Genomic DNA, 112,191 nt, shown 5'->3' on the forward strand with positions numbered 1-112,191 from the left:
AGCTGCTGGACCCCAATCCGCTTCCACTGCAGCCGGTGTTCGATCAGCAGTTTCAGGGTATGTCATTGCAGGCAGTCACGGTGGATGAACTGGATGAGGCCCGTGCAAAGATGATTCAGAAGATCAGGCGGCAGCTTACTGAAAAGCACAAGGCGTTTCTGTTGTCCTTCAAGTCGGGCGATCCAGACTGGAGTCTCCTCAAGCATACCGCTGCAAGCGAGCTGCCAGCAGTACAGTGGAAGCTTCGGAATATCAGGAAGATGACCCCTGCGCGGCGCGCACAGGCGCTGGAGAAGCTCGAAGGGACCCTGTCGTTGTGAATAGATTTGCCCACGTCACTAGCCGGCGCAGCTGGTAGTGACGTGGGCGCAGCGCTCCGTCCCCGTACCGTAACGCCGCATCACTCACAGCCGCTCATTCGCCAAATTTTCGTCTGGCGCGGCCTGGCTTGTCGCATTCCCCCGCAATCCGTCTCTCCCCAAAGTGGTTACACTGTAACCACAAACCCCGTCGCACTTTGACGGGGTTTTTTACCCCGCCATCCGTTGACAGGGCGTTCTGTGACAGCCATATTACCCGTTGTGGTAGAGTCCCTTCAGCACTAGAAATTACCCGTGGCCACTACGGAAAAGTGGCAAGGGGGACCCCACCTTGCATTCGCAAACGGGGCAGTCAGATTCCAGTATTGGGATCTGCTGAACGCGTCGCCCAGGGCCTTCCCCGACGCAACGGTCAGTAATGACGGGGCCCATCTTCGAACCACCACGGTGCCGGGTAACTAGGTCACCGACCCTTCCAATCCATCCCATTTCCAGGGAATTTTTCAACCGCCGCAGTTGCTGTCGGGGGCTCCTGCCCTCGGTCAGGCACTGTTTCTTCAACCACGCAAACGCGCTGACGGTCAGCGCGTTCTGCCCATTCCACTCAGGAGGTAATTCCACCCAGCCCCAGGCAGGATAACCGTTGGTTTGCACGGGCCAGTTTTCTGCGAAAACACACCGTGCTGTCTATGGCCAGACACATTCAGGTCAACCGGGATTGGTGTCCCGTGATCGTTCCGCCCAGCGGGCCTGCGCAGCTTCTGTTGCCAGGTGATCAGAAACACTCACCGAAGGATCAACACTATGCGCGACCTGAACTACCAACTGAAAATATTATGCAGGCACAGCCACGAGGGCAGCTTTGAAACCCGCGTGGGCCGGGAACGGCAGCTGACCGCCATCGCCAACCAGTTGCACGAGCTGGGCTTCCGGCAGCTGCAGGCCACGTCCCTAAAGCAGAAGCACATCAAGGCTCTGGTGGATTACTGGCAGAGGCAAAACCTCTCCCCCGGCACCATCAAGAACCGGATGAGCTGTTTACGGTGGTGGGCGGAGAAGGTTAATAGACGGGCCGTCGTGGCGACCGCCAATGATTTTTATGGCATACCCGACCGGCAGTTCGTGTCCGACAGCAGCAAGGCCAAGGGCCTGGCACGGGAGCAGCTCGACCGGGTCAAGGATGAACATGTGCGGATGAGCCTGCGGTTGCAGAAGGCCTTCGGGCTCCGACGGGAGGAAGCCCTAAAAATTCGGCCCCGCTGGGCGGATCGGGGCGACCACCTGCACCTGAAAGCCAGCTGGACCAAGGGTGGGCGGGAGCGCACCGTCCCCATCCGGACCAGGGAGCAGCGCGCTCTGCTGGAGCAGGCCAAGCGGTTAGCCGGACTGGGGGCCCTGATTCCCGGCGGCCGCAGCTATATCGAGCAGCTCAGGATCTACGAGCGCCACACGGCTAATGCCGGCCTATCAAAAATGCACGGCCTGCGCCACGCCTATGCCCAGCAGCGCTACCTGGAACTCACTGGCTGGCCCTCCCCCCATGGCGGCGGGCCAAGCAAAAAGGATCTGACCCCGGTCCAGCAGCAGGCAGATCAGCGGGCACGCCTGGCCATCAGTAAGGAGCTGGGTCATGTCAGAGAGCAGATCACTGCTGTCTATTTGGGGCGCTGAGATGATCTCGATTCTGCCTCGATTTATACGTCTGCGCGATGCCCCGGCTTATCTGGGGATGGATAAAAACCGATTCCGCCGGGAAGTCCGAAGTTGCCTGGCGGAAATTCCCATCGGTAGGCAGGGCATTGCGTTTGACCGGCTTGAAATGGACGCCTGGGCGGAGCAGTATAAGAACCGCTGTGGGTGTTCGCCAAAGCATAGAGGAGAACTCTTATGTCAAAGCGAATCCCGGGCCTCTACAAGAGAGGCACCCAGGGCATCTGGCACATTGATAAATGCGTCAGGGGATATGGCCGACTTCGCGAGAGCACTGGCGCAAGCGAGCTCAAGGAGGCGGAAAGGTTCCTGATTCGACGGTTGGAAGAGCTGCGCAAGGCGACTGTCTACGGCATTCGTATCGAGCGTACTTTTCGGCAGGCGGCCACCCGGTTTCTGCTGGATTACCAGCATAAACGCAGTATTGGCCGCTATGCCCAGTCCCTGAAAATTCTGGACCCGCACATAGGCGATCTGCCTTTGCGGCGGGTGCACCAGGGCACGCTGGAGCCGTTTATACGGCATCGTCGGAAACAGGGTATGCGAGCCAACACCATCAACCGCGACCTGGCGGTGGTGCGGCGAATTCTGACTCTGGCCGCCCGCTTGTGGCGGGATGAGTCCGGTTTGACCTGGCTTGAAACCGCTCCCCTGCTGCAAATGCTTGAGTGTGACGATGCCCGCAAGCCATATCCCCTGTCGTGGGACGAGCAATCGAGGTTGTTTGCGCGGTTGCCGGGTCACCTGAGGGAAATGGCGTTGTTCAAGGTCAACACCGGAACGCGGGAGCAGGAAGTGGTGGGTTTGCGGTGGGAGTGGGAGATACCAATTCCCGAGCTGAAAACCAGCGTGTTTGTGGTCCCGGGTGGGGGCGTGAAGAATGGGAAGGATCGACTGGTGGTGATGAATGCCGAAGCACGTGCGGTGATCAATCGTCAGCGCGGTAGGAACCCGGAGCATGTGTTTACCTATGCCAAGAGTCGACCGGTGGATCGCATCAACACCAAAGCCTGGCGCCGGGCGCGGGAGGAGGCTGGCTTGCCGCAGGTGCGGGTCCATGATTTGAAGCATACCCTCGGTCGCCGGTTGCGGGCCAAGGGCGTGAGTCATGAAACCCGGCAGGTGCTCCTGGGCCACAAGAACGGCCAGATCACGACGCATTATTCGGCCGCTGAGATCGGGGAACTGATCGAGGCGGTGGAAAAAGTGAGCTGGTCCGGTACCTCGGCACCGACCCTGACCTTGATCAACAATGAAAACTCCCGCAAATCTCCCGCAATCGGGAGGAGGGAGAATCTCAGAGCGATTTGAGATTTTGTAAGCTTTTGATTTAAAAAGGAATAAGTGGTAGCTACGGGTGGACTTGAACCACCGACCCCAGCATTATGAATGCTGTGCTCTAACCAGCTGAGCTACGTAGCCACGTCATCAATGGGACAGGCTGTCCCGAAGAGGCGCGCATTTTCCGGAATTTGGGCAGGCAAGTCAAGCCTGTGGGCCCGCCGAAAAAGTAAATTATCCCCCACCAGCAACCGATGAGAGCCGACCTGTTTGATGTCGCTGCGAGGCCGGTGATGCAGCCGTGTAAACAGGCGCCTGAGCTGCCGCTGTCATCAACTATACTGTTGCAACCCGTAACTTGAATGGGAAATGCGTGTGAGCATCAGGAACCTCGTCCTGCTGGGCGTTGTCGCGATAGCGGCTTACTGGTACTACCAGAATCAATACCAGCTTTCCCGTGGCACCCCGCTGGAGCAGCAGTGGCAGCAAAACGCCGCGGCACTGGACAAATGCGTAAAGCAGGAAACCACCATGGCCGCAGCAGCCGGCATGGCCGGAGTATCCATGAGCCTGGAGGATGCCAGAGCCTACTGCGCCGGCGAATTGGGTCTTTACCCCGAAGACGGCCACTGGAAGAAGTACTGACCGCCAGCCGGTCAGTGTTCCAGTTGCCCCCAGTCACCCTGCCGGCTTTCCAGCCAGTCCCGCAACTGGGACGGCCGGTCCTCGCCGGATTCAAAACGCTTGAACACGGAACGGTGCATTGTGGCGCTGTCGGGGATCGTCCGGCGCTCCCTGCCCAGCACCTTCCAGTAACTCTTGTAGGAGCGGTGTTTGGCCGCGGAAACAGCCAGGGCTGACTTGCGCACCAGATGCGGCTCCAGCTGCAGGCCGGCATCCGTTGCCTGCCCCGCCAACCAGGCCAGCGGGATATCGCTGAGCAGCTTGCCCCGCTTGTCCGGCCCATAGCCGCCGCCGACGTCGGCGTGGACACCACTAAACCAGACCTGGCGTATATCCACCGCTTCCTTCTCGCCCCAGAGGGTGGGCGTGAAATCGGCGCGACGCTCGTCGATAGACACTGCGTGGCGTGCTACTTTCACGTTGCTGCCAATATCGCGGTCAAAAAACAGGTCGCGCTCATCCATGAAAGCAAGTACCCGGGTGGGAACCCCCAGGGCACCCACCGTGTCCCAGACGCCGATAAAATCCACCGTGCCGCGGCCGGGCCCATGGCTGTACTTGCGGCGCCAGTTGCTGGCTTCGCGGCTGCCGGGCTTCGCCTTGCTGTTTTTGTAAAATTCGAAGGCCTCCGGTATCCGCTCTGCGTTGCGGCGGGTCAGCACACCGCAATTGTTGAGCATGCCGCTGAGGCAGCGCACGGTGTAGGCACCACGGCTGAAGCCGAACAGAAAGATCTCGTCTCCCGGGTGGTAGTTCTGGACAATAAAACGATACCCGTCCTGGATGTTTTTCATGATGCCAAGCCCGCTCGCACCACCGCGAACGGGGGCATAGTAGCTCCCCACCCCCCAATCGTAGAACACCACCTGCTTGCGACCGTCGCTGGTCACGGGGCGGACTGCCCGGGCGACCCGCAGCACGTTGGTGGGGTGCTCATCCTCCGGATCGTTCCAGGTGCCGTCCGCACAGACGACGATACGCTTGTTTTGGGCCTTCATAATCAACCTCCCTGTTGCAACAATATGCGCGAGTACAGCGATGCATCCACATTGCCGCCGCTGAGCACTACCCCCACCCTAGATCCGCGATTACGCTCCCGCTGCTGATACAACGCGGCCAGCGCCGCGGCACCGGCGCCTTCCGCCACGTTGTGGGTATCGCTGAACAGCCAGGTCATGGCCTGGCTGATTTGTGCGTCGCTGACGGCGACGATCTCATCGACATTGCCCTGCATCAGCGCCAGTGCCTGGGGGTCGGGCACACGCACCGCCAGGCCGTCCGCAAAGGTGTCCGCCGTGTCGGTACTGATGCATTTGCCCGCGGCCAGCGAGCGCTGGTAACAGGGTGCCCCGGTGGCCACAACGCCCACTATCTGTACATCCAGGCCCAGGGCGTTGCGGGCACTGATCATCCCGCAGATGCCCGAACCCAGGCCAATCGGAACATAAACCCGCTGCAGCCCCGGCTGGGCGCGGAAAAACTCCAGTGCATAACTCGCCACCCCCGCCACCAGGTCGCTGTGAAAGGACGGCATGCGATGCAGGCCGCGCGTCGCTGCCAGCGCTGCCGCATGCTCCACCGACGCATTGAAATCCCGGCCATGAACGATCAGTTCACCGCCCAGGGCTGCCATGGCGCGATTCTTGTCGCTGCTGTTCCCCTCCGGCACCACGATAATGGCCGGTAAGTCATTGAGTCCTGCGGCCAGGGCAACGCTCTGCCCGTGATTCCCCCGGGTGGCGGTCACCACCCCCGGGCAATCCGGTTCGCGCTGCAGCAGCCGCTGCATATAGACCAGGCCGCCGCGCACCTTGAAGGCACCGGTCAGATTGTGATTCTCGTGTTTTACCCAGACCTCACAGCCACAGCGCTCACTGAGCAGCGGCCAGTTGATCTGCGGTGTTGGCAGCACCTGCCGGTAGACGATCTCGGCCGCGCACTGCAAATCCTCCAGCGACAGCGACAGCATGTCAGTCGCCAGCTGACGCCTGCTCCGCGAGCCGCTGGTAGTTTTTGCACGCTGGCGTCTGCAGTTTCTGTTCGTCCTCGAAGTCCTGGCAGCTGAGCCCGGCCATGCTGCGCATGCAATCGACCGAGGGTTGGTACAACTCGTGACCTTGAGGGACTTCACGCACCCCGGCGCGCATGGTTTCGCACATGTTTTTCAGCATGGGCTCCATCATCTGCCGCACTTCGGGCGTCAGGTCCGCCTCGGCGATATGGGCCATGGAACAGGCCTTCACTTTCTCACAGAGCTCGGTTGCCGCGTCCTCGATTTCACTGGCGGCTGCCGCCGGCACCAAAGCTCCCAGGCAGAACGGTAGAACTGGCAAAAACTTCAACATGGTCATCTCCCGGTTGGTCGCCACGTTCGGCGATAAACTATGCAGTTACAGGCAGTCAGAACAGGCCCTCGATTTGCCCCTGTTCATTCACGTAGATGTTATTGGCAGCAGGCACTCGGGGTAAACCCGGCATTCTCATGATATCGCCACAAATCACCACAAGAAACTCCGCTCCCGCCGCCAGCTTCAGTTCCCGCACTTTCACCGAATGGTTAACTGGCGCCCCCATCAGCTGCGGATCGGTCGAGAAACTGTAGGGGGTCTTGGCCATGCACACGGGGAAGTGGCCATAACCCTCCGCCTCGAACTGGCGGAACTGGTCACGGATCTTCTTGTCCGCCTGCAGGTCATCGGCGCCATAGATTTCACGCGCCACAGTTCGAGCCTTGTTCCACAGGCTCATTTCATCGTCATACAGGGGATGGAACTGGGCCCTGCCGGTGTCAGCAATGGCCGCCACCGTATCCGCCAGTGCGCTTGCCCCGGCGCCGCCATCGGCCCAGCTGGTGCAGACATGGGCCTCCAGCCCCCGGGCTGCAACGTAGTCTTTGACCAGCTGGATTTCCGCGTCCGTATCGCTGACGAAATGGTTGATGGCAACAGTTACCGGCACACCAAAGCGACCCACGTTGCGAATATGTCGCCCCAGGTTTTCCAGGCCTTTGCTCACAGCCTCACCGTTCTCCCGGGTCAACTCCTCCTTCGCCACACCGCCATGCATTTTCAGGGCTCGCACCGTTACCACGATCACTGCAGCATCCGGGCGCAGGCCCGACTTGCGACACTTGATGTTGAAAAACTTTTCTGCCCCCAGGTCTGCGCCAAAGCCGGCCTCGGTCACCACGTAATCGGACAGCTTGAGCGCGGCGCGGGTGGCTATCAGGGAATTACAACCGTGGGCGATATTGGCAAAGGGGCCGCCGTGAATAAACGCCGGGGTATTTTCCAGGCTCTGCACCAGGTTTGGCGCCAGGGCATCCCGGAGCAGCGCGGTCATGGCCCCGGATGCACCGACCTGCTCCGCCGTCACCGGCTTTAACTCTCCGCGGGTCTGGCCGATGACAATGCGAGCCAGGCGCTGCTGCAGATCCTCCAGGTTTCTGGCCAGGCAGAATATGGCCATCACTTCTGATGCCACGGTAATGTCAAAACTGCTCTGCATCGGGAAGCCGTTGGCGGGACCGCCACAGCCCGTGACAATTTCCCGCAGCTGGCGATCATTCATGTCGACCACCCGTGGCCAGCTGATGCGACGCAGGTCGATGCGCAGTTCATTGCTCCAGTGAATGTAATTATCGATCATTGCCGAGAGCAGGTTGTGGGCCGCGCCTATCGCGTGCATATCACCGGTAAAATGCAGGTTGATATCTTCCATTGGCACCACCTGGGCGTAGCCTCCACCGGCGGCACCCCCTTTCATGCCGAAGCAGGGTCCCAGGCTGGGTTCACGCAAACACAGTGATGCATTCCTGCCACTGCGCCTGAGCGCATCGGCCAGGCCGATACTGGTGGTGGTCTTGCCCTCCCCTGCGGGTGTCGGGCTGGTAGCGGTGACCAGAATCAGTTTCCCGTCGGCCCTGTCCTGGAGACCCTGCAGGTAGTCCAGGCTGACCTTCGCCTTGGTGTGACCGTAGGGCACCAGATGCTCCACCGGAATGCCCAGTTCCCCGGCGATTTCGGCAATTGGCTGCATACGCGCCTCACGGGCGATTTCGATATCGGATTTCATGAGATTCCCCGGTTGTTATTGTCGACTTGAGTGATTGTGAATTTTTTCACAGTTCACGCCTGGTCCATTGACCGCGATCAAGTACAGGCGCAGTATAGACCGGTGCCTGTGCGCACGAGCTGAATTTTATTTTTTGGGCGAAGACAATCGCCGTTAATGCAAGAGCAAAACTGATGACCACCTTTCAACAGACATCGATCAGCAAGCGAGACGGTATGTATACCGTGGCGCCTGTCTGTCTGTGGACAGCAGGGGTGGTTTGAGGAAGCATTTTAAGTAATCAATAGTTAAAAAAAGGCCTCCGAGAACCCAGATTCCGGAGGCCTTTTTTTATTTTCCATCGAAAAATCGTTTCCGGTCCGGGTTCTCACGGCGTAGGGGTGAGTACCGTGAAAAGGTCACTGGAAAATAACATCAAGGCAATTTACCTGCTGGGATTCTTCACCGGCTTCATGGTGGTGGTGCCCGTTTTCGTGCCGCTGCTGCAGGGCTACGGCCTGTCCATGAGCGAGGTGATGCAGACCCAGGCGCTATTCGCGCTGACCATCGCCCTGTGCGAGGTGCCCTCCGGCTATATCGCCGACCTGTGGGGCAGGCGCAACGCCATACTGGTGGGTTCCGGCCTGAACGCGCTGGGCTTCTTCTCACTGCTCTGGGCTGACAGCTTTGTCGATTTCCTGATTTACGAGTTTATTCTCGGGATCGGCTTCAGCCTGATTTCCGGCGCCGACCTGGCACTGCTGTACGACACCGAAGTCTACCTGCAGGAGCGGGGTCTGCGCGGGGGTGCCGGCGCCAGCAAGTCCCTCAGCCGGCTGATCGCCGTAGAAGCGGCGGCCTCGGGCGCCGCCGGTATCGCCGCCAGCCTGTTGCTCTTATGGTCGATGGACAGCGTGGTGATGCTACAGGCCTTCACCGGCTTTGCACCGCTGTTACTGGCCGTACTGCTGGTTGAAGCGCCTCGCCCACCGGGTGCCGGCGATGCAGCTGACGGCCACGGGGAAAACGCCCGCAGGATCGTCGATTTGCTGCTGTTCGGCAAACCGGTGGTGTTCTGGACCGCATTCGCCATCGCGGTATTCGGTCTGCTGGCTGTGTACGTGTTCTGGATCTACCAGAAGTACTGGGAGATGCAGGGTATCCCCCTGGCCTCCTTCGGCTACATCTGGGCGGCGTTTGCCCTCACTGTCAGCCTGTCGGCCCGCTACAGCGAGTCGCTGGAACGCCTGCTGGGCTATCGCCAGGTACTGGTGCTGATCGCGGTGCTGCCCATTGCCGGACTGCTGGGCATGGCCTTCGCTGCCGGCTGGCTGGGGGTGATCTTCGGCTTTGCCATACAGGTCTCTCGCGGGCTTTCCATGAGCCTGTTTTACGAGGCCCTCAATCGGCGTGTGCCCGGTGAATTCCGCGCCACCGTCAATTCGCTGGTAAGCCTGGGTGTGCGTTCCACGTTTATTGTCACCGGCCCATTGCTGGGAATGGCGCTGGACAGCCATGGCGTGCAGCCGACCCTGCTGGGACTGGCTGCGATCTTCGCTCCGTTGATGGGCCTGGTACTGGTGCCACTGGTGCTGAAGATCCGTCGGGAGCAGGCCGAGACTTCGCCGCAAGCGTCGGCCCCGTCTGCCGCCGTCCTGTAAGGGGCGGCGGCGTCTTCAAGCTTCCGGGTCAACATCATGACAACGTTGTCATCGCTTCCATAACGCGCTAGGATAGTGGCAACAATGGCACACCCCGGCACCGCGGACAAGGACTGAACAAGCTGATGAATGCGACTATCAAGGATGTGGCGAAGCTGGCCGGCGTATCCTTCAAAACCGTATCTCGGGTGATTAACCGCGAACCCTCGGTGGGTGAGGACTTGCAGGCCAGGGTGTGGGCCGCAATCGAGGAACTGAACTACCAACCCAACCTGTCAGCCCGCCAGCTGCGCGGCGCCGCAAGTTTTATCGCGTTTATCTACGACAACCCCAACAGTCATTACGTGATCGAAATGCAGCACGGCATACTCGAGGAGTGCAAGCGCCAGGGTTTTGAGCTGCTCATCCACCCCACCGACTCCACCGATCCCCACTACGTTGACGAGCTGCGGCAACTGGTCAGTAACGGCCATGTCGCGGGGCTGGTCCTCACCCCGCCTTTCTCTGAGTCCGAGGTGCTGATCGAAGCACTCCAGTCCCGGGGCATGGGACACGTCCGGATTCTTTCCGGCGGCGGCGACAACGAAAGCCACGGGCCCTGTGTATTGATCGACGACTATCATGCCGCCTACGACATCACTCGCTATCTGGTAGAACTTGGCCACCGGGACATTGCCTTCCTCGGGGGCCACGAGGAACATGACTCCTCCAGCGAAAAGCGCCTTGAAGGTTACCTCGCCGCGCTGGACGACGCCGGCCTGCCGCGTCGGGATGAATTGGTCCTGCCCGGCTCCTACAACTTCGACTCCGGTTCCGAGCGGACGTCCCGCCTGCTGGCTCTGGAGCCGGCCCCGACTGCAATCTTTGCCTGTAACGACGAGATCGCCGCCGGTGCCCTGTTCGCCGCGCGCATCAAGCAGGTCGCGGTGCCGCAACAACTCTCTATCGTGGGGTTTGAGGACAGCCCTTTCTCCAGGCAAACCTGGCCCAAGCTGACCACTGCCCATCAGCCCAACAGCGACATTGCCGCGGCCGCGGCGCGTATCCTGATCGAGGGCATTCGCTCCGCCCGGCAAGGCAATGATGAGCCGACAACCGCCAGCCTCGAGTTCAAACCAGAGTTGGTGATAAGGGACTCCACATGTCCGGCACCGCTTTGATCTCCGCCGTTTACAGCCACCGCTTATTTGACGGTGACCAATGGCTCCGCGATCACGCCCTGCTTATCGACGGGGAACAGATCGTCGCCATTCTGCCGCAGGCGGAGGTTCCCGTCGACATCCATTCGCTTGACCTTGGAGGCCTCACCCTCGCCCCCGGGCTAATCGACATTCAGGTCAATGGCGGCGGGGGCATCATGTTTAACAACGCGCCCAGCGCCAGCGGTGTCGCCACCATCGCCAGCGCACATCGTGACTACGGCACGACCGGCATCATACCCACGCTCATCAGCGACACGCCCGACGTCCAGCGCAAGGCCGCGGCAGCCATCGCCGAAATCCGGGCAGCGGGCGTGGCCGGGGTACTCGGGCTGCACCTGGAAGGACCTCATTTTGAGCCGGCGCGCCGGGGAACCCACAAGGCGGCGATGATTCGGCCGCCGGCAGACAGTGACCTTGCCTGGCTGGCCAGCCTGCGGGACTTCCCGACTATCGTCACCCTGGCGCCTGAGCACGTCGACCCGGGCATCGTGCGCCAGTTGAACGAGGCGGGCCTGCTGGTATGCGCCGGTCACACCAACGCCAGCTACCAGCAGATCTGTGCCGCCCTCGATGAAGGCCTGCGGGGCTTTACCCACCTGTTCAACGCCATGAGTCCCCTGCAGGGTCGCGAGCCAGGAACCGTCGGCGCCGCGCTGGACAGCGCAGACAGTTGGGCAGGCATCATCGCCGACGGCCACCATGTTCATCCCGCCGCCATTCGCCTGGCCCACCGCGCCAAGGAACCCGGCAAACTGATACTGGTCAGCGATGCCATGTCCACGGTGGGCGGCCCTGACAGCGTCGAAATCTATGGTGAGCGAATCAGAGTCGAAGATGGCCGTCTTATCAATGCAGAGGGCAAGCTCGCCGGCAGCGCCATTGCCTTAATCGATGCCGTACGTATTGCCCACCAGCAGGCCGGCCTCCCGCTGGAGGAATGTCTGCGAATGGCGTCCCGCTACCCCGCTGAATTTCTTGGCCTGGAAGCGCAACTGGGACGTCTGGCAGTGGGCTATCGCGCCGACCTCTTTGCCTTCGACGACAACTACCGGGTTGGCCACACCTGGGTTGCAGGCGAGCACCAGAGCCATGCCGGCGCGTAGGTGTTTCCCCACCCGATCCAGTTTGGCTCTCACTAAGGAACCAGCATGAAAGTAGTCATCCTCGACGATGCGGCCAACGTCGCGAAATACGGCGCCGGGATTTTCCTTGATCAACTGGCAAAGAAACCCGACTCCGTATTTGGCCTGGCCACCGGCTCCACACCCCTGAGCCTTTACCGGGAGCTGATCGACAGCAATCACCGGGGCGAGGTCAGTTTTGCCGGGGTTAAAACCTTTAACCTCGATGAGTACATGGACCTTGCTCCGGAACACCCCCAGAGCTACCGTCATTTCATGAACCGGGAATTCTTCGACCACATCGACATCAATCCGGATAACACCAGAGTGCCGCCGGGAGATGCCGCCAACCCGCTGGTCGCCTGCCGGGAGTACGAGGCCGCCATCCGGGACGCTGGCGGCATCGACATTCAGTTACTCGGCATCGGTCGCAATGGCCACATTGGTTTTAACGAACCCACCTCCTGCCTGAGTTCACGGACCCGGGTAAAGACTCTCACCCGGGAGACCATCGAGGACAATGCGCGTTTTTTCCGTGAGGGCGAGTTCCAGCCCCAGCTCTCCATCACCATGGGCATAGGTACTATCATGGAAGCACGGCTGGTGGTATTACTGGCGACCGGGCGCAGCAAGGCAAAGGCCATCCGGGCCATGGTCGAGGGGCCGGTATCCGCCTGGTGCCCCGCTTCCGCCCTGCAAATGCACCCGGCCACCGTGGTGATTGTCGATGAAGACGCCGCCAGCGAACTCACCGATCCGGCATTCTTCAAGCACATCGAGGCCCAGAACCAGGCCCTGCTGGCCCGACTGCAGGGTCAGGCCTGATCTACCCCCGCCCCGGCGGACATGGCCAGTTGCACCGCCCCCACATCGGCCCCGGCCCTGGGCTCCACCATACGGTCGCGAACATCCGCCGCCATCCAGGGCAATATGCGCGGGGCAAGGCCACCAAGCATGGACAGCGCCGGGACCCCTGCGGCCAGTAATTTTCGCGCCAGTCGGGTGAGATAGTCCGCACCGTCCTTTACGATGGCAACGGCGACTGCATCCCCGGCGTCGGCACACTCCAGTACCAGGGGCGCCAGCGCGCCGTATTCCCTGGACCTGGCCCCGGCCATGCTGTCCACCAGGCCCAGGCCTGTGGTTCCCAGCTGGGCTTCAACTGCATCGAGTAGCCGGGTTTCGGGGCCCAGCCGATCGACCGCCAGCAAGGCGCTTTGCAGGGCGCGCAAGCCGAGCCAGGCACCGCTGCCATTGTCACCGACGGGAAAACCATGGCCGCCGAAGCTGCGTCCCCTGCCGCCAGCGTAGCTGTAGCCCACAGAGCCTGTCCCGGCAACGATAATGCCGCCGTCGGCGCCGCCGTGCGCACCGAGACAGGCGATGTGAATATCTGTTTCCAGGTGCAGAGCGGCAAAGGGGTGTTGCCACTGGCGCATCTCCCCGGCGACCCGCGGAATATTGACGCCTGCCAGCCCTGCCCCCACCCGTAATTGCCCCAACAGCCCCGGCGACAAGCCGGCGGTGGCCAGGGCCTGCCGCGCCGATGCCACCATGGATTCCCGAGCCCCCGCCTGGTTCTGGAAGGCGTTTGCCGGTCCGGCGACGGCCTCGGCGAGCAACTCACCCCGGGCATCCACCAGCCGTGCCTTGCACTTGCTGCCGCCACCATCGATACCCAGGAAAAGGGAGCCGTCGACAGCGGCTGATTGCAGCCTGCCGCCCTCTTGTTCAGTAGATGCACTCTCTCGCATTGCAATTTCCCGGTATCTATGACAACGTTGTCAAACGAACAATACGAGAGCATGTCAACGTTGTCAATTCAGAAACCCGAGGTCCTCAGGCTGCGCCTGTCCTATGCCGAAGACAAGCAGCAAAGCCGGCTGGAGCTGCACCTGGAAAACACCCTGGACATTGAATTGCGCCAGTGGTGCCTGCATCTCGACCTGCAGCGGGATGTGTGTGCCGGGACCGCGACGGCCATGACCCGCACGGGAAGCCACCTGCGCCTGTCTCCCGTCACCCCCTGTCCATTGCTCCCGGGGGACGACTGCCGGTTGCAGCTCACAGGCGCTCCCCGCTTGCTGCAGAGACTTAGCGATCTGCCAGGCGGCTGCTATCTGAGCACCGCAGAGGATGTCTACGAGGTGCAGCTGCAAGCGCACCACCTGCCGCTGTCCCGGCCAGAAAATCCACCAAACCCGGATGGCAGCCGCGAGCAGCCGGCCCGATCCGGTCTCCTGCCGGCGGCCCGCTACGTGACAGCCACCGACGGCTGGCGCCCCTGGCCTGTTGCGCCGGGTATTTCCGCCGCTGCCGCGGCCCTGCCCGCCCTCGACTGGCTGCAATCCATGCTCGGCTGTCACTGGCAGTCCCCGGACAACGGCGAACAGGCGGAGCTGGTGTGTGCGGTAGATGCCACACTGGCCGAAGAGGCCTACCGGCTGGATATCAACGGCGACCGGATTCTGCTCGAGGCGGCCACCGCGGCCGGCTTCTGTCGCGGCGCTGCCAGCCTGCTGCAGCTGAGGGAAGGGCAAAGCGGCGAGTACCTGCTGCCCTGCCTGCGAGTGGAGGACCAGCCGCACTACCGTTATCGCGCGCTGATGCTGGACTGCGCTCGCCACTTCCACGACCTGGACACCCTGTTCGACCTGCTGGACTGGATGGCGCTATACAAACTCAACCATTTTCACTGGCACCTGACCGACGACGAGGCCTGGCGCCTCGATATCAAGGCTTATCCGCAACTGCGGGAAATCGGTGCCTGGCGCGGTCACCGCGAAGTCCTGCCGCCGCAACTGGGCAGTGGCCCGGAGCGCTATGGTGGCTATTACAGCCACGCAGACGTCGCCCGGGTTGTGGACTATGCCGCCGCCCGGGGTATTACCGTGGTACCTGAGATCGACATACCGGGTCACTGCCGGGCCTGTATCGAGGCCCTGCCCGGGTTGTTGCGAGACCCCGATGACAGGTCTGCCTACTGCTCGGTGCAGTTTTTCGATGACAACGTGTTAAACCCGGGGCTATCCGGCACCTATGAATTTCTTGACGCCGTACTGGCGGAGGTCTGTGAACTCTTTCCCGGTCCGTATGTGCACCTGGGAGCCGATGAAGTCCCCGCCGGGGTGTGGCTGGGTTCCGACGCCTGTCGCCGGCTGATGCTTCGCGAAGGCTACCGGGATCCGCGGGACCTGCAGGGGCACCTGCTGGGTTACGCGCAACGTTTTCTGGCAGCACGGGGGCGCACCCTGGTGGGCTGGGAGGAAGCCGCGCAGGGTGACAAACTGGACAGGGGCACGCCGATATGCGCCTGGACCGGCGACGAGGCCGTGCGCCAACTGGTCGCGGCGGGCTACCCGGTGATCAGTTGTCCGGCGCCCCGTGCCTACCTGGATGTCGCCTGGAGTGACGATCCGGGCGAACCCGGCCTGCACTGGGCGGGGACCGCAGACCTCGAAGCCTGCTACCGGCAGTCGCCCTTCCCCGCCGACGTACCCAATGCAATGGGTGTGCAGGCGAACCTCTGGAGCGAACTGCTGCCCAGCCGGGAGCAACTTGAATACATGTTGTTTCCCAGGGTCCTGGCAACGGCCGAATGGGGCTGGAGCGGCCAGGGGGGCGATAACTGGCCTGAGTTTCGCGCTCGGGCAGAGCGCGCACTGGACTATCTGCGCAGCCGCGGGGTGAGGCCACGGCCACTGGACCCGGTCTGATCCGGGGAGTAGCGCCGCACCGCTTCAGAGGACGCGATCTATGCGTCCCATCCCCCGGACCACAATCACCAGGCCCAGCAAGCTGAGGGCAATCAGGCCCAGGCCAGTCGCTGTTTCCAGGCGCAGGGCGTAGCCCACACCGAACATGCCGGCGTAAATTGAGGTTCCCGCCAACACAAAGTAAAGCAGTGACTCGACGAAGTTGCGTTCAGGCCTGAAATCACCCTGGGCGTATTTGCCCCAGATTCCCATCGGGCGGGTTTTGCGGACAAACTCGCGCAACAGGCTGTCATCCACCGGCGCCGTCAGCATCGTCGCCAGCATCGACGCTACGGCCGCGATGAGGGATATCCAGCAAATCACGTGAATGGCATGACTGGCCATAAATGGGGGGAACAGCGATATCTGCCCCGCGGGCAACAGGTCCAGTTGTCCCGCGATATAGTTGATCAGGGCCAGGCTGAAACCGCTGACCATCCCGGCAATTTCCGTCCAGGCGTTAGCGCGCCACCACAGCCAGCGCATCAGATGGGGCAATCCCAGTCCCGCCATCATGCCGCCATATAACTCCCACATCGCGCCGATATTGTCGATCGTGCTGGCAACCACCACCGCCAGGACGGCTATTGCCACGGTAGCGACACGACTGACCCGGGTCAGCTGTTTTGCCGACGCTCTCCGGTTGACAAATCTGGCGTAGAAATCGTTGGCCAGATAGGAGGCCCCCCAGTTGGTGTGGGTGGACACCGTGGACATGAACGCAGCCATCAACGAAGCCAGCATCAGGCCCATCAACCCGGCGGGCAACAATTCCCGTATCATCGCCGGATAGCCCCGCTCCCGGTCTTCCCTGAAAACCGGAACCTGCTGGTAAGCGGGGGCGCCAGCAACGACGGACATCGCCGCCAGTCCATCCTGCTCGAGCGTCCCCTGGTCCCGATAGAGCAGGGCATACTCCGGAATGTCACAGGTATACCGGTTGTCCAGGCACTGGCGCATTTCGGCAGTACAGACCTGCTCATCGTTCAAACACTCGGTGAACTGCCTGGCGGCGAGATCCACGTCCGCCCGCGGGAAAATAACCAGCGCAGCGACACCGGCAATGGCCCAGGGCCAGGAGCGGAGCATGAAATTGGCCACGCTATACCACAACGCCCCCTTCTCTGCTTCGCCGCCGTTCTCGGCGGTGTACAGGCGCTGGGAAATATATCCGGAACCGTCGATGATACCGTTGCTCCACCACATGACGCCCAGGGTGAGGACGAAGGCGGAAAACGGAATACCCAGGGAACCGACAACGCCTTCGCCGAAGTCTGGTGCGAATGCCGCCACCCGGTCATGAGTCAAGTAGGGATTGCCGGCCATATCAGTGGCGGAGCCGTCGCTCGGGTACAGCGTAGCCAGGGTGTCCCACATGGACGCCAGCCCACCGAGTTGAGAAACCGCTATCACCGTCAGGGTTATCGACATCGCCATGGCCAGCGTGAACTGGACCAGATCGGTAATGAGTACGGCGCGCATTCCGCCCAGGGCGGAATAACCCAACGTGACCGCGAGCAGCACGGCGATGGTGAGCGTATTGTCAAAGCTGCCAAACAGCAGGGCGTCGGGGTAAACCGCAGCGAGCGCAGTGTAGAGCTCACTACCCAGCAGCCAGCGCCAGTCCATGAATGACTCGGATATCTTGGACATACCGGCAAACACCCAGCCGAGGATAATGCAGTTCACCAGCGTCGCATTGATGAAGGCCTTGACTGAACGCAGAAGTGCGGCGGCGGGCCCGCCGTAACGCAGTTCCGTCAGTTCGACGTCGGTGACCACACCTGAGGTGCGCCACTTGCGGGCAAAGAACACCGTCATGGCGACCGAGCCCAGCACCCCACCCCACCAGAACCAGTTACCCGCTATACCGTACTGGGCGATCCAGCCTGTTATCGCCAGCGGTGTATCCGAGGCAAATGTGGTGGCGACAATGGAGGTCCCCAGCAGCCACCATTTCATTTTCCTGCCAGCGGTAAAAAATCCTTCCACCCCGCCTTCACTGGCCTGGTCCTTGACCAGGAAACCCACCAGCAGCGAGAAGCCGAGCAAAGCGACTATGATCAGCCAGTCCAGCGGGGCCAGTACCGTACCATCCATTCTCAAACTCCCTCTCGCCGGGCCACAGGTAACAAAAAAAGGCCGATACGCAAGCATTCCCTTACATATCGACCTTCAAAGGGTTTCAGAGAAGACTCCTCACCCACTTGCACAGGGCGTCACCGCAACGCCCGACACACATTCAGAAGCGGTAGTTAACGCCCACCACGTAGCGAGCGCCGTTGTCGTAGCGGCGCGCACTGCGCCCGGTGTCGATGTGATATTGCTCGAGCTCCTCACCGGTGATGTTGATGCCCTCCAGGACGATGTCCCAGCTGTCGTAAACCGTGAAGGTGACGTTGGCATCCAGCTGGCCGTAGTCATCGATGTACATTTCGCTGCCGAATTCAGACAGGCCATCGTACCACTCGGTGCGGTAGTTGTAGGAGACACGGGCGCTCAGCCAGTCGTTCTCGTAGAAACCGCTGAGGTTGGCCATGTGCTCGGAGGTACCGCGCACCAGGCCTGAGCCGGGGTTGCTCACCGGGTCGCGATCATCCTTGCTGTCGGCATCGGTGTAGGTGTAATTGGCGATCACGCCAAAGTTACCGAAGTTCTGCTGGTAGCTGACCTCCAGACCCTGGACTTCAGCGCCCTTGCCGTTAACCGGCTGGACAAACAGCACATCCACATACTGGCCCTGCTTCTCGTCGAAGCGGCGCTCGGTAGAGGTACTGGAAATCACCGAGTCACTGATATCCTTGTTGAAGTAGGTGAATGCCAGCAGGGCCTGGTCCTGGAAGTACCACTCGTAGGCCAGGTCAAACTGGTTTGCTGTCTCCGGATCGAGCTCGGGGTTGCCGCGGGTACCGGTACGGGTATCGGTGTTGGCGGATTCCTGGTTGGCGATCTTGATAAAGTCGGGACGGGCCATCACCTTCGCTGCGGAGAAGCGCAGGATCATGTCATCGTTGAGATCAAAGGCCAGGTTAAGGTTGGGCAGGACCTCGGTGTAGTCGTGGTCCACCGTCTCCTGACGCACGTTGAACTCACCGCGGGGATCCAGGGCATCAACCAGCAACTGGTAACCGCCCAGCATGTCGATGCTTGCCGCCAGCCAGTCACCGTCCCAGTTGTAGCCGGTGGACGCCAGGTCCGTCTGTACCACGCGCACACCGAAGTTACCGCGAAAGCCATCGCTTTCGAAATCCATCTGCCCGTAGGCCGCCAGGATTTCCTCGTTGACGCCCCAGGTCTCGGGCAGGAACAGGATGGTTGCCGCATTGGCATAAGCCTCGGCGGGGAAGATAACCGATGCGGCCTTACTCAGGTTCATCAGCGGGTAGGGAGCGCCGGATTCGTTGACTGCGTAATCGGCCAGTGTGCCCGCTTTGAGGTTGCCGTACAGCCAGCGATTCCAGCCGGAAGTGTCGGAGCCGCCGCCGTAGCTGGTGGCATCATCGGAATGCATGGCATCAGTCAGCCAGTGAAAACGCGTACCCTCCTGGTGCTGACCCTTGTCGTGGTCGCGATAGCTGACGCCGGCCTTGATGCCGTTAAACACGCCCAGTTCGAGCGGGAACTCGAAATCCGCAGAGGCGTAGGTTTCCTCGTCATCCATGATGCGCTGGTTTTCCATCATCCAGCCCAGACCGCGGGTGACCAGCTGCTCCCTGCTCTCTACCTGCCCTTCGTAGAAAGGTGTGTGCTGCAGGCCATTGAAGCTGGAGCCCTCGAGGAAGCGGTCGAAGCCGTACTGACGGTCACTCTCGGTACCGCCTTCGGCCTCGGTCCTGCCCACGCGCAGGTCCATGGACCAGCTTTCAAAATTGTGGCTGTACTGCAGATCCAGGGACTCGGTCTCGCTGTAGGAAACACGGTCGATCACGTAGTACTCGGCGTAGTTGTTAGCCACTTCACCGGCCACCACACCGCTGCCAACGCGACGGGCAGTAGCGGGGTCGATGGTGCCGCCGCCGGCCTGGCCGTTGAACCACTCGTAGCGGTTGTAGTTGGTGTTGTCAGCATCGAGCTCGGAATTCAGGTAGGTGAGGGTAAATTCACCCGCGTCGGTGGGGCGCCACTGGCCGGTAACCAAAGCGGTCTCGCGCTCGCGCTCCTGCTGGAAGTAGGCGTCGCCAATAGCTCGGGGCGTCCACATGGCACCGGCGCCGAAGTCCTGGTGCTCAAAACCGAGTACCTCGGTGCCTTCGCGCAGCAGGGTGCGGTCCTGCTTGGTCAGGGAGATGTTGAATCCCAGGTTTTCGGCGTCATTTTTCCAGGAATACAGTGCGGACACATTAGGATCCCACTCTTCGGAAGTTTCAGAGTACATGCCCTGGACCTGGATCACGCCGCTATTGGCCTCCATGTCCAGCGGACGGCGGGTGCGCAGCATGACCGTGCCACCCAGTGAACCCTCCTGGATGTTCGCCTGGGGCGACTTGTACACCTCCAGCGCGGAGACGATGGTGGAAGGCAGCAGAGTGTAGTTGAAGGCGCGGGAGGGATTGTCGAGCACAAACCAGTCCGCGGAAGCCACCGCAGCTCCGTTGAGCAGGGTGCGATTCTGGTCGGGCGAGGTGCCGCGGACAGCGATTTTCTCGCCCTCACCGAAACCCCGGGTGACCGAGACGCCGGTGATGCGAGAGAGCGAATCGGCGACATTCTTGTCGGGAAACTTGCCGATATCCTGCGCGTTGATGGCATCGACCACCGAATCGGCAAAGCGCTTGGTTTCCAGTGACTCCTGCAGGCTGGCGCGAATACCGGTCACCACGACTTCCTCCAGGACCGGCCCTTCCTGCGCTGTAACCTGCAGTGAGCCTACGGCGCCGGTCAGCGCCAGAACGGCAAGAGAACTGTGCAGGAGCGCAGTCCGGTTACCGGTTAGCTTACGAATACTTGAATTGATGGTCGTCACGATAATCCCTCTTCGACGGTTGCGCTTTTATCTTTGTGTTGTTCATGCTTTGACAACGTTGTCGCAATCTACCCTAAAACCCCGCGACAACGTTGTCAACGTTTTTTTCACTCGCTCGTGTCGCCGCCTCACAGACGGCCCGCTCCCGGACCAGATCAACTGCCAACAGGAGCCGTTAGCGGATATTCCGGCCCTCGCCAGCATTCCGTTACCCCCGGTGCGGCTTAGCGTACCGAACGCCAATTGACCTGATGGGCATTTCGGGTAATCCTCCCGGTCTCGCTATTGAGGGATGACACGATGGAACAACTTTCCGGCCAGGATGCGATGTTTCTGCACGCGGAGATCGATGGCCTGCCGCAACACATTGGCGGGGTCAGCATCTACGACCAGTCCACCGCCCCCGACGGCAAGGTACGCTTCAAGCAGATTCTTTCGATGCTGGAGCGAAGGCTGCATTTATCTCCGATCTTCCGCCGCAAGCTGGCCTTTGTCCCGGGCAATCTCGGCCGCCCCTATTGGGTGGAGGACCCGGATTTCGACCTGGAATACCACGTTCGCCATATCGCCCTGCCCAAGCCGGGCGACTGGCGCCAGCTGTGCATATTGGCGGCACGCATCCATGCCGTCCCCCTGCGCCGCGACAAACCCATGTGGGAAATGTACGTTATCGAGGGGCTGAACAACGTCGAGGGCTACCCTCCCGGCTGCTTCGCGCTGCTGCTGAAGGTGCATCACTGCGCCATGGACGGGGCGACTGGCACCCAGTTCATGAACATTGTTCACGACCTCACCCCGGAAACGACCGACCCGGGGAATCCGCCGCCGTGGATTGTCGAACGCCCGTCGAAAGCGCGCATGCTCGGCCGGGCCTACCTGGACGCCTGGCGCAAGCCCGGCCAGGCGCTGGATTTTATCAGACACTCGGTACCGGCTATCAAGCGAGTGAGGGCAGGCAGGAAAGCGGGCAATATTCGTTTCCTTGAGGACAAGCAGGCCACCCGTTTCCAGGGCAAGATTTCACGCCATCGGGTGGTAGGCGCCCGCAAGTTCGACTTCGAGGCCGTTCGCGCCATCAAGAATTCATGCCCGGGGGCCACGATTAACGACGCCATGCTGACGATCGTGTCGGGGGCAATGCGCAAGTACCTGATGGACAAGGATGAATTGCCGGAGGAGTCACTGGTCACCGGCTGCCCCATTGATGTGCGCTCGGCAGAAGAGCGGGCCGCGGGGGGCAATATGGTCGGGTTCATGAATGTCGGTTTGCGCTCGGATATTGAGGATCCTGCCGAACGACTGGCCGCCATACATGAGGAGTCACTGTCGGCAAAAGCCTATGCCGAGGCCCTCGGTCCCAGGTTTGCCGTGGACCTTACCGACGTGCTCCCGGGGAATGTGCTGTCCCTGGCGGTGCGCACCGCAGCGGCGACCGGGCTATCGGAAGCCAGCGTGATGTTTAATACGATCGTCACCAATGTACCCGGTGCACCCTACCAGCTGTACATGTGCGGCGCCGCCCTGGTGGACTCCATCAGCCTGGGCCCCTTACTGCCAAACGTGGGGCTATTCCAGATCGTCTACAGTTCGGTGCAGGACAAGAAAGGCACTATCACCCTCTCCTTCACCGCCTGTCGCGACATGATGCCCGATCCGGAGTTTTACACCCGGTGCCTGCAGCAATCCTTTGACGAACTGTATGCGGCAACCGTGGGCTGAGGCTCACAGAAACGGGGTAATCAACCGGTGTACGTTGACCCGGGCTTGCAGCCGGCTGGCCAGCAGGAACATACCGCCCAGCTTGCGATGGAAGTACACCGCGTCAGTGGGCGGCGTCTGCCAGAAGTCGCGGAAACCGGTCACTTCCTCGGCCCGCGCTGAGATTCGCCGGGTCATGTCGGAACGGGCGAAATCGTAGGGCTCATCGAGCTGCAGCGGCTCCAGGGCCATCAGGAACAACTCCAGCACCAGCTCCCTGTATTCGCTGTCTTCATCTCCCATGGCGTACCCGACCCGCTCCGCGGCGGCGATCAGGCGCTTGCGGTTACCGGCAATGGCGGCCTTGGCCAGGCTCCGGTAGTTATTGACGAAAGCGGCCTTGAACCTGCGGGTAGCGCCAAAGTCCAGCAACACAATCTTGCCACTGGCTCGATCGTACTGGTAATTGGCGAAGTTGGGATCGGTCTGCACCAGTCGCAGCTCAAACAGTTCCCGAAACATCAGCTCGATCAGGGCGCTCATCACCTCGTCCCGCGTCTCCTGTGGCAGCTCGGCAATGGTCTCAATGGGACGCCCGCCGACATAGGTCATGGCCAATACCGTCTTGCGGGTGAGATCGGGCAGCACCTCGGGTACCAGGAAACGGTCATCATCGGCCAGCAATTCACCAAAGGCCGCCAGGAACTCCGCTTCCTTGTTGTAATCCGCTTCATCTTGCAGCTGCGCCTTGGCATCGTCCAGCAGCGGCTGGATATCCAGGTCTGGCGGCAACAGTCCCGACACCTTCAACAGGGAGGCGATATTATCCACGTCGGCATCGATGCTTCCGGCCACGCCGGGATACTGCACCTTGAGCACGATTTCCCTGCCATCGGGTGAATGGGCCCGGTGTACCTGGCCGATCGATGCCGCCGCCAGCGGTTTGTGCTCGAAACCGTAGAACTGGCTTTCCCAGTCGTCCCCATAGGCTTCGGACATCACCTGGTCGAGTTGACCCGGGGGCATGTAGCGGGCGTTAGCGCGCAGCCTGGCGAGGATGTCCGCCAGTTCCCGGGGCAGGAAGTCGCCCGTGTCCATGGACAGGATCTGCCCCACTTTCATCGCCGCACCGCGCATGGTGGCCAGCTGGTCCGCCACCCGCCGGGCATTGGCCGGTGTCAGCAACATGTCCCGTGCTTTGGGCCGCTTGCCGGCGCGAATCTGCCGGGTCCCCTCCGCCAGCATACCGCCGGCAACACCGCCGGCCATGCGGGCCACGCGGGCGAAGCGCCCCACCCTGGAGGTGGGTATTGCCTTGTGCTCGTCGTCCGGTTTATCTCGCTTTGCCACGGTGCTCCCGCTCCTGCCAGGCCGCCACATGGGCCTCGATCATGTCGCAGGCATTGAACTGGGCATCCAGCGCCGCGATAAAGTTAAATACGCCGGTAAGCTTGCGGGCGATCAGTGCAAAATCGCGCGAAGGAGGAGTGAAATGGCGACTGGCTGCCGACGCAGCCGCCTGTTTGCCGGCGCGTCGCATGAGCCGGGAGCGGCCCCAGCAATACTCGCCTTTGTCGTTGAGATACTCGGGGGGCAGTTGATCGGCTGGGCGCAGCGGTTCCAGCAGGTGCAGGCAGAAATCCGCGAACATCTGCCGGCCCTCCTCGCTCACATCAGGCTGCAGGCAACCGAGACCGACCAGGCCCGCGATAATGCGCGGAACGTCGCGCTGCTGACTGGCAGCGATGGTCTCGCGAAGGTGGTAAAGAAACTCTTCGGAGCAATCCAGTACGGAGCCGAAATCCAGCAGCGCCAGCTCATCGTGCGCGCTCCTCTTGCGCCGGTCATCAAGGCGCAACAGATAATTGCCAAAGTTGGGATCGGTCTGCAGCAGACCCCAATCGTAGAGCTCGTAGAAAAACAGCTCCAGCATGGCCTTGCCAAGCGCGTTCCGTCGCTCCTGCGACAGGGCTGCCACGTCCGGGTCCACCACCGGGTAGCCCTCGATAAATTCCATCGCCAGGATGTCGCCCGTGCAGTATCGCCGGTGGAGCTCAGGCACATGATAATTCACCCCCGCCGGCTCCAGGCCGGCGACCAGGCCGGCCATCTGCTCCGTCAACGCGGCCTCGCGCTGGTAATCGATCTCATTGTGCAGGTGACTGCGCAGGGACTGCATCCAGTTGTCCAGGTCACGACCCGACTTCACCCAGCGCGCAAGCACCAGCATTTTGACCACGGCATCAAAGTCGCTGTCGATCATGGCCCCGAGGCCCGGGTACTGGATCTTGAGACAAATCCACTCACCACTGGCGCTGATTTTTGCCAGGTGGACCTGCGCCAGTGATGCGGCGGCAATCGCCTCCGGGTCTATTTCCAACTCATCGAAACGCTCCCCCAGGGAATCCCGTACGAACGATTCCAGCGCATCCCAGTGCAGGGGCTCGGTCTGGTCCGACAGGTTGCGCAGTGCCTCCACCAGCACCGGCGGCAGGAAGTGCTCACCAAACAACGCCAGCATCTGTCCTATCTTGACGTAGGTGCCCTTGAGCCGGCCCAGTTCTGCCGCGAAACGCTGGGCCTCCCGACGGGCAAAGTCCGACTGGGGGTCATCGTCGCTACGCCCCATCACCCGTGATACGGCGGAATCTACCGCCAGCGCACCACCCGCACGCAGCCCTGCCATTGACACCGACAGGCTGCGGCCGAGGGCTTTGGTCGGAAATGTTTTTTTGGACTTTTTTGCCACGGTCTACCTCTAATAACGGCGGCCAGTGTAACCCGGCGCCTATCCGCGTTCGGGCATTTGCAGGGGCTCACCCATGGCATCGGCCCGGGCAAATGCCGGACGCGCAGTCATGCGCTCCAGGTAAGACAGGGTCTGCGGCTTGATATGCTCATCCAGCTTCAGGACGCGGGCAAAGTTGAGGGCGTAACACACAGCGATATCGGCGACGGTGAAGCGGTCGTCGACGAGGTACTCGTGCTCCAGCAGGTGCGCATCAAGGCGACGCAGGCGGGCAATAAACCATTTGGCGTAATCGTCGGCCACCGCCTGTTTCTCGGGCGTGGGCTCGAGGTAGTAGTAGCGCATGGAAATCGTCTGCGGAAAGGTCAGCGTGGCATCGGCATGGTGCAGCCAGTTGAGGTAAGCCCCGTACTCTGGATGATCCGGCCTGAGGCCAAAATCAAATTGCTGGTAGCGATCCACCAGGTACTGGCAGATGGCGGACGACTCTGTCATGTGGGTATCGCCATCCACGAAGTACGGCACAGTGCCCAGGGAATTTACATCGAGATAGTCTTTCTTGAACACCCGCGGAGGGAAGGGCAGAATTTCCAGCTCGTACTCCAGGCCCATTTCTTCCAGTGCCCACAACGGGCGCAGGGAACGCGAGCCGGCACAGTGCCACAGCTTCATCGGCATACTCCACTTACAGAAAACGAATTATTATGGGCTGCGGATACTACCGGACTGCTTCACCGTCCGTACAGGGCGACAGGAGAAAAATTTCGTGGTAAGCACGCTGGAGATTTTTTACTCTACCCGGCCTGCCCTGGGGTTGTTATTCCAAAACGGCCACAAACTCCGCCGGGCATAAATCTCCTCGGGCTTTTACAAGTCCTGCTGCAGTTCGAAGAAGCTGTGCCAGTGGGCGTAGTCCAGAGCACCCATCATCGCACCCTGAATCGCTCGGCGGTGACGGGCCTTTCTGCTGCGCAAAGCGCCTTTTATTCCTCGTCTTCCGGGGGTTTCTCCCAGCCCAATTCTTCCAGGTGGTAACCCAGCCGGTTGTGCCCCACGTGCTCGTGACACTCCACGCAATTGTAATCATCCGGATCGCTGAAATAGCGTTTGTGGGAGCGAAAGGCCCTGCGGTTGCCTTCACTGGCGGTTTCGAGATATTTATGACACTCAAGGCAGGCTGAGTCATAGACAAATTCTTCGCGCCGCTCGCGAATGGCGTGCCAATCCACCTCGTGAGGCTCCTTGATCAGTTCCATCAGCGGGTCCTTGATGCCGTGCTTTGCCTTGACCAGGAAATAATGCAGTGAGTTGTCATGGGGCAGGTGGCAGTCGTTACAGGCGGCGCGCAACCCCCGCGGATTATTGCCACCGTGAATATCTTCCCGATAGGCCCGGGCGATAGGTTCATAGGCATGGCAACTGGTGCAGAATTCGTAGTCGCCAGTGGCATGGAAAGCCGTGTCTATCACTGCCCAGCTGGCGATTACACCCACACCCAGACCAGCGAGAATCAGTCCAATACGTAACAGTTTCACGTTCAGTTGTTGTCCCCGGAATAACTTAGCAGGCGAACCCGGCTGCCAAACACATACTGCTTATGCGGAAATAGTAGCAGAGCGCTACAATCCCGCAATCCCAAGCGGCATGTTTTCAACGGATTACTGTCAGTGGGGTGAATGGGTTAACCTAAGCAGGCCCAAGCATTCAGAACCCAGGAAAGCGGCGATAACATGATCGATGTAAAAATGTGGGGCCGGGCCCTGAACCAGATGCCGAAACTGTCGCAACACGAGTGGCAGGCACTGGATCCGGTCGCTCGCTGGTTGATTGCCTGTCGCGCGTCTGTGTTGTTCATGACCTTTACCGCCGCCGCCCTTGGCGGGCTGATGGCGTGGCGAGCAGGTTTTTTCCAGTGGGACCTGTGGCTGGCAACGGTTCTCGGCCTGATGTTCGCCCACGCCACCAACAATCTCCTTAACGACTACACCGACTCGCGTCGGGGCATAGACAAGGACAACTACTACCGCAACCAGTACGGTGTGCATGTCCTGGAAGACGGCCTGATGGACGAGGGTGAGTTCTGGCGCTACCTGGGGATCACCGCCGGCATTGCATTGCTGCTGGGCGGCTGGCTGATTTACCAGCGCAGCGGGCTGACCCTGGACCTGATGCTGGCCGGGGCCTTTTTCGTGCTGTTCTATACCTGGCCGTTGAAGTACTACGGGATGGGCGAGCCCGCCGTACTGCTGGTATGGGGGCCGCTGATGGTGGGCGGCAGCTACTACGTGCTGGCCGGGCAATGGAGCTGGGACGTCACCTGGCTGAGTCTGGTATTCGCACTGGGCCCAACCACGGTGTTGTTCGGCAAACATACCGACAAGCTGGAAGCCGACAAGGGCAAGGGCGTGAACACCCTGCCGGTGATACTCGGTGAAACCCGGTCGCGCGACAGCGTACTGATCATGATTGCCGCCCAGTACCTGTTGTGCCTGGCGCTGGTGGCCGGTGGCAGCTTCGGCTGGCCTCTGTTACTGGTACTGGCCAACCTGCCCAACCTGCCCGGCCTGCTCCGGATTTACGGGCAGCCCAAGCCGGCGGCGGCGCCGGAAAATTTTCCCGATGGGATCTGGCCCCTGTGGTTTTCCGCCTTCGCTTTCCGCCACACCCGCCAGTTCACCACGCTCTTCCTGCTGGGGCTGGTCGCCGACACCCTGATCGGTTGATTCACTGGCTTTTATTTCCGGCCTGCTCCAGAATGACCACACAAGAACAAGGGAATGGGATCAACCATGGAGAACAGGAAGACTCTCCTGCTGCTCGCTGCAGGTATCGCGATCGGCATTGCCGGACTGCTGGCCTTCGAGGGCACCCTGCACGCAACCAGCACCGACAAGTTCTGCACCAGCTGCCACGAAATGGACATTCCGCTGGCGCAATTGCAGAAAACCAGCCATTTCAATAACGCCAGCGGCGTCAGTGCCGGCTGCTCCGACTGTCACATTCCCCGGGAGTTCATCCCCAAAATGGTGCGCAAGGTAGAAGCCGCCAGGGAGGTCTGGGGCTCCCTCACCGGCATTATCGATACGCCGGAGAAATACCAGGCACACGCGCCGACCATGAAAGCGCGGGAGATCGCCCGACTCAAAGCCAATGATTCCCAGGAGTGCCGCAACTGTCACGATGCCCAGAGAATGCTCTCGGTCATCCAGAGTTCCAAGGCCCAGCGCTTCCACCGGGCCCTGGCTTCGAATCGCAAGACCTGCATCGACTGCCACGCAGGCATCGCCCATCCCGATAACTCGAGCTGATTATGTCGACCCACCCGACAACACGACCCACCAGGAGGGACTCGATCATGCGCATGACGATTATCGCTGGACTGGCCGCTATTGTTCTCACCCTGGGGACCAGTGGAGCAACAGCGCAGGCGTCCAGTTCAGAGGCTTGCCTGGAGTGTCACGACTACGGTGAGGATTCGCCCGTACACCTGGTATTAGCCGGCGCCCACGGCACGGCGCTGGAGGCCGGCGATGACCGCCAGGGCTGTATCGAGTGCCACGGTGGTAGCGCTGACCACATGCGGGCTCCGAGGAGGAATTCCCCGGATGTCAGTTTTGGTCCCCGCTGGAGTTCCACCGCCGGCGCCCAGGATCAGCCCTGCCTCGGCTGCCACGAGCAGGGCACCGCCAGCAACTGGCGCCACGCCCTGCACATGCACAATAACCTCACCTGCATCACCTGCCACGACATCCACACTGCCGAGGACAAGGTCCAGGTTGCGACATCCCAGGCCGGTGTCTGCGAAACCTGTCACAAGGTACAGAAACAGGGTGTCCACGGGATGGAGCGGCGCAAGAAACGCAATCCGCCCTGCACTGAGTGTCACAATCCCCACAATCACGAGGATGCCCAGGCCCAGATGCTCCGCAACGGCTCGGCCGGCTGCCTGTACTGCCACGACCTCGAGCGGATGGCCGCCAGTGAGCGCGTCAGCGCCAAGGCCAAGAGCTACCACAAGGTGATGACCAACCCGGAGCGAACCTGCCTGGACTGTCACGAGGGCATTGCCCACGCGGCCGCAGATTCCGCGCCTCCCATGCACCCCCAGCCGGTAAGCGCTGCTGAGGTGACACTGTTCTACCCGGGAATGACCGACAGCGACTGGCTGTTGCACCTGCACCCGGGCTCGCAACCCCTGCGCCAGGGAGCCAATTGCCAACAGTGCCATCGGGGCGACGAGGCCGGCATGGGGGAGATTCTTGCGGACGGATCGATCACACCGGCTGCCCGCAACATTGCACTGGCGTTCGCGGTGATCGATAACGCCCTGCGGGTAACCGTCAGCTGGGAGTCCGGTAGCGACGACAGACAACTCGCTATCATGTGGGGTGACCGCAGTAATGACGCCTTCGCCCGCGGTGGCTGCTTTGCCGCCTGTCACAACGACATGGCGGGCATGAGTCGCGACAGCGGCCGGGTGGGCCAGAAGTACCTCGGAATATCCAGGGAGCAGCGGCAGCAGATCGGCCAGCCGGCTATTGTCCGCAGCGAAGACGAACTCGCCAGGCTCAGGGCCGAGGGTCACTTCGCAGAAATCTGGCGCCTGGACCTTGACTCCGGGACAGTGGACACCGCGATCCTGCTGGCCGAAACCCCCTGGGAATCGTCAAAGTTGATCGAGATCAACACTTCTTCAGACGGCAATCGCCGCAGCGTGGCATTCACCCGGATGCTGGGCAATACTGATAACGGGTTGAATTTTAATAAAAGCGAGAAGTACACCCTGGGTGTTGCCCTGAGCGGCAAAGATAACCCGGGGGCGAAACACTGGGTGTCGCTGCCGCTGACCCTGAGTTTTGGCGGCAACGATACAGACTTCACAGCCGAGTAATGGTGCCAATGAACACGCGATGGATTCAGGCGGTTGTCGTTTTATGCAGTGCGCTGCTGGCTGCAGTGGCGCACACTGAAGATGGCCCCGGTTGCCTGGACTGCCACACCGCCGATGCCGATATCCCGGTGCACGTGGTCTTCAGCAGCGTTCACGGTAATCTGCTGGGCGGCGGTGCCGCCGCCTGCACCGGCTGCCACGGGCCCTCCGAGGCCCATGATCGCAGGGGCCGTCGCAACCCACCCGATGTCAGCTTCGGCCCGAAATGGACATCCGACCTCGAGGCGCGCAATGGCGCCTGCCAGGGCTGCCACGCGGGTGACAAGCAGTTGTTGTGGCTCGGCAGTGAACACGAACAGGAAAACCTGGCCTGCGCCGATTGCCATACAGCCCACAGCCAACAGGACCCGGCCATGAGTGTCGAACTGGCAGGCGACCAGTGTGTGAGCTGCCACAGTCGCCAGCGGGCGCAAATGAAATTACCGTCCCGGCACCCCATCGCGGAGGGTAAGACGGCCTGCACCGACTGCCACAACCCTCACGGAAGCGCCACTGATGCCGACCTGCATCAGGTCACTCTCAACGAAAATTGCTACAGCTGCCACCAGGAGATGCGGGGGCCGCTACTGTGGGAGCACGAACCGGTCACTGAAGACTGCTCCACCTGCCACAACCCGCACGGATCGGTAAATGATCGACTGCTGACAGCGCGGGGACCCGCTCTCTGCCAGCAGTGCCACTCCGCCGCATTCCACCCCAGCCTTCCCTACGGTGCTGAGGGCTTACCCGCTGGCAGTAGTGGCAGCAGCAACCGCAACCTGGTCGGCAAGAACTGCACCAACTGCCACTCCCAGGTCCACGGATCAAACCACCCGTCGGGAGCGAGGCTGACACGATGAAGCAGCGCAGGCACCTGCCGTTCCGGCTCACCGCGGTCAGCACCCTGGTCCTGGTGGCACAAGGCGTTGTAGGCCAGGCCCAAGAAGACGCGGCCCAGGCCGAGACAGCATACGCACCGCTGCTGGTAACAGCCCTCAACCAGGGTCACACCTGGACATCAGGCTATGCCGGACATGTGCAGCTGGGGCTGGGCTATACCTCGGACGATAATTTCATGTTCGGTCAGTACAACGGCCTGCAGGACGATGGCGCCAACATTATCGGCAACCTGCACTGGCAGGACTTCAGTAACCGTGAAAGCCAGTGGCGGTTATCCGTGTCTGACCTGGGCCTGGATACCCGGGAAGGCCGGCTGAGCTGGAGCAACAACGGCAAGTTGCAGGTCAACCTGGGCTTCGACTCACAAATACAGGTCCGCAACAACAGCGGTGAGACACCATTCCGCGGCTCCAGCAGTCCCCTGCGCCTGCCCGACAACTGGGTCACCGGCTCCACCACCGCGGACTTCAGCCAGCTCGGAGCCAGCCTGCATGGATTTGACCGGGAACTGGAACGCGACAAATTGTTCGCCGGCCTGCAACTGAGGCTCAACGACAGCTGGCAGCTGGACGGCAACCTGTCCTATGAGGAGAAACAGGGCACCGGCGACACGGCCGGCGCCATGTACCTGGACGCATCCTCCGGTGATGCGGTGCTGTTGCCGCGGCCGGTGGACTACCGAACTACCGAATTTGACCTTGGACTTGCCTACAACGCTGGCAAACTCAACCTGCAGGCACGTATCGACTACTCGGATTTCGACAACAAGGACGACATCCTGGTGTGGGAAAACCCCTACCGCTCCCGCTCCCCGGAAAGTGCCGGCGGACTGGGGCAGGCGCCTGATAATGAGCAATTACGGGGGCGCATCACCGGCCAGTACGTGTTCACACCCGACGCACGCTTTCAGTTTGATGGCAGCTACGCCGTGTCGGAGCAGGACCAGGATTACCTTGAGTACAGCGTCAACCCGGCGGCCAGTGTGAGCCAGCCACTGCCGAGGACCTCGTTTGACGGCGAGGCCCAGACCGGCACCCTCAACGCCAAGCTCTGGCTGCGGCCGCTGCGCAAGCTGGACATCGATCTTTTCTTCCGGGGCAGGGAGCGGGATTACGACAATCCACGCGACGGTTATCGCTATATCCGCGGCGATGGCAGCCGACAGCCTGAGCAGGCGCTGGCGGTTTACAATACCTCCCACCATTTCATCTCTAACACCTCAGGGGTCGAGGCCCGTTACCGCCTGCCCAAACGCAGCCGCCTGCAGCTGGAATACGCCTACGAGCAGATTGAGCGGGAGAACGCGGCGGTAGAAGAGACCGAGGAAGATCGTTTCACCCTGGGTTACCGTATCCAACCCTGGGACAATTTCACCGCCAAAGCGGAATTGCGGTACGGCGACCGTCGCGCCGACACCTATCACTGGGACCAGCGCTTCTACGCCCTGCTCGACGTGGAATTGATCAATGCCACACCCGACAACCAACGCTTTATCAATCATCCCGAACTGAGCCAGTTCTACCTGGCCAACCGCGAGCAGGATCAGGGCAAGCTGGACCTCAGCTGGCTGCCCGCTGACCACTGGAACCTGAATTTCAACCTGCTGCTGCGCAACGACGACTACGACAAAACCTACACCGGCCTGCGGTATTCCTACTGGGAACGCTATCACCTCAGTGCCAGCTACAATCCGTCGCAGCAGGTATCTGCGACGCTCTACGGCGGCTATGACCGTTTTGAGTCGGAACAAATGGGCCGTGCCTTCCGCGGTGGCGCAGAAAAGAACGCGTTTGCCATTTACCCGCCCCTGCCCCAGGCCAGCGACCCTGACCGCGACTGGCGCACCGACACCACCGACAGCAGCGTGACCGTCGGCGCCAACCTGCACTGGCAACTGGCGGAGCATCTGGCGCTGGAAGCAGACTACAGTTTTGTCGATACCGAGAGCGACCAGGAATTCAGGACTTACGGTGCTTCCGACCTTGAGCCGGAAGACCTGCCGACCGTGGCGACCACCCTGCATCACTTCGTCGCCAGCGGCACCTGGCACATGCGCGAGGACCTGTCGTTCAAACTGGACTACCAGTACTACCGGTACAGTTCGGATGACCGGGCGCTGCAGGGCGTCCGGGCAGACAGCATCGACAAGGTACTGACCTTCGGGGCGAGAAACCCCAATGAAACGATTCACTACGTGGGCGTGTCGGCCATTTACAGCTGGCAATAGCACCAACCAGGCCCTGAGAGGCGGGAGAAGAGCCATGGGAACATTTACACGCAACTGGATGATGGCGGCCACACTTGGCCTGCTGGTCGCCTGTGGTGGCGGGGGCGGTGGTGACCGCGCCGCGGGCGTAGAGCCCGGACCACCGCCCGGGAATGGCCCGGTAACCCCTCCACCGCCGGTTATTCCCGACCCCGAGGTTGCCCCCTACGCGGAGCAGGAGGTTCTGCTGGCAACCATTACCAGTGTCAGCCTCAATGACAGCAACCAGGCGGTCGTCGATTTCCAGCTTACCAACGGTGACGGCATTGCCATTACCGACCTGGAGCCTGGCAATGTCCGCTTTACCATAGCCAAGCTACAGGCCAGTGAGCTGGGCAGCATGACCGGTACCTGGCAATCTTACGTAAACGACATCGAGCCCCCGGACAACTGGGGCGTGACCGATGTCGGCACCGAAGACAAACTGCAGGCAACCTACGAGCGCAACGAAGACGGGCTGGTCAACAACGGGGACGGGACCTACCAGTACACCTTCGCGACCGATCTCACTAATCTGCCGGCGGACATCCTCGCACAGGCAGAGGTGGAGGGGCTGGACCTCAGCTACCAGGCTGACCGCACCCACCGGGTGGCCATCCAGTTTGACGGCGCACCCGGCAAGACCAACCCGGTTTACGACTGGATACCGGCCACCGGGGCAACCAGCGGCGTTTTCAACATGGACATCGCCGCCACCGCCAACTGCAATAACTGCCACGATCCACTGGCGATGCACGGTAGTGGCCGGGTTGAAGTCCAATACTGCGTGACCTGCCACAATGCCGGCACTACCGACGCCCACAGCACCAACACGCTGAACATGAAAGTCCTGATTCACAAGTTGCACTCAGGGGCCAACCTGCCGAGCGTTGGCGCCGGCGAAGATTATTACATTATTGGTTTCCGCGGCAGCAAGCACGACTACTCCAATCTCCACTTCCCCCAGGACATCCGCAATTGCGTCAACTGCCATGCGGGTAGTGCCACTGGCGAAGGCAGGGACGACCTGGTGCTGACCGCCCAGGGCGACAACTGGGCTGAATACGCCTCCAGCGCCGCCTGTGGCAGCTGTCACGACGGTGAGGGCGCCCAGGGCCACATAGCCAGCCAGGAAGACACCGATTGCGCCAGCTGTCACTCCACCGCAGGCTTTGCCGGCAGCATTGCCGATAGCCACCGGATGCTGGTGGCTGAAGCCAGTGAACAGTTCATGGCCGAGGTCCTGGCCGTCGACAACACCATGCCCGGGGAGCAGCCCGTGGTCACCTTCAGGATCAGTAACCCCGGCACTGGCGAGGACTGGGACATCAAGAACGATCCCGCCTTCAATGGTCCCGGTGCGCGCCTGGCCGTGGGCGTTGCCTGGGATACCGACGACTACAACAACATCGGCAACCAGGGTGACAACGCCAGCTCGGTACAGACCACGGATATCGCCAGCTTCGTTGACAATGGCGATGGCAGCTACTCCGTCACCATGCCAGTGGCGATTCCCGATGGCAGTGAAGCACCGGGCATTGCAGCCACCGGCTCAGGCACTGCCACCATTGAGGGCCACCCGGTCCTCGACGTCGACGATGAAGAGGAAGGCGCTGAGTCCATTCCGCTGACCAATGCCCACGCATACTTCTCCATTGACGAGCCGGACGGCACCGCCGTGTCGCGCCGCAGCGCCGTCGAGCTCGACAACTGCCTGTCATGCCACGCCAAGCTGTCGCTGCACGGAGGTAACCGCAACGATAATATCGAGGTCTGCGTGACCTGCCACAACCCCCGCAATACCGACAAGCGCAGGCGTGAAATTGCCATGGATCCGCCCACCGACGGCAAGGATGAGGAGTCCATCGACTTCAAGACCATGATTCATGGCATCCATGCCGCAGCGATACGCGACAATCCGCTGGAGATCGTCGGTTTCGGCGGCTTCACCACCCACCGTTTCACCGAGGAAGAGGTGCATTTCCCCGGTGACCTGAGCAACTGTACCACCTGCCACACCGACTCCGGCTATACCCTGCCGCTGGCAGACAGTGTGCTCGGCACCACGGTGGATACCGGTGCCGACCGCGCTGACCCGGCCGATGACGTGGTGGTGACTCCTACTGCAGCCGTGTGCTCCGCCTGCCACGACAATCAGGTGGCGAGATCCCATATGGCGTCCAATGGCGGCAACTTCGCGACCAGCCAGGCCGCGATCGATAGCGGTGAGGTCGTGGAGCAATGCAGTGTGTGCCACGGCAGCGGCCGCAACGCCGACGTCTCGGTGGTACACAACCCCCGTTAGCCCCCCGTTCTCCGTGGGCCCGCTTGCTGCGGGTTCACGGAATCTTTCCAAAACACGATCCAATGCTTGGCCATAGGCGTAGACCTCCGTATATTGGCCTCCCATGAAATACACCGGCACTGACAATTTCGACCACCAGCAGCCCCCCAGGGTTGGGGTGCTCATTACCAATCTGGGCACCCCGGAAGCTCCCACGGGCAAGGCCCTGCGCCCCTACCTCAAACAGTTTCTCTCCGACCCGCGGGTCGTCGAGGTTCCCAGGTTGCTGTGGTGGTTCATCCTCAACGGGATTATTCTCAATGTGCGCCCGCGGCGCTCTGCCAGAGCCTATCAAACGGTGTGGACTGAACAGGGATCTCCGCTGCTGGTGCACACCCGCGATCAGGCCAGGGAACTGGGGAACACGCTGGAAGCCAGCTACGGCGATGACATTATCGTTGACTTCGCCATGCGCTATGGCGAACCGTCGATCGACAGCGTACTGCAGTCCATGCTCGACCGCGGCGTACGCAAACTGCTGGTCATGCCGCTCTACCCCCAGTACTCGGGCCCCACGACCGGCTCAACGTTCGATGCCCTGGCGGCGGACTTCAGCCGCCGCCGCTGGCTGCCCCAGTTGCGCTTTGTCAGCCACTACTGCGACCACCCGGGGTATATCGCAGCGCTGGCGGCCAGTATCCAGGCTTACCGTGCCGAACAAGGTACTGCCGACAGGCTGGTATTTTCCTATCACGGCGAGCCGAAACGCTATCTCGAGGAAGGTGACCCCTACCACTGCCAGTGCCTGAAGACCACACGCCTGGTAGCCGAATTGCTGGGACTGGAGGAAGGACAATACACCACCTGTTTCCAATCCAGGTTCGGTCGGGAAGAGTGGCTGCAGCCCTATACCGACGAGACCCTGAAGGCCATGCCCGGCCAGGGCATCAAGTCGGTGCAGGTGATCTGCCCCGGGTTCAGTGCCGACTGCCTGGAAACCATCGAGGAAATCGGGGTGGAAAACCGGGGCTACTTCATGGACGCCGGGGGTGAAAGCTTCGGCTATATTCCCTGCCTCAACAGCAGCAGCGAACACATCGAGGCCCTGGCCCAGCTGGCTGCGGAAAACCTCAGGGGCTGGCTGGAAAAGCCCGCGGGATTATTCGGTCAGTAAGGTGGCGATTATGGCCTTCAGCTGCTCCTCGCTGAACTCGCCGTTATCTGCATGGCGCTTGATGGAGGTATCGGATGCCGTTTCGAAGATTTCCTCCGCACTCATGCCCTCCCAGTCCTCCGCCGGCACATGGCAATCCAGGCAAATATCCTCGTCTGCCTGGGCTGGCAGGGTACACATGATGGCGATGGTAACAGCTAACAGCGCACGTAACATTTCGTCTTCCTTCTCGATTGTGGCAGATTGAACACTATGTATAGCACAGCGGCGCGGACTGCTCTAGCCGGCGTCGAGCGTCCTGGCAAAAATAACTGGAGGTTCATCGCTATGGCTCGATTCCCAGGACTACTTCTGGCACTGGCTCTGCTGGTCGGCAGCGCGGTAAGCGGCGCGCAATCCGGCGGGGACTCTCTCATCATTGACACCCGTTCCCCCGCGGAATACGAAGCAGGCCATGTGGACGACGCGGTACTGATTCCCTACGACGCCATCGAGGCGGGAATCGTCAAGCTGACCGAGGACAAGAACACGACCATTTATCTTTACTGCGGCAGTGGCCGGCGAGCGGAAATCGCTCGCGAACGCCTGCTGCATCGCGGCTATACCAACGTCACCAACCTCGGTGGCCTGGACGATGCCGAAGCGTTTTTCAGTGACCCGAAATAGCCGCTAGATCCAGCGACGAACCCGCTGGCAATAGGCGGGAAATTCTTCAGGGAAAAGCGCCCGCAACAACTGCTCTTCCGGCAGGATAAAGCGGATCTGGATGATGATGACGAAAATCACCGGTACCGCAAACGCTGTTGCCACCCCCAGCACGATCGCACAGCCCAGTAACACCAGTGCCATGCCAAGGTACATGGGGTTGCGGGTATAGCGATACACCCCGCTGGTGACCAGCGCACGGACCTCCCGGAAGGGGATGAGGTCGGTGTCGGCCTGTTTGAACAGTCCACCGGCCAACACCAGCAATGCCAGCCCCAGCAGCAGGACAAGGCTACCCACTGCCTGCCCGCCTGTGCTGGTAAAGCGGCTGCCGGGAAAATATTCGTTACAGATAAACTGGGCGATAATCCCCAACGCCAGCCACATCGGCGGGTAAATGATACGTTTGACTGCAGCCATAGGTCCTCAAACTCCTCAGCCGTGATGAATAGCGGCCGGCTCAACCGCGCCTATGCCGTAGGCGATAACGATACCGAGCAGGAATGCCAGGGTCAATTTGCCGCGGTCGTGACTGTGAAAGTGAACCTCCGGCAACAGGTCAGATAGGGCGATACAAATGAAGGCACCGGCCGAAAACGCCAGTGCCGCGGCGACAACCATATCGCGGGCCGAGGGGACAAGGTCCACGCCGAAGAAAAACAACAGCGCCCCCAACGGGCACATGAGGGCGAAAATCACGTTGGTCAGCATTCTGGCACCCCGGTTCCAGCCGCCTGCTTCCATGATGGTGGTGATAGACATGGCATCCAGCGGTTTGTGCAGCAGAATGGCCAGAAATACCCCGAAGCCGGCCATCACCGCACCCGAATCCGCCGTACTTTCTCCCAGCATCACCGCCCCAAGGGCCACCCCGTCGATCAGGGTGTGCAGCGCCAGGCCCAGGGCAATACCGACCCAGCTGAGCTTGTGGGCCGCATGCTCATGCCCATGCCCGTGTTGATGTTCATGGTGCTGATGCTCTTCGCTGCTGAAATCGTGCTGGTGAAAGTGAAACATGCGCAACAGCAGCAGCATGGTAATCAGCCCCACCATCAGCCACCAGACGGCACTATCCACCGCCGCCGCGCCGCCTGACATGGCAATGCTATGGGGCAGCAGGTGGTAAAACGCCACGCCAAGCATCAACCCCGATACCAGGCTCATCACCAGCTGGGTTCGGGTATGGGTCATCTTCACCCAGTTGGGCAGCAGTCCCCCTACCAGCGAAAAACCGGCAATGGCAAGGCAATAGACGATCAGGGTGAGCGCGGGTGACGCGTGCATGTATAGCCAGGACTCCGGCAAGGAAACGGCCAATTATTCCACATCCAGGCGACCGGCGCCCAGCAAAGCCTGTGAACAATGACTCATTTCGTCATTCGCCGATGACGGGAAGCGTCATTGACCGGGAAGCTAATGACCATTAGTTTGAGTATCAACGCATTCATTGATGGAGCAAACCATGTCGCTATATGAACCTATCGAGTCGAGCGATTCCCGCCGCCACCTGCAACTGCGCAGCCCGGTGACCCTGGAACCCATCGGGGAACTGGTCTGCGCCAACGCCGAAGATGTCGCGGCCGCGATCCACAAGGCGCGCAAGGCCCAGCCTGCCTGGGCCGCCACCAGCATGGAAGCGCGCGCCGCCATCGTCGACCGGGCACTGAAGATCCTGCTCGAGCGCCAGGACGAGGTCATTGACACCGTGGTGCGGGAAACCGGCAAGGCCCGCACCGACGCCATGAGCATGGAAGTCTTCTCGGTGGCGGACCAGCTCTGCTACTACGCCAAGAACGCCGGCAAGTTCCTGGCCCCGCGCAAACGCAAGGTACACGGCCTGATGGGGTTGATGAAGCAGTTGCGCATCGTCTACAAGCCACTGGGCGTGGTAGGCCTGATCACGCCCTGGAATGGCCCCTTCGTACTGGTCATGAACCAGGCCTGCCAGGCAATACTGGCAGGCAACACCGTGGTGGCCAAAGGCTCGGAAGTCACCCCCTTCTCCGCCAGGCTGGCGGAGGACATTTTCCGGCAGGCGGGTTTACCCGAGGGTGTACTGCAGGTGCTGCTGGGTGACGGTGAGACCGGTGCGGCTATCGTTCGCGGTGGTGTCGACAAGGTGTCCTTCACCGGCAGCGTCGCCACCGGCAGGAAAGTGGCAGTGGCCTGCGCGGAGCAGCTGATTCCCTGCACGCTTGAGCTGGGCGGCAACGACGCGATGATTGTCTGCGCGGACGCCGATCTGGACCGGGCGGCGGACGGCGCCTGGGTAGGTTCCTGCATGAACACCGGCCACTACTGCTGCGGTACCGAGCGCATTTACGTGGTGGAAGAGGTATACGAAGACTTTCTGCAACGGGTGCTCGACAAGGGCAAGTCCCTGCGCCAGGGACCGGAACACGGCTGGGAGGAGGATATCGGCGCGGTGTTCTGGGACCGCCAGCTGGCGATCATCGAAGCCCACGTTGAGGATGCCCGGGCCAAAGGAGCCGATATCCTCATGGGCGGGCGACGCAACCCCGATCTGGCTGGCCTGTATTACGAACCCACAGTCATCACCGGGGTGAACAACAGCATGGACATCATGTTGCTGGAGACTTTCGGTCCCATCCTTTGCATCCAGAAGGTCGGTTCTGAGGAAGAAGCGCTGCGCCTGGCCAACGACTCCGAGTTTGGTCTCAACGGTAATGTCTGGACCAGGGACAAGGACAAGGGCTATGCCCTGGCTGCCGCTATCGATACCGGTTCCTGCTCAGTCAACGACATGGCCCTCAGCTACGGTATTCCGGCCGCCCCCTTTGGCGGCAGGAAAAACTCCGGTATCGGCCAGGTGAATGGAAAAAAGGGCCTGCGCGGTTACTGCCATGAAATGCCCATCGTCATTGATCGCTTCGGCGGCAAAATGCAGAACGGTTACCCCTATAGCGCCAAAAGTGCGCAGGGGATGAAGAAGCTGATGGATTTTTTGTGGGTGAAGACGCCCATCGGGCGCTGGCTGAGCTGAGGGCTGGGTGACAGGAGACGCGCTGGAGGAGAACCTGCTCACCCGGGTCGTTCCGGCGAATGCCGTGGTCCGGCACCCCGGAATCTGTAAAGGGTGGAATACGTGCCGCAGGCTTTCTGGACCCCGGCGTTTGCCGGGGTGACGGAGAACGGGTTGCGGGCAGACTAAACCAGCACCAGATTGTCCCGATGTACCAGTTCCTCATCGCCGGCATAACCGAGAATGCTTTCAATGTCCGCCGAGGCCGATCCCATGATGCGCCGGGTTTCCACGGCACTGTAGTTCACCAGCCCACGGGCGATCTCCCGTCCTTCGTCATCGCGACAGGACACCATGTCCCCGCGAGCAAAGTCCCCATGCACACCGCGCACACCGACCGGCAACAGGCTGCGGCCGGATTCCCGCAATACTTTCACCGCCCCCGCGTCCAGCTCCAGGCTACCCTGTATCTGGACCATGCTCGCCAGCCATTGCTTGCGGGCATTCTGGGGTTTTTTACCGGTCCGCAGCCAGGTACCGATATCGGCGCCGGCCGTGACCCTGGCCACCACGTCAGCCACCCGGCCACTGGCAATCACCGTCTCGGTCCCGGAACGGGCTGCCAGCCGCGCTGCGCGCAATTTGGTTACCATACCACCGCGGCCCAGGGCGCCACCCTCGCCCGCCATGGCATCCAGTTCAGGCGCATTGACCTCGGCGGTGCGCACCAGCCTGGCGTCGGGATTCTGGCGCGGATCCTGCTCGTAGAGACCCTGCTGGTCGGTGAGCAGTAACAGCGCATCAGCGTCAATCAGGTTTGCCACCAGGGCACCCAGGGTGTCGTTATCGCCGAAGCGGATTTCGTCGGTGACCACCGTATCGTTTTCATTCACCACCGGCACCACACCGAGCGCCAGCAGGGTATTGAGGGTTCCCCGGGCGTTGAGGTAACGGTCGCGGGCGATGACGTCATCGTGGCCCAACAACACCTGGGCTGAAACAATGCCGTGGTCCTTGAAGGCGTTCTCATAACTTTGCACCAGCACCGACTGACCCACGGCGGCGGCAGCCTGCAGCTCGTGCAGCAAGTGTGGTCTAGCGGGCATACCCAGGCGGACAATGCCTGCAGCTACCGCTCCGCTGGATACCAGCACCACCTCGCAACCGCGTGCGCGCAACCCGGCGAGTTGCGCCACCAGGCCGCGGATCACGCCATCGTCGAGACCCCGGCCATCATTGGTCAGCAGGGCGCTGCCGACTTTAACCACCCAGCGGCTGCTGGCAGCGATTTCTGATCTGTCACTCATTTCAGGGAACGTACTCTACATCGACATCGTATTCATCATCGTCCCAGTCGTCGTCATCATCGTCGACCTCGGGACCGCGCCTGTGGCTTGCGCGCAATTCGGCAATGCGCTGCCGGGCCTCCTCCTGCATCTGCTGCTGCAGCTGGACATCGGCCTGGGCCAACTCCGGGTCGGCCAGCTCCCGCTCGCGCAGTTCCTCCAGGTAATTCATCAGGTCACCGCAAAGTGCCTCCGTCCCTTCCCCCTTGATGGCGGAAATTTCATAGACCGGGCCCTGCCAGTCCAGGGCTTCCAGCACGGCCGCTTTACGCCGGGCCAGGGTTTCCTCATCCACCAGGTCCGTCTTGTTCAGCACCAGCCAGCGCTCGCGATTCGCCAGTGTCGGACTGAAACGGCCCAGTTCACCGGCGATAGCCACCGCGGCATCTGCGGGCTCGACCCCGTCATAGGGCGCCATATCGATGATATGCAGGAGAATCCGGTTCCGGGTCAGGTGCTTGAGGAACCGGATCCCCAGTCCCGCGCCTTCCGACGCGCCCTCTATCAGCCCGGGAATATCGGCGATCACAAAACTGCGATGGGCCTCTACCTTGACCACCCCCAGGTTGGGTACCAGGGTGGTAAAGGGGTAGTCTGCCACCTTCGGTTTGGCTGATGACACCGCCCGGATCAGGGTCGATTTGCCCGCATTGGGCAGCCCCAGGAGACCGACATCGGCGAGCACCTTGAGCTCGAGCTTGAGCGATCGAACCTCACCTTCGGTTCCCGGTGTGGTTTGCCGGGGCGCACGGTTGGTACTGGATTTGAAGCGGGTATTACCCAGGCCGTGATAGCCGCCCTGGGCGACCTTGAGCTGCTGGCCCGAGGTCTGGATGTCACCGAGAATCTCCCCGGTATCCTCATCCAGGACCGTCGTGCCCACCGGCACCTTGAGGATCAGGTCTTCCCCCTTCTTACCGGTGCAGTTTTTGCCTCTGCCACCTTCGCCACTCTCGGCGCGGTAACTGCGCACAAAGCGATAATCGACCATGGTGTTGAGATTGTCGTCCCCCTCCAGGATCACGCTGCCGCCATCGCCGCCGTCGCCGCCGTCGGGTCCGCCCTTGGCGATGTACTTTTCCCGGCGAAAGCTCAGGCAGCCGTTGCCGCCCTTGCCGGCGTATACGGTGATACTTGCTTCATCTACGAATTTCATAACTTCCGCCTTTTTCTCAGTGTTCCGTGGTGCGGCTCCCCGAATATACCGTGCAAGACACGCTACAAGCACGTCCATGTGCGCTCGGCCTCCCGGAGCGCCGGCCGGGCCTTCCATGGCCTCGGACGGTCTTGCACAGTATATTCGGGCATCCACCCCTCGAGCTCTCGCACGCAGCCATAGTCGCCAATAAGCTTCTGCCGGCCATTCGATGTTCGCTGGGAGTGTGGAGGATTAATCACTCCAGGAACGTCTGAGGCCATGGATGGCCGAAGCCTAGCTGCCATGGACGGCGCTGTTGCGTTTCCTGGAGGGATTAATCCTCCGCGCTCCGGTGCCAGAGCAGGCCCGCAAAATTCAGTATATAAAAAAAAGCCCCGTCAATTGACGAGGCTTTCTGGTCTTGGTCGCGAGAAGTGCGATCAGGCGCTCACCACCTGAACGTACTTGCGGCTCTTGGGACCCCGGGTCACAAATTCAACCTTGCCGTTGGACAGGGCGAACAGTGTGTGGTCCTTGCCCATGCCGACATTCTCACCGGCATGGAACTTGGTGCCACGCTGACGCACGAGGATGTTCCCTGCCAGGACTTCCTGGCCGCCGAAGCGCTTCACACCAAGGCGTTTACTCTCGGAATCGCGTCCGTTACGAGTACTACCACCAGCTTTCTTATGAGCCATTGTTCAAACCCTCCTTTACGCCGAGATACCGGTAATTTTCACTTCGGTGAACCACTGGCGGTGGCCAGTTTCTTTCCGATGGTGCTTACGGCGGTTAAATTTAACAATCTTTACCTTCTTGTGGCGGCCGTGGGCGACCACTTCAGCGGTGACCTTGGAACCGTCAACAACCGGCTTGCCGATCTTGACGTCTTCACCGGTGCCGACCAGCAGAACCTTGTCGAACTCGACGGTTTCGCCGGTGGCTGCATCAATTTTTTCCAGCTTGAGGGTCTCGCCCTCAATCACACGGTGCTGCTTGCCACCGGCTTCGATTACTGCGTACATGTTTCACTCCGTTCAGTTAGCCTGCTCGCTTTTAGGAAAAACCCTTATAAATCAAGGGGGCAGAGCCAGGCACAAACAGTTAAATAAATATTCACCGCCACCTGCGACAGGCGCAGCAGGGGTCAGAGGGCGGCGATTTTACTTAAATCCGCCCCCTCCGGCAAGGTTTATTTCCATCTAAAAACAATAGCTTGCAGCATTCTTCAGGGGCCCCGAACCTTGACAGCGCAGCGAGACAGACCCTAGCATGCGCGTGCACTTTACGACTGTTCCCCCCTATGCAAGAAATACGTTCCGCCGTCGCCGCCGAGTTCGAGCAGGTTAACCGGCTTATTGTCGAACAACTCCACTCGAACGTGGACATGGTGGAAAACATCGGCCATTACATTGTCGATGCCGGTGGCAAGCGCCTGCGCCCGCTGCTGGTGTTGCTGACTGCGGCCGCCCTCGGACGCTGCGATGATCCCCAGATCAAGTTTGCGGCAGTCATCGAGTTCATCCATACCGCCACCCTGCTGCACGACGATGTGGTGGATATCTCCAGCCTGCGCCGGGGACGCCCGACGGCCAACGCCGAATTCGGCAACGCTCCCTCCGTGCTGGTGGGGGACTTTCTCTACACCCGCGCGTTCCAGCTGATGGTGCAGCTCGCCGACCCGGATATCCTGCGTCACATGGCTGACACCACCAATACCATCGCCGAGGGCGAGGTGATGCAACTGGTGCGGGCGGGCAACGCCGAAACCACGGAACAACAGTATCTGGACGTCATTACCCGCAAGACGGCAATTCTGTTTGCCGCGGGCTGCTATGGCGCGGCCACCCTCTGTGGAGAAAATGAAGCTACCCGTCAGTCGATGCGTCGTTTCGGGCTGAATCTCGGTATCGCCTTCCAGATGATCGACGACGTCCTGGACTACGAGGGAGACCCCGCCGCCATGGGCAAGAATGTCGGCGACGACCTCACCGAGGGTAAGCCCACCCTGCCTCTGATCTACGCCCTGCAGCACGGCAACGGCGAAGAGCAGGCGGTGGTAAGACGGGCCATCACCGAGAAAACCTCGGCGGACATTATCCAGGTGCTGGCGGCGGTACAGCGTTGCGGTGCCCTGGATTACACCCGGCAACAGGCGCGTCACTACCACGACCTGGCACTGGCGGAGCTACAAACCCTTGCTGACAGCGACGCCCGCAGTGCACTGCAGGCGGTCACCGCTCTTTCCATCAACCGGGATCACTGACCGGCAGGCTTTGGCGTTTGCACCTGCCAGCGACTGTTTCTATACTGCTGGAGCCGCCAGGCAATCCACCGCGAGCGCGCATACTATTACAAGCACAGCGCGCGGCAGACGTTTACTCACCGCAGTTACCATAAGGATACCGGCAATGCCTGCCACTCCTCTGTTTTCGCAACTGCCCTCTTACCGGGAAACCCAACAACTCGCCAGCGCTCTGCAACCTGGATCCGTCAGCGCCATGCTGGCAAGCGACCCGCAGCGCGCGAGCGACTTCACCCTCGCTGCCGCCGGCCTGCAACTGGACTACAGCAAGCAACTGGTGGACCGCAAGGCGCTGCAGGCGCTGCTGACGCTGGCCGCTGAAACAGGAATGAGCTCCGCTATTGCCGGCCTGCTCAACGGCGAGCGGGTCAACAATACCGAGGACCGCCCCGCCCTGCACACCCTGCTTCGTGCCAGCTCGGCGGACGGCCTCGCCGACAAGTTTGCGGAAGTCACCGCCGCCCGCGAGACCATGCGCCAGTGGAGCGAACGTCTCCACGACGGACGGCACAGTGGCTTTTCCGGCCTGCCCATCACTGACGTGGTCAACATCGGCATTGGCGGCTCGGACCTGGGCCCCCGCCTGGTCAACGAGGCCCTGCGACCCTATCACGGCAATGTAAGCTGTCACTACGTGGCCAATGTCGACCCGGCCGACCTGCAGGACACCCTGCTGGACCTGGACCCGGCCTCCACCCTGTTTATTGTCTGCTCGAAATCATTCCGCACCGAGGAAACCCTGACCAACAGCCTCGCCGCCCGGCAGTGGATGAAAAACGCCGGCGCCCGGGACGAGGATCTGGACAAGCACTTCCTGGCAGTGACCAGCAATCTGGAAGCGGCGGCGGATTTCGGTATTTCCCCGGGCAACTGCCTGCCCATGTGGGACTGGGTCGGTGGCCGTTACTCGGTGTGGTCTGCGGTCGGCCTGTCCTGTGCCATCGCGATCGGCTGGGATAACTTCCAGGCCTTCCTCGACGGCGCCGCTGCCATGGATGAGCATTTCGGAACGGCTCCCCTGGCAAGCAACATGCCAGTGATCATGGGGCTGCTGGAGGTCTGGTACGTCAACTTCTTCGGCGCCGGCAACCACGTGGTGCTGCCCTACGACAACAGCCTGCAAAAACTGCCCGATTTTTTGCAACAGCTGACCATGGAAAGCAATGGCAAGCGGGTCAGCAGGGACGGACAGGCACTGGACTACCGGACCGGCCCTGTACTGTGGGGGTCAGCCGGCACCATGGGCCAGCACTCCTTCCACCAGCTGCTGCACCAGGGTACCGAATTATGTCCGGCGGACTTCGTGCTGCCCCTGACCACCCATACCGGCATGACGGAACAGCACCGACGGCTGGTGGCCAATTGCCTGGCCCAGAGCCGCACCATGATGGTGGGGCGCAGCCTCGACCAGGCACGTGAGTCGCTGGTCTCACGGGGCATGGAATCCCGGCAGGCGGAAGCACTGGCGCCGCACCTGGCCATGCCCGGCAATCGACCCAACAGCGTGATTACCATGGCGGCGCTGACTCCGGCAACGCTGGGGGCACTGATCGCGCTCTACGAACACCGGACCTTTGTCAGCGGGGTGCTCTGGGGGATTAATTCCTTTGACCAGTGGGGGGTTGAGCTCGGCAAGGAGATCGGGGTGCAGATTCTGGGATTGCTCTCGGGTGAGGAATCGGATGCTGCTATGGATTCTGCGACGCGGCGCCTGATTGATGAGTGGCTGGCTGCCCAGTAGAGCGGAATCACTATCCGGACCGGCGCGCAAATGGTGCCCCCGCGGGACCGCCAAACAACCGCATCCATGCCAGGGACGGCGGAGGCCAAGGTGCCATGGACGGCGCGCTACCGGTTTCCGTGAGGGAATACGCCATGACCGCACCGTGCGGGCAAACAGATTAGGGCTGAGTGGAAGATATTAAGCCTCAATAAGCGCCAGTAACTCGTCGGTCTTCGCCCGCATCAGCGCCGCATCCCCGCGGCTCTCCACATTCAAACGTACCACCGGCTCGGTGTTCGACATCCTGAGGTTGAAGCGCCAGTCACCACAATCGACACTGACACCGTCGGTGTGGTCCAGACTGCCCTGGTCGGCGTAGGTCGCCTCCGCCTTTGCCAGCACCGCGGCGGCATCTTCCACACTGCGGTTGATTTCCCCCGAGCAGGGGTAGGCCGCCATACGTTCGGACACCATGGCTGACAGGGGTTTACCGGTGGTGGCAATGAGGCCGGTGACCAATAACCAGGGAATCATGCCACTGTCGCAGTAGGCAAAGTCACGGAAATAGTGGTGGGCACTCATCTCACCGCCGTAGACGGCGTTCTCGCTGCGCATGCGCTCCTTGATAAAGGCGTGACCGCACTTGGTCAGCACCGATACGCCGCCAGCGTTCCTGACCATATCCTCGGTGTTCCAGGTGAGTCGCGGGTCGTGGACGATACGCGCACCGGGCTCGCGCCCCAGGAAGGCTTCCGCCAGCAGTCCGACCACGTAGTATCCTTCGATGAACTCCCCGGTCTCGTCAAAAAAGAAACAGCGATCGAAATCACCGTCCCAGGCAATCCCCAGGTCAGCACCGTGACGGCGCACAGCGTCGATGGAGGCGGCCCGGTTGTCCGGCAACAGGGGATTTGGTACGCCATTGGGGAAATTGCCATCGGGCTCATGGTGCAGCTTGATAAACTCAAAGGGAAGGTGAGGTTCCAGCAGGTCGATCACCCGGCCGGCACCGCCGTTGCCGGCGTCCACCACGATTTTCAACGGTTTCAGGGCCGGCACATCCACGTAGGACAACAGGTGTTCGACATAGCCCTGATCGGTGTCCAGGCGATGCAGCGTCCCGGGGACCGCCGCTGGGGTGAAATCATCCTGTTCCGCCAGCGCACGAATATCCTTGAGCCCGGTATCAGCGGAGATCGGCCTTGACGCCTCGCGCACGAACTTCATGCCGTTGTAGTCTTTCGGGTTGTGACTGGCAGTCACGGCGATGCCACCGCCCATGTCCGCATGAGAGGTGGCGAAGTAAATCTCCTCGGTGCCACACAGGCCAATGTCATAGACATCCACCCCCTGCTCCATCAGGCCCGCACTGAGCGCCCCCTTGATCGCTTCGCTGGACAGGCGGATATCGTGACCGACCACCACCTTGCCCGGCTTGATGACCTCGGCGTAGGCGCGACCAATACGCCGGGCAACATCTTCATTGAGCTGGTCGGGAACCCGGCCGCGAACATCGTAGGCCTTGAAGCAGCCAATTTCCTTTACCGCCATCTCGCTCAATCTTTGGCGTAGTAGTTTTCATACACGTGATTGGTGGCCTCCACGAAGCCCGGCACGCTGCCGCAATCGAAACGCCGCCCCTTGAACTTGTAGGCCATGACACAGCCACGTTTGGCCTGGGTCTGCAGCGCGTCGGTCAGCTGTATCTCACCGTTGGCGCCAGGCTCTGTCTCTTCAAGAATGTCGAAGATATCCGGGGTAAGAATGTAGCGCCCGATAATCGCGAGGTTGGATGGGGCGTCTTTCTGATCGGGTTTTTCCACCATGTCGTCGACCCGATAGATACCGTCCTTGAGGCTTTCGCCGGCAATCACGCCGTACTTGTGCACCTCTTCCATCGGGACTTCCTGAATAGCGACAATGGAGCAGCGGAACTGGTTGTACAGCTCGGCCATTTGCGCCAGTACGCCCATACCCCCGGCGTTGAGACACAGGTCGTCCGACAGCAGCACACCGAAGGGCTCGTTACCGACCAGTGAACGGCCGGTGAGAATCGCGTGTCCCAGGCCTTTCATCTCCCGCTGGCGGACCATGGTGAACACGCCCCTGTCGAGTACACCGCGAATACTTTCCAGGTAGGCTTCCTTGCCAGTACCGGAAATCTGGTGCTCCAGTTCATAACTGATGTCGAAGTGATCGGCAATGGAACGCTTGCCCCGGCCGGTGACAAAGGCGCAGGTGGTCATTCCGGCCTCAATGGCCTCCTCCACGCCGTACTGCACCAGCGGTTTGTTGACGATGGGCAGCATCTCCTTGGGCATACTCTTGGTGGCCGGGAGAAAGCGGGTTCCGTATCCTGCTACCGGAAACAGGCACTTCTTGATCATGGGAGTCTCCTTGTCGTGCGCCTAGTCCTGGCGCCCATATTGATCATCAAATCTTACGATATCGTCCTCGCCGAGGTAGCTACCGGACTGTACTTCGATCAGTTCCAGGGGAATGCGACCGGGGTTGGCCAGTCGGTGGCGCGTACCCAGCGGAATATAAGTGGATTCATCTTCACCCAGCATGAAGGTCTTGTCATCACAGGTCACTTCCGCGGTACCGCTGACCACGACCCAGTGCTCAGCCCTGTGGTGATGCATTTGCAGCGACAGGCGCTGGCCCGGGTCGACAATAATCCGTTTCACCTGGAACCGGTCACCCGTTACCAGGGATTCGTAGGATCCCCAGGGGCGGTAAACCTGGCGGTGCAGGGAGACCTCCGGTCGGTTCTGTTCCTTGAGCCGGTTAACGATACGCTTCACATCCTGGACCCTGTCGCGGTCCGCCACGAGCACGGCATCCGCGGTTTCAACCACCACCAGGCCCTCGACACCGGTAGCCGCCAGCAGGCGAGAATCGCTGTAAAAATAACTGTCGCTGCAGTTGTCGAGGATGACATCGCCACGGCTGGCATTGCCGCTGTTATCCCGTTCAGACACGTCCCACAGGGCGGACCAGGCGCCGACATCGCTCCAGCCACAGTCCAGAGACACCACACCACCGCGGTCAGTGTTTTCCATCACCGCATAGTCAATACTGTTCGCAGGACAGCTGTCGAAAAGCGCCGGCTCCGGGCGGATAAAATCCATATCCCGGTGAGCAGCCTCCATGGCCCGGCGACAGCAGTCGAGAATTTCCGGGGCATGTTTGCCCAGTTCTGCGAGGTAGACGGCTGCGCTGAACAGGAACATTCCGCTATTCCACAGGTATGCGCCGCTCTCCAGATAGGTGGAAGCGGTGTCGGCATCAGGTTTTTCAACAAAGCGCTCCAGTTCGAACAGGTCTTCTGCGAGGGACTCGCCACACTTGATATAGCCATAGCCGGTTTCCGGGCTGGTGGGCACCACGCCAAAGGTCATCAAGCGCCCCTGCTGCGCCATCGGCACAGCCTTGCCGACAGCGGCAACGAATGCCGGGACATCCTGGATGACGTGGTCGGCCGGCAATACCAGCAATAGCGATTCCGAATCTTCCGCGGCCGCGTACAGCGCCGCCAGGGCCACTGCGGGCGCCGTATTGCGACCCACCGGCTCCAGAATAAGAGCGCTGGCCGCAATATCCACCTGGCGCAGCTGCTCTGCCACCATGAATCGGTGTTCCTCGTTACACACCACCACCGGCGCTGACTCGTCCAGGCCGCTGGTTCGCTGCAACGTTTCCTGGAGCATGGACAACTCGCCGGCCAACGGCTGAAACTGCTTGGGATGGGCCTCGCGGGAAACGGGCCAGAGCCGGCTACCCACACCGCCGGAGAGAAGAACTGGGGTTAACATGTACATCCTTGAATAGAGCTGCGGTCATACCGCCGGGGCGGGGCTGTATAGGTCCTGCAAAGCCACGCCTTTCATGCCAAACATCTTATCCGACACGCCCGCTATTGGCCAGCAAACCGGCCCCGCGCGCCCTTTGATAGCGCTGGACTTGTGGCCCCCAGTCATTAGAATGGGCACGCTCATCGCAATCTCCCCGGCAGCGGCCGACAACACGGAAAAATCATGACAGGACAAAGCGCGTACACCAAGGAAGAGTTGGTTGCATGTGGTCACGGCGAACTGTTTGGCGAAGGTAACGCCCGTCTCCCCATAGACAACATGCTGATGCTCGACCGCATTACCCACATCAGCTCCGAAGGTGGCGCTTACGGCAAGGGCGAAATCGTCGCCGAGCTGGATATCCACCCCGATCTCTGGTTTTTTGAGTGCCACTTCCCTTCCGACCCGGTCATGCCCGGCTGCCTGGGCCTGGATGCCATGTGGCAGCTGGTGGGTTTTTTCCTCGGCTGGCGCGGCAACCCCGGTCGCGGCCGGGCCCTGGGCTCCGGCGAGGTCAAGTTCACCGGACAAATACTGCCCACGGCGAAAAAAGTAGTCTATAACATCAATATGAAGCGGGTGATCGAGCGCAAGCTGGTGATGGGTATCGCCGATGGCAGCGTCTCGGTTGACGGCCGCGAAATATACACAGCGTCCGACCTGCGCGTTGGCCTGTTTACCTCAACGGAGTCCTTCTAAGGTCATGAGCAGAAGAGTAGTTGTTACCGGCCTGGGCATTGTTTCCTGCCTGGGAAACAGCGCCGAGGAAGTGACCCGCTCCCTCTACGAGGGCAAGTCGGGCATCAGCATCCGGCAGGAACAAATCGACATGGGCATGCGCTCCCACATTGCCGGCAGCCCGGACATCGACACTGCCGCGCTGATCGATCGCAAGCAGCTGCGGTTCATGGGCGATGCCGCCGCTTTTGCCTACATCTCCATGGCTCAGGCCATTGAAGATGCAGGCCTGGAAGACAGCGATGTTTCCAATGTACGCACCGGCATCATCGCCGGCTCCGGTGGCGCATCATCAGCGAGCCAGACCGAGGCCGCCGATATTCTGCGCGAGCGCGGGCTGCGGCGTGTCGGCCCCTACCGGGTCACCCAGACCATGGGCAGCACCGTGTCCGCCTGTCTGGCCACACCCTTCAAGATCAAGGGCGTGAACTACTCGATCTCTTCCGCCTGCTCTACCAGTGCCCACTGCATCGGCAACGCCATGGAGCAGATACAGCTGAACAAGCAGGACATCGTGTTCGCGGGTGGTGGCGAGGAACTGCACTGGACCCTGTCCAGCCTGTTTGATGCCATGGGCGCCCTCTCCACCAAGTACAACGACACCCCGGAGCGAGCATCTCGCGCCTATGATGCGGATCGCGATGGTTTCGTGATCGCCGGAGGCGGCGGCATGCTGGTGCTGGAAGAGCTGGAACACGCCAGAGCCCGGGGCGCAAAAATCTACGCGGAACTGGTCGGCTACGGCGCCACCTCCGACGGCTATGACATGGTCGCTCCCTCCGGCGAGGGCGCGGTGCGCTGCATGCAACAGGCCCTGGCCACGGTTGAAGGTGGCGAAGTCGATTACATTAATGCCCACGGCACCTCGACCCCGGCCGGCGACATTCAGGAGCTGAAAGCCGTGAAGGAAGCCTATTCCGGGCGGGCGCAGATCCCGGTAGTCGGTTCCACCAAGTCACTGTCCGGTCACTCCCTGGGCGCCGCGGGTGTGCAGGAAGCCATTTACTCCCTGCTGATGCAGCAGAACAACTTTATCGCCGAGTCCGCCAATATCGAAAACCTGGACCCGGAAGCGGAGGGCCTGCCCATCGCTCGCCAGCGCCTGGACAACGTGGACCTTCAGCGCGTCATGTCCAACAGCTTTGGCTTTGGCGGCACCAACGCGTCGCTGGTGTTCCAGAAGCTGGCGAACTGAATGCGGCCGGGAGCTTTCCCGCTCCCGCGCACCCGGTGCCGCTAGGCCAGCAGGTCCAGCAATAACACCTGCACCTCGTCCCCCTCTTCAATCACCGCCCCGGCGGGAATCACTGCCAGCGCATCACTGTGGCTTACCGAGCTGAGCACACCTGAACTCTGGTTGCCGTAGCGCCTGGCAATCAGGCGGCCATTGCTGCGTTGAAGGCTGACCCGCAGGTGGTCGCGACGAGCACCCGCTCGCGGCACCGAAAATGCCGCCTGCGCGCTGAGCGCGGGTAGCTCCAGTTCCCTGGCGCCCTGCAGCTTGAGTAGAAAGGGTCTGGCCACCAGGCAAAAGGTGGCGAACACCGACGTGGGATTGCCGGGAAGGCCGATGAAAGGGGTGCCGGCAACCGCACCAAACGCCAGCGGCTTACCCGGCTTGATCGCCAGCTTCCACAGGTCCAGGCGACCGAGGCTTTCCACCTGGGCCTTGACGTGATCCTCCTCCCCCACGGAGACGCCGCCGGAAGTGATCACACAGTCCGCCTCCCGGGCGGCGCTGGCCAGGGCTTCCCTGGTGGCCTCGGGGTCGTCAGGGACGATGCCGCAGTCGATGAATTCCACTCCCAGCCTGGCCAGCAGCCCGGCCAGGGTAAAGCGGTTGGAGTTGTACAACTGTCCTGGCTCGAGCTGCCCAGCGCCGGGCTCCACCAGTTCATCGCCGGTAGACAATACTGCAACCTTCAGGGGGCGATACACCTGGACCTTGGCACAGCCTACAGACGCCAGCAGACCCAGGTCCTGGGGGCGCAACCGGCGCCCGGCCTGCAACACAACCTCGCCGGCGCGGATATCCTGACCCCTGCGCCGGATATTCTGTCCCGGGTGGACCTCTCCCTGTATCACGATAGCTCCCGCTCGCTCGGTACAGTTTTCCTGCATAACCACCGAATCGGCTCCCGGGGGCACGGGAGCGCCGGTAAATATCCTGGCAACACTCCCGGACTCCAGCGCCACACCCGTGGTACCGGCAGCAATGCGCTGGCTCACTGGCAGCGGTCCCGGTGAATCCGCCGCGCGCAGGGCGTAACCGTCCATCGCACTGTTATCCTCGCCGGGCACATCGATCGCCGCCACGACCGCCTGCGCCAGCACCCTGCCCACTGCCTGCAACAGCGGTATCTCTACGGTATCCGGAGTGGTGCTAACACTTGCCAGAACGCGCTCCAGCGCCTCGTCAAGCGGCATCAGGGCGCCCATTGTTACTGAGCCCGCACCTTGAGTACCCCGACGAAATTACAGGGTCGGTGGGTGCTGTCCAACTGTTCGCGTATGAGGCCGTTCCAGGCCGTCTTGCAGGCTCCCGTCGATCCCGGCATACAGAAGATCACCGTGTTGTTGGCAAAGCCTGCCAGTGCCCGGGACTGGATGGTGGAGGAACCTATTTCCTGGTGGGAAATGGCCCTGAACACTTCACCAAAGCCATCAATATCCTTGTCGAACAATGGCCTCACAGCCTCGGGCGTCGAGTCCCTGCCGGAAAATCCGGTACCGCCGGTAACCAGTACCGCGTCAATGGCCGGGTCGGCGATCCAGCGGGAGAGCACGGCCCGAATCTGGTAAATATCGTCGACGACAATCGCCTTGTCGCCCTTGCGGTGTCCCGCCGCCGTCAGCGCCTCTACCAGGTAATGACCGGACGTGTCGTCGTCTTCGTTGCGGGTGTCGGAAACCGTAAGCACGGCCACTGACAGGGACTGCGGGGTGGTATCGGTGGCCTTGGCCATGGGGTGTTCCTCACTTTTTTTGCTGAAAATACCATTTCACCTGGTCGCCAATGGCATTACGCCAGGGCAACTGTTTGATCGCGAAGGTATTACGAATCTTGCTGCATTCCAGCGAGCGATTGAGGCTGGGGGCGTCCGGGTCCATGGGTTCCAGCTCGACTGCCGTGGGGCTGAATTCGGAAAATTGCGACGCCGCCGCAAGAATGGCCTCGGCGAATTGATAGTGGGTGGCTGTTTCCGAGCTACAGTAGTGATAGGTGCCCCAAAGCTCGGCGCCGGTACTGATCTGGTCCAACAGGGCCGAAACCACCCTGGCTCCGTCGACCGAGGCCACCGGGCAACCACGCAGGTTGTTATCCAGGACCAGGCTCTGGCCGTTGATCATTTCCCCGAGCATGCGGGTAACGAGGTTGGCGCCCTCACTGGCGAACACCGGACCCAGTCTCAACACCAGGTGACGTTCGCAGTACTGGCGCACGACCGTCTCCGCGGCTGCCAGCAGGGCACCTCCCTCCTCCCTGCTATCGGGTTCATCTTGCTCGTTATACATGCGATCAAGTTCTCCACTGAACACGCGGGAACTGGATATGAAGAGGTAGCAGGCGTCATCGCGCAGGCAGGACTTGGCGACCCACTGGCAGCGCTGCAGATCCAGGTCGACGATTTCCTGGCCGCTATCGGCCACTGCCTCCACCCGGATATCCACGACCGCGTCGGCCTTAGCACGGCGTACCGCCTTCTTGGCCTGCCGCTCACTTTTCCAACGGGAGGCGGATCGGGTCAGGCAGACCAACTCGTGGCGGCCCAGGTCCTCCATGTAGTCAGTGAGCGCCCGTCCCAACGGGCTGTCTGATCCGAGAATAAGTACGCGCACGCGCTGTGGTCTGCAACCGTCAAACGAAAGGAGAAAGCAGAAAGGTACCATACTCCTCCTTTTCAACCGAAGAAGTTTTACCCCGCCGGGGTTATCACCCGGTAATGGACTGGCTTGCACGTCATGGCGGACTGGTCAGGGAGAACAGGTTTAGCTCGATGCAGACAGACAAAAAAGGCCGCTATTCAGCGGCCTTGTGCGACAGGCTTGCTCGGCGGAGCGTTCCCTAGAAGGGAATATCGTCATCGAAATCGTTGAAATCCTGGGCGGGAGCCGCCTTGGGTGTACTCTGGGCCGGCGCTGAACCGCCCTGGGGCTGGGCTGGCGCCGACGGGTTGTAACTGCCACCACCACCGCCGAAGTCACCGCCGCCCTGGCCGGCGCCACGGCTGTCCAGCATTTGCATTTCACTGGCCACCACTTCCGTGGTGTAGCGATCCTGGCCTGATTGGTCAGTCCATTTACGGGTTTGCAGTGAGCCTTCTACGAACACCTTGGATCCCTTCTTCAGGTACTCGCCCGCGATCTGGCCGAGGCGATAGTTGCCGCGATCGCGGAACACCACCCGGTGCCATTCGGTACGCTCTTTCTGTTCACCCGTCTGCTTGTCGCGCCAGGTTTCCGAGGTAGCTATGCTGGCGTTGGTAACGGCACCGCCATCGGGAAAAAAGCGGGTTTCAGGGTCATTGCCCAGGTTGCCGATCAGGATCACCTTGTTGACGCCGCGTGAAGCCATAAATTACCTCGATTGAAATCCAAAAAAAGCTATTTTTGTTGAATGCAGGACTATAGCAATCCCACTGTTGAATTGCGACAACGAGGGCGGCCGATTTCAATCGAAAACGGCCAGCTGCCTCGCCCCGCAGGCATCGGGATCGAGACGATGCTTCAGGTTTTCAGCCGATCCAGCCAGCCACTGGCTCGCTGCAACGGTCGCTTCTGCCAACCCGGACCCTGCCGCCGGTAGACGGATTCTTCCAGCCTGCGAACCAGGTCGGTCGCCTTGTACCCCAACCAGCGCAGAGGTTCGGGTTCCCAACGCCTGAGTTGACTCTCGATACTGCCGGCAAAGGCCCAGGGTGCCTGTACCAGCTCGGTATCGCGTCCCAGCACCTGGTCGGCCAGGGTGCGGGCCATCAGGTTAGCTGCGCCCACACCCTCACCAAAATAGCCACCGGCGGTGCCTACGCCGGTGGTTCGATCATAAACTGCGTGGGGGAAACCGTTGCGCGGCACTCCCAGCGTGCCACCCCAGCGGTGGGTGATCAGGGTGCTCTCAAGCTGCGGAAAACAGGCCGCCAGCAGTCGATGCACCTCCTCAAAGTCCCGCCCATGCAGGCCGAACTCGCTCCGCGGCCCGCCACCAAAGCGGTAGGTGCCGCGAGCCCCGAACACCATACGATTATCGGCACTGCGCTGGCCATAGGTAATCAGCGGACTGGCCTCGCAGAAGACCTCGCGTTCCGCCAGACCAATGTCATTCCAGAGGGACTCATCCAGCGGCTCCGTCGCGATGATCCGACTCTGCACAGCCAGCACCCGCTCACTGACCTCAGGCAACCGGGAACTGTACCCCTCCAGCGCCAGCAACCGGCTGGGTGCCCTGATCCGCCCGGTTGCAGTCACCATATGGCCTGCTTCCAGGCCGGTTACCGGGGTCTGCTCGTAAATGCGAACACCCAGGCCACGGAGGGTCCGGGCCAGGCCGAGTACCAGCCGGGCGGGCTGGATACGGGCGATGTGCGGGGTATAGATGCCGCCCAGAGCCCCGGCGATGCGCAGCCGGGAGCTGAGTTCAGCGGCCTCCAGCCAGCGGAAGTCGTCAGCGCCAAACCCCGCCGCACGGTACTCATCCAGCAGCTTGCGCTGCAGCGCAAGTTGCTCCGGGTAGCGGGCGGCGGCATAAATACCACCCCCGCGCCGATAGTCACAATCAATATCGTTTTGCCCCAGCACCCTTTCCACCTCGGGCAGAATCCCGTGGATCAGGGCCCCGGTCTGCTTGCGCCGCTGGCCGTCCAGGGCACTCAACAGCCTGGTTTCCCCTTCCAGAGCAGCCATCATCCAACCGCCATTGCGCCCGGAGGCACCAAAACCACAGCGCTTGGCCTCCAGTACACAGACGTCCAGCTCCGGCGCCAGGGTTTTCAGGTAGTAGGCGGTCCACAGGCCGGTGAAACCACCGCCGGCAATGGCGACATCGGCGCGGGTATCGCCGTCGAGCGGGTCGAAGGGCGGGGCGTTGTCAGCCTGTTCCATCCACAGACTGATAGTGCCGGGGGAATCCACCGACTATTCCCCGGTAGCGGCTGCAGCCCGGGTGGCTACCGAGTGGGACGGCAGGAATACCAGAAACCAGATCACCGCAAGCCCGAAGCAACTCATCACCAGGGCCGTGTTGCCGCCAGTTTTAACCAGCCAGCCGCCCAGGGCGCCACCCGCGAAGGCGCCGAAAAACTGGCAGGTGGAAAAAATACCCAGGGCGGTACCCTTGCCACCCTGAAACACCGCCTTGCTGACCAGCGAGGGCAGGGTCGCCTCGAGATAATTGAAACCACTGAAAAATAGCCACATCCCCAGGTAAATCATTGCCGGTAGCCAGGCGATAGACATAATCACCATGGCCAGCATCAGCAGGATGATGCCCAGCAGAAACATTTCCCGCATCCGCCCCTTGCGTTCCGCCAGCACCATCATCGGCACCATACCGGCGATCGACAGCGCCAGCGCTGGCAGGTAGACCAGCCAGTGGCTGTCCCGATCCAGACCCGCCACATCCAGCAGCTGCCCGGGAACGACCAGGAACAGGGCCATCAGGATGAAATGCAGGCTGAATACCGCAAAATTGAGCCTTAGCAGCCCAACATCTCTCAGGCTACGCATGAACAGGCCGCTACGTGCGCCCACGTCATCATGCCGCAGGCCACGCGGGGGAGTCGGCACCAGGAACAGCACAATCGCAATGCCGACGATGGCGAGCAGCGAGGTAAACCAGAACACCGCCCCCAGGCCACCAGCGGCGGCTACCGCGGGCCCCAACACCAGGGCAATGGCAAAGGACAGGCCGATGCTCATCCCCACCAGGGCCATGGCCTTGGTCCGCTGTTCCTCGCGAGTCAGGTCGGCCACCAATGCCATGACTGTGCTTGCGATAGCGCCAGCGCCCTGCAGCGCTCGTCCGAAGACCACGCCGTAGATAGAATCCGCCAGCGCCGCAATCACGCTGCCCAGGGCAAATACCAGCAAGCCGCCGATAATCACCGGCTTGCGCCCGAGCTGGTCTGAAAGCCAGCCCAGGGGAATCTGCAGCAACGCCTGGGACAGTCCATAAATGCCCAGTGCCAGCCCGATGGTCAGCGGGTCCGCCCCCGGTAAATCAACGGCGTACAGCGCCAGCAGCGGCAGCACCATAAACAGGCCCAGCATCCTGAAGCAGTACAACAGGGCGAGAGAGCTGACACTGCGCCGCTCCAGCGGGGTCATGGGGTGTTCGGTTATCACGTGGGAAAGGGTTCTCGAAGTTTGCGCTGCATAATACCAGTTTAGTGCTCTGCGAACACGTCGCTTAACTGATCGGCGACAGTTGCGACATCCCGTCGAGCCGGGCGAAGAGAAGTCCGTTTCCCTTTGCATGGCGTAACACTGAGGACATATACTTTCCTGTTCTGATTTTTCTGCGGTAATTGACTCCCAATGGATACCATCCACGTTCGCGGTGCACGCACCCACAACCTGAAAAACATCGACCTGGACATTCCCCGCGACAAGCTGGTGGTCATTACCGGGCTGTCCGGGTCGGGCAAGTCCTCGCTGGCTTTCGATACCCTGTACGCCGAGGGCCAGCGCCGTTACGTGGAGTCCCTCTCAACCTACGCCCGGCAGTTCCTGTCGATGATGGAAAAACCGGACATGGACCACATCGAAGGCCTGTCTCCCGCCATCTCGATCGAGCAGAAATCAACCTCCCACAATCCCCGTTCCACCGTGGGCACCATCACCGAAATCTATGACTACCTGCGCCTGCTGTTTGCCCGGGTGGGCGATCCACGCTGCCCGGATCACGGCCTCAACCTGCAGGCCCAGACGGTGAGCCAGATGGTCGATACGGTGCTGGCACTGCCGGAAGGCAGCAAGCTGATGCTGCTGGCACCGGTGGTACGGGACCGCAAGGGCGAGCACCTGCATGTTTTCCAGGAACTGCGCGCCGCCGGTTTCGTGCGCGCGAGAATCGATGGCATCGTCACCGATCTCGATGACGTACCAGACCTTGAAAAGAACAGGAAGCACCGCATCGAAGTCGTTGTCGACCGTTTCAAGGTTCGCGACGACCTGGGGCTGCGGCTGGCGGAATCCTTCGAAACTGCGCTGGGCCTCACCGATGGCCTGGCATCCGTTTCCTGGATGGACGACGACGGTGAGGATATTGCCTTCTCGGCCCGCTTCGCCTGCCCCGAATGTGGCCACAGTATCGACGAGTTGGAACCGCGACTGTTTTCGTTCAACAACCCGGCCGGGGCCTGCGGCGGCTGCGACGGCCTCGGGGTCAAACAGTACTTTGATGCAGATCGCATCGTGCTGCACCCCGAGGCTAGCCTGGCCGAAGGCGCCATCCGCGGCTGGGACCGGCGCAACGTTTACTACTTCCACATGCTCACTTCGCTGGCCGAGCACTACGGCTTCGACATCGATACCCCGTTTGAACAGCTGGGCAAAAAGCACCAGAAAATCATCCTCCACGGCAGCGGCAAGCAGGAGATCGCCTTCTCCTACATCAACGACCGCGGCGACGTCTTCAAGCGCACCCACCCATTCGAGGGAATTATCCCCAACATGGAGAGACGCTATCGCGACACCGACTCGCAATCGGTGCGCGAGGACCTGGCCAGGTTCCTGGCCACCCAGCCCTGCCCTGATTGCAAAGGCACACGCCTGCGCAAGGATGCCCGCCATGTCTTCGTAGACGAGCGCACCCTTCCCTCCATTACCAACATGTCGGTCGGCGAGGCGGAAACCTACTTCAACGAGCTGGTGCTGGAGGGACGCAAAGGCCAAATTGCCGACAAGATCCTCAAGGAACTGCGCGCCCGCTACCGCTTCCTGGTCGATGTCGGTCTCAACTACCTGACCCTTAACCGCAGTGCCGAGACCCTGTCCGGTGGCGAGGCCCAGCGCATCCGCCTGGCCTCACAGATCGGTGCCGGCCTGGTGGGCGTGATGTATATTCTCGATGAACCTTCAATCGGGCTGCACCAGCGGGACAACGAGCGCCTGCTGAAAACACTGACCCACCTGCGGGATCTGGGCAACACGGTGCTGGTGGTGGAGCACGACGAAGACGCCATCCGTACCGCGGATCACATCATCGACATCGGGCCGGGAGCCGGCGTGCACGGCGGCCGGGTGGTTGCCGAAGGGCAGATGAAGGATATTGTCGCCAACGAGAACTCCCTCACCGGCGATTATCTTGCCGGGCGCAGAAAAATCGAGGTGCCGGCAAAGCGCACCCCGGCGGACCGGAAAAAGCAGCTGGTACTCTCCGGGGCTTCGGGTAACAACCTCAAGCACGTTGAACTGGAAATCCCAGTGGGCCTGCTCACCTGCGTTACCGGCGTATCAGGCTCGGGTAAGTCCACCCTGATCAATGGCACTTTGTACCCGCTGGCCGCCACCGCACTCAACGGGGCGACCACGCTCACACCAGCCCCCCACGATGGCATCTCCGGCATGAACCATATCGACAAGTGCATCGATATCGACCAGAGCCCCATCGGCCGCACACCGCGCTCCAATCCCGCCACCTACACCGGTATTTTCACCCCGGTCCGGGAACTGTTTGCCGGCACCCAGGAAGCCCGATCGCGCGGCTACAAGCCCGGGCGCTTCAGCTTCAACGTCAAGGGCGGTCGCTGTGAAGCCTGTCAGGGGGATGGTGTCACCAAGGTGGAGATGCATTTCCTGCCCGACATTTATGTGCCCTGTGACGTATGCAAGGGCAGGCGGTACAACCGGGAAACCCTGGAAATCCGCTATAAGGGCAAAAACATTCACGAAGTGCTGGAGATGACGGTGGAAGACGCGCTGGCGTTCTTTGAACCGGTCCCGGCCATCGCTCGCAAGCTGCAGACGCTGATGGACGTGGGCCTGTCCTACATCCGCCTTGGCCAGGCCGCCACCACCCTATCCGGCGGCGAGGCACAGCGGGTGAAACTGTCCCGGGAGTTATCCAAACGGGATACAGGAAAGACCCTGTACATTCTCGATGAGCCCACCACCGGTCTGCACTTCGAGGACATCAAGCAACTCCTGGAAGTGCTGCACAGGCTGCGCGACCACGGCAACACGGTGGTTATCATCGAGCACAATCTCGATGTCATCAAAACCGCCGACTGGGTCGTCGACCTGGGGCCGGAAGGCGGTTCTGGCGGGGGACAGATCATCGCCACCGGCACCCCGGAAGAGGTTGCCAAAACCAAGGGCTCATTCACCGGCCGCTTTCTCGCTCCACTCATTAAGCGCAGCAGAAAAAAAGCGGCCTGATTTTTGTCGAACTTCTGACCAGGCCGCGCTTGCCGAATTCACCCCTACGTCAAATCTGTCTCGCCTAACAACCGCGTACCCTTTTCAGGCTCCGTACTTGCTGGACTCGGTAGCTCACGAATCCCACTGAATTCTGACGAAGAGAGGACGCTATGATGAAAAAGATACTGGTACTGGCAGCCGCCATGACCGTGGGCTCCACAGCTTATGCAGGCAATTGTAAATCACCGGAGGCGCTGTCAATCAAAGACATCGCTGCCAATGACATGAACACTTTCGGCACCCTGGTCGCCGCAGCGGCCAAAGCGGGCCTGGTCGACTTTCTTGACGGCAACCGCAACCTGACTGTATTCGCCCCCACCAATGGCGCATTCGACGCGGCTGCGCAGGCAGTGTTAGAGGACGACAGCGCTACCGGCATTGACCTGGTCAATGCCCTGGACGAGGACACCCTGGGCGTCATCCTCAAGTACCACATCGCACCTGGTGAACGCGACGAAGCCGACGTGCTGGACTCCACGAGAATACGCATGCTTAACCGTGACTTCACATTTCCTTCCCTGGACGGTACGACCGCATTTATCAATCATGTGTCTGTCCTGCAGACCGATGTCTTCGCCTGCAACGGGGTCATCCACATCCTAGACGGTGGTGTGTTGCTTCCCCCGGAAGAATGAACACGGCCTAACGGACGCAAAAAAGCCGGGGTATAACCCGGCTTTTTTATTTCAACCCCAGTAGGAAAGAGCGGTCTAATGGCCACGTTAGGATATTCATGGTGCGCGGTTTCACGGTCGGGATACACCCGACCCAGCACCCCTACATTGTGCCGATCACAGACTAAAATTGAACTCCCGGTCGAAAGTTCAGCTCCACCCCGAAGAAGGCATTTGAATCCAGGTCCAGGTCCGGTTCCTCAACACTATCGTCTGCAAGACGCAGGCCGCGCAGGCCACCTATCCCCGCGCGGGCGCCAATCCATATGTTCGAATAGATCCGGTACTGGGCCGCAATGCCGAAATCCCAGGAATCAAGGTTTACATAGGTGTCACCACTACCACCTGATTCTAGACTCCAGGAGGCACCGGAGGGGGCCGCCCCAAGACGAAACACCAGGTCGCGGGAAGGCGCATAGACAATGGCCGGCCAGGGCATTACGGCGCTCAAGGTCCAGCGCTCGTTAATGGACCACGACGCTCCCAGGTAAGGGATATAAAACTCATCATTGCTCTGGATATCGGCATAGAGTCCGAAGGCCCACCAGAGGCTGTCCGTCTGCACATATCGGGCGAACGCGCCACCCATATACTGCCAGCTCCAGTCGCTGCCGGGCAGATTGGCCTCATGACCCATGGGCATGACAAAGGCCGCATACTGCCAGTCAGGGTTTTGCTGCCGGATCCATCCCACTGGAATGCCGACACTCCTGACCTTGAAGTCCTCCTCCACCGCACCGGAAAAGTTGAAATCTGAAAGGCTGAGATAGGCACCGGCAAAGACGGCGTCCCGTTTGCCCAGCAAGAAGGGCACGGCGCCCATCGCGGATACGCGATCAAGGCCGTACTGGCCCTTGCCCCCGTTGGGCCGCTCAAACTCTACCTCGCTGTAGCTGCTTGCCGAGAGAAAGGACATGGGCGGGAATGGTTCATTGGAGATCGAGCGCTGGAATTCAAACTCACTCTGCTGGAAGCCGTTAATCGTGTTCTGGATAAAGCCTGCCCGCTCGCCGGCGGTGGCAAGGTTGGTAGTGATGACTGGCAACACCAGCGAGAAAATCGCTATCCATCTTCGGGGCATAGTGGTGGGGTTATCCTCCTGCATCGGCTACTTCCCCCGGACACAAAAAAGCCGAGCAATGGCCCGGCTTTTTATCCAGTAGGAGGCGACGAGACTCAATCCTCGTCTTCGTACGCTTCCACCTGGGGACGGTCAACCAGCTCAACGTAGGCCATGGGAGCCTTGTCGCCTGCGCGGTAACCACACTTCAGGATGCGGATGTAACCACCCGGGCGATCCTGGTAGCGGGGACCCAGTTCGTTGAACAGTTTGCCCACCGCTTCTTTGCTGCGAGTGCGGTCGAAAGCCAGGCGGCGGTTGGCGACGCTGTCTTTCTTGGCCAGGGTGATCAGCGGCTCAGCATAGCTGCGCAGCTCTTTCGCCTTGGGCAGGGTGGTCTTGATCAACTCGTGCTCAACCAGGGAGATGGTCATGTTGCGGAACATGGCCTTGCGGTGAGAACTGTTGCGGTTCAGCTGACGTCCACTGTGACGATGACGCATTTTTCCAATCCTATATTTAGGGTGCTATCTCAGCACTGCTATCTGGATGACCGGGGAGCCTAAGCGCTCAGAACCCGGTCGTCGTTTTTCAGGCTGGCAGGCGGCCAGTTATCCAGGCGCATGCCCAGTGACAAACCGCGGGAAGCCAGTACATCCTTGATTTCGGTGAGAGACTTCTTACCCAGGTTCGGGGTCTTCAGCAGCTCAACCTCGGTGCGCTGCACCAGGTCACCGATGTAATAAATGTTTTCCGCTTTGAGGCAGTTGGCGGAACGAACGGTCAGTTCCAGATCGTCTACCGGACGCAGCAGAATCGGATCTACCTCGTCCTCTTCCTCAACAGACTCCGACTCAGACTCGCTCTCCAGGTCGACAAACACGGCCAGCTGCTGCTGCAGGATGGTCGCGGCACGACGGATCGCCTCTTCCGGGTCGATGGTGCCATTGGTCTCAAGGTCCAGGACCAGCTTGTCCAGGTCGGTACGCTGCTCCACGCGGGCAGCTTCAACGACATAGGACACGCGGTAAACCGGAGAGAAAGTGGCGTCCAGCTGCAGGCGGCCGATGGAGCGGGTTTCCTCTTCCGGATTCACACGTGAATCGGCGGGAGAGTAGCCACGGCCACGGGCCACAGTCAGCTTCATGTTGATTTCGGATGTGCCGTTCAGGTGACAGATCACGTGATCCGGGTTACGGATCTCGATATCGTGGTCAACCTGGATATCGCCAGCAGTTACGACACCGGCGCCCTTCTTGCTCAGGGTCAGCTCAGCCTCTTCCTTGCCGTTCATCACCAGGGCTACGCCCTTGAGGTTCAGCAGGATCTCAATAACATCTTCCTGTACGCCTTCGATTGCACTGTACTCGTGCAATACGCCGTCGATTTCCACTTCGGTGATGGCACAACCGGGCATGGAAGACAGCAGGATTCGACGCAAGGCATTGCCCAGGGTGTGGCCAAAGCCACGCTCCAGGGGTTCCAGGGTCACCTGGGCACGTGTGCTGTTCTTTTCATCAACATTGATCACACGCGGGGTCAAAAATTCGTTCACTGCACTCTGCATACGGGGCACCTTTGTTTAGGTTAGTCCTTCAGTGGATTACTTGGAGTAAAGCTCGACGATCAGGTTTTCGTTGATCTCGGATGAGAGATCCTGACGGTCGGGTACAGACTTGAAGGTACCTTCGAGCTTGTCCGTGTTTACTTCGATCCACTCGGGCTCGCCGCGCTGGGCAGCCAGGGCCAGGGCAGACTGGACACGCAGCTGCTTCTTGGCCTTTTCACGCAGGGACACAACGTCGCCCGCTTTCACCTGGTAAGAGGGTATGTTCACTACTTCGCCGTTTACCAGAATCGCCTTGTGAGCAACCAACTGACGCGCTTCTGAGCGGGTTGAACCGAAGCCCATACGGTAAACCACGTTATCCAGACGAGATTCCAGCAGCTGCAGGAGGTTCTCACCGGTGGGGCCCTTAAGGCGGGCAGCCTTCTTGTAGTAGTTGCGGAACTGCTTCTCCAGTACGCCGTAGATACGACGAACCTTCTGCTTCTCACGCAGCTGTACACCAAAGTCCGACAGGCGGCCGCGACGGGCACCGTGCTGTCCGGGAATTGCTTCTGCTTTACACTTGCTTTCCAGTGCGCGCACACCGCTCTTGAGGAACAGGTCAGTTCCTTCACGACGGGAGAGCTTGCACTTGGGTCCAATATATCGAGCCATGACTAGTTCTTCCTCTGCGTTATACGCGACGTTTCTTGGGCGGACGGCAGCCGTTATGGGGAATCGGCGTAACGTCAGTGATGTTGCTGATCTTGTAGCCACAAGCGTTCAGCGCGCGAACGGCAGATTCGCGACCCGGCCCTGGGCCCTTGACCTGCACGTCGAGATTTTTCAGACCATATTCCTTGGCCGCTTCACCAGCGCGCTCGGCAGCAACCTGGGCTGCGAACGGGGTGCTCTTACGAGAACCGCGGAAACCGGAGCCACCCGCGGTAGCCCAGCTCAGGGTGTTCCCCTGGCGATCAGTAATGGTAATAATGGTGTTGTTGAAAGACGCATGTACGTGGGCGATACCGTCCACTACGGTCTTCGTGATTTTCTTACGAGTGCCTTTGGCACCTGGCTTAGCCATATCGTAGTTCCTACTTTAATATCAACACTGCACTTCGGTGCAGCTACACTAAAAAGGATTCGCTGTGAGTGACGCTAGGTCTAATCCTTACTTGCGAATCGGTTTACGCGGTCCCTTGCGGGTACGCGCGTTGGTCTTGGTGCGCTGACCACGCAGCGGCAGGCCGCGGCGGTGACGCAGGCCGCGGTTACAGCCCAGGTCCATCAGACGCTTGATGTTCATGGAGACTTCACGACGGAGGTCACCTTCAACAGTCATCTCGGCAACTTTGCCACGCAGGGCATCCATCTGCTCTTCGGAAAGCTCACCAATCTTGGCACTTTCTTCAACGCCGGTGGCGGCACACAGCTCTTTTGCAGTAGTGCGACCTACACCGTAGATGTATGTCAGTGAGATAACAGCATGCTTGTTATCGGGTATGTTGACGCCGGCAATACGAGCCATCCAACTTTCTCCAAAAATGTCTTTCGCTTAAAAGGCGATTTGGCGCAAGCCCCTGATTTAATTCGAAATTACCGAAATATCAGCGGGTCTGGCGCGAAAGGCGCAGCATTCTAGCGATATCGTTACAAAAAATCAACTGTGCGCGGGGACACCCTGTCCGGGATTAACCCTGGCGCTGCTTGTGACGCGGATCTGTGTTGCAGATCACCCGCACCACGCCATTACGACGTACAACTTTACAGTTGCGGCAGATCTTCTTTACTGATGCACGTACTTTCATCGTTACTTCTCCGTTTCGGTTAAGGGCGCTTAGCGTACGCGCCCGGCACCACCATAGTTCTTCAGGTTGGCCTTCTTCATCACCGAGTCATACTGGTGAGACATCAGGTGGCTTTGCACCTGGGCCATAAAATCCATTACCACAACAACCACGATCAGCAGCGAGGTACCACCCAGGTAAAAGGGCACGTTCCACATTACGACCAGGAACTGGGGCATCAGGCAGACCAGCGCAATATACGCGGAACCGAATACCGTCAGCCGGGTCAGCACGCCATCAATGTAGTTGGCGGTCTGTTGCCCCGGGCGTATACCGGGCACAAAGGCACCGGAACGCTTCAGGTTGTCAGCCACTTCCTGCGGGTTGAACATCAACGCCGTATAGAAGAAGCAGAAAAACACCACAAACACCGTGAACAGCAAGATGTTCAACGGCTGGCCTGGGCCAATAGCCACTGCCAGGTCCTGCAACCAGTCTGCTCCACCAGAGGAGCCGAACCACTGCGCGATGGACGCCGGGAACAGCAATATGCTGCTGGCGAAGATGGCCGGGATTACACCCGCCATGTTCACTTTCAGGGGCAGATGCGAGCTCTGCGCCTGGTACATCTTGCGACCCTGCTGCCGCTTGGCGTAGTTCACCGTAATGCGACGCTGGCCGCGCTCGATGAACACAATCAGGTAAATCACCGCTATCGCCAGGGCCAGGATGAACAGCAGAATCAGGATGTTAAGCTCGCCCTGACGCGCCTGTTCCAGAGACTGGCCGATTGCCGACGGCAGACCGGCGACAATACCGGCGAAGATCAACAGCGAGATACCGTTGCCTACACCCTTCTCTGTAATCTGCTCACCCAGCCACATCATGAAGACTGCGCCGGTGACCAGGGAAGTAATGGCAATCACATAAAACAGCAGTGATGTGTCATAACTCATCCCCTGGTTGGCCATACCCACGGTCATACCGGTGGCCTGGATAATGGCCAGCACTACCGTCAGGTAGCGCGTGTACTGGCTGATTTTGCGGCGGCCAGACTCACCTTCTTTCTTCAGCTGTTCCAGCTGGGGCGTCACTGCCGACATCAGCTGCATGATAATAGATGCAGAGATGTAGGGCATGATGCCCAACGCCAGGATGCTCATTCGCTCCAGGGCGCCACCGGAGAACATGTTGGCCAGCCCCAGGATGGTACCCTGGTTCTGGTTGAACAATGCTGCCAGCTGGTTGGGGTCTATTCCCGGAACGGGAATGTGCGTCCCGATCCTGTAAACAATAATTGCCAGTAAAACAAAACGAAGGCGAGCAAAGAGCTCGCCCATGCCTGCCTTGTTTACTGAGGGCAGCTGTCCTTGAGCCATTTATTCCTCGACTTTTCCGCCAGCCTTCTCAATTGCTTCGCGGGCACCTTTGGTTACCGCGAGACCCTTGACGGTCAGCGCTTTGCCCAGCTCTCCGGAGAGAAATACACGGGCACGGGTGACATTACCCTTGACCAGGTCCGCTGCTTTCAGCGCGTCCAGATCCACAACGTCGGTTTCAACGGCGTTGAGCTCGGACAGGCGAATCTGCGCCGTGGTGCGGGCCATACGCGAAGTAAAGCCGTACTTGGGCAGACGCTTCTGCAGTGGCATCTGGCCACCCTCGAAGCCGGGACGAACACTGCCGCCGGAGCGGGACTTCTGGCCCTTGTGGCCGCGACCCGCGGTCTTGCCATAGCCAGAGCCGATACCGCGGCCGACCCGCTTGCTGTTTTTCCTGGCACCCGGAGCGGGGCTCAGGGTGTTCAGTCGCATTACATCAGACATTACTTAGTCCTCAACCCGTACCAGGTAGTTAACTTTGTTGATCATGCCGCGAACGGAAGGAGTATCTTCCACTTCCACGGTGTGACCAATACGACGCAGGCCGAGGCCGGTAACGCACGCCTTGTGGTTCTTGAGGCGACCGTTGGTGCTCTTGACCTGGGTAACCTTGATCATTGCTTTAGCCATGACTAATCAACCCAATACTTAGTTCAAAATTTCTTCGACAGACTTACCGCGCTTGGCAGCAACGTCCTCGGGGGCAGCCATATCGCGCAGACCATTAAAGGTCGCGCGTACCACGTTCACCGGATTGGTGGAGCCGTAGCACTTGGCCAGTACGTTGTGTACACCGGCGATTTCCAGCACAGCACGCATCGCGCCACCGGCAATAACGCCAGTACCTTCGGATGCAGGCTGCATGTACACCTTGGAGGCACCGTGGCTGGCCTTTACCGGATACTGGATAGTGCCGTCGTTCAGCTCTACCTGGATCATGTTCCGGCGGGCCGCTTCCATCGCCTTCTGGATGGCAACAGGGACTTCCCGGGCTTTACCGCGACCGAAACCTACCTTGCCGTTGCCGTCGCCCACGACTGTCAGGGCGGTGAAACCGAAGATACGGCCACCTTTAACCACTTTAGCGACGCGGTTGACCTGTACCAGCTTCTCCTGGAGATCGCCTTCGGTCTGCTGCTGCTTTTTCTGCTCGTTAAAAGCCATATCTCGTTACCTTAGAATTCCAGTCCACTTTCACGGGCAGCGTCGGCCAGGGCCTTTACACGTCCGTGATACTTGTAACCCGCACGGTCGAAGGCAACCTGCTCGATGCCGGCGGCCTTGGCACGTTCCGCCACCAGCTTGCCGACTGCGGCAGCGGCGTCGACGTTGCCGGTAGCACCCTTGCGCAGATCTGCGTCCAGGGTAGAAGCACTCGCCAGTACCTTGTCACCTTCCGGCGCAATCACCTGGGCATAAATATGCCGTGGAGTACGGTGCACGCTGAGGCGGTTAACGCCTGCGGTGCGCATACGGGCGCGAGCGCGACGGGCGCGACGCAGCCTTGAATCATTCTTTGCACTCATGTCTAGTACCTACTTCTTCTTGGCTTCTTTACGACGGACATATTCGTCAGCGTAACGAATACCCTTACCCTTGTACGGCTCCGGCGGACGGTAGCTGCGGATCTCTGCTGCTGCCTGGCCTACGGCCTGCTTGTCGATACCCATAACAACGATTTCAGTCTGGCTGGGGGTTTCCGCAGAAACACCTTCAGGCAGTTCATAATCAACAGGGTGGGAAAGACCTACGGTCAGGTTGACGGTTTTGCCGGAAGCCTTGGCACGGTAACCAACACCGTTCAGTACCAACTTTTTCTCCCAGCCTTCGCTGACGCCCTTGACCATGTTGTTTACCAGTGCGCGAGTGGTCCCGGCCATGGCCTTGGACTTGTCGGACTCATAAGCAAAGGTCAAGACGTTGTCATCCTGGCTCACCTGTACGCCCTCAACTACTGACAGTTGCAGCGTACCTTTGCTGCCTTTTACGGTCAGGTCGGCGCCGTTAAGCTTGACCTCTACACCGCTGGGCAGTTGTACCGGATTATTTGCGACTCTAGACATTTCGAATGCTCTTCAAATCAATTAGTTTAGAAAACTGTGCAGAGCACTTCGCCGCCAACACCGGCAGCGCGTGCAGCGCGATCAGTCATCACACCCTTGGAGGTGGAGATAATCGCTACACCCAGGCCACCGCGAACGGAGGGCATCTCGTCCTTGCCGGCGTAGTTACGCAGGCCGGGGCGGCTGATGCGGTCAATCTCGGCGATAACCGGCTTGCCCTGGTAGTACTTCAGCTCGATGGCAAGGCGAGGCTTGCCACCATCGTTAGTTGCGTTGAAGTCAGCGATATAGCCTTCTTCCTTCAGCACGTTTGCAACAGCGGCCTTGAGTTTCGAGCCGGGCATTTCTACACCGGTCTTGCCAGCCATCTGGGCGTTGCGAATGCGGGTCAGCATATCTGACAGCGGATCTTGCATGCTCATTTCAATATTTCTCCGTTACCAGCTGGCTTTAACCAGGCCAGGCACATCACCGCGCATAGCTGCTTCACGCAACTTGTTACGGCACAGGCCAAACTTACGATAGACCGCGTGGGGACGACCGGTCACCTGGCAGCGACGCTGCTGGCGAACCGGGCTTGCATCGCGAGGCAGCTTCTGCAGCGCAACCTGCGCATCCCACTTCTCTTCGTCGGAGGCGTTCACGTCGGCGATGATCGCCTTCAGTGCAGCGCGCTTCTGAGCGTACTTAGCTACCATGCGTGTACGCTTTGCTTCACGCGCAATCATAGATTTCTTAGCCATGTATAAAGCCTCTTAACCTTTCAGGGGGAAGTTGAAAGCACGCAGCAGGGCGCGACCTTCATCATCCGTACGCGCAGTGGTAGTAATGGTGATATCCATACCGCGTAGCGCGTCCACTTTGTCGTAATCGATTTCCGGGAAAATGATCTGCTCAGTCACTCCCATTGCGAAGTTACCGCGGCCGTCAAATGACTTGGGGCTGATGCCACGAAAGTCACGGATACGGGGAATCGCGATGCTGATCAGGCGTTCCAGGAACTCGTACATACGCTCGGAGCGCAGAGTTACCTTGCAGCCGATGGGCCAACCTTCACGAACCTTGAAGCCCGCGATGGATTTACGCGCCTTGGTCACTACAACCTTCTGACCGGAAATCTTTTCCATATCAGCGACGGCGGCCTCGAGGACCTTTTTGTCGCCAAGCGCTTCACCCACACCCATGTTCAGGGTGATTTTGGTGATGCGGGGAACTTCCATCACATTATCCAGACCCAGCTCTTCTTTCAGCCGGGGAGCGATCTCGCTCGTGTACTTTTCTTTCAAAGTTGCCATGTCTATTACCTGTTAACCCGACCGGCTCAGCCGATTGCCTCGCCACTGGATTTAAAGATACGAACCTTAGTGTCGCCTTCGACCTTGAAGCCAACTCGATCACCCTTGCCTGTTTCGGGATTGAAGATCGCCACGTTGGAAACCTGGATGGGCGCTTCTTTTTCCACGATACCACCGGCCACTCCCGCCTGGGGGTTGGGCTTGGTGTGCTTCTTAATCATGTTGATACCGGCAACGATCAATTTGTCGTTATCCAGTACCTTGCGAACCTTGCCGCGCTTACCCTTGTCCTTACCGGCGAGGATAATCACTTCGTCATCGCGCTTGATCTTCAACATTTCCTTTCCTCTCCTCGACCTTAGATAACTTCAGGGGCCAGAGAAATAATCTTCATGAATTTTTCGCCGCGCAGTTCACGGGTTACCGGACCGAAGATACGGGTGCCGATAGGTGCTTCCTGGGCGTTGAGCAATACTGCGGCGTTGTCGTCAAACTTGATCAGGGAACCGTCGCCTCGGCGAACACCCTTCTTTGTCCGAACCACAACAGCAGTCATTACCTGGCCTTTCTTCACCTTGCCGCGTGGAATGGCTTCTTTTACGGTTACCTTGATGAGGTCACCAACGCGCGCGTAGCGACGCTTGGACCCACCCAGCACCTTGATGCACATCACACGACGGGCGCCGCTGTTATCTGCGACTTCCAAATACGACTGTGTCTGAATCATCTCTTACTCCAAACTGCGACCAACCCGGCCGCAAAAACTCTAACCACTACCCGAAGGCGTTTAAACCTGCGCGGCGCTCTCTACAACTTCAACCAACTTCCAGGTCTTGCTCTTGGAAATGGGGCGAGTCTCTGCAACTGTTACCGTGTCGCCGATGCCACACTGGTTGCTTTCGTCGTGCGCGTGGATCTTGGATGACCGAGTGATGTACTTGCCATAAACCGGGTGCTTCACCCGACGCTCAACCAGTACAGTAATGGTCTTGTCCATCTTGTTGCTGACAACCCTGCCGGTTGCCAAACGTGTACGCTTGTCTGCAGCTGACATACTTAGTTACCTGCCTTTTCAGTAAGTACAGTCTTCACGCGTGCGATGTCACGTTGGTTCTGCTTGAGCAGGTGTGTCTGCCCCAACTGACCAGTAGACTTTTGCATGCGCAGCTTGAACTGCTCTTCACGCAGGGTGAGCAGCTGCTTGTTCAGGTCCTCAGCGGACTTATCACGCAATTCGCTTGCTTTCATCACATCACCGACCGTTTAACAAATGTTGTAGCAACGGGAATTTTGGAAGCAGCCAGCTCAAACGCTTCACGCGCCAGCTCCTCAGATACGCCCTGTACTTCGTAAAGCACCTTGCCGGGCTGAACCTGGGCTACCCAGTATTCAACATTACCTTTACCTTTACCCTGGCGGACTTCCAACGGCTTGCCCGTAATAGGCTTGTCCGGGAAGACACGAATCCAGATCTTTCCGCCACGCTTGATGTGACGAGTCATGGCACGACGAGCCGCTTCAATCTGGCGCGCTGTAACGCGGCCACGACCTGTCGCTTTCAAGCCGAATTCGCCAAAGCTCACCTTGCTGCCGCGATGGGCCAGGCCACGATTACGGCCTTTCTGAGTCTTGCGAAATTTTGTACGCTTTGGTTGAAGCATCTGCGTAACCCTTAATTAGTTGCTGTCTTCTTGGGAGCGTCAGCGGCCTCTTCGCCACCGATAACCTCACCTTTGAAAATCCAAACTTTCACACCGATGATGCCGTAGGTAGTTGCGGCTTCATAAGTGGCGTAATCGATGTCCGCACGCAGTGTGTGCAGAGGCACACGACCTTCGCGGTACCATTCGGTACGGGCGATTTCAGCACCGCCCAGACGACCACCAACCTGGATCTTGATCCCTTCGGCGCCCTGGCGCATGGCATTCTGCACCACGCGCTTCATGGCGCGGCGGAACATAACGCGACGCTCCAATTGCTGGGCAACGTTCTGCGCTACCAGCTTGGCGTCCAGATCCGGCTTGCGGATCTCTTCGATGTTGATGTGCACAGGTACACCCATCCGCTTGGCGAGCTCCTTGCGCAGCGCATCCACATCTTCGCCTTTCTTACCAATCACAATACCGGGACGGGCAGTGTGAATGGTAATACGGGCTGTCTGTGCGGGACGCTCGATTACAACACGGCTCACGGAAGCGTGCTCCAGTGTCTTCTCGATGTACTCGCGCACCTCCAGATCAGTAATCAACTGCTTGGAGTAGTTTTTGCTGTCGGCGTACCAGATAGAGTTATGGTCTTTAACAATACCGAGGCGGATGCCGATGGGGTTTACTTTCTGACCCATGTGGTCGTCTCCTGATTCCTTAGCCTTCGCCGTCTGCAACTTTCACAGTAATGTGACAGCTACGCTTCAAAATGCGGTCTGCGCGACCCTTCGCACGGGGACGCAGGCGCTTCATGGTCATACCTTCATCAACAAAGACGGTGGATACCTTGAGCTCATCCACGTCCGCGCCTTCGTTGTTCTCAGCATTCGCGATCGCAGAGTCAAGAACCTTCTTGACGATGTGCGCCGCTTTCTTGTTACTGAATTCCAGCAGGCTAAGCGCCTCTTCCACAGGCTTGCCGCGGACCTGGTCAGCGACCAGGCGGGCTTTCTGCGCAGAGATACGCGCGCCTTTCAGTCTTGCTGCAACTTCCATTTCCTAAACCTCTCTACGCAGCGCTTAGCGCTTCGCCTTCTTGTCTACGACGTGGCCCTTGAACGTGCGGGTAAGCGCAAATTCGCCCAGCTTGTGGCCAACCATATCTTCGTTGATCAACACAGGCACATGCTGACGACCGTTATGTACGGCGATAGTCAGGCCAACCATGTCCGGTGAAACCATGGAACGGCGCGACCAGGTCTTGATCGGGCGACGATCGTTGCTTTCCAGCGCGGTTTCGACCTTCTTCATCAGGTGCAGGTCTATAAAAGGACCTTTCTTCAGTGAACGCGGCACAATCTCTTCCTCTAATCTCTAGTCAACGACCGTTATTTCTTACCACGACGGCGTACGATCAAGTTGTCGGTACGCTTGTTCTTACGGGTCTTGTAACCCTTGGTCGGTGTACCCCAGGGGCTCACCGGGTGACGGCCACCGGAGGTACGACCTTCACCACCACCATGGGGGTGATCAACCGGGTTCATGGCAACACCACGCACGGTCGGGCGAACACCGCGCCAACGTGCGGCACCGGCCTTACCCAGTTTGCGCAGGCTGTGTTCCGAGTTGGAAACCTCGCCCAGGGTCGCGCGGCAGTCTGCCAGCACCTTACGCATCTCGCCTGAGCGCAGACGCAGGGTAGCGTACTGGCCTTCACGAGCCACCAGCTGCACAGAAGCGCCGGCGGAACGGGCCATCTGAGCGCCTTTGCCAGGCTTGAGCTCAATGCCGTGTACCACAGTACCAACCGGGATGTTGCGCAGCGGCAGGCAGTTACCCGTTTTAATAGGGGCACCTGATCCTGACTGCAATACATCACCAGCTTTAACACCCTTGGGTGCAATGATGTAGCGTCGCTCACCGTCAGCGAACAGCAGCAGCGCAATGTGCGCAGTGCGGTTCGGGTCATATTCAATGCGCTCTACCTTGGCGGGAATACCGTCCTTGGTGCGCTTGAAGTCGATGATGCGGTAGTGCTGCTTGTGACCACCACCCACGTGACGGGTAGTGATACGACCATTGTTGTTACGGCCACCGTTGCGGCTCTGCTTTTCCAGCAGGGGCTTGTGCGGTGCACCCTTGTGCAGATCCTCACTGACAACGCGGACGACGTGACGACGACCGGGTGAAGTGGGCTTACTCTTCAAAATTGCCATTGCGATCCGACTCCTTACTCAACTGACGCAAAGTCGATGTCCTGACCCTGCTCCAGTCGTACATATGCTTTTTTCCAGGTCGGCTTGGTGCTGTAACCAAAACGGTTACGCTTGACCTTGCCCTTCACCTTCAGGGTGCTGACTTTGTCGACCTTGACCTTGAACAGCTGCTCAACGGACTTCTTGATTTCCGACTTGGTCGCATCTACCGCAACCTTGAACACAAACTGGTTGCTTGCATCGGCAACCACGGCCGCTTTTTCGGAAACGTGCGGGCCTACCAGCACTTGGAATACGCGCTCCTGGTTCATCCCAGCATCTCCTCAAGTTTCTTGACCGCATCAACAGTCACGATCACCTTCTCGTGAGCGATCAGGCTGACGGGATCAACACCATCCACATCGCGCACATCAACCTTGTGCAGGTTGCGTGACGCCAGGTAGAGGTTTTCATTTACCTCTGTGGCAACAATCAGTGCGTTGTCCACACCATAACCGCCCAGCTGCTCGACCAGCAGTTTGGTCTTGGGCTGCGCCACGTCCAGGCTCTCTACCACGACCAGACGATCCTGGCGGGCGAGTTCAGACATAATGGTGCGCAGCGCTGCGCGATACATCTTGCGATTCACCTTCTGGGAGTGATCCTGCGGCTGAGCCGCGAAGGTCACGCCACCGGAACGCCAGATGGGGGAACGGATGGTTCCCGCCCGTGCGCGGCCGGTGCCCTTCTGGCGCCATGGCTTCTTGCCACCGCCGGCAACCGCAGCGCGGTTTTTCTGGGCCCGGGTACCCTGGCGGGCGCCTGCCATATAGGCTGTGACAACCTGGTGAACCAGGTCCTCGTTGTATTCTTTAGCGAAAGCAACGTCAGATACGGAAACTTTTCCCGCGTCGGCATTGCCCGGCTTTACTACATTCAGTTCCACGTTAGAGACCCCCTAACCTTATGCCTTGATGGTAGGACGTACGACGACGTCACCACCGGGGGCGCCAGGTACAGCACCCTTGATGAGCAGCAAGTTGCGCTCGGCATCTACACGAACAATTTCCAGACCCTGGGTCGTTACCTGTTCGGCACCCATGTGGCCGGCCATCTTCTTGCCCTTGAATACACGGCCCGGTGTTTGACACTGACCGATAGAACCAGGGGCACGGTGAGAGAGGGAGTTGCCGTGCGTGGCGTCCTGCATGGTGAAGTTCCAGCGCTTAACACCACCCTGGAAACCTTTACCCTTGGACTTGCCAGTCACATCGACAATCTGGCCAACCTCGAAACGCTCGACAGTCAGCTCAGCGCCAACCTCGGGGGCTTCGTCCGCTGCGTCCAGACGGAACTCCAGCAGGGCGCTGCCTGCCTCGACACCCGCTTTCGCGAAATGTCCCGCTTCTGATTTACTCACTTTTGAGGCCTTACGGTTTCCCGCTGTGACCTGAATTGCTCTATAACCGTCGGTTTCGAGCTCTTTGATTTGAGTAACGCGGTTTGGAGAAATCTCCACTACGGTTACTGGAATGGATGCGCCGTCTTCGGTAAAAACGCGAGTCATACCGGACTTACGGCCGACTAAGCCAATAGCCATTTTGCTAACCTCTCAGTGTACGGGGCTATACCCTCTATGGCCTCACCAGAACCTGGAAATTTGGGGTCAGAGTAAAAACTTGACCGAGGCGAGTTTTTACTCTGACCCCAAATTTCCAGATTCCAGCTCGTTACACACCCGGGACACTCTGCCCCGGGCAGGTCTTGCTACGAATTGTAGTTAACCAAGACTAATCTGTACTTCTACACCTGCTGCCAGGTCCAGTTTCATCAGGGCGTCTACAGTCTTTTCTGTAGGCTCCACGATGTCCAACAGACGCTTGTGCGTACGAATTTCGTACTGGTCACGTGCGTCCTTGTTAACGTGCGGGGAAACCAGCACGGTATATTTCTCCTTCCGGGTAGGAAGGGGGATAGGGCCTTTCACCTGGGCACCGGTACGGCGCGCAGTTTCCACAATTTCCTGAGTCGACATGTCGATCAGCTTGTGGTCAAAAGCCTTAAGGCGAATACGAATGCGTTGATTCTGCACCTGACCTAACTCCAAACAAATAAAAAACCAGAGGTCCGCAAGGGAACCCCCCGAAAAAAGGAACGCGAATTCTAATGACCGCCCCCCACCCTGTCAACCAGGAATCGGGAATATTTTCTCGGTAATCGGACCAAGGCCCCATCTCCGGCGAAGGAGCGCGACTATACGCCTCTCCCCCACCGAAAGCCACTGTGAATGCTGCACAATCCGATAACCGGACTGGCCCATCCAGCACAGCTCCAGCCCGGCGGGAGGGAGGGAACAACACCGGCCTCGAATCCAGTCATATTCAAGAAAGACAGAAATTACGCGAATGATATTCTTTTTGTCTATATCTGGCTTCCGTGGACGCCGCAGGGGCCCTCCAAGTCCGGCCAGTTCCAGCTACATCAGGTCCCGACCATATAAAGAAACAAGAGTACGCAGTCCCACACCGTTCACGCGACTTAGCCGACCCACCCGCGCCGATCAGCCGGGGCCAACCAGCGTCAAGGGCTGTGCTATGAGTTGGGCTGTTTGAAGGTTGGCAGCGAGGGGGGGCACTGGCAGGGCAGTAGCAAGGAGAATGGCTTCACTCAACCAGGCCCAACCTGCAGTCGGGCCTGGCAGTTCTGGTCAGTCGGCGCAGTTGACGCAAAGAGCCGCTTCCGGAATGGCCTGCAGGCGACCTTCCCCGATATTCTCGCCACATTTTTCGCATTCGCCATAGGTACCCTCGGCAATTTTATCCAGCGCCACCTGGATCGCGCGCAGCGACTGACGGGTTTCATTGCCGATCGCATCCACCACTTCGTCGTTTTCCCGCTCCTGGGCCTGCTCGGCAGAGTCGCCGGAGTGCTCCTTGGTGACGTCGCGTTTGATATTGTTGAGTCGCGCCTGCATGTCGGCGAGACGCTGTTCCAGTTCGGCTTTCAATTGCTCGTGAGACATAAGACCCCTCAGGCCGCAGTGAGCATGCGGTAAAGCTCGTCCTTGAGTTGAACACGACGCTTTTTGGCTTCCCCCTCGGTGCGGGTTGCCACCGGGGTGATCTCGTCTTCCATTTTCTCAATATTGCGGGTCAGCTCATGGTACTCGTCAAATAACCGCCGGAAGTGGCTATCCTTCATCTTGAGCTCATGGATGCGATCAGTGAGCTCCGGGAATTCGTGGTGCAGGTCATGATGTTCTACAGACATTGTTACTCCTTATTGGGACATTGTGCATGATTACAGCTACAGACTATCCTGTTGCCGCCACGGGGCCATGATCCAGATCAGTGTAGCGAACGGGCGCCCGACAATATCACCTTGCAAAATGTGCCCGCAGGGCAAACTATAGAACAAAATATGGAGGGAGAGAAACATGAACCGGGACCAGACCACCCATTCAGTCTTTATGGGCTACCTGCTGTGGATCTTCGGGTTCATCGGCGCGCACCGTTTCTACTATGGCCGACAGATCTCCGGGGTTATCTGGTTCTTCACCCTGGGGTTATTTTTTATTGGCTGGATCATCGACCTGCTGCTGATTCCCGGGATGTCCCGGGACGCGGACCGGCGCTTTATTCCAGGCCCCATTGATTATGACCTGACCTGGATACTGCTGACCTTCCTGGGCTGGCTGGGAATCCATCGCATGTACATGGGCAAGTGGATTACCGGCGTCATCTACATGCTCAGCGCCGGACTTTTTGGCCTGGGTATTCTCTGGGATTTCCTGACGCTCAATGAGCAACTGTCAGAGGTAAACAGCGACTATTGATTGGGGCCACCGCGCCACCCTAGTGTTCGCGAGTCGCCCGGAACTCCAGATCCGGCCAGCGCTCTTCCATCAGCGACAGGTTGACCCGGGTCGGGGCCAGGTAAGTGAGGTGGCCACCGCCATCCACGGACAGGTGCTCGGCGGCCTTCTTGCGGAATTCCTCCAGTTTGCGCGGGTCATCGCAGTCAACCCAGCGGGCCGTATACACGTTCACCGGCTCGTATATCGCTTCCACCTTGTATTCGTCCTTCAGTCGGTAGGCCACCACGTCAAACTGCAGCTGACCGACCGCACCAACCACAAGATCCGATGTATTGATGGGCGCGAATACCTGAGTGGACCCCTCTTCCGACAGTTGCTGCAGGCCCTTCTGTAACTGCTTTGACTTCATCGGATCGGCCAGACGAATGCGACGGAACAGCTCCGGGGCGAAATGGGGAATGCCGGTAAACTGCAGATCCTCCCCTTCGGTGAAGGTGTCGCCGATCTGGATAGTGCCGTGGTTGTGCAGGCCGATGATATCTCCGGATACCGCCTCCTCCACCAGCACACGCTCGCCGGCCTTGAAGGTGACCGCGTCGGCGATTTTCACGTCCTTGCCGAGTCGCACGTGGCGCATTTTCATACCCTTGGTGTAGCGGCCGGAACACACCCGCATAAAAGCAATACGATCGCGGTGACGGGGGTCCATATTCGCCTGGATCTTGAATACGAAACCGCTAAGGCTGCCCTCCGTCGCCGACACCCGGCGGCTGGTGGTCTCTCGACCGAGCGGCGCCGGCGCCCACTGCACGAAGTCATCAAGCATTTCCCTGACCCCGAAATTACCCAGTGCCGTGCCAAAAAACACCGGGCTCAGCTTGCCGGCCAGAAACTGTTCCAGATCGAACTCGTGACTGGCACCGCGCACCAGTTCGACTTCCTCCGAGAAATCATCATATTCATCACCCAGTAGCTCTCGCGCCTCGTCACTATCCAGGCCCTGAATACGCTTATCATCGGGCAACACCGCGCCCTGACCCGGCGTATAGCAATGGATGGTATCGGTGTAGAGGTTATAGACACCCTTGAAAAACTGTCCCATGCCAATAGGCCAATTGATAGGGGCGCCCTGGATATCCAGTACCTCCTCGATTTCATCCAACAGCTCAATGGGATCGCGGATATCGCGGTCCATCTTGTTGACGAAACTGAAAATGGGCGTATCGCGCAGGCGACAGACGTTCATCAGCTTGATGGTCCGGTCCTCGACGCCCTTGGCCCCGTCAATGACCATGAGCGCTGAATCCACCGCAGTGAGGGTGCGGTAGGTATCCTCGGAAAAGTCCTCGTGCCCCGGGGTATCCAGCAGGTTGACCGTGCGACCCCGGTAGGGAAACTGCATAACCGAGGAGGTCACCGAAATGCCCCGCTCCTGCTCCATGCTCATCCAGTCCGAGGTTGCATGCGGCCCCTTCTTACCCTTCACCGTACCGGCCACCTGGATAGCCTGCCCCAGCAGCAGCAGTTTTTCGGTGATCGTGGTCTTACCCGCGTCCGGGTGAGAAATAATCGCAAACGTACGGCGCGAGGCGATAGCGTTGGTGAGGGTTGAGCCAGGCTCTGACATGGGAGGGTCCCGGTGAAAAAGCGCGGATTATACGCTTATCGGCCCGTTCCCGAAACGGCGCCTGCGGCATTATGCCCCTGCAATACTTCACCACCGGGCCGCATCATCGCCGGGTGAGCAAGGCGACCCCAAAAAAATATTCTCCCGCCATGGAGAACCTGCGCAGCCTGCTGATCACCCGCTCGATCGCCCTGCCCGGGCAGATTGGCGTACTGTGCTGCGTCTTGCTCAGTCACGCCACCGTTGAGCGCTTCGATGGCCGCATTGAGCTGCAAACCGCTCTGGACCAGGGCGCAATCGCGACACTTTTACTGCCTTTTATCGAGGACCGTCATGACGGAGGGAATTCTGCTGGCGGACGACGACCAGACCCTCACCGCAAGTATGAGGACGGGCCTGCAGCGCAAGTTGCCGGAACGCCCGGTAAAACGCTAGTCGAAAGATTCCCCAAGGATTTCCAGCAAGCGCTCCCCCACCGGCTCGAGTTCTATGCCGCGATCCGCAAGCAGCCGCGCCATGGAGGTAACCTGCAGACCCTCATGGCCACAGGGGTTGATTCGGCTGAAGGGTTCCAGGTCCATATCCACGTTGAGGGACAAACCGTGATAACTGCAGCCCCGTCGCACGCGCAGTCCCAGCGACGCTATCTTGTCGCCATCAACGTACACACCCGGGGCGTCGGCGCGCGGTGAGGCGTCAATCCCGTACTCTGACAGTAACTGCACAATGGCGTTTTCAATCAGCGTTACCAGCGCCCGCACGCCCAGTCCGCGACGTTTGAGGTCCACCAGCAGGTAAACCACCCACTGGCCGGGACCGTGATAAGTCACCTGGCCACCGCGGTCCACCTGGATAACCGGGATATCGCCGGGGGCCAGCACGTGTTCGGCCTTGCCGGCCTGCCCCTGGGTAAAAACCCGCGGGTGCTGGAGCAGCCACAGTTCGTCGGGGGTCTGTTCACCGCGCTGGTCGGTGAATTCGCGCATTGCATCGAGCACCGGCTGGTATTGGGCTACACCCAGCCTGCGAACAAGGACCGGCACTAGATGACCATTTGCACGTGACCGGTGGCCAGTAGGTCCTGGTGCAGGGCTTCCAGTTGCTCCGTTCCGGTCGCGGTAATGGTGATAGTCAGGGAAGTAAAGGTCCCCTTGGCGCTGTCTTTGGCCAAAATCGTCTGCTGGTCGAAACCCGGGGCGTGGCGCTCGAATACCTCCAGAATAATGTCCCGGAATTCCTCGCTACTGCGGCCCAGCACCTTGATCGGGTAGTCACAGGGAAATTCTATCTTGGGGGGGTCCTGATCGGTCATAGCTCACTACCTCAGCTGACAGTGAAGAGACTGGAAATCCACATCAGCAGGATATCCCATAAGCGAGCGAAAAAGCCGCCAGGTTCAACCGCTGCCAGCGCCACCACGGGACCGCGGTATACCGTTTCGCCGTCGAGGCTCATTACCACCGTGCCCAACGCTTGACCGACGGCTACCGGCGCCTCGATGTTCTGCTGCAATTCCACGCTGGTGGCAAGGTGTTTCTTCTTGCCCCGTGGCAGGGTCAGTACCGTCTCTTCGAGAATGCCCACGGGGACATAATCCACCTGGCCCTTCCAGATACGGGGTTTGTCCAGCTCCTGACCCGCATCAAACACAATACTGGTTTCGAAGAAACGGAACCCGTAGTTGAGCAGGCTGCGGGTGTCATTTTTGCGAGCGCTGGTTGAACTGGTGCCCATCACTACTGAGATCAGGCGCATGCCACGGCGTTCCGCAGATGCCACCAGGCAGTACCCCGCCGCCTGGGTGTGGCCGGTCTTGAGACCATCCACAGTAGGATCTTCCGCCAGCAGGCTGTTGCGGTTGTATTGAGTGATGCCGTTGTAGGTGAACTCGCGCTCCTTGTAAATGGCGTATTGCTCGGGGTGATCGTTAATCATGGCCTTGGCCAGGGTGGCCAGATCGCGAGCCGTGGTGACATGATCCGGATGGGGCAGTCCGTGGGAATTCACGTAATAGGTATCTACCATACCCAGCTTCTCGGCGTGGCTGTTCATCATCTCAGCGAAAACCGCTTCACTGCCCGCCAGATGCTCGGCCACCGCCACAGTGGCGTCGTTGCCGGAAGAAATAATAATGCCGCGCTGCAGGTCCTCTATGCTCACATTCTTGCCCGGCTCTATCCACATCAGCGAGGAACCGGCAAAGATCGGATTCTGGGACCACGCATTCTCGCTAACCGTCACCATGTCCGAGTTGGACACCCTGCCCTCGTGGATCTCGGTGGCCAGCACATAGCTGGTCATCATCTTGGTCAGGCTTGCCGGTGGTAACGGCATATCCGCATTGTGCTCTGCCAGCACCGCCCCGCTTGCGGCGTCTACCAGCAGGTAGGCCTTGGCGCCCAGTTGCGGGGGCGAGGGCACGATGGTAGCGGCCTTGGCAGTGAAAGTGAAAAGCGCCAGGAGCAGGACCGGAAAAATTCGAATCATAGAAATGGAACCGTGGAAGTGTTGCGGAATACGCGGGGAATGGTAACGCATGCGCCTGCCAACAGGAAGGCGGCCACCGCTGTTAGCGGGCAGGGGACAGAAATTCTGCGGTCAGGGCAGCGGCTGACCGGGCGGATAGCCGCCGTCACGCAACTGCTGTTGCACCATCGCCAGCTGTTCCGCATTCGCCACCGGGCCCACCCGGACCCGGTACAGCAGTCTGTCGCTGGTGTCGACCTCGGAAACGGATACCGGCACCTGCAGGAAGGCCTGCAGTTCGGCCTGCAGTTGCAGGGCAGAGGACTCAGCGCCGAAAGCGCCCAGCTGCAGGAAACGGTAGTGGGTACCCGGCGCGCCGCGCCGATCGTCGACACCGGCGATATTCAGCACCGCCACCTCCACCTCGGCCGTCCCGTGCTCCATGTAACCGAGCTTCACCGCCGCCCCGTAGGACAGATCGATCAGGCGGTCGCCGTGGAACGGGCCGCGATCATTCACCCGCACCACGACACTGCGGCCATTGGCCAGGTTGGTCACCCGGGCGTAGCAGGGTATGGGCAGGGTCTTGTGGGCTGCACTCGCGGCGTAAAGGTCGAATACCTCGCCGTTGGAGGTTTCGTGGCCGTGGAACTTGCTGCCGTACCAGGACGCCGTGCCCCGTTCGCGGTAGTTGCGGTAATCCTCGAGAATTTCATAGCTGACGCCATTGACGGTGTAAGGGCTCCTGTTGCCTGCGGCAAGGATAGGGTCCGCCCGCGGGACCGCATCCTGCACGTCGTCCGGGCCTATGTGTTTGGGCGGCGCGGCGTCCTGTGACTGGGAATACCGGGTAGCCTGGTACTCGTCACCGCTCTTGCCCTTGGGGGAGGAACAGCCATGCAGGCCGATCCCCGCCAGCAGCAGCAATGCCAGTATGCGCCACATCAACCTTCGACTCCGGCAGCAATGCGCTGGCTCAGCTGATAAACACTCATGGCGTACATGGCGCTGTGGTTATAGCGGGTAATCACGTAAAAATTATGCAGCCCCAGCCAGAACTCCCTGCCGTCGGCGAGTTCAAATTCGATTCCGATTGCCTCGGCGTCCGGGTCTGTTTCGGTCGCGGGCACGAGGCCAGCGGCAACAAACTCAGCCACGGTGAATCGCGGCTTGAGCTGGCGCCCGCGACTCATCATTTCCTCTGGCACCTCACCCTCAAGCTCTGCGGCGACAACCACCTCGGCGCCAGGTGTCCAGCCATGGGCCTTGAAATAGTTGGCGACACTGCCAATGGCGTCCACCGGGTTACTCCAGATATCGGCTTTACTGTCGCCGTCAAAGTCAATGGCGTAGCTGCGGTAACTGCTGGGCATGAACTGGCCGTAGCCCATGGCACCCGCATAGGACCCTTTCAGTGCCAGTGGGTCCATGCCCTGGTCACGGGTCAGGATCAGGTAGTGCTTCAGTTCCTTGGTAAAGAACTCGGAACGGCGCGGGTAATCAAAGGCCAGGGTGGAGAGTGCGTCTATGACCCGATAGCTGCCGGCGATCCGTCCGTAATAAGTCTCCACGCCGATGATGGCGACAATAATTTCCGCCGGCACCCCGGTTTCCTGCTCTACCCGCTCCAGGGTTTCGCGGTGCTCCTGGTAGAAGGCAACACCCTGGGCCTCGCGCTTGTCATTGAGAAATATTTCCCGGTACTCGTACCAAGCCTTGGTCTTTTCCGCCGGCCGTGCCATGGCGTCGAGTATGGACTGCTGGCGACTGGCATCGGCGAAAATGGCCTCCAGCGATTGCCGGTCGAAGCCCTCCTCGCTGACCAGTTCGTCCATGACCGCCACCGCTCCCGGATTGGTCAGGTAATTCTGGTCCTGGGCACAGGACATGGCGGACCATAGAAAAGTGCAGGCGAGCAGTGAACGACTTAAAAACTTGTGCATATTGAACGCTCTTTCAGATAGTGGGGGAACGGCATCAACGGACCACCATACGTTTTTCAGTGCTGACCGCCATCAGTATGCCAAAACCGGCCATGAGAGTGACCACGGACGTTCCGCCGGCACTGACCAGCGGCAGGGGCACACCGACGACAGGAAGCAGTCCCGCCACCATTCCCATATTAACAAAGATATAGACGAAAAAAGTCAGGGTGAGGCTACCCGCCATCATTCGCCCGAAACTGCTCTGGGCCTGAACCCCGATCCAGAAACCGCGCAGCAGAATCAGCAGGTACAGTGCCAGTAACACCAGTACTCCACGCAGGCCGAATTCCTCCGCCAGCACGGCGATGATGAAATCGGTGTGACTTTCCGGCAGGAAATCCAGCTGCGACTGGGTACCGGATAGCCAACCCTTGCCATCCCAGCCACCGGAACCAATCGCCGTCTTGGACTGGATGATGTTCCAGCCCGCGCCCAGTTTATCGCTCTCGGGGTTAAGCATGGTGAGAATACGCTGTTTCTGGTAGTCCTTGAGGACGAACATCCACGCCGGCCAGGCCGATGCGATACCCAGCAACACAGCGCCAAAAATGTAGCGCCAGCCAATTCCTGCCATGAACAGGACAAACAGGCCGCTGGCGGCAATCAGCAGGGATGTACCGAGATCCGGCTGCTGCAGGATCAACCCGGCCGGGATTGCCACCAGGCCCAGCGACACCATGACGTATTTGAACCGCGGCGGCAGAATACGCTCCGCCAGGTACCAGGCCACCGCCATGGGGACTACCAGCTTCATGATTTCCGAGGGCTGGAAACGGAAGCCGCCCACCTGCAGCCAGCGCTGTGCGCCTTTCGCGCCCACGCCAACCAACATCACCGCCACCAGCGAGGCCACACCAATAAGGTATAACCAGGGCGCCCAACGGGTATAGCGCTGCAGGCTTATCTGCGCACCGAGGATCATTACCAGGTAGCCAACGACAAAGTAGCGCCCCTGGCGGATAACCGCCCCCATGCTTTGACCCGAGGCGCTGTACAACACGAACAGGCCATAGGCCGTGAGCGCCAGCAACAGCAGCAGCAGCGGAATATCGATGTGCATGCGGGTTGCGGCGCTTGGCGGCCTGGCCAGGTCGGCACTGCCCTGGTGGGGCATCTGGCGAACATAATCGCCCATCAGGCGGGGTCCCTGAAATCGCTGCTGCCCAATAACCACGTATCGATGACACGACGGGCAATCGGAGAGGCGGCGGAACTGCCACCGCCGTTTTCCACAATGATAGCAACGGCAATCGTCGGTGCCTCGGCGGGAGCGAAGGCGATAAACAGGCCGTGGTGGCGATGCCGTTCATCCACCTCATCTTCCTTGTAAACCGCATTCTGGGCAATACCAATCACCTGGGCGGTACCGGTCTTGCCGGCCATCTGGTAGCGGATGCCTTCGGCCAGGGCCTTGGCCGTGCCCCGCTTACCATGGACCACCTCCAGCATACCTTCGTACACCGCATTCCAGTTTGCCTCGCTGGCCAGCATTGGCTCCAGCTCCGGCGCAGGCACCGGCTCGCCATTAACCGCCTGCACCAGGCGCGGAATCCGTCGTTCTCCACGACTGGCGAGCACGCTGGTCGCCGCCGCCAGTTGCAGCGGCGTCGTCAGCATATACCCCTGGCCAATGCTGGCGCTGATGGTTTCCCCCGGATACCAGGGCTGATTAAGTGCATCCCGTTTCCAGCTGGTTGATGGCAACACCCCACGGCGCTCGTTGGTGGTATCCACGCCGGTTCGATCGCCCAGGCCAAAGGGTGCCAGGTATTCGGCCATGCGGTCTATGGTCAGGCGTCTGCCCAGGTCATAGAAATAGGTGTCGCAGGACTCGGCGATCGCCATTTTCAGGGCCACCTCCGGCGCGTGCCCGGTCCCCCGTATACGCAGAATCCAGTCGCGATAGCGGTGGGAATCGCCGGGCAGGCGATACCAGCCGGGATCAGGCACCGTGGTCTCGGGCGTAACCAGGCCCGACTCCAGGCCTGCTATGCCCATCATCGGTTTAATGGTCGAACCCGGCGGATACTGGCCCTGGATCGCCCTGTTAAAGAGCGGCACATCCGGGGAGTCGCGCAGGGCGCTGTAATCCCGGGTGCTGATGCCATTGACGAACAGGTTGCTGTCAAAGCCCGGCGTCGACACCAGCGCCAGCACCCCGCCGGTTACCGGATCGATCGCCACCACCGCCCCACGCCGGTCTCCAAGGGCCTCGTAGGCGGCCTTCTGCACATCGATGTCCAGATGCAACGTGAGGTCATCCCCCGGGGTTGGTGGGTGACGCTCCAGAACCCGCAACACCCGGCCGTGGGCATTGGTTTCAACATTCTGGTAGCCCACCGAGCCGTGCAGGCTGTCTTCGTAATACTTTTCCACTCCGACCTTGCCGATATGAAAGGTGCCGCGGTAGTCGGTTTCATCCAGTTCGAAGGTCTCCCGCTCATTGATGCGGCCCACATACCCCAGGGCGTGGGAAAACAGCTCACCGTGGGGATAGTGCCGCAGCAATTGGGCCTCCACCACCACCCCGGGCAGGCGATAGCGGTTTACCGCCAACACCGCCCGCTCTTCCTCAGTCAGCCGAAAGCGCAAGGGAACCGCCTCATAGGGCCGCCGGCGTTTCAGCCGCTCGTGAAACTTCTCCAGGTGGGATTCGGAGACTGGCACCAGCGCCTGCAATTCGGCCAGGGTGGCATTCAGGTCCGGCACCCGCTCCTTGATCACCGACAGGCTGAAGCTGGGCCGGTTGTCCGCCAGCAGCACGCCGTTACGGTCATAGATCAGGCCGCGCTTGGGTGGCAGCGGCTCCAGCTTGACCCTGTTGCTGTCCGACTGGGTGCGATAGACCTCATACTCGGTGATCTGCAGGGTGTGATAACGAGCCAGGATGATGCCAAGCATCGCCAGTACGATGAGTACGGCGGCCACGGTTCTCGCACTGTAAATCCGGGACTCCCGGTGAGGATCCTTCAGGGCGATGTGCTGTGGCATGTAACCGCTTGGCCTGGATTATGGGATGAGAATTTCTACTCGCGATGATACGGGTGATTGACAGTGATTGTCCAAGCCCGATACAGCTGTTCGGCCAATAAAATCCTTACCAGCGGGTGCGGCAGTGTGAGTGCGGAAAGCGACCAGCGCCGCTCGGCCCTGTCCAGGCAGGCCTGCGAGAGTCCGTCGGGACCGCCGATCAGCAGACTGTAGTTGTCGCCGGACATCTGCCAGTCAGCCAGCTGGCGGGCCAGGACCTCTGTGGAAATCGCTTTACCGCGAACATCCAGGGCGATCACCCGGTCACCGGCAGGAATGCTCTTGAGGATTTGCTCCCCCTCTTTTTCTTTCAGCTGGCTGGCGCTGCTACCCTTGCCACGGGCGGCGAGGGGCAGTTCCTTCCACTCTATCCGCAGCTCTCTCGGCATGCGTTTACTGTACTCTGCCACGCCCTGGCTGACCCAGGCGGGCATTTTTGTGCCGATGGTGACGATGCTGATGCGCATCAATCGACGTCAGGTTTGGGATGCTCCGTCCACAGACGCTCCAGATCGTAAAAGTCGCGAGTGGCGGGAAGCATAACGTGAACAACCACGTCGCCGAAGTCCACCAGCACCCACTCGCCAGCGTCTTCACCCTCCACGCCGAGGGCTCGCTGCCCCTGCTTCTTGGCCTCCATACAGACATTGTCAGCCAGTGACTTCACATGCCGGTTGGACGTACCGCTGGCAATCACCAGGTAGTCCATCACGTCAGTGAGGCCGGTGACATCCAGGGTCACGGTGTTGACTGCCTTGAGATCGTCCAGGGCGTCTACGACCAGTGCTTTTAACTGTTCAGCTTGCATCGCGCTGATGGCTGTTCATCGGTGTGCCATTCCTCATCGGTAAAGTTGTCCTTGTTCAATATAGTCCAATACCGGTGCCGGTAGCAGGTATCGGGGGGATCGACCTGCCCGCAGCAGGTCGCGAATCTCGGTAGAAGAGATCGCCAGCGGGCGCAGTTCTTCCACCAGTATATGTCCATGGGTGCGATGCCGCAGCACAGCCCGGTCGTCGGTGCGGTGTGCGGCCAGCCAATCGGCAACGGGGCCAGTGGCGGGAAAATGCCAGCCGGGGCGAGCGATCACCACGATATGGGCCAGTTCCAGCAGCTCCTGCCAGCGAAACCAGCTGTCAATTTTCAGCAATGCGTCACAGCCCAACACCAGGGACAGACTGCACCCCGGGCCCAGTTCACTGCGCAGTTCTTCCAGGCTGAGTACCGTGTAGGAGAGACCCTCGCGGGCCAGCTCGCGCCTGTCGCAACGCAGCCGCGGCTCATCCCGCACCGCCAGTTCCACCATTGCCGCACGTTGTTCGGCGCTGCAGTCCGGTGCTTCCCGGTGAGGAGGCTGGGCACATGGCATCAGCGCGAGGTGATCCAGCCCCAGCAGCTCACAGAGTTCCAGGGCAGAGCGAAGGTGGCCGTAATGCACCGGGTTGAATGTCCCGCCGAACACCCCCACCGGGGTCAGGGACTCATTCAAGAGCGAACCTGCCCCTCACCGAGCACCACGTATTTGACGGATGTCAGCCCTTCCAGGCCGACCGGGCCACGGGCGTGCAACTTATCGGTAGAGATACCGATTTCAGCGCCCAGGCCGTACTCGAAACCATCGGCAAAGCGGGTAGACGCGTTGACCATCACCGAACTCGAATCCACTTCCCTCAGGAAGCGCATCGCCCGTCCGTGATCACGCGTCACGATGCTCTCGGTATGCCGGGAACTGTAGCGATCGATGTGATCCATGGCCGCCTCCAGGTCATCGACCACTCGCACCGCAAGAATCGGGCCGAGATATTCCTCGTACCAGTCCTGTTCTGACGCCGCGGTGGCCGCCGGCAGAATGGCCCGGGTGCGCTCGCAACCGCGCAGTTCCACACCGGCGGCCTGGTAAGCGCGAAACAGGCGCGGCAGCATGGCTGCCGCCATGGCCTCGTGCACCAGCAGCGTCTCCATGGTGTTGCAGGTCCCGTAGCGCTGGGTTTTGGCATTGATCGCAATGGCCTCGGCCATATCCTCGTCGGCACCCTCGTCGATATACACGTGGCAGGTGCCGTCCAGATGCTTGATCACCGGCACCCGGGCGTCGTTGCTGATCCGCTCGATCAACCCCTTGCCACCGCGAGGCACAATCACGTCAACATATTCCGGCATGGTAATCAGGCGGCCTACGGCGGCCCTGTCGCGAGTCTCAACCACCTGTACTGCCGCCGCCGGCAGGCCGGCCTGCTCCAGTCCCTGGTTGAGGCAGCGGGCGATCGCCATATTGGAGTCCAACGCTTCACTGCCGCCACGCAGAATGGTGGCGTTACCGGATTTGAGACACAGGCTTGCCGCTTCCACAGTCACGTTGGGCCGCGACTCGTAAATAATGCCGATGACACCCAGCGGGACACGCATTCGCCCCACCTGGATGCCGCTGGGCATGGTATTCATATCGAAAATACTGCCCACCGGGTCGGGCAGGGACGCGACCTGGGTCAGGCCCTCCAGCATGGTATCGATGCGCGCTTCGGTCAGTTCCAGACGATCCATCAGCGGGGCATCAAGGCCGTTGGCGGCGCCTCGCTCGAGGTCCGCCGTGTTAGCCGCTGCCAGTTCGGCACGCGCGCCGTCAAGGGCATCGCGAGCCGCCAGCAGGGCATCGTTGCGGGCACGGGTGGAGGACGCCGCGACCTCCCGCGAAGCCGCGCGAGCCCGGCGACCCAACTCCTCCATGTACTGCTCTACGTCCATTCTCGACAATCTTTGCTTTTGGAAAAAGGGCCGGGAAGTATACCCGAACCCGGCGCGCATCCCCACCCGCGCCACCGCCGGAGTGCCACCCCGTGTTGACACAAAAAAACGCGGGCCGTGGCCCGCGTTGTTCGATCCGTCCTGCGCCGGTATTACAGGCCTTCGGCGTTCTCGGACAGGTAGGCTGCAACGCCGTCCGGAGAAGCGTCCATGCCCTTGTCGCCCTTGTTCCAGCCCGCGGGGCACACTTCGCCGTGCTCCTCGTGGAACTGCAGGGCCTCTACCAGGCGAATCAGCTCGTCGATGTTCCGTCCCAGCGGCAGGTCATTGACCAGTTGGGAACGCACCACGCCTTCCTTGTCAATCAGGAACGCGCCGCGGAAGGCTACACCGCCCTCGGCTTCCACGTCATAGGCGCGACAGATGTCGTGAGCCACGTCGGCAGCCATCGTGTAGGACACCTGGCCAATACCGCCGGCGGCGACCTCGGTATTACGCCATGCGTTGTGGGTGAACTGGGAATCGATGGATACAGCGACCACTTCCACGCCGAGTTCACGGAACTTGTCCATCCGGTGATCCAGAGCAATCAGTTCCGAGGGGCAAACAAAGGTGAAGTCCAGCGGATAGAAAAATATCAGGCCGTACTTGCCAGCCATGGCCTCGGAACGCTTGTAGGAATCGACGATCTCGCCGGTACCCAGTACCGCTGCCACGTCGAAATCAGGTGCAGGTTTTCCAACTAATACGCCCATAAGGTCTTACTCCATTTATTGAGTCACAGGTGTTGTGGGAGCGCTATCCCACGCTCGGCAGGGCATGATACACAGGCGCGGGCAGCGAGCCAATTTGATTGTCGCCATCGACCGCATAGCGTCTGGCTATCAGCGCCTGCGCCGCCCGCGGACCCGCCCGCTACGGGACGGTCAAAAAGTGCCATTTCGACCGGTTAACCTTGTTGACAATCATTCTCGTTTGCATTAGCTTTAATACCAACGAAACAGAACTCCCATCTACCGCCATGTACGTATGTCTTTGTAAAGGAATCACCGACACCCAGATCCGCGCCGCGGTGCAGGAAGGGGCCAGTTCCTTGCGCGAGGTTCACGCCTCCCTCGGGGTGGCCAGCCAGTGCGGTAAATGCGGCATCATGGCCCGGGACATCGTCCGCGAATCCCTCAACGATCTCGCCGAGGCGGACGAACAGCTGTTTTACGCGGTTTCCTGAGCATTGTGGGCTGCAGCCCACTTCACCAATTTCATTGTTTCCTTCTGAATCTTTCGTTACCCGACGCACAGGCGGCCGGATATATCCCTGACAGACACGCCAAAAAACGCACGTCCCTGTGCAGGCTCGGCTGCGCCCGTCCGTGGGCGCAGACGGTCTGCCAGGGATATATCCGGCCGCCTGTGCTGATAGTGACAAGCTGATAGGTCCGAGGGCTTTTTGAGCTTTGGGGGTGTGGCAGGTGCTTCCCGGGGCGTCGGCTGCCAGGGACGGCAGCCGTCGAGCCTGCACAGGGACGTGCGCTCTTTGGCGTACCCGGGAAACACCTGCCACGCCGCCAGTGCGGCGGGTAACGCACGCCAAGTCCGAGCACAAAAAGGGTGCTCAATGACAGTGCACCCAGGATAAAGTGGAGCTTATTCCGCAGCCTGCGCCGCAGCCGTCTCCTTGATCAGGGTCTGCAGTTCACCCGACTCTGCCATCTCAGTGACGATATCGCAGCCACCGATCAGCTCACCGTCAACCCACAGCTGGGGAAAGGTCGGCCAGTTGGCATACTTGGGCAGGTTGGCGCGGATCTCCGGGTTGGAAAGGATATCCACGTAGGCGAAGCGTTCGCCGCACTGCATCAGTGCCTGCACGGTGCGGGCGGAAAAGCCGCACTGGGGCTGGTTGGGCGAGCCCTTCATGTAAAGAAGAATGGGGTTGCTCTCTATCTGCTCTTTGATTGTGTCAATAATATCCATGCCAAATCCTGTTTCATCGAGGGGCGCGGGCCCCGGTCTCATGGCGCGCATTCTACCCTATTCTGACCGCAAAATACCCACGGGGTTTACAGGTGATTTACATAATCCCGACAGCGGTCTATAGTTGCCGGTCCCGAGGCAGCTCCAGCTGCCTTTTTGCGTTTATAAGGAGAATGAAAAATGTCGGCCCTGATGCCCACTTACGCCAGGTTACCAGTCACCTTCAGTCACGGGGAGGGCGTCTACCTCTTCGATACCGACGGCCGACGTTACCTGGACGGGCTGTCCGGCATTGCGGTCAACGGCCTCGGCCATGCCCATCCCGGCGTCACCGCCGCCATACGCGCCCAGGCAGACAAACTGGTACACGCGTCCAACCTGTATGGCATCGGCCCCCAGGAACAGCTCGCCGAGCGTCTGGCCGGCGTCGCCGGAATGGAGAAATGCTTTTTTGGCAATTCCGGCGCCGAGGCCAATGAGGCGGCGATCAAGATCGCCCGCCTGCACGGTCATAACCGGGGCGTGGAAAAGCCGGCGATTATCGTCCTGGAAGGTGCTTTTCATGGCCGCACCCTGGCCACCCTCAGCGCCACCGGCAACCGCAAGATCCAGGCGGGCTTCGAGCCCCTGGTCAGTGGCTTTGTACGCGCTCCCGTCAACGACATCGAGGCGATCCGCCACATTGCGACCAACAACCCGGACGTGGTCGCCTTCCTGGCTGAACCCATCCAGGGCGAGGGCGGAGTCAATGAACTTGACCTCGATTACCTGCAGGCGGTGCGCCAGATCTGCGACGAGCAGGGCTGGTTGATGATGCTGGATGAGGTACAGACCGGTAATGGCCGCACCGGAAACTGGTTCGCCTACCAGGACATGGGCTTTGTGCCCGATGTAATCACCACAGCCAAGGGCCTGGGTAACGGAGTACCCATCGGCGCGTGCATGGCCAGGGGTGAGGCTGCAAACATCTTCGGCCCCGGACACCATGGCTCCACCTATGGCGGCAATCCGCTGGTCTGTGCTGCCGCCCTGGCAGTTCTCGACGCCATAGAGGGGGAGGACTTGCTCAGCCACGTGAGGCGCATGGGCGGCTTGATCCGCGGAATCATCGAGGAGCAGGCGGGCGCCACCGGGCGCCTGGTCGAGACCCGCGGCAAGGGTCTGATGCTCGGCTTCCAGCTGGACCGGGACTGCCCGGAACTGGTCCAGCGCGCGCTGGACAACGGGCTGCTGATCAATGTCACCGCCGGCAACACCATTCGCCTGCTGCCGCCACTGGTGATCAACGAGACCCAGGCCACCGAGCTGGCCGAGGGCGTCGCCGAGCTGATTCGGGGCCTCTAGCCCCGCCACCACTTTCATGGGAGATAGACATGGCCGCTACCAGGCATTTTCTGACCCTATTGGACTTCAGCCCCGAAGAGCTGGACACAATGATCGCCAGGGCCATAGAAATGAAACGGGAACACCGGGCGGGGGCTGACCAGCGACGCTTTCCGGGGCAGGTGCTGGGCATGATTTTCGCCAAGTCTTCCACCCGCACCCGGGTTTCATTCGAAGCGGGCATGGCCCAGCTGGGCGGGCACGCCATGTTCCTGTCGCCCAACGACACCCAGTTGGGGCGTGGCGAGCCCATCGAGGATAGTGCCAGAGTCATTTCCTCCATGGTCGACATCGTAATGATCCGCACCTTCGGTCACGATGTCGTAGAAACCTTCGCAGCCCACTCGTCGGTACCGGTCATCAATGCCCTCACCGACGACTATCACCCCTGCCAGTTGCTGGCTGACATGCAGACCTACGTCGAGCATCGCGGCAGCATCGCCGGCAAGGTCGTGACCTGGGTGGGAGATGGCAACAACATGGCCCAAAGCTATATCAACGCGGCCCGCCAGTTCGATTTCGAGTTGCGCATTGCCTGCCCCGAGGGCTACGAACCCTCCGCGCACCTGCTGGAGGCCAATCGCGATCGGGTAAGCATCGTCCGCGATCCACTGGCAGCGGCCCGGGACGCCAACCTGGTGGTTACCGATGTCTGGGCTTCCATGGGCCAGGAAGCGGAGCAAAAAGCCCGCGAAACGGCCTTTAGTGGCTACCAGGTCAATGGCGAGCTGATGAGCCACGCGGCCTCCGACGCACTCTACATGCACTGCCTGCCCGCCCACCGGGGTGAAGAGATCAGCGCCGAACTGATGGACGCCGCCGACACCGTGATCTGGGACGAGGCGGAGAACCGGCTGCACGCCCAGAAAGCCCTGATGGAAACCCTGCTGCTGGCCAATCGCTAGGCCCTGTTGTGCATAACCAGGGCCGGATGCCGGGGCTGGCGGGCCGTCGCCCGCCCCCTTCCTGAGCTGGCCGCCACTCAAATAACTGTGGGGCATATAAACCCCTGTGTTATATGAAAAATTATTCGTTACGCCCCTACTCAACTGCCCGCACGGCGGCCTTGCTGGGCTATACCGATAGTGGGCACCGACCTATCCTCCTATCAACAAGTTATCCACAGAATAAACCCAGCCTGGTGCCTTGCAAAGCCACCAACTCCGCATTATCTTGTATGTATTACAGCGTCAAACCCCAATATATAGGGGATGCGGCGATCAAAAAACAACCAGACTGCATCAGGTTGTAACGCCGGCGTTACTCAACTGCACAGTTATGGGACCAAGGAAACAGACCGCTGGCCAGAACAGGAGATCACATCTGGATCGGGCTGGACCAGGGGGCCGACCGGTACCCGGATCCAGTCCGACCTGAGTACAGAGCGACAGCGTGAAGCACAACAATAAAGCGTCAAGCCAGACTTTTCGGAGACAGCATGCAAACTGACACCAACCCAAACGGCACCCCTGCCGTCAATACACCCGTGGGCCAGGACGCCACCACCAGCGTTGGCATCGCCGCCACGGCCCCGGGGCAGCTGCGCGTCATCAAGCGCAACGGCACCGTGGTGCCCTTTGAAGGCAGCAAGATTTCCGTCGCCATCACCAAGGCCTTCCTGGCCGTGGAAGGTGGCACCGCTGCGGCATCCAGCCGGATTCATGAAACCGTGGCCAAACTGACCGACCAGGTTACCGCCACCTTCCAGCGACGCATGCCTTCCGGCGGCACCATCCATATCGAGGATATCCAGGACCAGGTCGAACTGTCGCTGATGCGCGCCGGCGAGCACAAGATCGCCCGCGACTACGTTATCTACCGCGAAGAACAGTCCCGCAAGCGGGCCGCCAAGGCATCCCTCTCACAGAAAACCCAGGACGCCGCAAACGCCATCAACGTCATCCAGCCCGACGGCAGCCGCCTGCCCCTGGACCTGGATCGCCTGCACACCGTGGTCAGCGAAGCCTGCGCCGAACTTGCGGATGTCAGCGAATCGGAAATTCTCGACGAGGCGCTGAAGAACCTCTACGACGGCGTCACCGCCAGGGAACTGGCCACCTCGCTGGTGATCACCGCCCGCACCATGATCGAACAGGAGCCTAACTACTCCTACGTGGCTGCGCGCCTGCTGTGCGACAACCTGCGCGCCGAGGCCCTGTCGTTTCTGCAGGTGGCCGACAACGCGACCCAGTCCGACATGACACAGCTCTACGCCCGCGCCCTGCCCGCCTATATCGCCCGCGGCATCGAGCTGGAACTGCTGTCGCCGGAACTGGCGGGTTACGACCTGGACATGCTGGGTCGTGCACTGCTGCCCGAACGCGACCTGCAGTTTACCTACCTGGGCCTGCAAACCCTGTACGACCGCTATTTTATCCACTCCGAGGAAACCCGGTTCGAGCTGCCGCAAATCTTCTTTATGCGTGTCGCCATGGGACTGGCGGTAGAAGAGCCCCAGAAAAACCAGCGCGCTATCGAGTTCTACCAGTTGCTGTCGTCTTTCGATTACATGAGCTCCACCCCCACCCTGTTCAACGCCGGCACCCTGCGCCCGCAGCTGTCTTCCTGCTACCTGACCACGGTACCGGACGACCTGCACGGCATTTACGGCGCCATCCAGGACAACGCCATGCTGTCGAAGTTTGCCGGCGGACTGGGCAACGACTGGACCCAGGTACGCGCCCTCGGCGCCTACATCAAGGGCACCAACGGCAAAAGCCAGGGCATTGTGCCCTTCCTCAAAGTGGTCAACGACACCGCGGTAGCGGTCAACCAGGGTGGCAAACGCAAGGGCGCGGTCTGTGCCTACCTGGAGACCTGGCACCTGGATATCGAGGAATTCGTCGAACTGCGCAAGAACACCGGCGACGACCGCCGCCGTACCCACGACATGAATACCGCCAACTGGATTCCCGACCTGTTCATGAAGCGGGTATTCAACGGCGAGGACTGGACCCTGTTCTCCCCCAGTGATGTACCCGACCTCCACGATCTGTATGGCCGGGCTTTCGAGGAACGCTACGCCCAATATGAGGCCATGGCCGCCGCCGGCCAGATCAAGCTGTTCAAGACCGTGAAGGCCCAGAACCTGTGGCGCAAGATGCTGGGCATGCTGTTCGAAACCGGTCACCCCTGGATGACCTTCAAGGACCCCTGCAACCTGCGTTCGCCTCAGCAGCACGTGGGCGTGGTGCACTCTTCCAACCTGTGCACCGAGATTACCCTCAACACCAGCAAGGACGAGATCGCAGTCTGCAACCTGGGCAGCGTCAACCTGCCCCGGCACATCGACGAGAACGGCCTCAACCTGGACAAGCTGCGCAAGACCGTACGCACCGCGGTGCGCATGCTCGACAACGTGATCGATATCAACTACTACTCGGTACCCCAGGCAAAGAATTCCAACCTGCTGCACCGTCCGGTAGGCCTGGGCCTGATGGGCTTCCAGGACGCCCTGTACAAGCAGCACCTGGCCTACGGTTCCGAGCAGGCGGTAAGTTTTGCCGACCAGTCCATGGAAGCGATCAGCTACTATGCGATCGAGGCCTCCAGTGAGCTGGCAGCCGAGCGCGGTGCCTACTCCACCTACCAGGGCTCGCTGTGGAGCCAGGGTATTTTCCCCATCGACTCCCTGCAGAAGCTCATCGACGAGCGTGGCACCGACTATATTCAGGTGGACCAGACCCAGAGTCTCGACTGGCCCGCCCTGCGCAGCAAGGTTCAGCAGAACGGTATGCGCAACTCCAACGTGATGGCGATCGCGCCAACGGCGACCATTGCCAACATCACCGGGGTTTCCCAGTCGATCGAGCCCACCTACCAGAACCTGTACGTGAAATCGAACCTGTCGGGAGAGTTCACCGTGGTCAACCCCTACCTGGTCAGTGACCTCAAGGCACGGGGGCTGTGGGATGGCGTCATGGTCAACGACCTCAAGTACTACGACGGCTCGGTGCAGGCAATCGACCGGATTCCGACCGACATCAAGGCCATTTACGCCACCGCCTTCGAGGTCGAGCCGCGCTGGCTGGTGGAAGCGGCCAGCCGCAGGCAGAAGTGGATAGACCAGGCCCAGTCACTGAACCTGTATATCAACAATGCCAATGGCAAGAAGCTGGATATCACCTATCGCATGGCCTGGTACAGCGGCTTGAAGACCACTTATTACCTGCGCTCGCTGGCAGCCACCGGCACCGAGAAGTCCACCATCGCCACCGGCGCCCTCAATGCAGTGTCTTCGGAGGCCGGCGCGCCCGCGCCGGTGCCGGCCGCCTGCTCACTGGACGATCCGGACTGCGAGGCCTGCCAGTAGGCAGCCAGTGATGACGACACAAACCAAAACAGAAACAAAAAGCCAGGGGACAACAATAAATGTTGAGTTGGGATGACTACCACAAGGAAGACAGCGCAGCCGCAACGGCCGCGTCCCAACCGGCGGCGCCGCAGTCGCTGGTAGCCGAAATGGAAACGCCACCAGGGGCGGTGGCGATACCCAAACAAAACGAACCGGTTGCCGAAGCGGCTGCCACACCCAACGATCCGGTGGCAAAAGCGGCCGCTGCGGTGCAGAACCTCGATGTGGCGCCGGGGCTGGAAGAACTGGAAATGGGCGCCGCCCGGGTGTCGGTCGATGAAAAGGCGATGATTAACTGCCGCGCCGACCTCAACCAGCTGGTGCCCTTCAAGTATGACTGGGCCTGGCAGAAGTACCTGGATGGCTGCGCCAATCACTGGATGCCCCAGGAAATCAACATGACCGCCGATGTGGCAACCTGGAAGAGCGCCGATGGCCTCAGCGAGGACGAACGCCGCATCGTGATGCGCTCACTGGGTTACTTCTCCACTGCCGACTCGCTGGTGGCCAATAACCTGGTACTGGCCATCTATCGGCTCATCACCAACCCCGAGTGCCGTCAGTACCTGCTGCGCCAGGCCTTCGAGGAAGCCATCCATACCCACGCCTACCAGTACTGCATCGAATCGCTGGGCATGGACGAGGGCGAGATCTTCAACATGTACCGGGAAGTACCGTCGGTCGCGGCCAAGGCAGCCTGGAGCCTTAGCCACACTCACAGCCTGTCGGACCCGACCTTTAGCACCGGCACCCCGGAAACCGACCAGGAACTGTTGCGCAACCTGATCGGCTTCTACGCGGTCACCGAAGGCATTTTCTTCTACTGCGGATTTACCCAGATTCTCTCCATGGGGCGCCGCAACAAGATGACCGGGGTGGCAGAACAATTCCAGTACATCCTCCGGGACGAGTCGATGCACCTGAACTTCGGCATCGACGTGATCAACCAGATCAAGCTGGAGAACCCCGGCCTGTGGACCGAAGCGTTCAAGCAGGAAGTGGTGCAAATGATTCTGGAAGGGACCGAACTGGAAGTCCGGTACGCCAGGGACACCATGCCCCGCGGGGTGCTCGGCATGAATGCGGCCATTATGGAGGAGTACCTGCACTTCATCGCCAACCGGCGCCTGTCGCAACTGGGCTTGCCGGAGCAGTTTGCGGGGGCACAGAACCCATTCCCGTGGATGAGTGAAATCATGGACCTGCGCAAGGAGAAGAACTTCTTCGAAACACGAGTGATTGAATACCAGACGGGTGGCGCACTGAGTTGGGACTAGGACTGACTGACCAGTCCGTAGCGAAACCAAGACCAGCCGGCTGCCCCTGCAGTATGAGGGGTGGCTGGATGGCACCAATATCGGCAGGGTGAAAATAAACGCAGCGACAATCGAGGACGCACGAATGTCAGACAACAAACCCAAGGAAACCGAGACCATCCTGATGGCTCTGGACCAGATCAGCCAGACCATCGACGTGATGACCAGCGTGGTCAATCGCCTGCGCAACTACGTCCAGGAGCATGACGTGGCTGTCGGTGAAGCCAGCGCTGAAGGCGTTGCTGATCTGCAGGCAGACCGCATCATCCACTGATGTTCCTGGGTGACGCCGGTATCGGGTCGCAACCCGAGATGCCGCCGTCGCCTCCACTTTCTCACCACCGGCCCCGACGCACATGTTCCCCGCCTTTGACCATATCCTGATCGAGGTTCCCGTCCTCGGGGCCGCCGCCGATGACTACGCCAGACTGCTGCCACGGCCCACCGGCGACAGCTTCCTGCTGGGCAATGTCAACATTCGTCTGAGCCAGGTCGATGGCCTGGCCAGACCACGCATCGCCAGTTTGGCCCTGCTGGACCCGGCACTTGCCAGCGGCAGCTCGGCGCCACTGGCGGGCGGGCCGGGGAACATACCATTGAGCCGGGCACACAGTCGGGAACCCGATTACCAGGAACCCGCCAGCGCCTGCGGCATTTATGCGGTAGACCACCTGGTGCTGCAGTCAGGCGACGCCGATGCCTGTATCAGCCTGTTTCGCGACCAGCTGGGGCTGCGTCTTGCGCTGGATCAGCAGGTTCCCGAGTGGGGCGGGCGAATGCTGTTTTTCCGCCACGGCAAAATGACGCTGGAAGTCATCCATAACCCCGAAGATCCGCCCGCCAGGGACTTCTTCTGGGGCATCACCTACCTGTGCCTCGATATCGACGCCACGCTGGCGGTATTGGACGCAACGGGTGTAAAACACTCGCCCGTCAGAGAGGGGCGCAAACCGGGCACCCGGGTGAGCACCCTCAAGAGTCATTGCCTGGGGCTACCGACGCTGCTGATCAGCCCCTGATCTCTTCTTCAGCTTTATACCCACACGAGGCTTTCCAGTGAGCAAAATCGAATTCAGTGCGGAACAAAAGGCAGTGCTTTGCCAGCAACTCAAGGCCTACGTAGCCAACGAACTGGACCACGAAATCGGCCAGTTTGAAAGCGAGTTCCTGCTGGACTTCATCGCCGGGACGATCGGACCACACTTCTACAACCAGGGCGTGAGCGATGCCGCTGCCGTGGTAGCCAGCCGCTTCGAGGACATCGCCCACGCATTGTACGAGATCGAGGTGCCGCTCTAACCCGCTGGCGCTCCCGGGCCATTCTGCGCCGTGTGCCGGACCTGCAGCCGGAACAGGATCATCGCTGTCAGCACCAACACTTCGGCGCTGGATTCGAATATCTCCTCAAACACCTGTCCGGTGACGTTGTGGAAGACCGGCACCTGATCCACCAGTTGCGACAGGAAAAACACCCCGGCCCAGGCCAGTGCGAACAAGGCCCAGGGCAGACGGGCCCTGAGGGCGCTGATAAACACCGGCCGCTGCTTTTTCAGGTAGCGGTACATCACCACCAGGAACAGAATCACGATCGCCGCCAGGAACAGCTTGGTATACAGCGGAATCAATTCGTGGGAGAAGAAGCGCTTGAACTGGGTAGCCTTGGCGTGCTCGGACACCTTGTAGTGGAAATCCGCCTCGCGCAGCGCGTAAAACATGAGTAGGTATGACAGGTGCAGGTAATCCGAACTGCGCTTGCTATCCACCAGAGCAAACAGACAGGCCAGGGCAAACGCCGCGAAGATAGCTGTCTGACCGACCAGTTGCACCGGACCGCTGTCTTCGATGAGTTGCTTGAGATGGGCGGCGTCGTCGACCGCCAGCAGGGCGACTGCCGATGCCGCCATGGCTGCCAGTATCAGGCAAAACAGGGTCACGGTAACCGCGGTTCCGGGGTACGGCTGTTCAGGCTGGTTCATTAATTATCGCTCCATGCTCTACGGCAAACTCTGGGCTATGGTAGCTTCTTGTGTCATGCACCGCTAACCCGATTCGGGGTAGAAAGCCCACGGCTGTATTATGCTGTTGATCTGCACAAGGAGCACCGCGATGATCGACCACCTGAGCATCTACGCCACCGACTACGAAACCACCCGGGGCTTCTACCGGAGGGTTTTTGCGCCCCTGGGCCACCGGCTGCAAATGGAATTTGCCGACCCCGGCGACCAGCGTATGTGCGCGTTTGGCCCCCAGGGCAATCCGGCCTTCTGGGTGATCGAAGTCACGGCAGCGGCTCCCCCGCGGCACGTCGCCTTTTGCGCCCAATCCCGGGAGCAGGTCCGCGCCTTCCACCAGGCCGGCCTGGACGCTGGCGCCAGCGACAACGGGGCGCCTGGCCTGCGGCCTATGTATCACGAGCACTACTACGCTGCGTTCCTGATCGACCCCGACGGCAATAACATCGAGGCGGTATACCATCGCCCGGAATAACCGTCTGCGGTGAATCGTGTCATGGTCTCGAGCGCGTCGAGACGGTATATTTCTGGCCTCAACAACAAGCTGCCAGGAGAAATGAGTGAGTACAGTTATCGGTGGCGTGGACTACGGCCCACTATTCCAGCTGATCGGCATGTGGCGCGGTGACAAGGGGCTGGATGTCGCCCCGGAGCCAGACGGCGACGACAAGCACGCCTACTACGATGAGATCGAATTCACCCCCGCCGGGGCTGCCGAAAACGCCGAGGAGCAGAACCTGGTTTGCGTCAAATACCACCAGCTGGTGCGCAAGCGTAACAACGGCAGGGTGTTTCACGACCAGATAGGGCACTGGATCTACGAACCAGCCACCGGCATGGTGGTCCATTCCCTCTCCATTCCCCGGGCCGTGGCGGTACTGGCGGGAGGCACCATGAACCAGAATGGGAAGGAAACCGTGTTCCAGGTGGAGGCAACCGCCGGCAGTCACACCTTTGGTATCCTCCAAAGCCCTTTTATGCTGGAAAAAGCCAAAACCACCGGGTTCAGTATGCGCCTGCGCATTGAGGGTGATGAGCTCAGTTATGAGGAAACCACCTCGCTGGACATCTATGGTCGCTCGGTTGAGCATACCGACGCCTGCAAACTGCAGCGCGTGATCTACGACTACGACTGACTCCCGCCAGCCCAGCCCCAGCGACATTCTGCGGGCTTTACGGGGGCTGGATTCCCTTATGTATTCGATGTAAACTTCCGCTCCCGAAAGGGCCGATAGACCGCGCTGATAGCGGCCATCGACTCCACTTATGGCCCGCGGCCAGGGCTTTGACTACACTCATTGCCCGCACACCACCCCCACCAACCTGAGACAGGACATCGATATGATCTACCAGAGTGAGCAGCTCACGATCAAACGCCTGGACGGCGACATCGCCGAGCTGAACTTCGACCTGCAGGGCGAATCCGTCAACAAATTCGACCACGCCACTGTCACCAGCCTTACCGCTGGCCTGGACGCACTGGAGGCAGAGAGCGGCATCAAGGGCCTGCTGGTCACCAGCGGCAAGCCGGTCTTTATTGTCGGTGCCGACATCACCGAATTCACCAGCCTGTTCGGCTCCAGCAAGGAAGAGATCAAGCCTTTTACCGGCGCCAACAACAAAAACTTCAATCGCATTGCCAGCCTGCCCTATCCCAGCGCGGTCGCCATTAACGGCTTCGCCATGGGCGGTGGACTGGAAGTCTGCCTGGCCTGTGACTTCCGTGTCATGAGCACCGCGGCCAAAATAGGGCTGCCCGAAACCAAGCTCGGCATTATCCCTGGGTGGGGTGGTACGGTACGCCTGCCACGTATCATTGGCGTCGACGAGGCGGTGATGTGGATGGCGACAGGCGCGGAAAAACGACCCGCCGATGCCATGAAAGCAGGCGCGGTGGACGCGGTTGCCAGCCCTGAGCAGCTGCGGGGTGTAACCCTGACCACTCTTCAGACCGCCATCGACGGCAAGCTGGACTACTGCGAGCGCCGCGTGCGCAAGCACGGCCCGCTGCCGCTGAATGACACTGAGGCGCTGATGACATTTTTCACCGTGAAATCCATGGTGGCCCAGCAGGCGGGCAAAAACTATCCCGCTCCGGTCAAGGTGGTAGAGGTGATCGAACAGGCCCACAAGATGGGCCTGGAGGACGCACTGGATGTGGAGGCCGAGGCCTTCGCCGAACTGGCCACCGGACCGGTTGCCGCGGCACTGGTCGGCGTATTCCTCAACGACCAGCTGCTTGGCAAGAAGGCCAGGGAGTGGGAGAAAAAGGCCGACAAGCCCATCGAAAGGGCTGCGGTCCTGGGGGCCGGCATCATGGGCGGCGGCATCGCCTACCAGAGCGCCTACAAGGGCACGCCCATCAAGATGAAGGACATCGCCCAGGAGGGCCTGGACCTGGGCCTGAAAGAGGCCAACAAGCTGCTGGCCAAGCGCGTTGATCGCGGCCGCATGACGGCTGCCCAGATGGGTGACATTCTTAACAGTATCGACCCCACCCTGACCTACGGTGGCTTTGACAACGTCGACATCGTGGTGGAAGCGGTGGTCGAGAACCCCAAGGTGAAGCACGCGGTACTGGCGGAAACCGAGAAGCAGATCGACAAGGACACGGTGCTGGCTTCCAACACCTCCACCATTTCCATCACCTACCTGGCACAAGCGCTGGAACGCCCGGAAAACTTCTGTGGTATGCACTTCTTCAACCCGGTACACGCCATGCCACTGGTTGAGGTCATCCGCGGCGAGAAAACCTCTGATAGCGCCATCGCCCGCACCGTGGCCTATGCCAACAAGATGGGCAAGAAGGCGGTGGTGGTGAATGATTGTCCCGGGTTCCTGGTCAACCGGGTACTGTTCCCCTACTTCGGCGGCTTCAACATGCTGCTGCGCGATGGCGCCGACTTCCAGGCCGTTGACAAGGTCATGGAGCGCTGGGGCTGGCCCATGGGCCCCGCCTACCTGATGGATGTGGTCGGCATCGACACTGGCGTACACGCGGCCAACGTGATGGCCGAGGGTTTCCCGGATCGCATGCAGCCAGACTTCAAGAGCGCCACCGAGATCATGTTCGAACTGGAGCGCTTCGGCCAGAAGAACGGCAAGGGTTTCTACGAATATGTTGAAGACAAGCGCGGCAAGCCGATAAAGACCGTCAACGAGGATGTCTACGGCATGATCGCTGACGTGGTGGGTGAGAAAACCGATTTCGACAAGGACGACATCATCATGCGGATGATGCTGCCGATGGCGATTGAAATGGCCCGCTGCGTGGAAGAAGGCATTGTTGGCACCCCCGCCGAAGCGGACCTCGCCCTGCTCTACGGCGTCGGTTTCCCGCCCTTCCGCGGCGGCATCTTCCGCTGGATGGATACCATCGGCCTGGCGGCCATCAAGGAAGCCTCGGACAAGTTCGCCCATCTCGGCAAGGCATACGAGCTGACCGAGCGGATGAACGAAATGCTGGCAAACAGCGAAACCTACTACTAGGCAACGGGCTAACAAAGGAGAAATACTGTGAGTTTGAATCCAAGAGACGCAGTGATCGTAGATTACGCCCGCTCAGCGATGGGGCGTTCCAAGAACGGTTGCTTCCGTAACGTACGCGCTGACGACCTGTCAGCTGAAATCATCAAGGCCATGCTGGGCCGCAACGAGGCACTGGACCCTGCCGAGATCGACGACCTGATCTGGGGCTGCGTGATCCAGCGCGGCGAGCAGGGCATGAACCTGGCGCGCATGATTGTGCTCAACGCCGAACTGCCCCACGGCATTCCCGCCCAGACCGTCAACCGCCTGTGTGGCTCTTCCATGAGCGCCCTGCAGACCGCCGCTGCCAACATCATGGCCGGCATCGGTGACGTCTATCTGGTGGGCGGAGTGGAGCACCTGGGCCACCTGCCAATGATGGACCCGGCCAATATTGACCCTAACCCCCGCATGGGCCGCTCGGTGGCCAAGGCTGCGGGCATGATGGGCATGACGGCCGAAATGCTGGCGATCATGCACGGCATCAGCCGAGAGGACCAGGACAAGATGGGCCTGCGCTCTCACCAGCTGGCCCACAAGGCTGCCGTTGAGGGTAAATTCGACCGGGAAATCGTACCCATCGATGGCCACGATGAAAACGGCGCGCTGATCAGCGTCACCGCCGACGAGACCATTCGCCCCGACACTACCCTGGAGGGCCTGGCCCAGCTCAAGCCCTCCTTCAACCCCCAGGGCGGAACCGTCACCCCGGGCCAGTCCTCGCAGATCTCCGACGGCGCTTCGGCCATGCTGATGATGTCGGCAGAGAAGGCCCAGGCGCTGGGCCTGAAGCCTATTGCCAGAGTGAAGGGTATGGCCCTGGCGGGGGTTGATCCCTCCATCATGGGTTACGGCCCGGTGCCTTCTACCCAGAAAGCGCTGAAGAAACTGGGCCTGACCATGGACGATATCGACATGGTAGAGCTCAACGAGGCCTTTGCCGCCCAGGCACTGCCGGTGCTCAAGGACCTGGACCTGCTGGACAAAATGGATGAGAAGGTCAACGTCCACGGCGGCGCTATCGCCTTGGGCCACCCCTTCGGCTGTTCCGGCACCCGCATCACCGGCTCGCTGCTGAATATCATGGAAGACAGGGACCTGACCCTGGGCATCTCCACCATGTGCATCGGCCTGGGCCAGGGCATCACCACGGTGATCGAACGCGTCTGATTCACGCCCCGTAACCATGCCAAAAGGCCCGCTGAACAGCGGGCCTTTTTTTGCCCGGCATCGGGTCAGGTAACCAGGTTTTCGCTCAGCCCGTCTGCGACAGTAACGCGTCAATAGACTCCAGTGACTGCAGCAATGCCTCGACCCCCATCTCACTGTCGCGGAAAAACTCTTCCGCCATCGGTGAAATACCGCAGCGCTCCGGCAATGGCTCTCCGGCTTCCAGCAGGCGGTAAATTGTCGGGATAAATACGAACTGCAGCCACTGTGGCAGGCTCAGGGTATCGACACAGAACGGCTCGGTGGATGCCAGCGCCTGGCTGGAGGGCGGTATCTTGTCCCACAGGCCCAACTGGCGCAGTTGGGCCTCGATATCAATCAGTACTTCGGCAATCTCGGTGTGCATGGATGCTCTCGCGCAATTCTCCCGCGCATTCTACCGGTATCAGTACCAAAGCAGGAGATGGTTTTGACCCGGCGCCAAAGGGCAGGTAATCTGCGTCACACCTAGCGGGTGTAGTTCAATGGTAGAACGGCAGCTTCCCAAGCTGCATACGTGGGTTCGATTCCCATCACCCGCTCCAATTTAAAAGGGCCCCATCGGGGCTCTTTTACATTGGATGGGGTGATGTGGATGAGAATCCACGTCGGGTTCGACAAATCGGCAGGACAGCCGATTTGAACGCCGCAGGCGCCCGCAGGGTGAGCGCCAGGATGGCGCGAATTATTCCCATCACCCGCTCCAATTTAAAAGGGCCCCATCGGGGCTTTTCTTGTTGGACTCTAGGCCGCCAGCACCTGCCACGCGATCGCAACGATGCCGTACAAGCCGATAAAATAGAACAGCGGTCGAATCATTGGCCAGCCGAAGGCATACACTATCGCGTGCGCCACCCGGGCATAAAAGAACAAACTGGCCGCCATCACGGTAGTGCCATTGGACACACCGGCAGCCTGAGCCACCAGCACCACGATCGCAAACATCACCAGGTTTTCCTGCATATTGGCGGTAAGTCGCTGCAGGCGCAGGCGCAGTACCGAGGGTTCGGGGAGGTTGTCGCGGCTGCCCGCCTGCGCCAGCAGGCCATTCTGGGCAATGGCGAGGCCAGCCTGGGCCAGGATGATGACCAGGAAAAGCAGGGTACTGTAGACCAGCATTGAGAGTTCGACAGACATATTATTTTCTCCATCTTGTGGTTTGTCGTGCCCCAAGTATGCCCTCATCGTTCGCCGTGTAAATCTGTTCCTCGGGTCACCTGTTGGCGTAAGCTGGTCACTTTACAGCAATGATGGATAGCCCCCATGCGCGTCATGTCGGTCAACATTGCCCGGGTTCGTGAAATACAGTTTCGCGGAGAAAGTCATAAGACCGGCATTTTCAAGGAACCGGTAACGGATGCTGTGTCTGTCAGCGCGCTCGGCCTGCAGGGCGACCGACAATGCGACCTGCTCAACCATGGCGGCGAGCACAAGGCGGTCTATGGGTTTGCCCTCGAACACTATGGACACTGGCGGGAAACCCTGGACCAGCCGGGCCTGGGGCCCGGTGCCTTTGGCGAAAACCTGACTATCAGCGGGCTTAATGAGGATACCGTTTGCATTGGCGATCAGCTCGCCATCGGCTCGGTGCGACTGGAAGTGAGCCAGCCGCGGGTGCCCTGTTTCAAACTGGGAGTGGCACTGGATGATGACCGTGCGCCAGCCCTGTTTACCCGGCATTTTTACACCGGCGTTTACTTCCGGGTCATCGAGGAGGGTGACCTGAAACGGGGCGATAAGGTTGAGGTCACGGGCCGACACCCCGCCGGGCTCAGTGTTCACCGGCTGTTCCGGGCATTTTACGATCGGGATTATCCGGACCGCAACGCCCTGCTGGCTGAGGCAATGAAACTCGATGTGCTGGCCCCGGAATGGCAGCACAAGCTGCGCACCCGACGCTGAGGCCGGCTCAGGCCAGTTCGCGCCTGAACGGCGGCAGGGAATCGAGAATCGCGCGGCCGTAACGCTTGCTGATAATGCGCCGGTCCAGCAGGGTCACCCGCCCGGTGTCGGTTTCGGTGCGCAGCAATCGGCCCGCCGCCTGCACCAGACGCAGTGCGGCGTCGGGTACGCTGATTTCCATAAACGGATTCCGGCCCTGCGACTCGACCCACTCCGCCAAAGCCGCTTCCAGTGGACTGTCTGGCACCGCGAAGGGGATCTTGGCAATCACCACGTGGCGGCAGTAATCCCCGGGCAAATCCACCCCCTCGGCAAAACTGGCAAGACCGAAGATCACGCTGCCTTTACCCGCATCAATCCGTTCCCGGTGCCGCCTGAGGATTTCCTGTTTGCTGTAATCGCCCTGCATCAGGATACGATCAGCCATGCCACCGGCAACCCCCTGGTAAACATCCAGCATCTGGCGCCGGGATGAGAAAAGCACCAGCGCCCCTTCCGCGGGATCCAGCAACTGCGGCAGTCGATCGACAATGGCCGCCGTGTGCGCCTGGGCATCCCCCGGCTCGCTGTCCAGTTGTGGCACGGAGAATACCGCGTTGGCATAGTCGAAAGGACTGGCCACCTGTTTGTAATTGGCGTCCCGGGGCGAGCCGGAATGCAGGATAAAACGCTCGAAGGAATTAAGCGCGGTGATGGTTGCGGAGGTGATGATCACGCCCGCCGCGCGCTGCCACAGATTCTCCGTGAGTATCTCCTCCGCCAGCACCGGGCTGCTGCGCAGGTCAAAGCCGTACTGGCCATCGCCGGTGAGCATGGTAATCCAGCGCGCCACCGGCGGAGTCGCAGCTTCTCCACCCTCGGCATAGGCCTGCCACAGCGCCAGCGCTCCCTCCGCCCGGCCCAGCATACCGCCCAGATTTATGTGCCAGGTTTCAATCTCGGATTTGTCCAGGCCACTGAAGTCGTCATCCAGTGCGTCCTCCAGCACGGCTTCCATTCGCGACAGGGCGCCGACCAGGTTCTGGAACTGGCTGGCCAGGCTCTGGGCCACGCGCTGCAGGTTTTCCGGCACCACCCCGTGCTCAAAACGCAGCTGGGGATCATCCCGCTGCCCTTCCGGGTCCACACCCTCGAACAACCGGGCGACCAGCTGCTCGGCGTTCTGCAGGCTGGCCACGGTCTCGTCCATTTCTGCTGGCAACTTCTGCAGCAGGCGCTCAAGGGAATCCAGCTGCCCCAACAGGGGCGCGCCCTGGGCCAGGGCCTTCTTGCTGTCCTGCACCCAGGCTGTCGTTGTATGGAGCCGACAAAAACTGGAAAAGTGGGCGAGGGCCTTGTCCGGCAGGTGGTGGCCCTCGTCGAAAATATAAATGCTGTCTTCCGGCGGCGAGAGTATTGCGCCGCCACCCAACGCCAGGTCGGCCAGGGTCAGGTCGTGGTTAGTGACGATGATATCGGCGTTCTGTAATTCATCCCTTGCCTTGAAAAAACTGCACTGGGAGATGTTGGGACAGCGGCGGCCGGTGCATTGGGCATGATCGGTCGTGACCGGATACCAGACCTCTTCGGCAATCGTGTCGGGCCAGTTGTCCCGGTCACCATCCCACTGGCCCCTGCCCAGCGCATCGATCATGCCGTGATACACCGGCATAGCCTCGACCGGGGATGCCGCGGAGACGTCCTCCGGATACAGGGCCAGCATGCTGGTCTCGCCCTGCCCTTCCGCCAGCAGCCGGTCGAGTTTCGACAGACAGACATAGCGGCGCCGGCCCTTGGCCAGGGCATAGCTAAACTCCAGACCGCTGTGATGCTTGATATCCGGCAGGTCCTTGTGGATGAACTGTTCCTGCAGGGCGATAGTCGCGGTAGCCACGATCAGGCGCTTGTCCAGGGCCAGGGCCATGGGAATAGCCGTTACTGCATAGGCGATGGTTTTGCCAGTACCGGTGCCCGCCTCGATGACGCAGACCGCCGGCTCCTTCACCGGCCCTTCACCCGGCCCGGGGATCCGGGCCAGGGTGTTGGCGATTTCAGCAATCATCTGCCGCTGGCCCCAGCGCGGGGTCAGCTGCTTGCTCTCCATCAGCGCGTTGTAGGCCTCGCGAATGGTGTCCTTGAGTTCGTCAGTCAGCAAGGCCGGGTCAGTCGTCCGCCCGGTCCAGCTTGCTCACCACGGCATTGGCATAGATGGCCAGGGCGTGCGGGCGGTGCTCTTCCGGCAGGGCATTGATGCGCTGCTCAAACTCCTCGCGGCTGCAGTCGCCCTCCTCCAGGTAGAGGTTTTCCGGCTTGGGGGCGTGATCGCCGTAGAGCATGTCGTAGGCGTAAAGGTTAGTGGGGTGCAGACAGTACTGGTCTATCACCTGCCGGTCGATCTCCGCAGCAACCTCATCGGCGTTGGCGAACTCGCTGCCCAGCGGGCTACCGAACGACACATGCACCCGGCCCTTGTTACCGGCAATCCCCTGGCCGATGGAGGTAACATCCTCCTGCTCGCCTTTCTGGTAAGTGCCGGTGCTGGCCAACTGGTACAACTCCTTCGCCTTGAGCCCATCGCAGGGATCCAGTTCGTAGGCAATCGCCACCGGGACGATACCCAGACTGGCAATATGCTCGCCGAAGGACTGGGTCGCCTTGTCGCGGCTCATTCCCAGCATCTTGATCACCGCGGGCTCGGTTCGATCCATGCCGTCCTTGGCCCGACCCTCTCGCTGGGCAATCCAGATGGGGGCATTTTCCTCCAGCAGTGAATGCTGAATGTAACTGGCGAGTTTTTTTGACGCCGCCAGTAATTCCCGCGGTCCGCTGACCGAGCGCTTGACGATAAAACTCTTGTTCAGTCGCATCAGGTCAGCCACCCAGGGCTTGGTGAGCAGATTATCGCCAATGGCGATACGCACCGTCTGGTGACCGCCGAGGTGCAGCGCGTAATTGGTAAACGCCGGGTCCATGGCGATGTCGCGATGATTGCTCATAAACAGGTAGGCGCGGGAACTGTCCAGCGCGTCCAGCCCGGACACGGAGAGACCGCCACTGGTGTTCTCGATCATGCTTTGCAGATAGCCCTTGATGACCATCTGCATCTGGTGAACATCATTAACGCCGCGCAACTGGCGGCCCAGTTTCATCCGCACCAACCAGCGGGCAAAACCGGGCAGGATGCGGTAGAGCCTCTGCAGGCGCAGCATCGCCAGCGAGTCCAGTAGCTCGGGATCCCTCAGCAGTCTGGCGAGCACCTCGGGCACTTC

General features: G+C 60.3%; 116 protein-coding genes and 2 tRNA genes (2 of these 118 only partly in view). 40 read left to right on the plus strand and 78 right to left on the minus strand.

What is annotated here, in order from left to right:
- The 3 genes from E2F43_RS12580 to E2F43_RS12590 all read left to right on the plus strand — a co-directional run.
- Positions 1-320: the 3' end of a nucleotidyl transferase AbiEii/AbiGii toxin family protein gene (locus tag E2F43_RS12580; RefSeq protein ID WP_165954305.1), read on the plus strand. It extends 598 nt beyond the left edge of the window; the window shows 320 of its 918 coding nt (coding positions 599-918); its start codon lies beyond the left edge, outside the window; the stop codon is at positions 318-320.
- Positions 321-1,124: 804 nt separating this feature from the next.
- A complete protein-coding gene (locus E2F43_RS12585; protein ID WP_133213229.1) occupies positions 1,125-1,991 on the plus strand; it encodes a phage integrase N-terminal domain-containing protein in 867 nt (288 codons plus the stop codon).
- A 216-nt stretch (positions 1,992-2,207) separates the two neighbouring features.
- Positions 2,208-3,341: a tyrosine-type recombinase/integrase gene (locus E2F43_RS12590; protein WP_133213231.1), complete on the plus strand. Its 1,134-nt coding sequence runs from the start codon at positions 2,208-2,210 to the stop codon at positions 3,339-3,341.
- 34 nt (positions 3,342-3,375) lie between these two features.
- Here E2F43_RS12590 and E2F43_RS12595 read toward each other — a convergent pair.
- Positions 3,376-3,452, minus strand: a tRNA-Met gene (locus E2F43_RS12595).
- A gap of 234 nt (positions 3,453-3,686) precedes the next feature.
- Between E2F43_RS12595 and E2F43_RS12600 the strand changes: the two genes are divergently transcribed.
- On the plus strand, positions 3,687-3,956 hold the full coding sequence (locus tag E2F43_RS12600; protein WP_133213233.1) for a hypothetical protein: 270 nt from the start codon (positions 3,687-3,689) through the stop codon (positions 3,954-3,956).
- A gap of 11 nt (positions 3,957-3,967) precedes the next feature.
- Here the strand turns inward: E2F43_RS12600 and E2F43_RS12605 are convergent, their stop codons facing one another.
- The 4 genes from E2F43_RS12605 to E2F43_RS12620 are packed head-to-tail and all read right to left on the minus strand — an operon-like array spanning position 3,968 to position 8,069.
- The gene (locus tag E2F43_RS12605; RefSeq protein ID WP_133213235.1) at positions 3,968-4,993 is read right to left on the minus strand and encodes a DUF2235 domain-containing protein; all 1,026 of its coding nucleotides are present in this window, start codon (positions 4,991-4,993) and stop codon (positions 3,968-3,970) included.
- Between the two features lie 2 nt (positions 4,994-4,995).
- On the minus strand, positions 4,996-5,964 hold the full coding sequence (locus E2F43_RS12610) for a threonine dehydratase (protein ID WP_133213237.1): 969 nt from the start codon (positions 5,962-5,964) through the stop codon (positions 4,996-4,998).
- Position 5,965: 1 nt separating this feature from the next.
- Positions 5,966-6,340, minus strand: a complete 375-nt coding sequence (locus tag E2F43_RS12615; protein WP_133213239.1) for a hypothetical protein — start codon at positions 6,338-6,340, stop codon at positions 5,966-5,968.
- A 55-nt stretch (positions 6,341-6,395) separates the two neighbouring features.
- The gene (locus E2F43_RS12620; protein WP_133213241.1) at positions 6,396-8,069 is read right to left on the minus strand and encodes a formate--tetrahydrofolate ligase; all 1,674 of its coding nucleotides are present in this window, start codon (positions 8,067-8,069) and stop codon (positions 6,396-6,398) included.
- Positions 8,070-8,458: 389 nt separating this feature from the next.
- Between E2F43_RS12620 and E2F43_RS12625 the strand changes: the two genes are divergently transcribed.
- The 4 genes from E2F43_RS12625 (at position 8,459) to nagB (ending at position 12,857) form a co-directional block, all read left to right on the plus strand.
- Positions 8,459-9,709: an MFS transporter gene (locus tag E2F43_RS12625; RefSeq protein WP_133213243.1), complete on the plus strand. Its 1,251-nt coding sequence runs from the start codon at positions 8,459-8,461 to the stop codon at positions 9,707-9,709.
- A 125-nt stretch (positions 9,710-9,834) separates the two neighbouring features.
- Positions 9,835-10,869, plus strand: a complete 1,035-nt coding sequence (locus E2F43_RS12630) for a LacI family DNA-binding transcriptional regulator (RefSeq protein WP_133213245.1) — start codon at positions 9,835-9,837, stop codon at positions 10,867-10,869.
- A complete protein-coding gene (gene nagA / locus E2F43_RS12635; RefSeq protein ID WP_238946904.1) occupies positions 10,851-12,014 on the plus strand; it encodes an N-acetylglucosamine-6-phosphate deacetylase in 1,164 nt (387 codons plus the stop codon). Before E2F43_RS12630 ends, nagA begins: the two co-directional genes overlap by 19 nt.
- A 45-nt stretch (positions 12,015-12,059) precedes the next feature.
- The gene (nagB, locus tag E2F43_RS12640) at positions 12,060-12,857 is read left to right on the plus strand and encodes a glucosamine-6-phosphate deaminase (protein WP_133213247.1); all 798 of its coding nucleotides are present in this window, start codon (positions 12,060-12,062) and stop codon (positions 12,855-12,857) included.
- On the opposite strand, the gene E2F43_RS12645 is transcribed toward nagB, so the two are convergent.
- On the minus strand, positions 12,848-13,786 hold the full coding sequence (locus E2F43_RS12645) for a glucosamine kinase nucleotide-binding domain-containing protein (RefSeq protein WP_133213249.1): 939 nt from the start codon (positions 13,784-13,786) through the stop codon (positions 12,848-12,850). The genes nagB and E2F43_RS12645 overlap by 10 nt on opposite strands.
- Positions 13,787-13,846: 60 nt before the next feature.
- Here E2F43_RS12645 and E2F43_RS12650 point away from each other — a divergent pair, with 60 nt between their 5' ends.
- Positions 13,847-15,748 (plus strand): beta-N-acetylhexosaminidase, encoded by a 1,902-nt coding sequence (locus E2F43_RS12650; protein WP_165954306.1) that lies wholly within the window; start codon positions 13,847-13,849, stop codon positions 15,746-15,748.
- A gap of 24 nt (positions 15,749-15,772) precedes the next feature.
- Here the strand turns inward: E2F43_RS12650 and E2F43_RS12655 are convergent, their stop codons facing one another.
- Together E2F43_RS12655 and E2F43_RS12660 are read right to left on the minus strand one after the other, a co-directional pair.
- On the minus strand, positions 15,773-17,887 hold the full coding sequence (locus tag E2F43_RS12655; protein WP_165954307.1) for a sodium:solute symporter family protein: 2,115 nt from the start codon (positions 17,885-17,887) through the stop codon (positions 15,773-15,775).
- Between the two features lie 142 nt (positions 17,888-18,029).
- Positions 18,030-20,750, minus strand: coding sequence for a TonB-dependent receptor (locus tag E2F43_RS12660; protein WP_165954308.1), 2,721 nt, complete (start codon positions 20,748-20,750; stop codon positions 18,030-18,032).
- Between the two features lie 300 nt (positions 20,751-21,050).
- On the opposite strand from E2F43_RS12660, the gene E2F43_RS12665 reads away from it, so the two are divergent.
- The gene (locus tag E2F43_RS12665) at positions 21,051-22,469 is read left to right on the plus strand and encodes a WS/DGAT/MGAT family O-acyltransferase (protein WP_133213257.1); all 1,419 of its coding nucleotides are present in this window, start codon (positions 21,051-21,053) and stop codon (positions 22,467-22,469) included.
- A gap of 3 nt (positions 22,470-22,472) precedes the next feature.
- On the opposite strand, the gene E2F43_RS12670 is transcribed toward E2F43_RS12665, so the two are convergent.
- The 4 genes from E2F43_RS12670 to E2F43_RS12685 all read right to left on the minus strand — a co-directional run bounded on the left by E2F43_RS12670 (position 22,473) and on the right by E2F43_RS12685 (position 26,732).
- Positions 22,473-23,798, minus strand: a complete 1,326-nt coding sequence (locus E2F43_RS12670; protein WP_238946905.1) for an ABC1 kinase family protein — start codon at positions 23,796-23,798, stop codon at positions 22,473-22,475.
- Complete coding sequence (locus E2F43_RS12675) at positions 23,782-25,197, minus strand: ABC1 kinase family protein (RefSeq protein ID WP_238946906.1); 1,416 nt, start codon at positions 25,195-25,197, stop codon at positions 23,782-23,784. The genes E2F43_RS12670 and E2F43_RS12675 overlap by 17 nt, the downstream gene beginning before the upstream one ends.
- 39 nt (positions 25,198-25,236) lie before the next feature.
- Positions 25,237-25,869 (minus strand): glutathione S-transferase family protein, encoded by a 633-nt coding sequence (locus E2F43_RS12680; RefSeq protein ID WP_133213259.1) that lies wholly within the window; start codon positions 25,867-25,869, stop codon positions 25,237-25,239.
- A gap of 311 nt (positions 25,870-26,180) precedes the next feature.
- Positions 26,181-26,732, minus strand: a complete 552-nt coding sequence (locus tag E2F43_RS12685; protein ID WP_165954309.1) for a cytochrome c3 family protein — start codon at positions 26,730-26,732, stop codon at positions 26,181-26,183.
- A 195-nt stretch (positions 26,733-26,927) separates the two neighbouring features.
- Here E2F43_RS12685 and E2F43_RS12690 point away from each other — a divergent pair, with 195 nt between their 5' ends.
- The 7 genes from E2F43_RS12690 to hemH all read left to right on the plus strand — a co-directional run bounded on the left by E2F43_RS12690 (position 26,928) and on the right by hemH (position 36,730).
- On the plus strand, positions 26,928-27,920 hold the full coding sequence (locus tag E2F43_RS12690) for a prenyltransferase (RefSeq protein WP_133213263.1): 993 nt from the start codon (positions 26,928-26,930) through the stop codon (positions 27,918-27,920).
- A 66-nt stretch (positions 27,921-27,986) separates the two neighbouring features.
- Positions 27,987-28,505, plus strand: a complete 519-nt coding sequence (locus E2F43_RS12695; protein WP_238946907.1) for a NapC/NirT family cytochrome c — start codon at positions 27,987-27,989, stop codon at positions 28,503-28,505.
- 47 nt (positions 28,506-28,552) lie between these two features.
- Positions 28,553-30,088: a NapC/NirT family cytochrome c gene (locus E2F43_RS12700; RefSeq protein ID WP_165954310.1), complete on the plus strand. Its 1,536-nt coding sequence runs from the start codon at positions 28,553-28,555 to the stop codon at positions 30,086-30,088.
- A gap of 8 nt (positions 30,089-30,096) precedes the next feature.
- The gene (locus E2F43_RS12705) at positions 30,097-30,987 is read left to right on the plus strand and encodes a DmsE family decaheme c-type cytochrome (RefSeq protein ID WP_165954311.1); all 891 of its coding nucleotides are present in this window, start codon (positions 30,097-30,099) and stop codon (positions 30,985-30,987) included.
- A complete protein-coding gene (locus E2F43_RS12710) occupies positions 30,984-33,254 on the plus strand; it encodes an MtrB/PioB family decaheme-associated outer membrane protein (protein ID WP_133213271.1) in 2,271 nt (756 codons plus the stop codon). Before E2F43_RS12705 ends, E2F43_RS12710 begins: the two co-directional genes overlap by 4 nt.
- 34 nt (positions 33,255-33,288) lie before the next feature.
- Complete coding sequence (locus tag E2F43_RS12715; protein WP_133213273.1) at positions 33,289-35,577, plus strand: OmcA/MtrC family decaheme c-type cytochrome; 2,289 nt, start codon at positions 33,289-33,291, stop codon at positions 35,575-35,577.
- Between the two features lie 103 nt (positions 35,578-35,680).
- Positions 35,681-36,730, plus strand: coding sequence for a ferrochelatase (gene hemH, locus E2F43_RS12720; protein ID WP_133213275.1), 1,050 nt, complete (start codon positions 35,681-35,683; stop codon positions 36,728-36,730).
- On the opposite strand, the gene E2F43_RS12725 is transcribed toward hemH, so the two are convergent.
- Positions 36,716-36,946, minus strand: a complete 231-nt coding sequence (locus E2F43_RS12725) for a hypothetical protein (RefSeq protein ID WP_133213277.1) — start codon at positions 36,944-36,946, stop codon at positions 36,716-36,718. The two genes, hemH and E2F43_RS12725, sit on opposite strands and share 15 nt — an antisense overlap.
- A 111-nt stretch (positions 36,947-37,057) precedes the next feature.
- Between E2F43_RS12725 and E2F43_RS12730 the strand changes: the two genes are divergently transcribed.
- Complete coding sequence (locus E2F43_RS12730) at positions 37,058-37,396, plus strand: rhodanese-like domain-containing protein (RefSeq protein ID WP_133213279.1); 339 nt, start codon at positions 37,058-37,060, stop codon at positions 37,394-37,396.
- A gap of 3 nt (positions 37,397-37,399) precedes the next feature.
- On the opposite strand, the gene E2F43_RS12735 is transcribed toward E2F43_RS12730, so the two are convergent.
- Both E2F43_RS12735 and E2F43_RS12740 read right to left on the minus strand, forming a co-directional pair.
- Positions 37,400-37,855, minus strand: a complete 456-nt coding sequence (locus tag E2F43_RS12735; RefSeq protein WP_133213281.1) for a methyltransferase family protein — start codon at positions 37,853-37,855, stop codon at positions 37,400-37,402.
- A gap of 15 nt (positions 37,856-37,870) precedes the next feature.
- A complete protein-coding gene (locus tag E2F43_RS12740) occupies positions 37,871-38,719 on the minus strand; it encodes a ZIP family metal transporter (RefSeq protein ID WP_133213283.1) in 849 nt (282 codons plus the stop codon).
- Positions 38,720-38,897: 178 nt separating this feature from the next.
- Between E2F43_RS12740 and E2F43_RS12745 the strand changes: the two genes are divergently transcribed.
- Positions 38,898-40,439 (plus strand): aldehyde dehydrogenase family protein, encoded by a 1,542-nt coding sequence (locus E2F43_RS12745; protein ID WP_133213285.1) that lies wholly within the window; start codon positions 38,898-38,900, stop codon positions 40,437-40,439.
- 164 nt (positions 40,440-40,603) lie between these two features.
- Here the strand turns inward: E2F43_RS12745 and proB are convergent, their stop codons facing one another.
- The 4 genes from proB to rplU form a co-directional block, all read right to left on the minus strand.
- Complete coding sequence (proB, locus tag E2F43_RS12750; protein WP_133213287.1) at positions 40,604-41,725, minus strand: glutamate 5-kinase; 1,122 nt, start codon at positions 41,723-41,725, stop codon at positions 40,604-40,606.
- Between the two features lies 1 nt (position 41,726).
- The gene (gene cgtA / locus E2F43_RS12755) at positions 41,727-42,920 is read right to left on the minus strand and encodes an Obg family GTPase CgtA (RefSeq protein WP_133213289.1); all 1,194 of its coding nucleotides are present in this window, start codon (positions 42,918-42,920) and stop codon (positions 41,727-41,729) included.
- A gap of 422 nt (positions 42,921-43,342) precedes the next feature.
- A complete protein-coding gene (gene rpmA, locus E2F43_RS12760) occupies positions 43,343-43,600 on the minus strand; it encodes a 50S ribosomal protein L27 (RefSeq protein ID WP_133213291.1) in 258 nt (85 codons plus the stop codon).
- A gap of 15 nt (positions 43,601-43,615) precedes the next feature.
- On the minus strand, positions 43,616-43,927 hold the full coding sequence (rplU, locus tag E2F43_RS12765) for a 50S ribosomal protein L21 (RefSeq protein WP_133213293.1): 312 nt from the start codon (positions 43,925-43,927) through the stop codon (positions 43,616-43,618).
- A gap of 278 nt (positions 43,928-44,205) precedes the next feature.
- Between rplU and E2F43_RS12770 the strand changes: the two genes are divergently transcribed.
- Both E2F43_RS12770 and pgi read left to right on the plus strand, forming a co-directional pair.
- Positions 44,206-45,168, plus strand: coding sequence for a polyprenyl synthetase family protein (locus E2F43_RS12770; RefSeq protein WP_133213295.1), 963 nt, complete (start codon positions 44,206-44,208; stop codon positions 45,166-45,168).
- A 145-nt stretch (positions 45,169-45,313) separates the two neighbouring features.
- Positions 45,314-46,948, plus strand: coding sequence for a glucose-6-phosphate isomerase (gene pgi / locus E2F43_RS12775; protein ID WP_133213297.1), 1,635 nt, complete (start codon positions 45,314-45,316; stop codon positions 46,946-46,948).
- A 180-nt stretch (positions 46,949-47,128) separates the two neighbouring features.
- On the opposite strand, the gene E2F43_RS12780 is transcribed toward pgi, so the two are convergent.
- Genes E2F43_RS12780 through E2F43_RS12790 form a run of 3 tightly spaced genes read right to left on the minus strand, consistent with a single transcriptional unit; the run spans position 47,129 to position 50,748 of the window.
- A complete protein-coding gene (locus tag E2F43_RS12780) occupies positions 47,129-48,481 on the minus strand; it encodes a phosphohexomutase domain-containing protein (RefSeq protein WP_133213299.1) in 1,353 nt (450 codons plus the stop codon).
- A gap of 5 nt (positions 48,482-48,486) precedes the next feature.
- Positions 48,487-49,317, minus strand: a complete 831-nt coding sequence (gene galU / locus E2F43_RS12785) for a UTP--glucose-1-phosphate uridylyltransferase GalU (RefSeq protein ID WP_133213301.1) — start codon at positions 49,315-49,317, stop codon at positions 48,487-48,489.
- Positions 49,318-49,338: 21 nt separating this feature from the next.
- Positions 49,339-50,748, minus strand: a complete 1,410-nt coding sequence (locus E2F43_RS12790) for a mannose-1-phosphate guanylyltransferase/mannose-6-phosphate isomerase (protein WP_133213303.1) — start codon at positions 50,746-50,748, stop codon at positions 49,339-49,341.
- Positions 50,749-50,970: 222 nt separating this feature from the next.
- Between E2F43_RS12790 and fabA the strand changes: the two genes are divergently transcribed.
- Positions 50,971-51,486, plus strand: coding sequence for a 3-hydroxyacyl-[acyl-carrier-protein] dehydratase FabA (gene fabA / locus E2F43_RS12795; RefSeq protein ID WP_133213305.1), 516 nt, complete (start codon positions 50,971-50,973; stop codon positions 51,484-51,486).
- Between the two features lie 4 nt (positions 51,487-51,490).
- Positions 51,491-52,720, plus strand: coding sequence for a beta-ketoacyl-ACP synthase I (fabB, locus tag E2F43_RS12800; RefSeq protein WP_133213307.1), 1,230 nt, complete (start codon positions 51,491-51,493; stop codon positions 52,718-52,720).
- A gap of 41 nt (positions 52,721-52,761) precedes the next feature.
- Here fabB and E2F43_RS12805 read toward each other — a convergent pair whose 3' ends face one another.
- From E2F43_RS12805 to E2F43_RS12830, 6 genes are all read right to left on the minus strand, one after another.
- Entirely contained in the window at positions 52,762-53,964 is a 1,203-nt protein-coding gene (locus tag E2F43_RS12805; RefSeq protein ID WP_238946908.1) for a molybdopterin molybdotransferase MoeA, read from the minus strand.
- A 2-nt stretch (positions 53,965-53,966) separates the two neighbouring features.
- On the minus strand, positions 53,967-54,491 hold the full coding sequence (moaB, locus tag E2F43_RS12810; protein ID WP_133213309.1) for a molybdenum cofactor biosynthesis protein B: 525 nt from the start codon (positions 54,489-54,491) through the stop codon (positions 53,967-53,969).
- Between the two features lie 10 nt (positions 54,492-54,501).
- A complete protein-coding gene (locus E2F43_RS12815) occupies positions 54,502-55,365 on the minus strand; it encodes an SDR family oxidoreductase (protein ID WP_165954312.1) in 864 nt (287 codons plus the stop codon).
- Between the two features lie 226 nt (positions 55,366-55,591).
- The gene (ssb, locus tag E2F43_RS12820) at positions 55,592-56,101 is read right to left on the minus strand and encodes a single-stranded DNA-binding protein (protein ID WP_133213313.1); all 510 of its coding nucleotides are present in this window, start codon (positions 56,099-56,101) and stop codon (positions 55,592-55,594) included.
- 152 nt (positions 56,102-56,253) lie between these two features.
- Positions 56,254-57,654, minus strand: coding sequence for an NAD(P)/FAD-dependent oxidoreductase (locus E2F43_RS12825; RefSeq protein ID WP_238946909.1), 1,401 nt, complete (start codon positions 57,652-57,654; stop codon positions 56,254-56,256).
- Between the two features lie 3 nt (positions 57,655-57,657).
- Positions 57,658-58,866 (minus strand): MFS transporter, encoded by a 1,209-nt coding sequence (locus tag E2F43_RS12830; RefSeq protein ID WP_238946910.1) that lies wholly within the window; start codon positions 58,864-58,866, stop codon positions 57,658-57,660.
- A gap of 192 nt (positions 58,867-59,058) precedes the next feature.
- Between E2F43_RS12830 and uvrA the strand changes: the two genes are divergently transcribed.
- A complete protein-coding gene (gene uvrA, locus E2F43_RS12835) occupies positions 59,059-61,902 on the plus strand; it encodes an excinuclease ABC subunit UvrA (RefSeq protein ID WP_133213315.1) in 2,844 nt (947 codons plus the stop codon).
- 152 nt (positions 61,903-62,054) lie between these two features.
- Positions 62,055-62,579 carry a fasciclin domain-containing protein gene (locus E2F43_RS12840; RefSeq protein ID WP_133213317.1) on the plus strand — a complete coding sequence of 175 codons (525 nt, stop codon included), beginning with the start codon at positions 62,055-62,057 and terminating at the stop codon, positions 62,577-62,579.
- Between the two features lie 163 nt (positions 62,580-62,742).
- Here E2F43_RS12840 and E2F43_RS12845 read toward each other — a convergent pair whose 3' ends face one another.
- The 31 genes from E2F43_RS12845 to E2F43_RS12995 form a co-directional block, all read right to left on the minus strand.
- On the minus strand, positions 62,743-63,699 hold the full coding sequence (locus tag E2F43_RS12845; protein WP_238946911.1) for a hypothetical protein: 957 nt from the start codon (positions 63,697-63,699) through the stop codon (positions 62,743-62,745).
- 95 nt (positions 63,700-63,794) lie between these two features.
- Entirely contained in the window at positions 63,795-64,181 is a 387-nt protein-coding gene (gene rplQ, locus E2F43_RS12850; protein ID WP_133213319.1) for a 50S ribosomal protein L17, read from the minus strand.
- A 59-nt stretch (positions 64,182-64,240) separates the two neighbouring features.
- A complete protein-coding gene (locus E2F43_RS12855) occupies positions 64,241-65,245 on the minus strand; it encodes a DNA-directed RNA polymerase subunit alpha (protein ID WP_133213321.1) in 1,005 nt (334 codons plus the stop codon).
- Between the two features lie 36 nt (positions 65,246-65,281).
- Positions 65,282-65,902 carry a 30S ribosomal protein S4 gene (gene rpsD / locus E2F43_RS12860; RefSeq protein ID WP_133213323.1) on the minus strand — a complete coding sequence of 207 codons (621 nt, stop codon included), beginning with the start codon at positions 65,900-65,902 and terminating at the stop codon, positions 65,282-65,284.
- A gap of 19 nt (positions 65,903-65,921) precedes the next feature.
- Positions 65,922-66,314: a 30S ribosomal protein S11 gene (gene rpsK, locus E2F43_RS12865; protein ID WP_066055329.1), complete on the minus strand. Its 393-nt coding sequence runs from the start codon at positions 66,312-66,314 to the stop codon at positions 65,922-65,924.
- A gap of 87 nt (positions 66,315-66,401) precedes the next feature.
- Positions 66,402-66,758, minus strand: a complete 357-nt coding sequence (rpsM, locus tag E2F43_RS12870; protein WP_133213325.1) for a 30S ribosomal protein S13 — start codon at positions 66,756-66,758, stop codon at positions 66,402-66,404.
- 163 nt (positions 66,759-66,921) lie between these two features.
- On the minus strand, positions 66,922-67,038 hold the full coding sequence (gene rpmJ / locus E2F43_RS12875; RefSeq protein ID WP_066055334.1) for a 50S ribosomal protein L36: 117 nt from the start codon (positions 67,036-67,038) through the stop codon (positions 66,922-66,924).
- A gap of 29 nt (positions 67,039-67,067) precedes the next feature.
- Positions 67,068-68,396, minus strand: a complete 1,329-nt coding sequence (gene secY / locus E2F43_RS12880) for a preprotein translocase subunit SecY (RefSeq protein ID WP_133213327.1) — start codon at positions 68,394-68,396, stop codon at positions 67,068-67,070.
- Complete coding sequence (gene rplO / locus E2F43_RS12885; protein ID WP_133214316.1) at positions 68,397-68,831, minus strand: 50S ribosomal protein L15; 435 nt, start codon at positions 68,829-68,831, stop codon at positions 68,397-68,399. It abuts the gene before it with no gap.
- A 15-nt stretch (positions 68,832-68,846) separates the two neighbouring features.
- On the minus strand, positions 68,847-69,029 hold the full coding sequence (gene rpmD / locus E2F43_RS12890) for a 50S ribosomal protein L30 (protein WP_133213329.1): 183 nt from the start codon (positions 69,027-69,029) through the stop codon (positions 68,847-68,849).
- An 18-nt stretch (positions 69,030-69,047) separates the two neighbouring features.
- On the minus strand, positions 69,048-69,563 hold the full coding sequence (gene rpsE / locus E2F43_RS12895; protein ID WP_133213331.1) for a 30S ribosomal protein S5: 516 nt from the start codon (positions 69,561-69,563) through the stop codon (positions 69,048-69,050).
- An 11-nt stretch (positions 69,564-69,574) separates the two neighbouring features.
- A complete protein-coding gene (gene rplR / locus E2F43_RS12900; protein WP_133213333.1) occupies positions 69,575-69,925 on the minus strand; it encodes a 50S ribosomal protein L18 in 351 nt (116 codons plus the stop codon).
- A gap of 9 nt (positions 69,926-69,934) precedes the next feature.
- Positions 69,935-70,462 (minus strand): 50S ribosomal protein L6, encoded by a 528-nt coding sequence (gene rplF, locus E2F43_RS12905; protein ID WP_133213335.1) that lies wholly within the window; start codon positions 70,460-70,462, stop codon positions 69,935-69,937.
- A gap of 26 nt (positions 70,463-70,488) precedes the next feature.
- Complete coding sequence (gene rpsH / locus E2F43_RS12910; protein WP_117955475.1) at positions 70,489-70,884, minus strand: 30S ribosomal protein S8; 396 nt, start codon at positions 70,882-70,884, stop codon at positions 70,489-70,491.
- 15 nt (positions 70,885-70,899) lie between these two features.
- Positions 70,900-71,205: a 30S ribosomal protein S14 gene (gene rpsN, locus E2F43_RS12915; protein WP_133213337.1), complete on the minus strand. Its 306-nt coding sequence runs from the start codon at positions 71,203-71,205 to the stop codon at positions 70,900-70,902.
- Between the two features lie 12 nt (positions 71,206-71,217).
- A complete protein-coding gene (gene rplE / locus E2F43_RS12920) occupies positions 71,218-71,757 on the minus strand; it encodes a 50S ribosomal protein L5 (RefSeq protein WP_133213339.1) in 540 nt (179 codons plus the stop codon).
- Positions 71,758-71,783: 26 nt separating this feature from the next.
- Positions 71,784-72,095 (minus strand): 50S ribosomal protein L24, encoded by a 312-nt coding sequence (rplX, locus tag E2F43_RS12925; RefSeq protein ID WP_133213341.1) that lies wholly within the window; start codon positions 72,093-72,095, stop codon positions 71,784-71,786.
- A 20-nt stretch (positions 72,096-72,115) separates the two neighbouring features.
- Positions 72,116-72,484 carry a 50S ribosomal protein L14 gene (rplN, locus tag E2F43_RS12930; RefSeq protein WP_117955466.1) on the minus strand — a complete coding sequence of 123 codons (369 nt, stop codon included), beginning with the start codon at positions 72,482-72,484 and terminating at the stop codon, positions 72,116-72,118.
- Positions 72,485-72,544: 60 nt separating this feature from the next.
- Positions 72,545-72,811 carry a 30S ribosomal protein S17 gene (gene rpsQ, locus E2F43_RS12935; RefSeq protein ID WP_133213343.1) on the minus strand — a complete coding sequence of 89 codons (267 nt, stop codon included), beginning with the start codon at positions 72,809-72,811 and terminating at the stop codon, positions 72,545-72,547.
- A gap of 2 nt (positions 72,812-72,813) precedes the next feature.
- Positions 72,814-73,005 carry a 50S ribosomal protein L29 gene (gene rpmC, locus E2F43_RS12940; RefSeq protein WP_133213345.1) on the minus strand — a complete coding sequence of 64 codons (192 nt, stop codon included), beginning with the start codon at positions 73,003-73,005 and terminating at the stop codon, positions 72,814-72,816.
- A complete protein-coding gene (gene rplP / locus E2F43_RS12945) occupies positions 73,005-73,418 on the minus strand; it encodes a 50S ribosomal protein L16 (protein ID WP_133213347.1) in 414 nt (137 codons plus the stop codon). The genes rpmC and rplP overlap by 1 nt, the downstream gene beginning before the upstream one ends.
- 11 nt (positions 73,419-73,429) lie before the next feature.
- Positions 73,430-74,101 (minus strand): 30S ribosomal protein S3, encoded by a 672-nt coding sequence (gene rpsC / locus E2F43_RS12950; RefSeq protein ID WP_133213349.1) that lies wholly within the window; start codon positions 74,099-74,101, stop codon positions 73,430-73,432.
- 19 nt (positions 74,102-74,120) lie between these two features.
- The gene (gene rplV / locus E2F43_RS12955; protein WP_117955455.1) at positions 74,121-74,459 is read right to left on the minus strand and encodes a 50S ribosomal protein L22; all 339 of its coding nucleotides are present in this window, start codon (positions 74,457-74,459) and stop codon (positions 74,121-74,123) included.
- Between the two features lie 24 nt (positions 74,460-74,483).
- The gene (gene rpsS / locus E2F43_RS12960) at positions 74,484-74,759 is read right to left on the minus strand and encodes a 30S ribosomal protein S19 (protein WP_133213351.1); all 276 of its coding nucleotides are present in this window, start codon (positions 74,757-74,759) and stop codon (positions 74,484-74,486) included.
- Between the two features lie 32 nt (positions 74,760-74,791).
- A complete protein-coding gene (gene rplB / locus E2F43_RS12965) occupies positions 74,792-75,619 on the minus strand; it encodes a 50S ribosomal protein L2 (RefSeq protein ID WP_133213352.1) in 828 nt (275 codons plus the stop codon).
- A gap of 14 nt (positions 75,620-75,633) precedes the next feature.
- Positions 75,634-75,930 carry a 50S ribosomal protein L23 gene (rplW, locus tag E2F43_RS12970; RefSeq protein WP_133213353.1) on the minus strand — a complete coding sequence of 99 codons (297 nt, stop codon included), beginning with the start codon at positions 75,928-75,930 and terminating at the stop codon, positions 75,634-75,636.
- Positions 75,927-76,544 (minus strand): 50S ribosomal protein L4, encoded by a 618-nt coding sequence (gene rplD, locus E2F43_RS12975; protein ID WP_238946912.1) that lies wholly within the window; start codon positions 76,542-76,544, stop codon positions 75,927-75,929. Before rplD ends, rplW begins: the two co-directional genes overlap by 4 nt.
- An 18-nt stretch (positions 76,545-76,562) precedes the next feature.
- Positions 76,563-77,198, minus strand: a complete 636-nt coding sequence (gene rplC / locus E2F43_RS12980) for a 50S ribosomal protein L3 (protein WP_133213354.1) — start codon at positions 77,196-77,198, stop codon at positions 76,563-76,565.
- A gap of 180 nt (positions 77,199-77,378) precedes the next feature.
- Positions 77,379-77,690: a 30S ribosomal protein S10 gene (rpsJ, locus tag E2F43_RS12985; RefSeq protein WP_117955610.1), complete on the minus strand. Its 312-nt coding sequence runs from the start codon at positions 77,688-77,690 to the stop codon at positions 77,379-77,381.
- Between the two features lie 615 nt (positions 77,691-78,305).
- Positions 78,306-78,620 carry a TraR/DksA family transcriptional regulator gene (locus tag E2F43_RS12990; RefSeq protein WP_133213356.1) on the minus strand — a complete coding sequence of 105 codons (315 nt, stop codon included), beginning with the start codon at positions 78,618-78,620 and terminating at the stop codon, positions 78,306-78,308.
- 8 nt (positions 78,621-78,628) lie between these two features.
- Positions 78,629-78,868 (minus strand): HP1242/YdcH family protein, encoded by a 240-nt coding sequence (locus E2F43_RS12995; protein ID WP_133213358.1) that lies wholly within the window; start codon positions 78,866-78,868, stop codon positions 78,629-78,631.
- A 199-nt stretch (positions 78,869-79,067) separates the two neighbouring features.
- Here E2F43_RS12995 and E2F43_RS13000 point away from each other — a divergent pair, with 199 nt between their 5' ends.
- Positions 79,068-79,433, plus strand: coding sequence for an NINE protein (locus E2F43_RS13000; RefSeq protein WP_133214320.1), 366 nt, complete (start codon positions 79,068-79,070; stop codon positions 79,431-79,433).
- A 19-nt stretch (positions 79,434-79,452) separates the two neighbouring features.
- Here the strand turns inward: E2F43_RS13000 and E2F43_RS13005 are convergent, their stop codons facing one another.
- The 13 genes from E2F43_RS13005 to E2F43_RS13065 all read right to left on the minus strand — a co-directional run bounded on the left by E2F43_RS13005 (position 79,453) and on the right by E2F43_RS13065 (position 92,020).
- The gene (locus E2F43_RS13005) at positions 79,453-81,042 is read right to left on the minus strand and encodes a peptide chain release factor 3 (RefSeq protein WP_133213360.1); all 1,590 of its coding nucleotides are present in this window, start codon (positions 81,040-81,042) and stop codon (positions 79,453-79,455) included.
- A 431-nt stretch (positions 81,043-81,473) separates the two neighbouring features.
- The gene (gene lipB, locus E2F43_RS13010) at positions 81,474-82,028 is read right to left on the minus strand and encodes a lipoyl(octanoyl) transferase LipB (protein WP_238946913.1); all 555 of its coding nucleotides are present in this window, start codon (positions 82,026-82,028) and stop codon (positions 81,474-81,476) included.
- A gap of 56 nt (positions 82,029-82,084) precedes the next feature.
- Entirely contained in the window at positions 82,085-82,354 is a 270-nt protein-coding gene (locus E2F43_RS13015) for an HP0495 family protein (protein WP_133213364.1), read from the minus strand.
- 11 nt (positions 82,355-82,365) lie between these two features.
- Positions 82,366-83,529, minus strand: a complete 1,164-nt coding sequence (locus tag E2F43_RS13020) for a D-alanyl-D-alanine carboxypeptidase family protein (RefSeq protein WP_133213366.1) — start codon at positions 83,527-83,529, stop codon at positions 82,366-82,368.
- A 111-nt stretch (positions 83,530-83,640) separates the two neighbouring features.
- Positions 83,641-84,453 carry a septal ring lytic transglycosylase RlpA family protein gene (locus E2F43_RS13025; RefSeq protein WP_133213368.1) on the minus strand — a complete coding sequence of 271 codons (813 nt, stop codon included), beginning with the start codon at positions 84,451-84,453 and terminating at the stop codon, positions 83,641-83,643.
- On the minus strand, positions 84,453-85,451 hold the full coding sequence (mltB, locus tag E2F43_RS13030; RefSeq protein WP_133213370.1) for a lytic murein transglycosylase B: 999 nt from the start codon (positions 85,449-85,451) through the stop codon (positions 84,453-84,455). The genes E2F43_RS13025 and mltB overlap by 1 nt, the downstream gene beginning before the upstream one ends.
- 34 nt (positions 85,452-85,485) lie before the next feature.
- Complete coding sequence (gene rodA / locus E2F43_RS13035) at positions 85,486-86,628, minus strand: rod shape-determining protein RodA (RefSeq protein ID WP_133213372.1); 1,143 nt, start codon at positions 86,626-86,628, stop codon at positions 85,486-85,488.
- Complete coding sequence (gene mrdA / locus E2F43_RS13040) at positions 86,628-88,484, minus strand: penicillin-binding protein 2 (protein WP_133213374.1); 1,857 nt, start codon at positions 88,482-88,484, stop codon at positions 86,628-86,630. The genes rodA and mrdA overlap by 1 nt, the downstream gene beginning before the upstream one ends.
- Positions 88,485-88,519: 35 nt before the next feature.
- A complete protein-coding gene (rlmH, locus tag E2F43_RS13045; RefSeq protein WP_133213376.1) occupies positions 88,520-88,990 on the minus strand; it encodes a 23S rRNA (pseudouridine(1915)-N(3))-methyltransferase RlmH in 471 nt (156 codons plus the stop codon).
- Positions 88,990-89,331, minus strand: coding sequence for a ribosome silencing factor (gene rsfS, locus E2F43_RS13050; RefSeq protein WP_133213378.1), 342 nt, complete (start codon positions 89,329-89,331; stop codon positions 88,990-88,992). The genes rlmH and rsfS overlap by 1 nt, the downstream gene beginning before the upstream one ends.
- 33 nt (positions 89,332-89,364) lie before the next feature.
- On the minus strand, positions 89,365-90,012 hold the full coding sequence (gene nadD / locus E2F43_RS13055) for a nicotinate-nucleotide adenylyltransferase (RefSeq protein WP_133213380.1): 648 nt from the start codon (positions 90,010-90,012) through the stop codon (positions 89,365-89,367).
- On the minus strand, positions 90,009-91,265 hold the full coding sequence (locus tag E2F43_RS13060; protein ID WP_133213382.1) for a glutamate-5-semialdehyde dehydrogenase: 1,257 nt from the start codon (positions 91,263-91,265) through the stop codon (positions 90,009-90,011). Before E2F43_RS13060 ends, nadD begins: the two co-directional genes overlap by 4 nt.
- 152 nt (positions 91,266-91,417) lie before the next feature.
- Positions 91,418-92,020: a peroxiredoxin gene (locus E2F43_RS13065; protein ID WP_133213384.1), complete on the minus strand. Its 603-nt coding sequence runs from the start codon at positions 92,018-92,020 to the stop codon at positions 91,418-91,420.
- Between the two features lie 266 nt (positions 92,021-92,286).
- On the opposite strand from E2F43_RS13065, the gene E2F43_RS13070 reads away from it, so the two are divergent.
- A complete protein-coding gene (locus E2F43_RS13070; RefSeq protein ID WP_133213386.1) occupies positions 92,287-92,493 on the plus strand; it encodes a bacterioferritin-associated ferredoxin in 207 nt (68 codons plus the stop codon).
- A 416-nt stretch (positions 92,494-92,909) separates the two neighbouring features.
- On the opposite strand, the gene grxD is transcribed toward E2F43_RS13070, so the two are convergent.
- Positions 92,910-93,239 (minus strand): Grx4 family monothiol glutaredoxin, encoded by a 330-nt coding sequence (gene grxD, locus E2F43_RS13075; RefSeq protein ID WP_133213388.1) that lies wholly within the window; start codon positions 93,237-93,239, stop codon positions 92,910-92,912.
- A 180-nt stretch (positions 93,240-93,419) separates the two neighbouring features.
- Here grxD and E2F43_RS13080 point away from each other — a divergent pair, with 180 nt between their 5' ends.
- The 7 genes from E2F43_RS13080 (at position 93,420) to E2F43_RS13110 (ending at position 101,591) form a co-directional block, all read left to right on the plus strand.
- Entirely contained in the window at positions 93,420-94,583 is a 1,164-nt protein-coding gene (locus E2F43_RS13080; protein WP_133213390.1) for an aspartate aminotransferase family protein, read from the plus strand.
- Positions 94,584-94,612: 29 nt separating this feature from the next.
- Positions 94,613-95,527 (plus strand): ornithine carbamoyltransferase, encoded by a 915-nt coding sequence (gene argF / locus E2F43_RS13085; RefSeq protein ID WP_133213392.1) that lies wholly within the window; start codon positions 94,613-94,615, stop codon positions 95,525-95,527.
- Between the two features lie 533 nt (positions 95,528-96,060).
- Positions 96,061-98,934: a ribonucleoside-diphosphate reductase subunit alpha gene (locus E2F43_RS13090; protein ID WP_133213394.1), complete on the plus strand. Its 2,874-nt coding sequence runs from the start codon at positions 96,061-96,063 to the stop codon at positions 98,932-98,934.
- A gap of 59 nt (positions 98,935-98,993) precedes the next feature.
- A complete protein-coding gene (locus tag E2F43_RS13095) occupies positions 98,994-100,253 on the plus strand; it encodes a ribonucleotide-diphosphate reductase subunit beta (protein WP_133213396.1) in 1,260 nt (419 codons plus the stop codon).
- Between the two features lie 124 nt (positions 100,254-100,377).
- Positions 100,378-100,566 carry a hypothetical protein gene (locus E2F43_RS13100; protein WP_133213398.1) on the plus strand — a complete coding sequence of 63 codons (189 nt, stop codon included), beginning with the start codon at positions 100,378-100,380 and terminating at the stop codon, positions 100,564-100,566.
- An 82-nt stretch (positions 100,567-100,648) separates the two neighbouring features.
- Positions 100,649-101,311: a VOC family protein gene (locus tag E2F43_RS13105; protein ID WP_133213400.1), complete on the plus strand. Its 663-nt coding sequence runs from the start codon at positions 100,649-100,651 to the stop codon at positions 101,309-101,311.
- A gap of 37 nt (positions 101,312-101,348) precedes the next feature.
- Entirely contained in the window at positions 101,349-101,591 is a 243-nt protein-coding gene (locus E2F43_RS13110) for a DUF2164 domain-containing protein (RefSeq protein WP_133213402.1), read from the plus strand.
- On the opposite strand, the gene E2F43_RS13115 is transcribed toward E2F43_RS13110, so the two are convergent.
- A complete protein-coding gene (locus tag E2F43_RS13115) occupies positions 101,588-102,268 on the minus strand; it encodes a hypothetical protein (protein WP_133213404.1) in 681 nt (226 codons plus the stop codon). The two genes, E2F43_RS13110 and E2F43_RS13115, sit on opposite strands and share 4 nt — an antisense overlap.
- A 130-nt stretch (positions 102,269-102,398) precedes the next feature.
- Here E2F43_RS13115 and E2F43_RS13120 point away from each other — a divergent pair, with 130 nt between their 5' ends.
- From E2F43_RS13120 to fadA, 4 genes are all read left to right on the plus strand, one after another.
- The gene (locus E2F43_RS13120) at positions 102,399-102,779 is read left to right on the plus strand and encodes a VOC family protein (protein WP_133213406.1); all 381 of its coding nucleotides are present in this window, start codon (positions 102,399-102,401) and stop codon (positions 102,777-102,779) included.
- A gap of 85 nt (positions 102,780-102,864) precedes the next feature.
- Positions 102,865-103,440 (plus strand): heme-binding beta-barrel domain-containing protein, encoded by a 576-nt coding sequence (locus tag E2F43_RS13125; RefSeq protein ID WP_238946914.1) that lies wholly within the window; start codon positions 102,865-102,867, stop codon positions 103,438-103,440.
- A 205-nt stretch (positions 103,441-103,645) separates the two neighbouring features.
- Positions 103,646-105,793, plus strand: a complete 2,148-nt coding sequence (gene fadB / locus E2F43_RS13130; RefSeq protein ID WP_133213408.1) for a fatty acid oxidation complex subunit alpha FadB — start codon at positions 103,646-103,648, stop codon at positions 105,791-105,793.
- Between the two features lie 27 nt (positions 105,794-105,820).
- Positions 105,821-107,002, plus strand: a complete 1,182-nt coding sequence (gene fadA / locus E2F43_RS13135) for an acetyl-CoA C-acyltransferase FadA (RefSeq protein ID WP_133213410.1) — start codon at positions 105,821-105,823, stop codon at positions 107,000-107,002.
- Between the two features lie 85 nt (positions 107,003-107,087).
- On the opposite strand, the gene E2F43_RS13140 is transcribed toward fadA, so the two are convergent.
- A complete protein-coding gene (locus tag E2F43_RS13140) occupies positions 107,088-107,408 on the minus strand; it encodes a YqcC family protein (protein ID WP_133213412.1) in 321 nt (106 codons plus the stop codon).
- Positions 107,409-107,512: 104 nt separating this feature from the next.
- Between E2F43_RS13140 and E2F43_RS13145 the strand changes: the two genes are divergently transcribed.
- Positions 107,513-107,586 (plus strand) — tRNA-Gly (locus tag E2F43_RS13145).
- Between the two features lie 199 nt (positions 107,587-107,785).
- On the opposite strand, the gene E2F43_RS13150 is transcribed toward E2F43_RS13145, so the two are convergent.
- On the minus strand, positions 107,786-108,178 hold the full coding sequence (locus tag E2F43_RS13150) for an MAPEG family protein (protein ID WP_165954314.1): 393 nt from the start codon (positions 108,176-108,178) through the stop codon (positions 107,786-107,788).
- 126 nt (positions 108,179-108,304) lie between these two features.
- Here E2F43_RS13150 and E2F43_RS13155 point away from each other — a divergent pair, with 126 nt between their 5' ends.
- Positions 108,305-108,943 (plus strand): MOSC domain-containing protein, encoded by a 639-nt coding sequence (locus E2F43_RS13155; protein ID WP_133213416.1) that lies wholly within the window; start codon positions 108,305-108,307, stop codon positions 108,941-108,943.
- A 7-nt stretch (positions 108,944-108,950) separates the two neighbouring features.
- Here E2F43_RS13155 and dinG read toward each other — a convergent pair whose 3' ends face one another.
- Both dinG and E2F43_RS13165 read right to left on the minus strand, forming a co-directional pair.
- Positions 108,951-111,077, minus strand: a complete 2,127-nt coding sequence (gene dinG / locus E2F43_RS13160) for an ATP-dependent DNA helicase DinG (protein ID WP_133213418.1) — start codon at positions 111,075-111,077, stop codon at positions 108,951-108,953.
- A gap of 7 nt (positions 111,078-111,084) precedes the next feature.
- A protein-coding gene (locus tag E2F43_RS13165) for a 1-acyl-sn-glycerol-3-phosphate acyltransferase (RefSeq protein WP_133213420.1) crosses the window boundary here: on the minus strand, positions 111,085-112,191 show its 3' portion. It continues 42 nt past the right edge of the window; only the last 1,107 of its 1,149 coding nucleotides appear in the window; its start codon lies beyond the right edge, outside the window; the stop codon is at positions 111,085-111,087.

Origin of the sequence: Seongchinamella unica (genome assembly GCF_004354085.1) — a bacterium.
GTDB classification, from domain to species: Bacteria; Pseudomonadota; Gammaproteobacteria; order Pseudomonadales; family Halieaceae; genus Halioglobus; species Halioglobus unicus.

What these genes read in the sequence shown, in the direction of transcription:
- rpmC (WP_133213345.1), bottom strand. Translation starts at nt 73,005, where the DNA reads ATGAAAGCAAGCGAATTGCGTGATAAGTCCGCTGAGGACCTGAACAAG.
- E2F43_RS13025 (WP_133213368.1), bottom strand. Translation starts at nt 84,453, where the DNA reads ATGTGGCGCATACTGGCATTGCTGCTGCTGGCGGGGATCGGCCTGCAT.
- fabA (WP_133213305.1), top strand. Translation starts at nt 50,971, where the DNA reads ATGACAGGACAAAGCGCGTACACCAAGGAAGAGTTGGTTGCATGTGGT.
- E2F43_RS12995 (WP_133213358.1), bottom strand. Translation starts at nt 78,868, where the DNA reads ATGTCTGTAGAACATCATGACCTGCACCACGAATTCCCGGAGCTCACT.
- rpsD (WP_133213323.1), bottom strand. Translation starts at nt 65,902, where the DNA reads ATGGCTCGATATATTGGACCCAAGTGCAAGCTCTCCCGTCGTGAAGGA.
- rplN (WP_117955466.1), bottom strand. Translation starts at nt 72,484, where the DNA reads ATGATTCAGACACAGTCGTATTTGGAAGTCGCAGATAACAGCGGCGCC.
- rpmD (WP_133213329.1), bottom strand. Translation starts at nt 69,029, where the DNA reads ATGGCTAAAGCAATGATCAAGGTTACCCAGGTCAAGAGCACCAACGGT.
- E2F43_RS12690 (WP_133213263.1), top strand. Translation starts at nt 26,928, where the DNA reads ATGATCGATGTAAAAATGTGGGGCCGGGCCCTGAACCAGATGCCGAAA.
- E2F43_RS12805 (WP_238946908.1), bottom strand. Translation starts at nt 53,964, where the DNA reads ATGGGCGCCCTGATGCCGCTTGACGAGGCGCTGGAGCGCGTTCTGGCA.
- E2F43_RS12715 (WP_133213273.1), top strand. Translation starts at nt 33,289, where the DNA reads ATGGGAACATTTACACGCAACTGGATGATGGCGGCCACACTTGGCCTG.
- E2F43_RS13100 (WP_133213398.1), top strand. Translation starts at nt 100,378, where the DNA reads ATGTCAGACAACAAACCCAAGGAAACCGAGACCATCCTGATGGCTCTG.
- fabB (WP_133213307.1), top strand. Translation starts at nt 51,491, where the DNA reads ATGAGCAGAAGAGTAGTTGTTACCGGCCTGGGCATTGTTTCCTGCCTG.
- E2F43_RS12770 (WP_133213295.1), top strand. Translation starts at nt 44,206, where the DNA reads ATGCAAGAAATACGTTCCGCCGTCGCCGCCGAGTTCGAGCAGGTTAAC.
- rplP (WP_133213347.1), bottom strand. Translation starts at nt 73,418, where the DNA reads ATGCTTCAACCAAAGCGTACAAAATTTCGCAAGACTCAGAAAGGCCGT.
- E2F43_RS12845 (WP_238946911.1), bottom strand. Translation starts at nt 63,699, where the DNA reads ATGCCCCGAAGATGGATAGCGATTTTCTCGCTGGTGTTGCCAGTCATC.
- E2F43_RS12695 (WP_238946907.1), top strand. Translation starts at nt 27,987, where the DNA reads ATGGAGAACAGGAAGACTCTCCTGCTGCTCGCTGCAGGTATCGCGATC.
- E2F43_RS12855 (WP_133213321.1), bottom strand. Translation starts at nt 65,245, where the DNA reads ATGCAGAGTGCAGTGAACGAATTTTTGACCCCGCGTGTGATCAATGTT.
- E2F43_RS12610 (WP_133213237.1), bottom strand. Translation starts at nt 5,964, where the DNA reads ATGCTGTCGCTGTCGCTGGAGGATTTGCAGTGCGCGGCCGAGATCGTC.
- rplE (WP_133213339.1), bottom strand. Translation starts at nt 71,757, where the DNA reads ATGGCAACTTTGAAAGAAAAGTACACGAGCGAGATCGCTCCCCGGCTG.
- pgi (WP_133213297.1), top strand. Translation starts at nt 45,314, where the DNA reads ATGCCTGCCACTCCTCTGTTTTCGCAACTGCCCTCTTACCGGGAAACC.
- rpsM (WP_133213325.1), bottom strand. Translation starts at nt 66,758, where the DNA reads ATGGCTCGTATTGCCGGCGTCAACATACCCGATAACAAGCATGCTGTT.
- E2F43_RS12655 (WP_165954307.1), bottom strand. Translation starts at nt 17,887, where the DNA reads ATGGATGGTACGGTACTGGCCCCGCTGGACTGGCTGATCATAGTCGCT.
- rplF (WP_133213335.1), bottom strand. Translation starts at nt 70,462, where the DNA reads ATGTCTAGAGTCGCAAATAATCCGGTACAACTGCCCAGCGGTGTAGAG.
- E2F43_RS12615 (WP_133213239.1), bottom strand. Translation starts at nt 6,340, where the DNA reads ATGTTGAAGTTTTTGCCAGTTCTACCGTTCTGCCTGGGAGCTTTGGTG.
- rpmJ (WP_066055334.1), bottom strand. Translation starts at nt 67,038, where the DNA reads ATGAAAGTACGTGCATCAGTAAAGAAGATCTGCCGCAACTGTAAAGTT.
- lipB (WP_238946913.1), bottom strand. Translation starts at nt 82,028, where the DNA reads ATGCGCGAATTCACCGACCAGCGCGGTGAACAGACCCCCGACGAACTG.
- E2F43_RS13080 (WP_133213390.1), top strand. Translation starts at nt 93,420, where the DNA reads ATGTCGGCCCTGATGCCCACTTACGCCAGGTTACCAGTCACCTTCAGT.
- E2F43_RS12745 (WP_133213285.1), top strand. Translation starts at nt 38,898, where the DNA reads ATGTCGCTATATGAACCTATCGAGTCGAGCGATTCCCGCCGCCACCTG.
- E2F43_RS12680 (WP_133213259.1), bottom strand. Translation starts at nt 25,869, where the DNA reads ATGAAGCTGTGGCACTGTGCCGGCTCGCGTTCCCTGCGCCCGTTGTGG.
- E2F43_RS12730 (WP_133213279.1), top strand. Translation starts at nt 37,058, where the DNA reads ATGGCTCGATTCCCAGGACTACTTCTGGCACTGGCTCTGCTGGTCGGC.
- E2F43_RS12740 (WP_133213283.1), bottom strand. Translation starts at nt 38,719, where the DNA reads ATGCACGCGTCACCCGCGCTCACCCTGATCGTCTATTGCCTTGCCATT.
- rplV (WP_117955455.1), bottom strand. Translation starts at nt 74,459, where the DNA reads ATGGAAGTTGCAGCAAGACTGAAAGGCGCGCGTATCTCTGCGCAGAAA.
- secY (WP_133213327.1), bottom strand. Translation starts at nt 68,396, where the DNA reads ATGGCTCAAGGACAGCTGCCCTCAGTAAACAAGGCAGGCATGGGCGAG.
- ssb (WP_133213313.1), bottom strand. Translation starts at nt 56,101, where the DNA reads ATGGCTTCACGCGGCGTCAACAAGGTGATCCTGATCGGCAACCTGGGC.
- rplQ (WP_133213319.1), bottom strand. Translation starts at nt 64,181, where the DNA reads ATGCGTCATCGTCACAGTGGACGTCAGCTGAACCGCAACAGTTCTCAC.
- rpsC (WP_133213349.1), bottom strand. Translation starts at nt 74,101, where the DNA reads ATGGGTCAGAAAGTAAACCCCATCGGCATCCGCCTCGGTATTGTTAAA.
- E2F43_RS13150 (WP_165954314.1), bottom strand. Translation starts at nt 108,178, where the DNA reads ATGTCTGTCGAACTCTCAATGCTGGTCTACAGTACCCTGCTTTTCCTG.
- rplX (WP_133213341.1), bottom strand. Translation starts at nt 72,095, where the DNA reads ATGTTGAAGATCAAGCGCGATGACGAAGTGATTATCCTCGCCGGTAAG.
- rpsE (WP_133213331.1), bottom strand. Translation starts at nt 69,563, where the DNA reads ATGGCTTTTAACGAGCAGAAAAAGCAGCAGCAGACCGAAGGCGATCTC.
- E2F43_RS13015 (WP_133213364.1), bottom strand. Translation starts at nt 82,354, where the DNA reads ATGACCGATCAGGACCCCCCCAAGATAGAATTTCCCTGTGACTACCCG.
- E2F43_RS12700 (WP_165954310.1), top strand. Translation starts at nt 28,553, where the DNA reads ATGCGCATGACGATTATCGCTGGACTGGCCGCTATTGTTCTCACCCTG.
- rpsN (WP_133213337.1), bottom strand. Translation starts at nt 71,205, where the DNA reads ATGGCTAAGAAATCTATGATTGCGCGTGAAGCAAAGCGTACACGCATG.
- E2F43_RS13005 (WP_133213360.1), bottom strand. Translation starts at nt 81,042, where the DNA reads ATGTCAGAGCCTGGCTCAACCCTCACCAACGCTATCGCCTCGCGCCGT.
- rpsQ (WP_133213343.1), bottom strand. Translation starts at nt 72,811, where the DNA reads ATGTCAGCTGCAGACAAGCGTACACGTTTGGCAACCGGCAGGGTTGTC.
- E2F43_RS13065 (WP_133213384.1), bottom strand. Translation starts at nt 92,020, where the DNA reads ATGGGCGTATTAGTTGGAAAACCTGCACCTGATTTCGACGTGGCAGCG.
- E2F43_RS12990 (WP_133213356.1), bottom strand. Translation starts at nt 78,620, where the DNA reads ATGTCTCACGAGCAATTGAAAGCCGAACTGGAACAGCGTCTCGCCGAC.
- cgtA (WP_133213289.1), bottom strand. Translation starts at nt 42,920, where the DNA reads ATGAAATTCGTAGATGAAGCAAGTATCACCGTATACGCCGGCAAGGGC.
- E2F43_RS13105 (WP_133213400.1), top strand. Translation starts at nt 100,649, where the DNA reads ATGTTCCCCGCCTTTGACCATATCCTGATCGAGGTTCCCGTCCTCGGG.
- rpmA (WP_133213291.1), bottom strand. Translation starts at nt 43,600, where the DNA reads ATGGCTCATAAGAAAGCTGGTGGTAGTACTCGTAACGGACGCGATTCC.
- E2F43_RS12710 (WP_133213271.1), top strand. Translation starts at nt 30,984, where the DNA reads ATGAAGCAGCGCAGGCACCTGCCGTTCCGGCTCACCGCGGTCAGCACC.
- E2F43_RS12725 (WP_133213277.1), bottom strand. Translation starts at nt 36,946, where the DNA reads ATGTTACGTGCGCTGTTAGCTGTTACCATCGCCATCATGTGTACCCTG.
- E2F43_RS12790 (WP_133213303.1), bottom strand. Translation starts at nt 50,748, where the DNA reads ATGTTAACCCCAGTTCTTCTCTCCGGCGGTGTGGGTAGCCGGCTCTGG.
- mrdA (WP_133213374.1), bottom strand. Translation starts at nt 88,484, where the DNA reads ATGCCACAGCACATCGCCCTGAAGGATCCTCACCGGGAGTCCCGGATT.
- E2F43_RS12630 (WP_133213245.1), top strand. Translation starts at nt 9,835, where the DNA reads ATGAATGCGACTATCAAGGATGTGGCGAAGCTGGCCGGCGTATCCTTC.
- E2F43_RS13000 (WP_133214320.1), top strand. Translation starts at nt 79,068, where the DNA reads ATGGGCTACCTGCTGTGGATCTTCGGGTTCATCGGCGCGCACCGTTTC.
- rplW (WP_133213353.1), bottom strand. Translation starts at nt 75,930, where the DNA reads ATGAACCAGGAGCGCGTATTCCAAGTGCTGGTAGGCCCGCACGTTTCC.
- moaB (WP_133213309.1), bottom strand. Translation starts at nt 54,491, where the DNA reads ATGGCCAAGGCCACCGATACCACCCCGCAGTCCCTGTCAGTGGCCGTG.
- E2F43_RS13020 (WP_133213366.1), bottom strand. Translation starts at nt 83,529, where the DNA reads ATGATTCGAATTTTTCCGGTCCTGCTCCTGGCGCTTTTCACTTTCACT.
- nagB (WP_133213247.1), top strand. Translation starts at nt 12,060, where the DNA reads ATGAAAGTAGTCATCCTCGACGATGCGGCCAACGTCGCGAAATACGGC.
- E2F43_RS13095 (WP_133213396.1), top strand. Translation starts at nt 98,994, where the DNA reads ATGTTGAGTTGGGATGACTACCACAAGGAAGACAGCGCAGCCGCAACG.
- rplO (WP_133214316.1), bottom strand. Translation starts at nt 68,831, where the DNA reads ATGCGACTGAACACCCTGAGCCCCGCTCCGGGTGCCAGGAAAAACAGC.
- rplC (WP_133213354.1), bottom strand. Translation starts at nt 77,198, where the DNA reads ATGGCTATTGGCTTAGTCGGCCGTAAGTCCGGTATGACTCGCGTTTTT.
- uvrA (WP_133213315.1), top strand. Translation starts at nt 59,059, where the DNA reads ATGGATACCATCCACGTTCGCGGTGCACGCACCCACAACCTGAAAAAC.
- proB (WP_133213287.1), bottom strand. Translation starts at nt 41,725, where the DNA reads ATGAGTGACAGATCAGAAATCGCTGCCAGCAGCCGCTGGGTGGTTAAA.
- E2F43_RS12840 (WP_133213317.1), top strand. Translation starts at nt 62,055, where the DNA reads ATGATGAAAAAGATACTGGTACTGGCAGCCGCCATGACCGTGGGCTCC.
- rpsH (WP_117955475.1), bottom strand. Translation starts at nt 70,884, where the DNA reads ATGAGCATGCAAGATCCGCTGTCAGATATGCTGACCCGCATTCGCAAC.
- E2F43_RS13070 (WP_133213386.1), top strand. Translation starts at nt 92,287, where the DNA reads ATGTACGTATGTCTTTGTAAAGGAATCACCGACACCCAGATCCGCGCC.
- E2F43_RS12735 (WP_133213281.1), bottom strand. Translation starts at nt 37,855, where the DNA reads ATGGCTGCAGTCAAACGTATCATTTACCCGCCGATGTGGCTGGCGTTG.
- rplB (WP_133213352.1), bottom strand. Translation starts at nt 75,619, where the DNA reads ATGGCAATTTTGAAGAGTAAGCCCACTTCACCCGGTCGTCGTCACGTC.
- grxD (WP_133213388.1), bottom strand. Translation starts at nt 93,239, where the DNA reads ATGGATATTATTGACACAATCAAAGAGCAGATAGAGAGCAACCCCATT.
- rlmH (WP_133213376.1), bottom strand. Translation starts at nt 88,990, where the DNA reads ATGCGCATCAGCATCGTCACCATCGGCACAAAAATGCCCGCCTGGGTC.
- E2F43_RS12585 (WP_133213229.1), top strand. Translation starts at nt 1,125, where the DNA reads ATGCGCGACCTGAACTACCAACTGAAAATATTATGCAGGCACAGCCAC.
- E2F43_RS13120 (WP_133213406.1), top strand. Translation starts at nt 102,399, where the DNA reads ATGATCGACCACCTGAGCATCTACGCCACCGACTACGAAACCACCCGG.
- nagA (WP_238946904.1), top strand. Translation starts at nt 10,851, where the DNA reads ATGTCCGGCACCGCTTTGATCTCCGCCGTTTACAGCCACCGCTTATTT.
- E2F43_RS12705 (WP_165954311.1), top strand. Translation starts at nt 30,097, where the DNA reads ATGAACACGCGATGGATTCAGGCGGTTGTCGTTTTATGCAGTGCGCTG.
- mltB (WP_133213370.1), bottom strand. Translation starts at nt 85,451, where the DNA reads ATGCACAAGTTTTTAAGTCGTTCACTGCTCGCCTGCACTTTTCTATGG.
- rplR (WP_133213333.1), bottom strand. Translation starts at nt 69,925, where the DNA reads ATGAGTGCAAAGAATGATTCAAGGCTGCGTCGCGCCCGTCGCGCTCGC.
- E2F43_RS12590 (WP_133213231.1), top strand. Translation starts at nt 2,208, where the DNA reads ATGTCAAAGCGAATCCCGGGCCTCTACAAGAGAGGCACCCAGGGCATC.
- fadB (WP_133213408.1), top strand. Translation starts at nt 103,646, where the DNA reads ATGATCTACCAGAGTGAGCAGCTCACGATCAAACGCCTGGACGGCGAC.
- rpsK (WP_066055329.1), bottom strand. Translation starts at nt 66,314, where the DNA reads ATGGCTAAGCCAGGTGCCAAAGGCACTCGTAAGAAAATCACGAAGACC.
- E2F43_RS12620 (WP_133213241.1), bottom strand. Translation starts at nt 8,069, where the DNA reads ATGAAATCCGATATCGAAATCGCCCGTGAGGCGCGTATGCAGCCAATT.
- E2F43_RS12605 (WP_133213235.1), bottom strand. Translation starts at nt 4,993, where the DNA reads ATGAAGGCCCAAAACAAGCGTATCGTCGTCTGTGCGGACGGCACCTGG.
- E2F43_RS13140 (WP_133213412.1), bottom strand. Translation starts at nt 107,408, where the DNA reads ATGCACACCGAGATTGCCGAAGTACTGATTGATATCGAGGCCCAACTG.
- galU (WP_133213301.1), bottom strand. Translation starts at nt 49,317, where the DNA reads ATGATCAAGAAGTGCCTGTTTCCGGTAGCAGGATACGGAACCCGCTTT.
- E2F43_RS13060 (WP_133213382.1), bottom strand. Translation starts at nt 91,265, where the DNA reads ATGGACGTAGAGCAGTACATGGAGGAGTTGGGTCGCCGGGCTCGCGCG.
- E2F43_RS13090 (WP_133213394.1), top strand. Translation starts at nt 96,061, where the DNA reads ATGCAAACTGACACCAACCCAAACGGCACCCCTGCCGTCAATACACCC.
- E2F43_RS12780 (WP_133213299.1), bottom strand. Translation starts at nt 48,481, where the DNA reads ATGGCGGTAAAGGAAATTGGCTGCTTCAAGGCCTACGATGTTCGCGGC.
- E2F43_RS12645 (WP_133213249.1), bottom strand. Translation starts at nt 13,786, where the DNA reads ATGCGAGAGAGTGCATCTACTGAACAAGAGGGCGGCAGGCTGCAATCA.
- rsfS (WP_133213378.1), bottom strand. Translation starts at nt 89,331, where the DNA reads ATGCAAGCTGAACAGTTAAAAGCACTGGTCGTAGACGCCCTGGACGAT.
- E2F43_RS13115 (WP_133213404.1), bottom strand. Translation starts at nt 102,268, where the DNA reads ATGAACCAGCCTGAACAGCCGTACCCCGGAACCGCGGTTACCGTGACC.
- argF (WP_133213392.1), top strand. Translation starts at nt 94,613, where the DNA reads ATGGCCGCTACCAGGCATTTTCTGACCCTATTGGACTTCAGCCCCGAA.
- E2F43_RS13155 (WP_133213416.1), top strand. Translation starts at nt 108,305, where the DNA reads ATGCGCGTCATGTCGGTCAACATTGCCCGGGTTCGTGAAATACAGTTT.
- hemH (WP_133213275.1), top strand. Translation starts at nt 35,681, where the DNA reads ATGAAATACACCGGCACTGACAATTTCGACCACCAGCAGCCCCCCAGG.
- E2F43_RS12665 (WP_133213257.1), top strand. Translation starts at nt 21,051, where the DNA reads ATGGAACAACTTTCCGGCCAGGATGCGATGTTTCTGCACGCGGAGATC.
- rodA (WP_133213372.1), bottom strand. Translation starts at nt 86,628, where the DNA reads ATGGGCGATTATGTTCGCCAGATGCCCCACCAGGGCAGTGCCGACCTG.
- rplU (WP_133213293.1), bottom strand. Translation starts at nt 43,927, where the DNA reads ATGTACGCAGTAATCGAAGCCGGTGGCAAGCAGCACCGTGTGATTGAG.